We start from the raw sequence: 115,343 nt of genomic DNA on the forward strand, positions 1-115,343 counted from the left end.
TGCGCGAGCAATTGCTGGCGGTGGAGAAGGTTCAGGCAATCGAGTGGCGCGATGGCGCGTTGTATTTGCTCGATCAGCGCCTGCTGCCGCACCGGCAGACCTGGTTGCGCTTTGATTCCGCTGCCGAGGTATCCGAGGCGATTCGCGACATGGTGGTGCGCGGTGCGCCCGCCATTGGCATCGCTGCGGCTTATGGCCTGGTGTTGGGCGCGCGTGCCCGGGCGCAAGCTGGCGCTGACTGGCGCGAGGCGCTGGAGGCTGATTTTGCCTGTCTAGAGCAGTCGCGCCCGACTGCGGTCAATCTGTTCTGGGCGCTGCAGCGCATGCGTGAGCGCCTGGTACGGCTCAAGGATGGCGATGATGCCTTGGCGCTGCTCGAAGCCGAGGCGGTCGGCATTCATGTCAGTGATCGCGAGGCCAATCTGACCATGGCGCAACTGGGCATGGAGCTGATCCGCAAGCATCAGGGCAATCCGCAGGTATTGCTGACCCACTGCAACGCCGGCGCTTTGGCCACTGGTGGTTTCGGCACGGCGCTCGGGGTGATCCGCGCGGCGCATCTGGAGGGTTTGGTCGAGCACATTTATGTCGATGAGACTCGCCCTTGGCTGCAGGGCGCCCGGTTGACCGCCTGGGAGCTAGCTGGCGATGGCGTGCCGGTCAGTCTCAATGCTGATGCGGCGGCGGCTCATCTGATGAAGACCAAGGGCATCACCTGGGTGATCGTCGGGGCAGATCGCATCACGGCCAATGGTGACGTGGCCAACAAGATCGGTACCTATCAACTGGCGGTCAACGCCATGCATCATGGTGTGCGCCTGATGGTGGTGGCGCCCAGCTCGACCATCGACATGAGCCTGGAAAGTGGCGAAGACATCCTGCTCGAAGAGCGCGATGGCCGCGAGCTGCTGGAGGTGGCAGGTCATAGCGTGGCGGCTGACGTGCATGCGGTCAACCCGGTGTTCGATGTGACGCCGGCTGATCTGGTCGACTACATCGTGACCGAGAAGGGTGTGGTCGAGCGTCCTGATAGCGCCAAGATGGCGCGGTTGATGTGCCGCAAGCGCCTGCATTGAACCTGCCGTGCGCGCGCCTTCGCGGGGTAGGTGTGTGGCACGCTTTGTGGTAATCTCCGGCAGTTTTCAAGGGGGCTGACTACAGCCGCCTTCACTGCATCGAATCGTGACATAACTCGTTGATTTGTCGTGAGTCGCTGATGGCCTGAGGCTATCGCGACGTGCTCCATGGCGTTCAGGAAGAATGACGCGGAGTTTCACCAGAAAAAGGAACCAGGCTTCTCATGGGCGAACTGGCCAAAGAAATCCTCCCGGTCAATATCGAAGACGAGCTGAAACAGTCCTACCTCGACTACGCGATGAGCGTGATCGTCGGGCGTGCGCTGCCGGATGCGCGCGATGGCTTGAAGCCGGTCCACCGTCGTGTGCTCTACGCCATGAGTGAACTGGGCAACGACTGGAACAAGCCTTACAAGAAATCCGCCCGTGTGGTCGGTGACGTGATTGGTAAGTACCACCCGCACGGCGACACGGCGGTGTACGACACCATCGTGCGGATGGCTCAGGACTTCTCCTTGCGCTACCTGCTGGTCGATGGCCAGGGCAACTTCGGCTCGGTGGACGGCGACAACGCTGCCGCCATGCGATACACCGAAGTGCGTATGACCAAGCTGGCTCATGAGCTGCTAGCCGACCTGGACAAGGAAACCGTCGACTGGGTGCCCAACTACGACGGCACCGAGCAGATCCCTGCAGTCATGCCGACCAAGGTGCCGAACCTGCTGGTCAACGGCTCCAGCGGTATCGCCGTGGGCATGGCCACCAACATTCCGCCGCACAACCTCAGCGAGGTGATCGACGGCTGTCTGGCGCTGATCGACAACGCCGATCTGACCGTCGATGACCTGATGCAATACATCCCGGGTCCGGATTTCCCCACCGCGGGCATCATCAACGGGCGCGCCGGCATCATCGAGGCCTACCGCACTGGCCGTGGTCGCATTTACGTACGCGCCCGGGTCGAGGTCGAAGACATCGACAAGGTCGGCGGTCGCCAGCAACTGGTGGTCACCGAACTGCCGTACCAGCTGAACAAGGCGCGTCTGATCGAGAAGATCGCCGAGCTGGTCAAAGAGAAGAAGATCGAAGGCATCACCGAGCTGCGTGACGAGTCCGACAAGGACGGTATGCGCGTGGTGATCGAGCTGCGTCGTGGTGAAGTGCCGGACGTAGTGCTGAACAACCTCTACGCCCAGACTCAGATGCAGAGCGTGTTCGGTATCAACGTCGTGGCGCTGGTCGACGGTCAGCCGAAGATCATGAACCTCAAGGACATGCTCGAGGTGTTCGTCCGTCACCGCCGTGAAGTGGTGACCCGGCGTACCGTATACGAGCTGCGCAAGGCGCGTGAGCGTGGGCATATCCTTGAAGGTCAGGCGGTTGCGCTGTCCAACATCGATCCGGTAATCGAGCTGATCAAGGCCTCGCCGACTCCGGCCGAAGCCAAGGAGCGCTTGATCGCCACTGCCTGGGAATCGTCCGCCGTGGAGGCCATGGTCGAGCGCGCTGGTGCTGATTCCTGCCGTCCGGAAGGGCTCGATCCGCAATATGGCTTGCGTGATGGCAAGTACTTCCTCTCGCCCGAGCAGGCCCAGGCCATCCTCGAGTTGCGTTTGCACCGCCTGACCGGTCTGGAGCACGAGAAGCTGCTGGCCGAGTACCAGGAAATCCTCAGCCTGATCGGCGAGCTGATCCACATCCTGACCAGCCCCGTGCGCCTGATGGAAGTGATCCGCGAGGAGCTGGAGAAGGTCAAGGCCGAGTTTGGCGACGCTCGTCGTACCGAAATTACCGCCTCGCGTCAGGATCTGACCATCGCTGACCTGATCACCGAGGAAGAGCGTGTTGTCACCATCTCCCACGGTGGCTACGCCAAGAGCCAGCCGCTGGCTGCCTACGAGGCCCAGCGCCGCGGTGGCAAGGGTAAGTCCGCCACTGGCGTGAAGGACGAGGACTACGTCGAGCACCTGTTGGTTGCCAACAGTCACGCCACCCTGTTGCTGTTCTCCAGCAAGGGCAAGGTGTACTGGCTGCGTACTTTCGAAATTCCCGAGGCATCGCGTGCTGCCCGTGGCCGTCCGTTGGTCAACTTGCTGCCGCTGGATGAGGGCGAGCGCATCACCGCGATGTTGCAGATCGACCTCGAAGCCCTGCAGCAGAGCGCTGGCGCCGACGAAGACCTGGACGACGAAGGCGTGCTGATCGAAGGCGAAGCCGTCGAAGTGGTCGAGGCCGAAGAAGTCGAAGAAGTCGAGGGTGAAATCCCTGAACTGGTTGCCGAGCCGACTGGTGCCTTCATCTTCATGGCCACCGCTTTCGGTACCGTGAAGAAGACCCCGCTGGTGCAGTTCAGCCGTCCGCGTAGCGCCGGTCTGATCGCCTTGAGGCTGGAAGAGGGCGACACCCTGATCGCTGCCGCCATTACCGATGGTGCCAAGGAAGTCATGCTGTTCTCCGACGCCGGCAAGGTACTGCGCTTCGCCGAGAGCAAGGTGCGTACCATGGGTCGTACCGCGCGTGGTGTGCGCGGCATGCGCCTGGGCAAGGAGCAACAACTGATCTCCATGCTGATTCCAGAGTCTGGCGCACAGATTCTCACCGCCTCCGAGCGTGGTTTCGGCAAGCGTACTGGTCTGGGCAAGTTCCCGCGTCGCGGTCGTGGCGGTCAGGGCGTGATCGCCATGGTCACCAGTGAGCGTAACGGCAAGTTGGTCGGCGCCATCCAGGTGCAGGACGGTGAGGAAATCATGCTGATTTCCGATCAGGGCACCCTGGTGCGTACCCGTGTCGACGAAGTGTCCAGTTCTGGTCGTAACACCCAGGGCGTGACCCTGATCAAGCTGGCCAAGGACGAGACCCTGGTTGGCCTGGAGCGCGTGCAGGAGCCAGCACCGATAGAAGAGGACGAACTGGCTGAAGGTGAAGAGGGCGTTGAAGTTGCTGAAAGCGCCGAAAACGCCGAAGCGCCGGTCGCCGATGCCGAGGACGGCCGCGAGGAGTGACGTCGGGCTCCGTGGGAGGGGGTTTAGCCGCGACTGTCGCTGCTGACGCGCCTCCCGCAAGCACGGCAGGCAGTGTGGACATGCCATCGCCTGGTGGTGGCGTTCTGTGAATCTGAGAGAGACAGACGTGAGCAAGCGAGCTTTTAACTTCTGCGCCGGCCCTGCCGCGCTGCCAACCGCTGTACTGCAACGTGCCCAGGCCGAGATGCTCGACTGGCAAGGCAAGGGCCTCTCGGTGATGGAGATGAGCCATCGCAGCGACGAGTACGTGGCCATCGCTAGCCAGGCCGAGCAGGACCTGCGTGATCTGCTCGCCGTGCCCAGTGACTACAAGGTGCTGTTCCTGCAAGGCGGTGCCAGCCAGCAGTTCGCCGAAATCCCGCTGAACCTGCTGCCGGAAGATGGTGTGGCGGATTACATCGAGACCGGTATCTGGTCGAAGAAGGCCATCGAAGAGGCGCGTCGTTACGGCGCCATCAACGTGGCCGCCAGTGCCAAGGCTCATGACTATTTCGCCATTCCTGGGCAGAACGACTGGCAACTGTCGAAAGACGCGGCCTACGTGCATTACTGCAGCAACGAGACCATCGGCGGCCTGCAGTTCGACTGGGTGCCGCAGGTTGGCGATACTCCGCTGGTCGTGGACATGTCCTCGGACATTCTCTCGCGTTCGCTCGATGTTTCGCAGTTCGGTCTGATCTATGCCGGTGCGCAGAAGAACATCGGTCCTAGCGGCCTGGTGGTCGTGATCGTGCGTGAAGACTTGCTCGGTCGTGCGCGCTCCAGCTGCCCGACCATGCTCGACTACAAGATCTCCGCCGATAACGGTTCGATGTACAACACCCCGGCGACCTATTCCTGGTACCTCTCCGGCCTGGTCTTCCAGTGGCTGAAGGAGCAGGGCGGCGTCGAGGCGATGGAGCGTATCAACCGCGCCAAGAAGAACCTGCTGTACAAGGCCATCGACGACAGTGATTTCTATAGCAACCCCATCGCCCACAACGCGCGCTCCTGGATGAACGTGCCGTTCCGCCTGGCCGACGAGAAGTTGGACAAAGCCTTCCTCGCCGGTGCCGATGCGCGCGGCCTGCTCAATCTGAAAGGGCATCGTTCGGTCGGCGGCATGCGTGCTTCGATCTATAACGCTGTTGGCATGGACGCGGTCGAGGCGCTGGTGGCCTACATGACCGAGTTCGAGAAGGAGCATGCCTGATATGTCCGAGCAGGAGTTGCAAGCGCTGCGGGTGCGCATCGACAACCTCGACGAGCGCATTCTCGAGCTGATCAGCGACCGCGCGCGCTGCGCCGAAGAAGTCGCGCGAGTGAAAATGAAGGAGCTGAAGGAAGGCGAGTCGCCGGTCTTCTACCGTCCTGAGCGCGAAGCCCAGGTGCTCAAGCGCGTGATGGAGCGCAACCAAGGTCCGCTGGGCAACGAGGAAATGGCGCGGCTGTTCCGCGAAATCATGTCCTCCTGCCTGGCGCTGGAAAACCCGCTGAAAGTTGCCTACCTCGGCCCTGAAGGCACCTTTAGTCAGGCCGCAGCGATGAAGCACTTCGGTCATGCGGTGATCAGCGTGCCGATGGCCGCCATCGACGAGGTGTTCCGCGAAGTGGCTGCCGGCGCGGTAAACTTCGGCGTGGTGCCAGTGGAGAACTCCACCGAAGGCGCGATCAACCACACCCTCGACAGCTTCCTCGAGCACGATATGGTCATCTGTGGTGAGGTGGAGTTGCGCATTCACCACCATCTGCTGGTGGGCGATACCACCCAGACCGACAAGATCACTCGCATCTATTCTCATGCCCAATCGCTGGCGCAGTGCCGCAAGTGGCTGGACGCGCATTACCCGAATGTCGAGCGTGTGGCGGTTTCCAGCAACGCCGACGCCGCCAAGCGGGTCAAGAGCGAGTGGAACAGTGCGGCCATCGCCGGCGACATGGCGGCCAACCTGTATGGCCTGACCAAGCTGGCCGAGAAGATCGAAGATCGCCCGGACAACTCCACGCGCTTTTTGATCATCGGTAGCCAGGAAGTGCCGCCGACTGGCGATGACAAGACTTCGATCATCGTTTCCATGCGCAACAAGCCGGGCGCGCTGCACGAGTTGCTGGTGCCTTTCCACAATAACGGCATCGACCTGACCCGCATCGAAACTCGCCCGTCGCGCAGCGGTAAGTGGACCTACGTGTTCTTCATCGACTTTGTCGGTCACCACCGCGATCCGCTGATCAAGGATGTGCTTGAGAAGCTCGCTCAGGAGGCTGTGGCGCTGAAGGTGCTGGGCTCCTATCCGAAGGCGGTGCTTTGAGTGGAGCCTGGGCTTCAGGTGCCGCTCGGCTCCTCGCTTGTAGAGTGCAATCAACGGGTACTGAGTAAGCAGCAGAAGCCTTGTGTCATCTGGTTCACGGGGTTCAGTGGCGCGGGTAAATCGACCCTGGCCGAGGCGCTGGAACGCAGCCTGCAAGCGGCGGGGCGGCATACCTATCTACTCGATGGGGATCGCCTGCGTCTCGGTCTGAATCGTGATCTGGGTTTCTCTGAGCATGGCCGGCAAGAGAATATTCGTCGTGCTGGTGAGGTGGCTGCATTGATGGTCGATGCGGGATTGGTCGTACTGGCTACGTTCATTTCACCTTTTCGTGCTGATCGTGATGCTGTGCGTCAGTTGCTCTCGGGTCGATTCATTGAAGTATTCGTCGATACGCCCCTGCATGTTTGTGAGGCTCGCGATCCGAAAGGACTCTACCGGCGCGCCCGTGCGGGTCAGATCAAGAACTTCACGGGGCTTGATTCCCCGTTCGAGGCGCCGCAGGCTGCCGAGTTGCGTTTCGATACCAGCAGTTGTTCGGTTGAAGAGGCCGTGCAGCAGATCCACGACTACCTCAGGAGCCATCATGCCCTGTGATGTGGTCAACCGTATTGCGTTAGAGAAGAGCCTCCATTCATGAGCTGCGATTTCCTAGCCCTGGCCCAGCCAGGCGTGCAAAAGCTGTCCCCCTACGTGCCAGGCAAGCCAGTCGATGAGCTGGCTCGTGAGTTGGGGCTCGATCCCGTGGGTATCGTCAAACTGGCCAGTAACGAAAACCCACTCGGCCCCAGTGCCAAGGTGCTGGCAGCGATTCGCGCCGAACTGGACGAGCTGACCCGCTACCCGGATGGCAATGGCTTCACCCTCAAGACTGCGTTGGCTGCCCGCTACGGCGTCGATGCCGCGCAGGTGACATTGGGCAACGGCTCCAACGACATTCTCGAGTTGGTCGCTCGCGCCTACCTGGCGCCTGGTCTCAATGCCGTGTTCAGCGACTACGCCTTCGCGGTTTACCCCATCGCTACCCAGGCCGTCGGCGCGCAGGGCAAGATCGTTCCGGCCAAGGATTACGGTCATGACCTGCAAGCGATGCTTGCCGCCATCGACAACAACACCCGCGTGGTCTTCATAGCCAACCCCAACAACCCGACCGGCACCTGGTTTGGCCCGGATGCGCTGGAGACGTTCCTGGCCAAGGTGCCGGAATCGGTGCTGGTGGTGCTGGACGAAGCCTATATCGAGTACGCCGAAGGCGATGAGCTGCCGGATGGCCTGGATTATCTGGCGCGTTACCCGAATCTGCTGGTTTCGCGCACCTTCTCCAAAGCCTATGGTCTGGCCTCGCTGCGTGTTGGTTACGCCATCAGCTCGCCAGCCATTGCCGATGTGCTCAATCGCGTACGCCAGCCATTCAACGTCAACAGCCTCGCGCTGGCTGCTGCCTGCGCGGCGCTGAGCGATGCCGACTACCTGGCCGAAAGTCGTCGTCTCAACGATGCCGGCATGCAGCAGCTGGAAGAGGGTTTGCGCGCCCTGGGCCTGAGCTGGATTGCCTCCAAGGCCAACTTCATCGCCGTCGATTTTGGCCGCGACACCGCTGCGATCAACCAGGCGCTGCTGCGTGAGGGGGTGATCGTGCGACCTATGGCCGGTTACCGCATGCCGAATTTCCTGCGTGTATCCATCGGCCTGCCGAAAGAGAACGCACGCTTCCTCGAGGCGTTGGCCAAGGTGCTGTCGGCGTGACTGTCACTGCAGTGCAATCGAATACCCCTAAGATCGGCCGCCTGGTGGTGGTCGGCCTCGGCCTGATCGGCGGCTCCTTCGCCAAAGGTTTGCGCGAACGCGGCCTGTGTCGGGAGGTGGTGGGGGTCGATCTGGACGCCGAATCGCGTCGCCTGGCGGTGCAGCTGGGGGTGGTCGATCGCTGCGAGAGTGATCTGGCTGCCGCCTGTCAGGGGGCAGAGGTCATTCAACTGGCAGTGCCTATCCTGGCCATGGAGAAGCTGCTCGCTCAACTGGCCAGGCTCGATCTCGGTAATGCCGTGCTGACCGATGTGGGCAGCGCCAAGGGTAATGTCGTGCGCGCGGCACGCCTGGCATTTTCCGGCAAGGCCGTGCGTCTGGTGCCAGGCCACCCCATTGCTGGCTCCGAGCAGAGCGGGGTGGAGGCGGCCAACGCGGAGCTGTTCCGGCGCCACAAGGTCATTCTCACACCGTGCGAGTACAGTGATGAGGCTGCTCTGGCGCTGGTCGAAGGCCTGTGGCGCGAGCTGGGGGCGGATGTCGAATCGATGGAAGTCGAGCATCACGATCAGGTGCTCGCTGCCACCAGTCATCTGCCGCACCTGCTGGCCTTTACCCTGGTCGACTCGCTGGCCAAGCGCAGTGAGAACCTGGAAATTTTCCGCTATGCCGCTGGCGGTTTCCGCGACTTCACGCGGATCGCTGGCAGTGACCCGGTGATGTGGCACGATATCTTCCTCGCCAACCGCGAGGCCGTGCTGCGCACACTGGATACGTTTCGCGACGACCTCGACGCCCTGCGCGACGCGGTCGACGCCGGGGATGGGCATCAACTGCTGGGCGTGTTCACGCGCGCCCGCGTTGCCCGCGAACATTTCAGCAAAATTCTGGCCCGCAGGGCCTATGTGGACGCTATGCACTCGACCGATCTGATTTTCCTGGCAAAACCTGGTAGCTCGCTGGCTGGACGTATCCGCGTACCGGGTGACAAATCCATCTCGCACCGTTCGATCATGCTGGGTTCGCTGGCTGAAGGCACTACCGAGGTCGACGGCTTTCTCGAGGGCGAAGACGCCCTGGCCACGCTGCAGGCGTTTCGCGACATGGGTGTGGTCATCGAAGGCCCGCACCACGGCCGTGTGACCATCCATGGTGTCGGTCTGCATGGTCTGAAAGCGCCGGTTGGCCCGCTGTACATGGGTAACTCCGGCACCTCCATGCGTCTGCTCTCGGGCTTGCTGGCCGCGCAGCCGTTCGACACCACGCTGACTGGTGACGCCTCGCTGTCCAAACGCCCGATGAACCGTGTGGCCAAACCGCTGCGCGAGATGGGTGCGGTGATCGAGACCGGGCCGGAAGGGCGTCCGCCGCTGACCATCAAGGGCGGTCAGCGCCTCACCGGCATGGCCTACGAAATGCCGATGGCCAGCGCCCAGGTCAAATCCTGCCTGCTGCTGGCGGGCTTGTATGCTGCCGGTAGCACCTCGGTGACCGAGCCGGCGCCGACTCGTGATCACACCGAGCGTATGCTGCGCGGTTTCGGCTACCCGGTCAGCGTCGAGGGCAGCACCGCCAGCGTCGAGTCCGGGCACAAGCTCAGCGCCACGCGTATCGAAGTGCCGGCGGATATCTCTTCGGCGGCGTTCTTCCTGGTGGCCGCTAGCATCGCTGAAGGCTCCGAGCTGGTGCTCGAGCATGTCGGCATCAACCCGACCCGTACCGGCGTGATCGACATTCTCAAACTGATGGGTGGCGATATCACCCTGGAGAACCAGCGTGAAGTCGGTGGCGAGCCAGTGGCCGACATTCGTGTGCGTGCGGCCAAGCTCAAGGGTATCGACATTCCGGAGGACCTGGTGCCGCTGGCCATCGACGAGTTCCCGGTGCTGTTTGTCGCTGCCGCCTGTGCCGAAGGTCGCACCGTGTTGCGTGGCGCCGAAGAACTGCGGGTGAAAGAGTCCGACCGCATCCAGGTCATGGCCGACGGCCTGATCTCGCTGGGCGTCAAGGCTGAGCCGACCCCTGACGGCATCATCATCGAAGGCGGCGCCATTGGCGGTGGTGAAGTCTGGGCGCATGGCGATCACCGCATTGCCATGTCCTTCAGCGTCGCTTCGCTGCGTGCCAGTGCGCCAATCCGCATCCACGACTGCGCCAACGTCGCCACGTCCTTCCCCAACTTCCTCGCCCTGGCAGCTGAAGTCGGTATCAATGTGGTCGTAGAGGGCAACGCATGAGCGCGCCGGTAATCACGGTCGACGGGCCGAGCGGGTCGGGCAAGGGCACGCTCTGTTCGCTGCTGGCCAAGCAGCTGGGCTGGAATCTGCTCGACTCCGGTGCGCTCTATCGCCTGTTGGCGTTTGCCGCCGGCAACCACGGCATCGACCTGACCAACGAAGAGTCGCTCAAGCAACTGGCTGCGCATCTGGATGTGCAGTTCATCGACAAGCGCATCATCCTCGAAGGCGAGGAGGTCACCGACGCCATCCGTAACGAGCAGGTAGGCGCGGGCGCATCGATGGTCGCCTCGCTGCCCGCCGTGCGTGAAGCGCTACTGCAGCGGCAGCGTGCATTTCAGGAAATGCCCGGCCTGGTAGCCGATGGTCGCGACATGGGCACCGTGGTGTTCGCCGACGCGCCGCTGAAGATTTTCCTGACCGCCAGCGCCGAGGAGCGTGCCCGTCGCCGTTACTTGCAGTTGAAGGCCAAGGGCGATGATGTTAATCTCGCGAGTCTTCTCGACGAGATACGGGCGCGCGACGAGCGCGATACCCAGCGCGCGGTGGCTCCGCTCAAGCCGGCAGCCGACGCGATAGTGCTGGATTCCACCGAGCTTTCCATCGAGCAGGTACTTGAGCGAATTCTGAGCGAGGTCGCTGATCGCGATCTTGCCGGGTAGAGAGTCGCAGCTGCTAGAAGCTGAAAGACTCGCAAGGAGGCATACGGGAGACCAGTCCTTGTCCCGTAGGCCTCTTTTTATATGAACGAACCCACATGGTCTGGAGTGTGGTTTGGGCGAATCCCCGCCCTTGATCAACAGGAATCAACATGAGCGAAAGCTTTGCAGAACTATTTGAAGAAAGCCTGAAAACCCTCGACATGCAGCCGGGCGCCATCATCACCGGTATCGTGGTCGACATCGACGGTGACTGGGTTACCGTCCACGCCGGTCTGAAGTCCGAGGGCGTCATCCCGCTCGACCAGTTCTTCAACGAACAAGGCGAGCTGACCATCAAGGTCGGTGACGAAGTCCACGTCGCGCTGGACGCGGTTGAAGATGGCTTCGGTGAAACCAAGCTGTCCCGCGAGAAAGCCAAGCGCGCTGAATCCTGGCTGGTTCTGGAAGCTGCGTTCAACGCTGAAGAAGTGGTCAAGGGTGTTATCAACGGTAAGGTCAAAGGCGGCTTCACCGTTGACGTCAACGGTATCCGCGCGTTCCTGCCGGGTTCCCTGGTTGACGTCCGTCCGGTGCGTGACACCACTCACCTGGAAGGCAAAGAGCTCGAGTTCAAGGTCATCAAACTGGACCAGAAGCGCAACAACGTTGTCGTTTCCCGTCGCAGCGTCCTGGAAGCCGAGAACAGCGCCGAGCGCGAAGCTCTGCTGGAATCCCTGCAGGAAGGTCAGCAAGTCAAAGGTATCGTCAAGAACCTCACCGACTACGGTGCCTTCGTGGACCTGGGCGGCGTAGACGGCCTGCTGCACATCACCGACATGGCTTGGAAGCGCATCAAGCACCCGTCCGAAATCGTCAACGTTGGCGACGAGATCGACGTCAAGGTTCTGAAGTACGATCGCGAGCGTAACCGCGTATCCCTCGGCCTGAAGCAACTGGGCGAAGACCCATGGGTTGCCATCAAGGCTCGTTACCCGGAAAACACCCGCGTTGTTGCCCGCGTCACCAACCTCACCGACTACGGCTGCTTCGCCGAGCTGGAAGAGGGCGTGGAAGGCCTGGTACACGTTTCCGAAATGGACTGGACCAACAAGAACATCCACCCGTCGAAAGTCGTTAACGTCGGCGACGAAGTGGAAGTCATGGTTCTGGACATCGACGAAGAGCGTCGTCGTATCTCCCTGGGTATCAAGCAGTGCAAGACCAACCCGTGGGAAGACTTCTCCGGTCAGTTCAACAAGGGTGACAAGATCTCCGGCACCATCAAGTCGATCACCGATTTCGGTATCTTCATTGGTCTGGACGGCGGCATCGATGGTCTGGTTCACCTGTCCGACATCTCCTGGAACGAAGCCGGCGAAGAAGCTGTGCGTCGCTTCAAGAAGGGCGACGAGCTGGAAACCGTCATCCTGTCGGTTGACCCGGAGCGCGAGCGTATCTCCCTGGGCATTAAGCAGCTGGAAGACGATCCGTTCAGCAACTACGTCTCCATCAACGACAAGGGCACCATCGTCCGTGGCGTTGTGAAAGAAGTAGACGCCAAGGGCGCCATCATCGACCTGGGCAACGAGATCGAAGCTACCCTGAAAGCCTCCGAAATCAGCCGTGACCGCGTTGAAGACGCGCGCAACGTTCTGAAAGAAGGCGACGAAGTAGAAGCGAAGATCATCAGCGTCGACCGCAAGTCCCGCGTCATCAGTCTGTCTGTCAAGTCGAAAGACGTTGAAGACGAGAAAGACGCGATGAAGGAACTGCGTAACAAACAAGACGTTGAAAGCACCGGTCCGACCACCATCGGTGATCTGCTCCGTGCTCAAATGGAAAAACAGAACTAAGTTCGGTTAATCCATCCAGAGAAAGGGCGGCCCTCGGGCCGCCCTTTTTCGTTTTTTGTCGCGCTATTTCTTGAGAACATGCACAAACGGCTCGCTTCGTGCCTATAGTCCCTGTCTGGATTATTTATTTCTGCTCGTTAACAGATTTCCATGCAGGTGGAGGCATTTTCACGTTTCGTGTGTGTGGGCGTTTTCGTGTGCACTTTGACTGGGGTTTCTGGCTCATCTCTCGCAGGCTCTTTCTTTTTCTTTTAATGCGTTTTCGAGGTCGAGATGGATGTCAGAAAACCGCCAATATTTTCGAGGCCTTTACTTTTCTGTCGCATCACTAGTTGTTGAAATTGCCGTTCTATAGCTATTTCAGCACGCCAGTTTTGAGAGCTCTATGACCTCTAAAGGGTGCGCTGCTGATCGCAAAGTGCGACCATTGCGCACCTCAACAATGGGCAGAGGTTGCTCACAGTGGTACGCATCACACGAGACCAATCCCGTCAGCTTGACTCTATCCGGGCTCTCTCTGCCCTCATCGTGCTGTTCGGTCATACAAACCAGACGTTACTGTTTCCTACGCTCCAGAAGGGCGCGACGGTCGTTGGTTATTTCACTCAGCTTTCGGTCATGGTCTTCTTTGTTCTGAGCGGCTTCCTCATCGGGAAATCGGTCTACAACAACTCAGCCAAGAACGGCGCTTTTGATATCGTGCAGTATGGTCGAGATCGAGCACTCAGACTGTACCCTCCGCTTATCGCGGCGCTGGCACTGATGGTTCTGATCGCAGCTGTAGCACCACTGTTTTTCCCATCAGGAACCCATTCTCTGCTGTCTATCCCAGGCGTCACGTTCGTGCGTTCCGAGTACACGGTAGTTGCCAAAGAACTGTTTGGTGCCCTGACATTTCTTAACGGCTTCAAAACCAATACTCCCACTGTCAACGGTCCGCTCTGGAGCTTGTCTTACGAAGCCTGGTACTACGTTTTGGCTGGTGGGCTGGCGATATGGCCCACTCGGAAATGGCTTGCGGTCGCTCTGCTGGTGCTTACCGTATTCATCACTCGCAAAGCCTCACTTTTCTACATCCTCGCTCCTGTGTGATTTGCAGGCTTTGCGCTTGCCTTCATCCATCAGAGCAAGCCAGCAATGAACAACCGCTTGTTCAGCCGACTATTCATTCTCATGACCGGCATCATGGCGATTACTGTCGTTTGGGTATGGCTGCCTGGCTCACGGCCAAAGCACGCATGGAGTGATCCGCTTAACTATTTCCGCCTGGCTTCTGGCCTATGGTTCGCGTGCTACCTAGCCATGATCATGGGCGGGGCGACCAGATTTCCGGCATGGTTCCATGGCCAGGCAAGCTATTCGTACACGCTGTACGTAATACATTTCCCAATCATGCTGTTCATTCTTGGGGTATCACAGTTATACATCTATGGCTCGCTACCAAGATCGCTGGCCATCTCTGCCCTTACCATCGCTCTCTCAATTGCGGCCGCAAAACTGATCGCGCGCTTTGCAGAGGACAAGGACGCCCTCAGAGGCGTTACCGCAAGCCTAAACAGAATGATCGTCAGAAAATGAAAAGGCTAAGCACTCTTTTCCTTGCCAGCGCGGGGATGCTCCTCCCCTTGGCCGCACACGCATACGATTTCAGCCACCAGGTGACAAAAGACGGTGTCGAATACGGCTTTCATCAAGGCGACGACAATGGGCCGCTCCTGATCGCGATCACTACGGACATCAAGGAGTCCATGACGGACGTTTACAGCCCTGTAGGGAGCCTTCTGGCAGAGCGCGGGTACAGCGTTGCCTCTATCGATGTCACCTGCCACGGAAAAGACTTACAGAAGCATGAAAAGTACGGCCTAGACTGCTGGCGAGCACGTGCAGACAGCAGCCAGACGAATATTTTTGATGACTACATGGAGCGCTTAAAGTCCGTAATCGTAGACATAGCCAGCACAAAGCGCGCGGATACCTCAAGGATCACGGCTCTAGGCGTTTCGAGAGGAGGCTACTTGGCTATGAGGTCTGCAGCCGAGGTGCAAGAGGTGGCCATAGTCATCGCTCTTGCTCCAGTGACTGATCTTTTCAAACTTCGCGAGTTTGAGGGGGCAAAGACACCTCAGCCCCTGTACTCGCTCAAGCCCTTCTATCCAGTTATAGCGACTAAGCACTTGTTCCTGCAGATCAACAACAATGATGACCGTGTCGGCACAGACCAGGCTCTATCCTTGGTTAAAGGGGTGGTGGAAGCTGGTGGCGATAACCCAGTAGATATCACCGCCATCATTACGCCTCGAAAGGGGCACTCGACTAGCGAGCATGAAGCCGCCGCGAACTGGGCTCTGAGTTCCAGAGAGTTCAACGGCGACGAGAGTCAAATCGAACCGCCGAAGTGATCTATTTCGTATCGGTGCAGATTTTTTGTTCTAAGGGTGTCTAGCAGTTTGTTTCTGTCTCGATGATTGACGTGGTCAAAGGCTTTCGCTCTGCAGGTGCGGTCTGCAAGCCGATGCTGACGTGGTAGGGGCGGTTGGGCGCTAAGTTTGCTGACTGCCTATGAAGCTTATGTGCTTTCAGTCCTACTCACGAGAGGTCCCCGCTGAGCAATGATTTCATCTGAAGAGATGCAGTGAGCGCCACTGCATCGGTCCAGGCAAGTAGCTCGGTAATTTCTTGGGGGCATGCTCGCTAACACCTTGTTTTTTAGGCTGTTCAAAAGCTGACCAGCGTGCTACAAACAAGGCATCGAGTCTTCTAGCCGCTTGAAAAAGAAGGGAAAACCATGACCAAGTCGGAGTTGATCGAAAAGATTGTCACTCATCAGGGTCAGTTGTCCTCCAAGGATGTCGAATTAGCCATCAAGACTATGTTGGAGCAAATGTCCCAGGCACTGGCCACGGGGGATCGCATCGAGATTCGCGGCTTTGGCAGCTTCTCGCTGCACTATCGCGCGCCGCGGGTAGGGCGTAACCCAAAAACCGGGCAGTCGGTGCGTCTGGACGGCAAGTTTGTACCGCACTTCAAGCCTGGCAAGGAGCTGCGTGACCGGGTGAATGAGGACGAGTGACCGAGCTTTGTGTTTCTAGCAGCTGCAGCTCTCCTGATTAAGCGATCGCCTGGCGTCACACTTTTGTCATGCTTGCGAAATCATGGAAAACCGGCAAAATGTGCGGGCTTTCACATAGCGCGCCGTTGCTAAATTTCCAACTAGTTCAGTCAATGGTCATTCTCTGAAGCGTCATCCGCACTACTGGGCTGAGTCCCTTTAAATTTTGCCAGCGTTAAGGGATTGACTCGTGCGGTACCCCTCTATTGTTCATCACGGCGCTGTCACTGGCGTGACGGGCTCATGCCATCAACTGCAGATGGATGATGAGCATGCGCTGCTGATCGACTGCGGCCTCTTTCAAGGCGCTGAAACTTCCCCTGAAGGCCGTGCGGGCGCTGGCAAGCTCGCCATCGATTTCTCTCTGGATGGCATCAAGGCGCTGGTCGCAACCCATGTTCATATCGATCACGTGGGCCGCATTCCCTACCTGCTGGCAGCTGGCTTCAAAGGTCCGATTCTTTGCAGTGAGCCGTCTGCCAAGCTTCTGCCCATCGTCCTCGAAGATGCCTTCAAGCTCGGTTTCAGCCGTGATCAGAAACAAGTCGAGCGCTACCTCAAACTGATCGAGCAGCGCATCGTCGCCTTGCCCTACAAACAATGGTTTACTCTGATCGACACGCCACGGCTTAAGGCGCGTATTCGTTTGCAGCGTGCTGGCCACATCCTCGGCTCGGCCTACGTCGAGGTTGATCTGCACTACCCCGAGAGGGGCGAGAAGAAACGCATCGTGTTCTCTGGCGACCTTGGCGCACCTCATGCGCCAATCCTCCCGGCGCCTAAAGCCCCATACAAAGCCGATATTCTGGTCATCGAAAGCACCTATGGTGACCGCCTGCACGAGGATCGCCGCAGCCGACGTGCGCGACTGGAGAAAGTGCTCGAGCACGCGCTGAGCAACCAGGGCACGGTTCTGATTCCAGCCTTTAGCATTGGTCGCACTCAGGAGCTGCTCTACGAGCTCGAAGACATCATTCATCGCAGGGCGCTAAAGGAGTCGGCAAAGACTCAGCCAGGTGCTTCCAAGTCGAAAATAAGCAAAGCCTCAGCCCTTGACTGGGCAAGTTTGCCGATCATTCTCGATTCTCCGTTAGCCAGTCGTTTTACTGCGGTTTATCGCGAGCTTGACCAGTTTTGGGATGCAGAGGCGAAATCAAGATTGGCCAAAGGCCGTAACCCGCTGGTTTTTCGCAACTTGCTCACGGTCGATAGCCACCAGGTCCATCTGGCCATGGTCAATCGCCTGACGCAAACCGCTCGGCCTGCCATTGTGATTGCGGGCAATGGCATGTGCTCTAGTGGGCGTATCGTCAACTACCTCAAAGCCATGCTCGGTGATACGCGGCATGATGTACTGTTCGTCGGCTACCAGGCTGAAGGTACTTCGGGTCGACAGATCCAACGCTTTGGCCCGCGTAGTGGCTATGTGGAACTTGATGGGCAGCGCTATGACATTCGGGCTCAGGTGCATACCATAGGTGGTTATTCTGCTCATGCAGATCAAGCAGGCTTAATGAGATTCATTACCGGTATGCGGAAGTGGCCAAATGAAATTCGCATCGTGCATGGAGAGGATCAAGCAAAGTCGAGGCTCGCTCTAGTTGTAAGGAGGTCTTATGGCGAAGAGGTGCAAGCGTTAAATATAATTATTCCTGCGTGACAGTTATTTCTAAGTGCTTTCGCGCGTCAAGACGATGCTTGATTTATGTTTCTCTGAGTATGTGTTCAAGCATATTTATATTGCATTCGTTGGGTTTGCCAGATTTTTAATTGCTAGGCTTGATATTTGTGAGGGTTTTTATGATTTCTAAGTACCGAATTATGAGAGGCTTGCTTAAGCGCAGGCTGGTTAGGGAATGTGTCTGGCATGTAGTGTGTTTTTTTAATAGAGGGAAAGTTGAAGGGTATCGTGCTGGCTTGGATATCTCTAAAACTTCTTTAGTAAGTGCAGTGGATTCAGATACTTACTTGGGGGGGCTTAAGCGTGATGGGGCTGTTTTGGGGCCATCCCTTTCTGATGAGGATGTTTGCTATTTACGAGGCTTTGCTGAGCGTGTGCCGTGCTTCGCTGATAGAAATCCTGCTCTCGGTTTTTACTTGAAGGATTTAGCTGTTGTTGAAGAAAAAATAGGAAAGAGTTTATTGCTTGCGCAATATTTTAATGTGCAAGATGATCCAGTGGTTGCCCGCCTGTCTAAAGACCCTTTTATGCTCTCATTGGCTGCTGCTTATCTCGGGGTTGAGCCTAAGTTGATGAGTGTTAACATGTGGTGGACATTTCCAGTAAATGCAAGCGCTGAAGATCGGTCGAAGCATGCGCATGTCTTTCATTATGATCTTGATGATATTAAGTTTGTTAAATTTTTTTTCTATCTGACGGATGTTGATAGTGAGAGTGGTCCTCATGTTTTTGTAAGAGGGTCGAATAGAGAGGTGCGTTATAAAAATACTTTCCTAAAATCCAAGCGTTTTACTGATGAGGAGGTCATTGCTTCATATGGTATTGAGAATGTCGTTGAGGTATGCGGGAAGGCAGGTTCTTGCTTGATAGAAGATACCATTACCCTGCACAAGGGCGTGACTCCTTTGCGGCATCCTCGGTTGTTGTTGCAATTTGAGTTTTCGATTAATACCTATCCAGAAGTGAGTTGTACTACAGATCCCGCCCTGTTGAGGGTGGTTGTTTAGTATGCGGGACTGGTTTTATTTGGTCTTCGCTGCTGCCGGAGTGGGAGTGGCTGCGCTAAAGGGCTTCTTGTATGCGCATGTCCTAGGTGAAGTGGAGTACGCTGCAGTTGGCTACTATTTACTGGTCTTAGGGTTTGGGGGACTAGTAATTGGTAGTGGTGTTATGTTGCGTGCTCATACAGAACTTCCCGTTATGGATCGAGCTCAGCGTGTTGCCTTCATCGCTCAGGGGCGGGGGGTAGGTTTTATTTTTTGGCTGGGTCTGGGAGTTCCATCGCTTCTGATCGGTTCGTTTTTTTGGGAGTTTTCGCTGTTCTCGCTGACGTTGCTTCAAGTTTTTATTATGTTTCTATTTACTCTGGATGTCGTGGCTCGCAAAAGTGATGGCGATTTTATCGGTTATGCTCGCTCTGTATTTGCGCGTAATTTTTTATTATTAGTGGGCGGTGTGTCCGTTGCTTGTGCAACAGGGTCAGCCCGGCTTTCAATTTTGAGTGAGGTACTTTGTGGGTTGCTGGCGTGCGGGAATATAGTCGTCAATTGGATTTTGAATTTTAAGCTTCCCACAAAACCTTATTTGAAGAAGTCTCTGAGGTTTGTCCCTGTTAGTCTCCTGGGGGGTGTGGGGCAGTATATTGATCGCTTGTGTGCTTCGGTATTACTCACTTTAACTGCTTTCTCTGTATATTCTTATTTGTCATTACTTATGGTGGGGGCGTTGGCAGTTCAGCAGATAGTCAATACGAAGGTGATTACATTGTTATCTGTGCGTTGTGCTGAATCTCCGCGATTGGCTTATTTATATCTGCTGCGGGTCTCTGCTTTTGTTTTTTTTGTCTCTTTTGTTTTGATGCTCTGTGCGGCTTATGCTCTATTTTTTAGTTGGTTTGCGGCCTCTTGGGTCAATGTGGGTCCGGTAATAGTCTTTCTTTTTGTCGTGGGTTCTGCTTTTAAGGCTGCGGAATTTTTTTCCAGCTTTCTTGTGGTGATGCACAGAAAGAAATTATTGGCACTGATTCAGTTGGCAAGTGTTTTGGGTTATGCGCTTCTTGCAGTTATGTCATATTCGGCGGGGTTTGAGGCTTTTGTTTCGTTCATGGTGATTGGCATGGCTATTTATACTTTCACGCTAATGTTGGTTTCTTGGAGGATTTCACTTGTTTAATCGTATTGTCGATATGGTGTGGCTTAGGGTTTATTCCTTGTGGCTGTGTTGGGTTGGTTTTTTTCGAGGGTATCGGTTTCATCCCTTTGCTAGTATCAAGGGGCGAGGCCTTGTTCTGGAATCTGGTAGTTCTGTTCATAATGTGCGTTTAGATACTGGCTTGGGAAATATTCACTTTCATTCAGGCTGCTGGCTAAATGATGGTGTTGAAATGTCGGCTATTAAGGAGATTGTTATAGGCCGTGGTACGACATTGCAGCGTAACGTAACTATTAATGGGCAGGTTTGTTTGGGTGTAAATTGTTTGTTGGCTCCCAATGTTTTTATTTCTTCTACCTCTCATGTTCACGATCACATTCCCGGGATGTCTATACGAGAGCAAGAGCGACTCTTGTCTCAGGAAGAGTTTCTGCGGATCTACAATCGTCCTATCGTTGTAGGCGATGACGTCTGGATTGGTGTCAACGCGGTTCTGATGCCAGGCGTTCAGATTGGCGCGCATGCAGTCGTTGGTGCCAATGCAGTGGTGACAAAAGATGTGCCCGAGGGGGCCATTGTGGCGGGAGTGCCTGCTAGAATATTGAGTTATCGTTTAGGCTTTGAGGGCAAAAGTTGTGCTGAGTAATAAAACTATTCTCATTACCGGGGGCACTGGCTCTTTCGGCAACACATTCGTGCCGATGACATTGGCAAAATATAATCCCAAGAAAATTATCATCTTCTCTCGCGATGAGATGAAGCAGTGGGACATGGCCAAGAAATTCGAAGGCGACCCGCGTGTTCGCTTCTTCATTGGCGACGTTCGCGACAAGGATCGTCTCTATCGAGCTCTCGATGGTGTGGACTACGTGGTGCATGCCGCCGCCACCAAGATCGTTCCGACTGCTGAATACAATCCGTTCGAATGCATCAAGACCAATATCAACGGTGCCATGAATCTGATCGATGCCTGCATCGACAAGGGCGTCAAGCGAGTGGTCGCACTCTCCACCGATAAGGCCAGCAGCCCGATCAACCTTTACGGCGCCACCAAGCTAGCCTCGGACAAGCTGTTCGTTGCGGGCAACTCCTATGCGGGTGGTCACGATACCCGCATGGCGGTCGTGCGTTACGGTAATGTAATGGGTTCGCGGGGGTCGGTGATTCCCTTCTTCATGTCGATCAAGGAAAAAGGCGAACTGCCTATCACCGACGAGCGCATGACACGCTTCATGATCTCCTTGGAAGAGGGAGTCGAGTTGGTCTGGCACGCGTTCGAGGATATGGAAGGCGGCGAAATCTACGTCAAGAAAATCCCCTCCATGAAAGTGACCGATCTGGCCCGCGTCGTCGCGCCCGAAGCGTCGCAGAAGATCGTTGGCATTCGCCCCGGTGAAAAACTGCACGAGCAGATGATCAGTGCCGAGGATTCCTACACTACATATGAGTACCCTGAGCATTTCAAGATTCTTCCGGTCATCCATGACTGGGCAAACTGCCCCAAGCGCATCAAGGATGGCACCAAGGTGCCGGAAGGTTTTGTCTATGCCAGTGACAACAACACCGAATGGATGAGTGATGAGGCGCTGAGCGCCTGGATTGAGCAGAACCACGAAAAGATTGGGAGCATCTAAGGCATGATCCCCTACGGTCGCCAAGACATTACTCAGGCCGACATCGATGCAGTCGTCGAGGTTCTGCAGTCTGATTTCCTCACCCAGGGCCCGATGGTGCCCCGTTTCGAGCAAGGGGTGGCGCATCATGTCGCAGCGGCGCACGCGCTGGCCGTCAATAGTGCCACCTCGGCACTGCATATCGCCTGCCTGGCGCTGGGGTTGGGAGAAGGCGACCGCCTGTGGACATCACCGATCACCTTCGTGGCTTCTGCCAACTGCGCGCTGTACTGCGGTGCGCAGGTGGATTTCGTTGATATCGACCCACGTACCTATAACCTCTGCCCCAAGGCACTTGAGCGCAAACTACAGGCGGCAGAGCGTGAGGGTGCGTTACCCAAGGTGCTCGTCGCCGTACACTTGTGTGGCCAGTCCTGTGATATGCAGGCCATCTCGGTACTGGCCAAGCGCTACGGCTTCAAGGTTATTGAAGATGCCTCTCATGCCATTGGTGGCAAATACCGGGGAGAGTTCATCGGTAACTGCCGCCACAGCGACATAACGGTATTCAGCTTTCACCCAGTAAAGATCATCACTACCGCCGAGGGGGGAATGGCCCTCACCAATAGTGCCGAACTGGGAGGGAAAATGGCTTTGCTGCGCAGTCACGGTATTACCCGTGACCCGTCGCAAATGACCCACGCTGCTGATGGCCCCTGGTACTACCAGCAGATCGACCTTGGCTTCAACTACCGGATGACCGAGCTGCAGGCCGCGCTCGGGTTCAGTCAATTACGGCGTCTCGATCAGTTCGTGGCACGTCGCCATGAGTTGGCGGCCCGCTATAACCGACTATTGGCGACATTGCCAGTGACAACGCCCTGGCAGCATCCCGACAGCTACTCCGGCCTGCACCTATACGCCGTGCGCCTGAAGCTGGAGCAGATCGGCAAAAGCCATCGTGAGGTTTTCGAGTCGCTACGCGAGCAAGGCATTGGCGTCAACCTGCACTACATCCCGGTACATACCCAGCCGTACTTCCAGCGCATGGGTTTCAAGCCGGGGGATTTCCCCGAGGCTGAGCGCTACTACGCTGAATCCATCAGCCTGCCGATGTTCCAGACCATGACCGATGCTCAGCAGGATGACGTCGTGGTCGCTCTTCAGCGAGCACTTCAGGCATGAGACTCGCAGTCATCCCTGCCCGTGGTGGCAGCAAGCGCATACCGCGCAAGAACATCAAAACGTTCTGCGGGAAGCCGATGATCGTATGGTCGATCGAGGCGGCCCTGGCCAGTGGTTGTTTTGATGCCGTGATCGTCTCCACCGATGATGCCGAGATTGCCGAGGTGGCTCGCCATTACGGCGCCGATGTGCCGTTCATGCGTCCAGCAGAGTTGTCTGATGACTACGCTGGAACTGTTCCGGTCATTCGCCACGCAACCGAGTGGTTCATTGCCAATGGGCAGGCGCCAGAGCAGGTTTGCTGCATTTACGCTACCGCGCCTTTCGTGACTGGCGAGGATATTCGCGGAGGGTTGGATGCGTTGTCCAACAACGACTGTGACTACGCCTTCTCTGTTACCAGCTACGCCTTCCCTATTCAGCGAGCAATCCGCATCACGCCGGCTGATCGTGTAGAAATGTTCAATCCTGAGCACTTCAACACGCGCTCCCAGGATCTTGAGGAGGCTTATCACGATGCAGGGCAGTTCTACTGGGGGCGCGCCAGTGCGTGGTTGGAAGGCAAGATCCTGTTTGGGACATACGCCGTACCGGTCAAGTTACCTCGTCATCGGGTTCAGGATATCGACACCTTGGAAGACTGGGTGCGGGCCGAGTGGCTTTTCAAGGCCATACAGGCTCAGGTAGAGCAATAAATCATGAAAGTCGCTTTCCGAGCGGATGCATCATTGCAGATGGGCAGTGGGCATATCATGCGTTGCTTGACCTTGGCAGACGCCTTGAAGCAGAAAGGCGCTCAATGCCATTTCTTTTGCCGAGAACACCCCGGCCACCTTATCGAAATGGTTCGCGGCAAGGGCCATGCTGTGCATGTTCTGCCTTACGAACCGGAGAGCCTGATAGACCGAGACGGGCCTGCTCACGCCGCTTGGCTGGGTGCAACCCAGGAGCAGGATGTTCAGGCATGTTCACCTACCTTGCAGGAACTCCAGCCAGATTGGTTGATCGTGGACCACTATGCTTTGGACATTCGCTGGGAAGAGCGGTTACGGCCCTTCTGTCGACGGTTGATGGTCATAGATGATCTGGCTGATCGGAGCCATCAATGCGACTTGCTGCTTGACCAGAACCTTGGGCGAAAGCATGAGGATTATGCCGGACTGGTCCCAAATGACTGTGTCGTGGTCACGGGCCCGCAATATGCCTTGTTGCGGCCGGAGTTTGCTGCTTTGAGAGAGGTCAGCCTCAAGCGTCGGGACGAGCCCCATTTGCGTAACATACTCATCTCTATGGGGGGAGTGGATGGACCCAACGCTACCAGTCGAGTTCTGGAGGCGTTGAGAGAGTGCGTGCTGCCGGATGATTGCCAGTTGAAAGTAGTGATGGGCCCGAAGGCGCCCTGGCTTCAACAGGTTCGTGATGCCGCGAGTACGATGCTTTGTCCAACGGAGGTATTGGTCAATGTCACTGATATGGGTACTTTGATGATGAGCAGTGACCTATCCATAGGTGCTGCTGGAAGTACCTCATGGGAACGCTGCTGTCTGGGGGTGCCGAGCATCATTCTGGTATTGGCTGAGAACCAACGCCTTATTTCTTTCGAGCTGGACAAAGCCGGGGCGGCCAAGGCGATCAGCCTGGATGAGAGTGATCTGGATGCTCAACTGAAGAAGTTGATCGATAGATACCAGATATCTGCTCACCTTAAGGAAACTTCCAAAAGAGCGGCTTCGGTTTGTGACGGAATAGGTGTAGAGCGAATCGGGAGTGTGCTGTTTGGAAAGTAACTCAATTACAGTCCTTGTCGATAATGATTCTTGGATTATCCCCTATGCGAGAAAACTGGTGGAGATCCTGAGAGAAAAAGGCTTGGACGCGGCTTTTGCGGATAGCGCTGACAGAGTGCGGGTCGGTTGGATCAATTTCATGCTTGGTTGTACGCGGATCGTAAGTGATGACGTGTTGCTGCGAAACCAGCATAACTTAGTGGTGCATGAAAGCGAACTACCTGAGGGGCGTGGGTTTGCTCCAATGGCTTGGCAAATTCTGGAAGGGAAGCGACAGATCCCAATATGCCTCCTGGAGGCATCAGGCGCGGTTGATGCCGGTGATGTCTGGATAAGGGATGTTATAGAGCTGAATGGGGCGGAGTTGTGTGACGAGTGGCGAACTCTGCAAGGAGAAAAAACCGTCCAGCTTTGCTTGAGGTTTGTCAATGAATATAAAGCGCTTATTCCCGTAAAACAAGAGGGAGCACCTTCTTGGTACTCGCGTCGGCGTCCCGCCGATAGCCGTTTGAATATCGATAAGTCGGTACGAGATCAGTTCAATCTGCTCAGGATCGTGGATAACGAAAGATACCCCGCCTATTTTGAAATTGATGGGCAGGTTTATACGTTGCAGATATTCAAGGCCAGGGGGGAAAATGGCGGAGCATGAGGCGGGGAAGGCTACGTATATATTTGCCAGTTGCAAAACGTGGCATAGAGCTTATTTCGACACCTTGTCCAAAGAGGGACATGCCCATTGGATTTGGGTGTCGCGACCAGCGGAGTTGATAAGCGTCCTCGATCGGAAAAGTCCACGTTACATATTTTTCCTTCACTGGAATTGGCTTGTTCCCGAGTCGATCTGGGAGCGTCACGAATGCGTTTGCTTCCATATGACTGATGTGCCTTATGGAAGGGGGGGGAGCCCTCTTCAGAACCTGATCGTTGCCGGTCATAGCCAGACCAAGTTGACAGCTTTGAGGATGATTGAGGAAATGGATGCCGGCCCGGTATATACGAAAAAAGATCTGGATCTTTCGGGCACTGCCCAGGAGATCTATGTTCGTGCAGGTGCATTGAGTACTGAGATCATCCGTTGGATGGTTTCTGTCGAGCCGGAGCCTGTTCCGCAGTCCGGAGAGCCTGTCGCGTTTCGGCGCCGCATCCCCGAGCAAAGCAGATTGCCTGAGTCTGGAGAGGTGGCCTATCTATACGATTTCATTAGAATGTTGGATGCAGATAGTTATCCACATGCCTTCCTCGACTATGGGGACTTTAGGCTAGAGTTCAGAAAGGCTCAGCAGGGTGATATGGAATTGAGTGCCCAAGTTAAGATATACAAGCGAAAGAACGAGGCTTGAAAATGATTGCAGAAATAAATGGACGAAAAATTGGTAAAGGTCATCCGCCTTATATTATCGCCGAATTATCAGCCAATCATAATGGCTCGTTGGAGCGAGCATTCGAGACGATCAAAGCTGCTCATGAAAGTGGCGCACATGCAATAAAAATTCAGACCTACACCGCTGACACCATGACCATTGATTGTGATCGTGAGGACTTCATGATTCATGGTGGTTTATGGGCAGGGTATAAATTGTATGACCTTTACAAATGGGCTGAAACTCCTTTTGAATGGCATAAGGCGATATTCGATTATGCCGCTAGCCTGGGAATCACTATCTTTTCTACCCCGTTTGATGAGTCGGCGGTTGATCTGCTGGAATCACTAGGTACTCCCGCCTATAAGATTGCCTCTTTCGAGGCGACTGATCTTCCGTTGATCCGCTACGTCGCCAGCAAAGGTAAGCCGGTGATCATTTCCACCGGAATGTGTACCGAGTCGGAAATCTCGGAGGCCGTTGCTACGGCTCGGGAGGCCGGATGTGAAAGCCTGGTCGTGCTCCACTGCATTAGCAGTTATCCTGCGCCAATGGATCAAGCGAATTTGCTGCAGATGCCGCGTTTGACAGAATGCTTTGGGACTATCCCAGGACTGTCCGACCATACATTGGGTACAACCGCTTCCGTGGCTGCAGTGGCACTTGGAGCTTGTGTGATCGAAAAACACTTCACTCTCAGTCGAAATGACAAGGGGCCGGACAGCGAATTTTCCATCGAGCCTGATGAGCTGAAACGGCTTTGCCAAGATACTTTCGATGCTTGGTCAGCGCTGGGCAAACCTGGTTTCGAGCGTCAGAAAGCAGAAGAGGGGAGCAAGCATTTTCGCCGTTCTGTATATTTCATCAAGGATATGGAGGCTGGGGAAATCATCACGCCTGCCCATATTCGCCGTATCCGGCCTGGCTTCGGGCTACCACCCAAGTATTTCGACCAGCTTATTGGCAAGCGCGTTAAGGAAGATGTTGATCGCGGAACAGCGACCGACTGGGAGTTGATCGGTGAGTAAGGTTGTCTTGGTCGTAGCTGCTCATTCCGATGATGAGGTTCTCGGGTGCGGTGGGACTATCGCTCGGCACGTGGATGAAGGCGATACGGTTTATGCTGTATTCCTTGCCGACGGTATTAGCTCTCGTGAAGGCGCCGGAGTTGCTGAGTTAAATAAGCGAATGGAAGCGTCTGAGCATGCTCGCCAGATATTGGGTATTACCAAGAACTACTATCTGGGGCTGCCAGACAACCGCTTGGACACATTGCCGCTGATTGAAGTTATTCAGCCATTGGAGCAGGTTGTCTCAGAGATAAAGCCCCATATCATTTATACGCATCACTTTGGTGACTTGAACGTTGATCACCGCATTGCACATCAGGCCGTGATGACTGCATGTCGTCCTTTGCCAGGTGGCAGTGTAAGGGAAATATATACCTTTCAAGTGATGTCGAGTACCGAGTGGAATTCACCAGGCTATATGCCATTTTTACCCCAGTGTGCGGTTGATGTCTCCTCTTACTTAGAGGTCAAGGAGGCCGCGCTTAAAGCTTATGAGCATGAAATGAGGGCATATCCTCACTCAAGGAGCGTGAGTCATCTTATTGCTTTGGCTCAACATAATGGTGCCATGCATGGGTTTATGGCGGCAGAAGTTTTTATGATTGCCAGACTGTTGCGATGAGCTAAAAGCTCATGGTTATAAGGTGCTTTTCTCTGTAGAGGTGATCTGTGGTTGATCGGGTTGGTGGTTTTTTTAAGGTCTTTGATAGTAGGCAAGTTGTTTTTTTGTCTGCGTTGTTGGTTTTGTGTAATTATTACTATTTTTATTTCTTGGATTTTTATCAGGGGGTTGCAGATGTTGGGGTAGGATTTTCCATCTTAAAATTATTTGGTGTTTTTCTGGGGGCTGTCTCGCTTCTAAGAGTGACTCTTAGGGACGGTAAAAAAGAGCTTTGGTATGTGACGATTTTTTTTCTAATTGCATTTATATTGTTTTTTTTGAAAGGGGTTCTTTTGGGCTTTAGTGGTCTAATGTTTTTAAACGCTTTTCTCTGTATGGTTCCTTTTCTTGTTTTTCGTCTTAAGGGTGGGCGCGAGAGAGTTGTTTTTTTCTTTGAGTGTTGTCTATATGTATTGATTTTTCAAATTATTTTGGATCAATTAATTTATTGGTCTGGTAATAGTCTCTGGGAGAATAAGGCCTTTGTGGGTGGGCTTGGCAATCCTTCTAGTTTTGGTTTGCTGTGCAATGTTTTGCTCTGCTATGTGCTTTTTGAGCGTCGCGCAGCTTTCTCATCGACCTTGTTTGCGTTTGTTCTAGCCTATGGCGTGTGTAGGTCTAACTCTTTGCTGGCGCTTATTTCTCTTGGTGTGGTGTTGGGGTTTTATTTTTTTGAATATCGTTCTTTGAGGCGATTCGCTTTTGTTTTAGCTGTCTTCTCTTTTTCAGTATATCTTGGTGGGCAGGCTCATCTTTTTTATAAATTCGATTCGCTTGTTGATTTGGCCTTTGAAGAAGTGGGTAGTGTTGTTGAGGAGGATGTAGGCGGTTCTGTGTCAATATCTACTCGCGTTCATATTCATTATGAATATCTTGATAATCTCCTTTCCAGGCCTGTAGAGGCTATTTTCTATGGATTTACGAATAAAGCTTATATGGCTTATGATAGTCAGTTGTTGACCTACTTGAGTAGCTTTGGCTTGCTTGTTTCTCTATTGTTTTTTTTGTCTTTTTCCGCGGTTCTGTTTCATTGTTTTTCTAGCGGTTCGAGTTACTTTGTGTTTGTTGCGCTTTTTATTTTTGGTCTGACATTTCTCACGAACAGAATTTTGGATTACTATCCGATGCCAATTTTCTTTGCTCTTTTAGTGGTTCTTGCAAGTGATGATTTTTCTTGCGGTAGGCGGCGTTTTTTATCAGGGCGACGTTCTTTTCCTTATTTCTTTACAAAGTCCGAGAGGTTGCCTTCGTGAAGGTTGGTCTTGTTAATTTGTTTTCTTTTAGGCCTCACGTTGAGCAGTTGCTTTACCTTTCGTATTTGCTTGAGTCAGCAGGGCATGAAATTTTTTATCTGACGTGTGATGCAGCAGTTAGTAATTGCTATCCGAGAGCAATCAAGGGCAGTGGCAAATTTAAGGAATGTGCGAAATGTATGGTGGGTGGGGTGCGAAGCTACGCATCCCAGCGTGTTACTGCGATAAATGGCCGGGCTTCGGGAGGGGGGGACGAGCATGTCTTGGACAAGCTTGCGCTCTCCAGTTCTTGCACCTTGACGCGTACTGAGTCGGAAACCGAGTGGCTTGAGCCAGAGGTGGTGGCTGTGCGTCGTTCGCTATACGGCCCTATTGCAAGTACTGTCGAGAGTACGCGACGCTGGATTGAGAATAATTCACTGGAGGGAGTTATTTGCTTCAATGGGCGGATGGATTTAACTCGTGCTGTAACCTTTGCTTGTGAGCAGATGGGTATTCCCTTCATCACCCATGAGCGCCCTTGGTTCAGTCAGGGGATTCATCTGACCCCGAATGCTAACTGCCTGTCTCTCAAAGCCGTTGGGGACATGGTCGCCGAATATGATTCACGACCGTTGACATTGACTCAGGCGAAAATTGCCGGAAAGTTGGCGGGGGATCGATTTCTGCAGCGTAACTCTCTGGAGTGGCGGCTCTATAACAAAAATCCCGAGCCGGCTCCCTGGCCCCTCGATACGGAGGGGCTGCGCGTACTGGTTCTGCCCAGCAGCAAGAATGAGTTTGCAGGTCACGACGAGTGGGCTTCTCCTTGGGTCGACAATACCCAGGCACTGGATGATTTTTTCGAGGCTTTTGGCATTCATTCAAACCAAGTGGTCGTGCGTTGCCACCCGAACTGGTCAGAGAACATTGGGCGTGTAGGTGGTGAGCGGTCCCTTGGTTTGTATCTCGAATGGACCAGAAATCGAGGTATTTACTGCATCTCGAGCGAACAAAAAGCCAGTACCTACGACCTCATTCAGCAGGCCGATATCGTTGTGATGAATGGCGGCAGTTCGGCTGTCGAGGCGGGCGTCTGCGGCAAGCAGGTGATTTGTCTGGGGCCGTCCACTTATGCGCGTGCCGGGTTTGTGAGAGCTTTTCCCGATAAGCAATCAATGTACGCCTTGGACGCACGTAAGGATTTGGAACCTGATCTGATCATTCGCAAGACGCTGCGCTTCCTTTATCTGCGTTCTCATCGTCATCCGCAATTCGTCGATTTCGTGCGCCCCATTGAGACGACGCGTTACACCTATCGAGAGGGGGCGGATGCTTCCCGGATCACTGACATGTTTCATACCGGCAAGCTGGTTGCGGACGATGAAAGTTATGCTTCAGACGAAAGCGAAGAGAGCCAGGTTGTAGGGCTATTGAAGGACAAACGGTGGGGGGAGTTAGCTGATTATGAGGTTCCAGAGCTGGATTTACCTTTGCTAGAAATAAAACGGCGTCCTGCGTTTCGTTGGGTCGACGAAGTCAGAGCCATGTTACCCAGAGGGGATAGAGGTTGAGTCAGGTAGACATCCCAACGGTGACGGTCGTTACACCGTCCTATAACGCTGAGAAGCTGATTGGGCGAACCATCGAGTCGGTGCTTGCTCAGTCATGTCAGGACTGGGAGCTACTCGTTATCGACGATTGCTCGAAAGACGCGACGCGAGATGTGGTGGCAGCCTATGCCGCTCAGGACTCCAGGATTCGGCTGATTGCCTTGGAGAAGAACAATGGCGCTCCGGCAGCGCCTCGGAACATTGGGGTGCGTGAGGCCAAAGGGCGCTGGATCGCATTCCTTGATGCCGATGATATTTGGCATCCTGAGAAACTTGCTTTGCAGTTGGAAGCGGCCGATGCGAAGTCTGGAGAGTTCATCAGTTCCCAGATGAAGGATTTTTGGAATGACGCTACGCTGAATTTTGTTCCCGTCAAGGATGCTCCAGTGGCGGCTATTTCTTTCGCTCAACAGCGCATCAAGGGGCGTATCCCGACTTCCAGTGTATTGATCATACGCGAGCTGATGCTCGCTTTTCCGTTCAATGAGGACATTCGCTACAAGGCAGTGGAGGATTATCACTGCTGGCTGCGGATCCTTGAGAGCGGGATTGTGAACTGGAAAGTCCAGTATCCACTACTCAGTTATCGTCGTATCGCTGGCCAGATATCTGGCTCCAAACGCTATATGCTCGAGCGGATGCATATGCTGCACAGAGAATTTCCTAATACCAATTCTCTGCAGGCAGCATTATTTACGTTTACCCATGCAGTGGGCGGCTTTTATTACCGTATTTTAAGGAAAGGTCTATGAAGCGGATTATGGTGACAGGTGGAGCCGGCTTTCTGGGGTCGCATCTTTGTGAGCGATTGTTGTCGGAGGGCAATGAGGTGTTGTGCGTGGACAACTTCTTCACCGGAGCCAAGCGCAATATTGCCCATCTGCTGAGTAATCCTTACTTTGAATTGATTCGCCATGATGTGACGTTTCCGCTTTATGTCGAGGTCGATGAAATTTATAACCTCGCTTGCCCGGCGTCGCCTGTGCATTATCAGTTCGACCCTGTGCAGACACTCAAGACCAGTGTTCATGGCGCTATCAATGTATTAGGCCTTGCCAAGCGCACAAAGGCGAAGATTTTTCAGGCATCGACCAGTGAAGTTTATGGTGATCCTGAGGTGCACCCTCAGCCAGAGTCGTATTGGGGGCGCGTGAACCCCATCGGTATTCGCTCTTGCTATGACGAAGGTAAGCGCTGTGCTGAAACGCTTTTCTCCGATTACCACAGGCAGCACGGTGTAAGAATCAAGATTGCCCGGATCTTCAACACCTATGGCCCACGAATGCATCCCAATGATGGCCGTGTCGTCAGTAACTTCATCGTTCAGGCCTTGCGTGGTGAGGACATCACCATTTACGGGGAAGGGCAGCAAACTCGAAGCTTCTGTTACGTTGATGATCTGGTTGAGGGCTTTGTACGCCTGATGGGGACGTCCGATGATGTGACCGGGCCGATAAACTTAGGCAACCCTGGTGAGTTCACCATGCTGCAGCTAGCTGAGCGTGTTTTGGCGCTTACTGGCTCTTCTTCGAAGCTGGTGTTCCGTCCTTTGCCGCAAGATGATCCGAAGCAACGCCAACCCGACATTACTCAGGCAAAGGCGGTTCTCGATTGGCAGCCTACCATTGCACTCGACAACGGCCTGGAAAAGACCATCAGCTATTTTGATGCCTTGCTCAAAGAGGAGCCTCTGGTTTGAGTTCGCTGATGAGAATTACGGTTTTTGGCAGCGGCTATGTCGGCTTGGTAACCGGTGCTTGCCTGGCTGACGTTGGGCATTCGGTCATGTGCATCGATGTCGACCAAAAGAAGATTGACGGCCTTAATCGCGGCATCATTCCTATTTACGAGCCCGGGCTTGAGGAAATGATCCTCAAGAACTCGAAGGCAGGCCGTTTGAGCTTTTCGACGGATGCGGCTGCTGGGGTCGAGCACGGTTACTTGCAGTTCATTGCTGTTGGTACGCCGCCTGATGAGGATGGCAAGGCTGATCTGAAGTACGTGTTGGAGGTGGCGGCCACTATCGGCCGTCACATGACGGAAAAGAAGGTTGTCATCGACAAGTCAACTGTGCCGGTTGGTACGGCAGACAAGGTGCGTGACCGTATCGGTTCGATATTGGCCGATCGCGGTGTGCAGGTTGAGTTTGAGGTGTGTTCGAATCCGGAGTTCTTGAAAGAGGGCGCTGCAATCGAGGACTTCACCAAAGGTGCGCGTATCGTTGTTGGAACGGATTCGCTCGAGGTGCGTGATGCTATGCGTCACTGCTATGCGCCCTACAATCGTAATCACGATAAGTTGATGTTCATGGATGTACGGTCGGCAGAACTGACCAAATACGCCGCCAACGCAATTTTGGCAACCAAGATCAGTTTCATGAACGAGATGGCCGCATTGGCCGAGCGCTTGGGGGCTGATATCGAGCAGGTACGCCTCGGTATCGGTTCGGATCCTCGAATCGGCTATCACTTCATATACCCCGGCTGTGGCTATGGTGGTTCGTGTTTCCCCAAAGATGTGCAAGCTTTGGCACGTACTGCTTTGGAGGTTGGAGTCGAGCCAGATCTCCTAATGGCAGTCGAGCGTGTGAACCAACGCCAGAAACAGGTGCTGTTTGACAAGCTGTCACGTGCTTTCGATGGCCAGCTCGCTGGCAGGAAGGTTGCGCTGTGGGGGCTTGCATTCAAGCCAAATACTGACGACATGCGTGATGCCCCGAGCCGGGTTCTGATGGAGGCTCTTTGGCAGGCAGGAGCCTGCGTGCAAGCTTTTGATCCTGAAGCGATGCAGGAGTGCCGGCGTATTTATGGTGAGCGTACTGATCTGATCCTGTGCGACTCTCGCGAGGCGGCCCTGAAGGGGGCTGATGCGCTCGTCATTTGTACCGAGTGGAAGGCCTTCCGCACCATTGATCCGTCTTTGCTCAAGGCTAGCCTGCGTTTACCGGTCGTTGTGGATGGGAGAAATCTATTCGATCCGGTTGAAATGGCGCAGGCAGGTTTGCTTTATCACGCTATTGGTCGCGGATTGACGCAATGACCATCCTGATAACAGGGGCTTCTGGTTTTGTAGGCGGCGCCCTTGCCAGGCGCTTGGTTGAGCAGGGGAGTGGTGTTCGCACCCTGGGGAGGACGCGGCCTGGGATTGCTACTGAGTTTTTCGAGGGCTCGATAGATGATCAGCAGGTTTCGAGCAAAGCCCTCGAAGGAGTTGATTGTGTCGTTCATCTGGCAGGTAGAGCGCACCAACTCCGTGAGACCAGTGTCGATCCGCTGGAAGACTTCAGGGCTGCCAACTGCAGAATTTCCGAAGAGTTGGCTGCTCAGGCGATTGAAGCAGGCGTCAGGCGGTTTGTTTTCATCAGCTCAATTGGCGTGAACGGTGCGTTTACCCAAGACGGTCGTCCGTTCACAGAGGCTAGCCAGCCGGAGCCGCATTCGCCTTATGCGCGATCGAAGTATGAGGCTGAAGTTGCTTTGCGTAGGCTGGCTGAGAGGGGAGGTATGGAGCTGGTGATTATCCGTCCTCCCCTGGTGTACGGCGCTGGGGCGCCTGGTAATTTTTCCAGCTTGATGCGCTGGGTTGGTAAAGGGATTCCCTTGCCGTTTGGAGCGGTTCACAACAAGCGCTCCCTGATCGCTGTCGATAACCTGGTTGATCTGATTATTCGCTGCATCGACCACCCAGCTGCTGCCAATGAGCTGTTTCTGGCGGGTGATGGCGATGATTTATCGACGACTGAGTTGTTGCGTGGTGTGGCTGATTCCATGGGGCGACCTGCGCGTTTGATGCCGGTGCCTGTCATTCTGCTGCGGTTGGCTGCCAGCGCACTCGGAAAGAAGGGCATGGCCCATAGCTTGCTGGATTCACTGCAGGTTGATATCAGCAAGGCGCGTGATTTACTGGGATGGGAACCGCCGGTTTCCGTAGAGGAAGGCTTGAGAAGGTGCGTGCGTGATTCGTCTGTTTGATATTTTGTTTGCTTCTATGGGGCTGTTGTTTGGTTTCCCGGTACTGCTGCTGATTTATGTCTTGGGGCTGTTCGACACAGGGTCGCCGCTTTTCCGGCAGGAGCGTGTAGGGCGTAACCTGAAGCCATTTGTTTTGGTGAAATTTCGCACCATGAAGGTGGACACTGCTTCGGTTGCCAGTCATTTGGCGTCCTCTGCGTCGATTACGCCCATGGGCGGTTTTCTGCGCCGCACCAAGCTGGATGAGTTGCCACAGCTTTGGAATGTGCTGAAGGGGGAGATGAGCCTGGTGGGGCCGCGTCCTAATCTGTTCAATCAGGCTGAGCTGATCGCAGAGCGGTCCGCGCTTGGCGTATATGACGTGCGCCCTGGTATCACGGGTGTGGCCCAGGTCCAGGGTATCGATATGTCTACGCCCAGGTTGCTGGCCGAGACGGATGCTCAAATGATTCGTGCATTGTCGCTGTCCCTGTATTTCAGACTGATCATGCAGACGGCTCTGGGTAAGGGCGGTGGTGATCGCGTCGTGCGCTGATGACTGATCCGCTCATGACACTGGATGCGCTCTGCTGTTCAACAGCGTTTGGGCTGGGCTTTAGGGATGATTGATATGCGTGAATTTCTGGTCGCTCTGCCCAGACGGCAGAAGCGGTTTTTGCAACTAGCAGCCGATACGCTGCTGATCTGGGTTGCGCTGTGGCTGTCATTCGCTGTCCGGTTGGGCGACTTTTTCGCTGCCAAGCCTTTCGACGGCCATGGTTGGTTATTTATCACTGCACCGCTAATCGCACTGCCCATCTTTATTCGTATGGGTATGTATCGGGCGGTGATGCGTTATGTCGGTGGTGATGCACTAATCACAATCGCAAAGGCGGTTTCCCTGTCAGCGTTGGTGCTGGCTCTCGTAGTTTACTGGTATCGAGGGCCGACGGCTTTGGTGCCGCGTTCCATGGTTTTTAACTACTGGTGGTTAAGCCTGTTGCTCTTGGGGGGGCTGCGCTTGGCGATGCGCCAGTTTTTTGTGGGGGATTGGCTAGATCCGCTTAGTCGCCAACGGGTGGCTGAGGGGGGCGCTTCCCGTGTGGCGATCTACGGAGCCGGTACGGCCGGTAATCAGTTGTTGGCGGCGTTGCGCCTGAGCAAGACGATGCGACCTGTGGCTTTCGTGGATGATGATGCAGGTGTTGCTAACCGGGTTATCGCTGGATTGCGTGTTTACACCCCCAAGCACATTCAGCAGATGATCCATGAAACTGCTGCTGGTGAGATTCTATTGGCCATGCCATCCATTTCACGCGCGCGTCGGCGTGCAATTCTGGAGGCGCTGGAGCCTTACGCGCTTCATGTGCGAAGCGTCCCTGGTTTTACCGATCTGGCCAGTGGGCGGGTTAAGGTCGAGGACATTCAGGAAGTCGATATCGCCGATCTTCTCGGGCGTGACGCCGTGCCGCCTCGGCAAGACTTATTCGAGCGCTGCATCAAGAATCAGGTGGTTCTGGTAACCGGCGCTGGTGGCTCTATCGGTTCGGAGCTGTGCCGGCAGATTCTCGCTAGCGGCGCGCGAACCCTGCTGCTTTTCGAGCATAGCGAGTTCAATCTCTACAGTATCCATGGTGAATTGCAGCAGCGAATCGAGCGAGAGTCGCTGCCGATCAAGTTGGTGCCGATTCTCGGGTCTATCCGTAACTTCGAGCGTTTGTTCGATATTCTGCAGACTTGGCGTGTAAACACCGTTTATCACGCTGCAGCGTACAAGCATGTGCCGATGGTTGAGCATAACGTCGCTGAGGGGGTACTCAATAATCTGGTTGGTACACTCAATGCTGCACAGGCGTCGATCAAGGCGGGTGTCGCCAATTTTGTTCTGATTTCTACCGACAAAGCGGTGCGGCCTACCAATGTGATGGGCAGCACCAAGCGTTTGGCTGAGATGGTGCTGCAGGCGCTGAGTCGTGAGTCTGCGCCAGTGTTGTTCGGTGATGATTCAGGCGTTCATCACGTCAACAAGACCCGTTTCACCATGGTACGTTTTGGTAATGTACTGGGTTCTTCCGGGTCTGTGATTCCGCTGTTCAGGGAGCAGATCAAGCAGGGTGGCCCGGTGACGGTGACGCATCCGAACATCACCCGCTATTTCATGACGATCCCTGAGGCGGCGCAACTCGTCATTCAGGCAGGTTCGTTGGGGCAGGGTGGGGATGTGTTCGTGCTGGACATGGGCGAGCCGGTAAAGATCGCCGATCTTGCTGAGAAGATGATTCGGTTGTCCGGCCTGACTGTCCGCGATGAGCGCACTCCGCATGGCGATATCGGCGTCGAGTTCACCGGGTTGCGTCCTGGTGAGAAGCTCTATGAGGAGCTACTGATCGGCGAGGATGTGAAGCCTACGGAGCATCCGATGATCATGCGTGCGGAAGAGGATATGTTGCCCTGGGACGAGCTCAAGGCTCGCTTGCAGGCGCTACTGGTTGCGGTCAGTGAGGATGACTACGCGCGCGTGAGAGTGCTGCTTCGTGAAACTGTCCATGGTTATGTGCCGGAAGGTGAGATCGTGGATTGGATTCATCTCAGAAACCGGGAGCGTTGAGGCTTTGATTTGACAGCAGGGAGATAGCGTCTAGGTTGATTCTAGTGGGGTTTGAAACCTCACTTGGATCTACATACGACAAAGGAATGCAATTATGCTAAGACTCCGTCTATCTTCCGTACTGTTTGCTGTTCTCGCTTCCTTCTCTCTGGCTGCCGCTGCAGCTGAAACCCCAAAAACCGAAAGCGCCAAACCGGCTGCCGTGCAGTTGGCGCAGGTTGCCGTGGTCAATCTCAATACCGCCGATGCTGCAACACTGCAGAGTGAGTTGGTGGGAATTGGTGCGACCAAGGCGCAGGCGATTGTGGCTTACCGCGAGGAGCACGGTAATTTCGCTTCGGTCGACGAGTTGCTGGAGGTGAAGGGGATCGGTGAAGCGACGCTGGAGAAGAATCGCGACAAGTTGAGTGTTAACTAACGCCTGGCGGCGTTTCTGTCTGGGCCGGTCTTTGACCGGCCTTTTTGTTTTTAGGGGCGCGTATCTTGTCGGAGCTGCGCCTTGGCTCTCGAATGCAGCCGGTGCGCATGGCGCACCCTACGAAGAGCGTTCGGCATCGTTACTAGGCTCTGGACTCGACAGCGCAGCTGAACGCGCTTTAGCGCGGCCCCGGAGGGGTGAGCGAAGCGAATAACCTGGGACATGGTCCCTGGTGAGAGTCCGCAGGCAATAAAAAACCCAGTGGTTAGGCTGGGTTCTTGAATTTGGCTCCGCGACCTGGACTCGAACCAGGGACCCAATGATTAACAGTCATTTGCTCTACCGACTGAGCTATCGCGGAACAACGGCGCGTATGTTACTGATTAAAAAAGAGAAGTCAACACTTTGCAGGGGCTTCTACGTGGCAGGGGTTCGGCAGATTCGGTGGCGCTATTGTGGGAGGGGCTTTAGCCGCGACAGTTGCCAGCCCGCAACAGATCGCGGCTAAAACGGAATGCCGCCCAGCCGCTCCTACGGTGACTTTTGGCGGATGCAAAAACGCCGGCTCATGGCCGGCGTTTTGGTTTATCGCAGCAGCTTACAGTACGGCATGAATCGCGCGGGTGACGCTGTCCAGGTTGCCATGGTTCAGCGCGGCGACGCAGATGCGGCCGGTGCCAACGGCGTAGATGCCGAACTCGTTCTTCAGGCGTTCGACCTGCTCCACGGTGAGGCCGGAGTAGGAGAACATGCCGCGCTGTTCGGCAACGAAGCCGAAGTCGCGCTTGGCGCCCAGTGTCGCCAGTTGCTCGACCATGGCCAGGCGCATGCTGCGGATGCGGTCGCGCATTTCGCCCAGTTCGGCTTCCCACATGGCGCGCAGTTCCGGGCTGTTGAGCACGCTGGCGACTACGGTTGCACCATGAGTCGGCGGGTTGGAGTAGTTGGTGCGGATCACGCGCTTGAGCTGCGACAGAACGCGGGTCGACTCTTCACGGCTGCTGGTGACCAGCGACAGGGCGCCGACACGCTCGCCATACAGCGAGAACGATTTGGAGAAGGAGCTGGAGACGAAGAACTCCAGGCCCGACTCGGCGAACAGGCGCACGGCTTCGGCGTCCTGGTCGATGCCGTCACCGAAGCCCTGGTAGGCGATGTCGAGGAAGGGCACGTGCTCGCGCTCGCGCAGCACTTCCAGCACGGCTTTCCAGTCTTCCGGCTGCAGATCGACGCCGGTCGGGTTGTGGCAGCAGGCGTGCAGCACGACGATGGAGCGTGCCGGCAGGTTGCGCAGGTCTTCGAGCATGCCGCCGCGGTTCACGCCGTTGCTGAACGGGTCGTAGTAGCGGTAGTTCTGCACCGGGAAGCCGGCGGATTCGAACAGGGCGCGGTGGTTTTCCCAGCTTGGGTCGCTGATGGCCACGGTGGCGTCCGGCAGCAGGCGCTTGAGGAGGTCGGCGCCGATCTTCAGGGCGCCGGTACCGCCCAGGGCCTGGGTGGTGATCACGCGGCCGGCTTCGATCAGCGCTGCGCCCTTGCCGAACAGCAGTTCCTGCACGGCCTTGTCGTAGGCTGCGATGCCCTCGATCGGCAGGTAGCCACGCGGTGCGTGGGCCTCGATGCGCGCTTTTTCGGCTTCTGCGACGGCGCGCAGCAGCGGAATTCGCCCCTCCTCGTTGTAGTAGACACCCACGCCAAGGTTGACCTTGGCGGTGCGGGTGTCCGCGTTGAATGCTTCGTTGAGGCCCAGGATGGGATCGCGCGGAGCCATTTCGACGGCAGAGAAGAGACTCATGATGGGTGCGGCAACTCGAGTGAGGGGTGGGTGGCCAGGCGTCCCCGACAAAAGCGCTAGGGGGCGCGTAAACGGGGCGTTAGTATAACGACCCTGAATCCAGGGGGCGACAGCGCAAAGCCCTGAATTAAGGCCTTTTGCCAGGTAATTCGACTCTATCTGGAACTATCGCCAACTCGCCCCGCAATTCATGGCTTTTGACGCAGTCCGAGAGGATGCGTCACAGCCATTTGTCGAGGTACTGCATGTCCGAGTTTCAGTTGGTGACCCGCTTCAAACCTGCCGGCGATCAGCCCGAGGCGATCCGGCAGATGGTCGAGGGGCTGGAGGCTGGGCTTTCGCACCAGACATTGCTCGGCGTGACTGGCTCAGGCAAGACTTTTTCCATCGCCAACGTGATTGCCCAGGTGCAGCGCCCGACCCTGGTGTTGGCGCCGAACAAGACCCTGGCCGCGCAGCTCTACGGCGAGTTCAAGGCGTTCTTCCCGAACAACGCGGTGGAGTACTTCGTCTCCTACTACGACTACTACCAGCCCGAAGCCTACGTGCCGTCGTCCGACACCTTCATCGAGAAGGATGCCTCGATCAACGACCATATCGAGCAGATGCGCCTGTCGGCGACCAAGGCGCTGATCGAGCGTAAGGACGTGATCGTGGTCTGCACGGTTTCTTCGATCTACGGCTTGGGCAGTCCCGAGGAGTACCTGAAAATGGTGCTGCACCTCGACCGTGGCGACAAGATGGATCAGCGTGCGTTGCTGCGCCGCCTGGCCGAGTTGCAGTACACGCGCAACGACATGGACTTCGCCCGGGCGACCTTCCGGGTGCGCGGTGATGTGATCGACGTTTTTCCGGCAGAGTCGGATCTGGAAGCCATTCGCGTCGAGCTGTTCGACGACGAAGTGGAGAGTATCAGTGCCTTCGACCCGCTCACCGGCGAGGTGATCCAGAAGCTGCCGCGCTTCACTTTCTACCCCAAGAGCCACTACGTCACGCCGCGTGAAACGCTGCTGGAGGCGGTGGAGCACATCAAGGTCGAGCTGCAGCAGCGCCTGGAGTACCTGCGTGGCGCGAACAAGCTGGTTGAGGCGCAGCGTCTGGAGCAGCGTACGCGCTTCGATCTGGAAATGATCCTCGAGCTGGGTTATTGCAACGGCATCGAGAACTACTCGCGCTATCTCTCGGGCCGGCCATCTGGTGCGCCGCCACCCACGCTTTACGACTACCTGCCGGACGAGGCGCTGCTGGTGATCGACGAGTCCCACGTCTCGGTGCCGCAGGTCGGTGCCATGTACAAGGGCGACCGTTCGCGCAAGGAGACGTTGGTGGAATACGGCTTCCGCCTGCCTTCGGCGTTGGATAACCGACCGATGCGCTTCGAAGAGTGGGAGGCGGCCAGCCCGCAGACCATTTTCGTCTCTGCTACGCCGGGGCCTTACGAGGGTGAACATGCCGGACGCGTGGTGGAGCAGTTGGTGCGACCGACCGGCTTGGTCGACCCGCAGATCGAGGTGCGCCCGGCGCGCACTCAGGTCGATGACCTGCTCTCGGAAATCCGCTTGCGGGTGGCGTCGGGCGATCGCGTGTTGGTCACCACGCTGACCAAGCGCATGGCCGAGGACTTGACCGATTATCTGGGTGACCATGACGTCAAGGTGCGTTACCTGCACTCGGACATCGATACCGTGGAGCGGGTAGAGATCATTCGCGACCTGCGCCTGGGCGCTTTCGACGTGCTGGTGGGCATCAACCTATTGCGTGAGGGGCTGGACATGCCCGAGGTGTCGCTGGTGGCGATCCTCGATGCGGATAAGGAAGGCTTCCTGCGCAGCGAGCGCTCGTTGATCCAGACCATTGGCCGGGCGGCACGTAACCTCAACGGCAGGGCAATTCTCTACGCCGACAACATGACCGGATCGATGCAGCGCGCCATCGGTGAGACCGAGCGCCGTCGCGCCAAGCAGGTCGCGTTCAACGAGGCCAATGGCATTGTACCCAAGGGCGTGCAGAAGGACGTCAAGGACATTCTTGAAGGTGCCGTTGTGCCGGGGGCGCGCAGCAACAAGCGCAAGGGCATGGCCAAGGCAGCGGAGGAGAGCGCGCGTTACGAGAACGAACTGCGCTCACCGAGTGAGATCACCAAGCGTATTCGTCAGCTGGAAGAGAAGATGTATGCCCTGGCGCGCGACCTGGAGTTCGAGGCTGCGGCGCAGTTGCGTGACGAGATTCAGAAGCTGCGTGATCGGTTGTTGCAGGTTTGACGTTACCGCGTGGCGCGGGGCTACCTGTGTAGGAGCCCCGCCCCGGGGCGAAGCTTTTGGCTCTGCGGTGTTCTCTCAATTCGCCGCGTGGTGCGGCTCCGTCAGGGTGGTGCGGTGCCAGTGGAATGTGTGTAGGAGCGGCTTCAGCCGCGACAAACCATCGCCGCTAAAGCGCCTCCCACAAAGGTTGATACCGCAGACCGCGTAGCCCGGATGCAATCCGGGGCCAGCAGCCCGAGCTCCCCGGATTACATCCAGGCTACGGTCCTGTTGGAGCCCCCGCTCGGCGCGAAGCTTTTGGCTTTGCGGTGTTCTCTCGATTCGCCGCGGGGCGCGGCTCCTACAGTAGGTTCAATGCGCTGCGCCACCGCCCGCCATGTTCTGTGGCAGTTTTCGTGTCAGCAGGATCGCTAGCATGCTCACCGCCAGGGCGATGCCGATGAAATGGAAGGCATCGTTGTAGGCCATGATAATTGCCTGTTCATGCACGATCTGGCTGAGCTTGGCCAGCGCCGCCTGCTCGCTGCCCAATGTCTGCGTCAGCAGGTGCAGGCGCTCTTCGACCTGCGGGTTGGTCGGTACGATGGATTCGCGCAGGTAGTCGAAATAGACCTTGGCGCGAGCGTCCAGCAGGGTCGCCAGCAGGGCGATGCCGATGGCGCCACCCAGGTTGCGCAGGATGTTGAACAGGCTGGAGGCCGAGCCGGCGTCCTGCGGCATGATGTAGGCCGTGGCAATCAGCGATACCGTGACCATCACCAGCGGCTGGCCCAGCGCGCGTACGATCTGGATATGATTGAACTGTGGGCCGGCGAAGTCAGGGTTGAGCACGCCGGAGAAGAAACTCGCCGCGCCGAACAGGGCGAAACCCAGGGCGCACAGCCATTTTGGCGAGATGATCTTCATCAGCTTGGGTACCAGTGGGATCAGGAATAGCTGCGGTACGCCCATCCACATGATCACCTCGCCGATCTGCATGGCGTTGTAGCCCTGGATCTGCGCCAGGTATAGCGGCAGCACATAGATCGAGCCATATAGCCCGACGCCGAGCCCCAGGCTGGAGATGCTGGCCAGGCCGAAGTTGCGCTCGCGCAGCACGCCGAGGTTGATCAGCGGGTTGGGACGGGAGATCTGCAGCATGACGAACAGGATCAGGCTGACCAGCGCCACGCTGCCGAGCCCCACGATCAGTTGCGATTCCAGCCAATCCTTGCGATGGCCCTCTTCGAGAAATACCTGCAGGCAACCCAGGCCAAGGCCCAGGGTGAGGATGCCGGCATAGTCGGTGGTCTTCAGCAGCTCCCAGTGTGGCGCCTTTTTCTCCAAGCCGTAGAGCAGGCCGGCGATCATCAGCAGACCGGGCGGCACGTTGATGTAGAAGATGTATTCCCAGCCCCAGTTCTCGGTCAGCCAGCCGCCCAGCGTCGGGCCGATGGAGGGGGCGAAAGTGGCGGTGATGGCGAACAGTGCCATGCCCTTGGCGCGGTGATGCTCGGGCAGCTTGATCAGCGTCATGGTGAACGCCAGTGGTATCAACGCGCCGCCTGTGAAGCCCTGCAATGCGCGGAACACGATCATGCTTTCCAGGCTCCAGGCCAGGGAGCAGAGCAGCGAGGCGATCAGAAAGCCCACCGACACCCACACCGCCAGGCGCCGCGCCGAGAGCAACTGCACCAGCCAGGCGGTCAGCGGGATCATGATGATCTCCGCGACCAGGTAGGAGGTGGAAATCCATGAGCCTTCCTCCAGCGTGGCGGACAGCGCGCCCTGGATGTCCTTCAGCGAAGAGTTGGTGATCTGGATATCCAGCACCGCCATGAAGGCGCCGAGCATGGCGCTCATCACCGCGATCCAGTCGCGGCGGCTGGGTTCCGCCGTGGGGCGGATCAGTGCATCACCCGCCATGGCTTTCGTCGCCGCGCAGATCCACGGTGACTTCTACCGACATGCCGGGGCGGATCAGCCCGCGCAGTGGGTTGTCGGCGGCGAAGGTCAGTTTGACCGGGATGCGCTGCACCACCTTGGTGAAGTTGCCGGTGGCGTTGTCCGGCGGCAGCAGGCTGAATTGCGCGCCAGAAGCGGCAAATAGGCTGTCGATGCGGCCTTCGATGGGTGTGTCCGGGTAGCTGTCGAACAGCAGTTCGGCCTTCTGGCCGGGACGCATGCGGCCAATCTGGGTTTCCTTGAAGTTGGCCTGAATCCAGATGTCCTGATCCGGCACCAGCGACAGCAGGTAGGCGCCGCTTTGCACGATCTGGCCCTCGCGTGCCGAGCGCTGGCCGACCAGGCCGCTGATAGGCGCATGGATTTGCGTGCGCGACAGGTTGAGGTCGGCCTGTTCCAGGTCAGCCTGTGCAGAAAGAATCAGTGCGTCCAGGCGTTTGAGCTCGGCTTCCAGGCTGGCAACCTGCTGCCGCTGAGCCTGCAGATCGGCCTGGGCCTTGGCCACTTGCGAGCGGGCCACGCGGTTGTCGGCGGCCAGGGTGGTGACGCGTTCTTCGGATACATAACCCGGCTTGCGCAGGGTCTGGGCGCGGCCAAGATCGAGCTTGGAGCGATCAAGCGTGGCCTGACTGGCAGCGACGTCAGCCTGGCTGGCGGCAATCAGGCTGGCCTGCTGGTCGAGTTTGCTCTGCGCCTGGGCGCGCTCGGCCCGATGGGTTTCCAGGGCGGCGAGGGCGCGCTGGCGAGCGAGGCGGAAGTCGGCATCTTCCAGTACCGCCAGAAGCTGACCGGCTTCGACGTGCTGGTTGTCACGCACCAGCACTTTCTCGATTCGTGCGTTCAATTGGCTGGAGACGCGGGTGATCTCGCCCTGCACATAAGCGTTGTCGGTGCTCTCATGATAGCGACCGACCAATAGCCAGTGGGCGAGCAGGGCGCCACTGATCAGCACCAGCAGGATCACGAAGACAAAGAGACGGCGTTGCAGTTTGGCAGGCATGCTTGAGGCTCGGGATGCGGCAGGGAAATGTAAGTAAATTTAACAGTGTTCCCTTTGCGCTAGTAGACTCTAGGCTTGGCATGCTTTGTTGCGTATGAGGAACAATCATGGGGCTTGATGATGCTTTGATCTTTACCCGGGTGGTGGAATGCCACAGCTTCACTCAGGCAGCGACCAGTCTGGGGATGCAGAAGTCCACGGTGAGCCGGCGCATCGCGTTGCTCGAAGAGCGCCTGGCTGTGCGTTTGCTCAATCGCACCACGCGCAAGTTGCGTCTGACTGAAGTCGGGCAGGCGTACTACGAGCGCTGCCGGCAGATCATGCTCGACTTCGCCGAAGCCGAGCAGGCAGTGATGCAGCTGCAGCGCGAGCCGTCGGGGCTGTTGCGGATCACTTCGCCGATCGAGTTCGGCCAGCTGTTTCTTGGGCGAGTACTGGGTGAGTTCATGCGTCAGTACCCGCAGATCGATGCCGAGGTGGAGCTGACCTCGCGCTTGGTGGACCCGCTGGAGGAGGGCGTGGATATCGCCATCCAGGTCGGCCAGCCGCAGGATTCCACTCTTATTGCGCGCAAATTGTTCGAAAGCGGCCGGCGCCTGTGCGCCAGCCCTGCCTATCTGGCCGCGCATGGCACGCCGCGCAGCGTCGCCGAGCTGGAAGGGCATCGAGCGATCCTGCTGCAGCACGATGCGCCGCGTTACTGGCCGCTACTGGGTGAGCATCTACCGTGTCAGCGGGTGATGACCTGCAACAATATCACCTTCGCCCGTGAGGCGACGCTGGCGGGGGCGGGGATTTCTGGCCTGCCGGTGATGATCAGTGAGGAGGCGGTGCGCAGCGGGCGCCTGGTCGAGCTGCTGCCCGAAGCACGACTGCCGGTGGGCGAGGTCTATGCGATCTACCCGTCACGGCGCTTCCAGGCGATGAAGGTCAAGACTTTCCTCGACTTCCTCATCACCAGCTTGCCGATCACCCGTGGCGGGTTGCTGGAGCCAGGGGCCGCCGGCCTGCTAACATCGCCCGCTTGATTCAAACCTCGTGTCTTCCTTCCGAGAGCATCCATGACCACCGTCCGTACCCGTATCGCGCCATCGCCAACCGGCGACCCCCATGTCGGCACCGCTTATATCGCGCTGTTCAACCTGTGCTTCGCTCGCCAGCACGGTGGCCAGTTCATCCTGCGCATCGAAGACACCGACCAACTGCGTTCGACGCGTGAGTCCGAACAGCAGATTTTCGACGCCCTGCGTTGGCTGGGTATCGAGTGGGACGAGGGCCCGGACGTCGGCGGCCCACATGGCCCGTACCGTCAGAGCGAGCGCGGCGAGATCTACAAGAAATATTCGGACGAACTGGTCGCCAAGGGCCATGCGTTCCCGTGCTTCTGCTCCGCCGAGCGTCTCGATGAAGTGCGTGCGCAGCAGATGGCCAACAAGGAAACGCCGCGTTACGACGGCCACTGCATGCATATGGAGCCTGCCGAGGCGCAGCGCCGTATTGCCGCAGGCGAATCGCATGTCGTGCGCATGAAGGTGCCGAGTGAAGGCGTCTGCGTGGTGCCAGACATGCTCCGTGGCGATGTCGAGATTCCATGGGATCGCATGGACATGCAGGTGTTGATGAAGGCCGATGGCCTGCCGACCTATTTCCTGGCCAACGTGGTCGACGACCACCTGATGGGCATCACTCACGTGCTGCGCGGTGAGGAATGGCTGCCATCGGCGCCCAAGCTGATCAAGCTGTATGAATACTTTGGCTGGGAGCAGCCGGCGCTGTGCTACATGCCGCTGCTGCGCAATCCGGACAAGAGCAAGCTGTCCAAACGCAAGAACCCCACCAGCATCACCTTCTACGAGCGCATGGGCTACCTGCCGCAGGCCATGCTCAACTACCTCGGCCGCATGGGCTGGTCGATGCCGGACGAGCGCGAGAAGTTCTCTCTGAACGAGATGATCGAACACTTCGACATCAACCGCGTGTCGCTGGGCGGGCCGATCTTCGATCTGGAAAAGCTCTCCTGGCTCAATGGCCAGTGGCTGCGTGAGCTGCCGGTGGAAACCTTCGCTGCCGAAGTGCAGAAGTGGGCGCTCAACCCCGAATACCTGATGAAGATTGCGCCGCACGTGCAGGGCAGGGTGGAAACCTTCAGCCAGATCGCACCGTTGGCCGGCTTTTTCTTCTCCGGTGGCCTGAACCTGGATGCCAAGCTGTTCGAGCACAAGAAGCTCTCGGCCGATCAGGTGCGTCAGCTGATGCAGCTGATCCTGTGGAAGCTCGAGTCGTTGCGTCAGTGGGAAAAGGAGCGCATCACCGGCTGCATCCAGGCTGTGGTCGAGCATCTTGAACTGAAGCTGCGTGACGCCATGCCGCTGATGTTCGCGGCGATCACCGGTCAGGCCAGCTCGGTATCGGTGCTCGATGCCATGGAAATCCTCGGCCCGGATCTGACCCGCTTCCGCCTGCGCCAGGCGCTGGAGCTGCTCGGCGGTACCTCGAAGAAAGAGACCAAGGAGTGGGAGAAGCTGCTGGCCAGCATCGCTTGATGCCTTCGTAGGGTACGCCGTGCGCACCGCGTGCTGTGCTGTCGAGCATTGGTGCGCATGGCGCACCCTACGATTATGCCGGCGTTTGATCGTCAGGTTGGCTCTAAGTAATTGTTCTAGTGGCAAAAACTTTTGGCTGGCAGGAAAAATGTTGTTGACAGCCAATCGGGGCGCTCTTAACATGCGCCCCGTCCTCGAGATGGGGCTATAGCTCAGCTGGGAGAGCGCTTGCATGGCATGCAAGAGGTCAACGGTTCGATCCCGTTTAGCTCCACCAATCTCGACTCCTTCGGGAGTGCCAGAATCGATGTGAATCGGTTCGCGATTAGGGTCTTGCGTCCCCTTCGTCTAGTGGCCTAGGACACCGCCCTTTCACGGCGGTAACAGGGGTTCGAGTCCCCTAGGGGACGCCATTATTCCAGCCGCAACGCCAAGGCGTTGCAGCCGACCGCAAGGTTTCGGGGCTATAGCTCAGCTGGGAGAGCGCTTGCATGGCATGCAAGAGGTCAACGGTTCGATCCCGTTTAGCTCCACCAATCACACACAAGGCCAGCCTAGCGCTGGCCTTGTCGTTCGAAGGTTTCGTCCCCTTCGTCTAGTGGCCTAGGACACCGCCCTTTCACGGCGGTAACAGGGGTTCGAGTCCCCTAGGGGACGCCATTTTCTTGCCGCATTTGCGGAGCCCAGGGGCCACCTCTTACGAGGTGGCCCCTTTTTGTTTTGTCCCCTTTCTCTGATTCTCGATGTGCGCCTGCCGGCAGGTGGGCATCAGCGTCTGTTGAGTGATCCTGTGATCCTGAAGGCTGTGCTCGAGCTGGTGGGCAAGTGCCTCAGGCGTCGTTGAAGGCCCTGGCCTCGTAGCTGACCACGCGATTGCGCCCGCTTGCCTTGGCGCGGTACAGGGCGCGGTCGGCCAGCTCCAGCCATTGCTCGCCGCACTCCGGGTCGCTCGGTACGGCGGCGTACAGGCCGATGCTCATGCTCAGCGCTATCGACTGCTGCTGGTAGAGGCAGGGATTCTGCGCCAGGTCTTCGCGCAGTTGTTCGGCTAGGTCGAGCGCGCCGGTGAGATCGGTACTGTCGAGCAGGGCGACGAACTCTTCGCCGCCAAAGCGTGCCAGCAGGTCGCTGCTGCGCAGGCGTTGCTGGATGCGCTGGGCTGCATGGCGCAGGCAGGCATCGCCGGCGAGATGACCGTAGCGATCATTGACCTGCTTGAAGTGATCCAGGTCCAGCATCAGCACCGCCAGCGACTGTCGGCTGCGTACGACACGGGCGCAGGCGCGCGACAGTTCTTCACTCAGCGTCTGGCGATTGAACAGGCCGGTCAGTCCGTCGCGGCGATTCAGCTCCGCCAGTCGCAGGTTGGCGTTGGAGAGCTGTTGCAGGGTGTCCTGAAGCGTCGCGGTTCGCTCCTGGACACGGTGTTCCAGGCTGTCACTGATCTGCGTCTGCAGCTCCAGGTGTTTGGTTTGCTCGGTGCGCAGGCGGCGCTCCTGGTCGATCAGCTTGGCCTGGGCCAGGTGCTCAGCTTCCTGTACCTGGCGGATACGCGAGGCCAGGGCGATGGAAAACACCGTCATCTCGATCAGGCCGCCAATCTGCTGCGCGTGCAGGGTCAGCAACGAGTAGGGCAGCAGGCCGGTGCCGGTGAGGATACTGGCGACGCTGGCTGTAATCAGTACGAACCAGCCCAGGGCGAACAGGCGCGCGGCCGCGTAACCGCCGCGCCAGCGCAGCAGGGTAATGACGAAAGCGGCCAGGGCACAGGCTACCAGCAGCACGAAACTGCCGATCAGAGCGGGTGTGTATGGGCCGAGTAGCGCCATGCCCATTACCAGCCAGGAGCAGGCCTTGAGTGCATTGGCGACCCAGCGATAGGGCTTGGCGGCCTTTTCCAGCTCCAGCACGCCGTAGATGAAGTGAATGCCGAACAGCGTCGCCAGCGCCGAGCTGAGCGGGAAGCTCAGTTGATGCCAGGTCAGGGCGTTGGGCCACAACCATTGCAGGGCGAAGCCGAGCTGGATGAACTGGTAAAGGCTGAAGCTGGCAACGAACAGGCTGTACCAGAGGTAGTTGCGGTCACGGGTGATGCAGAAAATGCTCAGGCTGTAGATCAGCATCGCCATAAGGGCGCCGAAGAACAGGCCCTGTAGCAACAGGCTGTGCTGTTCCTGATGGTCGAACGTCTCGCGTGTCATCAGGCTGGCGCTGAGGTTGGCCGAGCCGTTGGTCTGCATGCGCAGCCAGATACGCTGTCGCTCGCCGGACTCCAGGTTGAGGGGTAATACCAGTTGCCGATGTTCGACCCAGCGCCAGTCGAAGGGGCGCTGGTCACCGGCGCGGTAGATGCGTTTGCCGTCCAGGCCGTAGGCGTCGAGTTGATCCAGTAGCGGATTACCGATCAGCAGCACCCAGCCCAGCGAGCGGTTGTGCGGATTGTGCACATCCAGGCGCAACCAGTAGGCGCTGCCGCCGTAGCCGAAGCTGGCATCGCGCTTGCCTACTGCTTGCCAGGCAGAATCGGGTAGTGCGCGAACATCGGTGATGTCGGTTCGGCCGTCCGGGTCTTCCCAGTACTCCATGTAAGGCCCGGGCAGTGCCTGCATCTGGCCAATCGGCAGTGGCAGGCTTTCTGCCCAGGTCAGTGCTGGCAACAGCAGAAGCATCAATAGGCGCAGGATGGCAGTCAATTGCTCGTTCTCGGGCTCTCGGGCGAGTGCGCAACATTATGGCGTGCGGCGATGCTGCGATGAAAGCTCGGCACTGCATGGAGAGGGTATGCGGCGTATTATGCGGCACCTGATCAACGGCTGCCGAGGACGCGTGCAGCCACGCTCTGGAATCGGACCACTCAGCTTGCTGCGCGCAGGCTGCACACCTGGAGGTAGAGTCATGAACTGGGAGTTGCCCAGCCCCTTCGTCATCGATATCGAAGTGAGCGCAGAGGACATCGACGGCCTTGGCCATGCCAATAACGCGGTGTACGTCAGTTGGCTGGAGCGCTGTGCCTGGCGGCACTCGCAGTTCCTCGGGCTGGATCTGGTCGAGTACCGCCGCCTGGACCGCGCCATGGCTGTGGTTCGTCATGAGATCGACTACCTGGCCAGCGCCTATGAAGGGCAGCATCTGCAGATGGCGACCTGGATCGTCGAGTCTGATCAGCGTCTGAAGATGGATCGACGTTTCCAGCTGGTGCGCCCGGAAGATGGCCTTACCTTGCTGCGTGCCAAGACCACATTCGTCTGTATCGAACTGTCCAGCGGGCGCCCCAAGCGCATGCCGGCGGAGTTCATCGAGGGCTATGGCAAGGCGCTGACGCCGCCGTATCCGCTGGAGTTGTAAGGCTGCTCAGTTGTCCAGCGGTGCGAGAAATACCTGCTCGGCTTCGACCGTGACGGCGAACTGGCGGGTTTCACCGGGGCGCAGGATGACGGATTGCGCCACATCCGGCCCACGGCCGCCGCAATAGCCGTCTGGCGACATGGCCACGGCGACGCTCAGTTCGCCGCTGGGCAGGTCCAGGCTGGTGTGCTCGCCGGGGCCAAGTTTCGCCACCACTTGCTGGTTGATATAGAGCTCCACATCGCAGGCATTCGGCGCGTTGTTGTCACGGCTGGCTATCAAGCGCGCCAGTGCATCGACAGCCGGGTCTGCTGGCATGGGGGCGATGCCACTGGGCATCGCCTCGTTAGCCTGGGCGCTCCAGCAGCAGATGCCCAGAAAGATCAGTGCGAGATAACGCATGGCGAGACTCTCTGTTGGGTTGAGTGCCAGTGTGGCCTATCTGATGCCGTAGATACGACACCTGTGGCCCTGCCGAGTGCGGTTTGAGCATCGTCTTTCGCCTCGCCTGAGCATCGCTCGACGGCTTTTCGCGCAGCCCCTAAACTGTGCGCCCCATTTTTCCGGACAACCTCATGCAAATCGCCCTGGCGCCCATGGAGGGGCTGGTCGACGAGATTCTGCGCGACGTGCTGACCCGCATCGGCGGCATCGACTGGTGCGTTACCGAGTTCATTCGCGTCAGCGAACGGCTGTTACCGGCGGCCACCTATCACAAGCTGGCCCCTGAGTTGTTCAACGGCGCGCGCACCCAGGCCGGCACGCCGATGCGCGTGCAGTTCCTCGGCTCCGATCCGCAGTGCCTGGCGGACAACGCCGCCTTCGCCTGCACGCTCGGCGCGCCGGTGATCGATCTCAATTTCGGTTGCCCGGCCAAGACGGTGAACAAGTCGCGCGGTGGCGCGGTGTTGCTCAAGGAGCCGGAGCTGTTGCATGCCATCGTCCGTGAGGTCAGGCGCACAGTACCGGCCGAAATCCCAGTCACCGCGAAGATGCGCCTGGGCTTCGAGGGCAAGGAGGGTGCGCTGGACTGCGCGCGCGCTCTGGCCGAGGGCGGCGCCAGCCAGATCGTCGTGCACGCGCGGACCAAGGTCGAGGGCTACAAACCACCGGCGCATTGGGAGTGGGTGGCGCGGGTGCAGGATGTGGTTGGTGTGCCGGTATTCGCCAATGGCGAGGTGTGGACGCTGGAAGATTGGCGCCGCTGCCGCGAAATCAGTGGTGTGGACGACATTATGCTGGGCCGCGGATTGGTGTCTCGCCCTGGTCTGGCGCGACAGATTGCGGCGGTCAGGGCCGGTGAGGAGCCGCAGGAAATGAGTTGGGCCGAACTGCAGCCCCTGCTGCTCGATTTCTGGCAGCAGGCACGGCGCAAGCTGGCGCCGCGCTATGCACCTGGGCGTTTGAAGCAGTGGCTGGCGATGCTTACGCGCACCTATCCGGAGGCCGTGGCGCTGTTCGCCGAGGTGCGGCGTGAGCAGGATTGCGCGCGTATCGACCAGTTGTTGGCGTTCTCCGTGTAGGGTGCGCTGTGCGCACCGCCTGTCAAACGTTGGTGCGCACGGCGCACCCTACTGGTTTTTTGCCCTTGAAAAATTTCCGACCGACCTCAGATAAGTGACAGCGGGATGCCGAAGTCGGGTTCCGCAATATGACACTTGCTGAAATTTCAGGAGATTACTCATGAGCAACGTACTGTCCCTGGCCCCTCTGTTCCGCCAGTCTGTCGGTTTCGACCGTTTCAACGATCTTTTCGAGTCTGCCCTGCGTAGCAACGATGCTGGCAGCTCCTATCCGCCCTACAACGTCGAGAAGCACGGCGAGGATCACTACCGCATCGTGGTGGCGGCTGCCGGTTTCCAGGAAGATGACCTGGAGCTGCAAGTCGAGCGCGACGTGTTGACCGTGGTGGGCAACAAGCGTGATCGTAGCGCCGAGAGCATCAGCTATCTGCATCAGGGCATCGCCCAGCGTGCGTTCAAGCTGTCGTTCCGTCTGGCGGATCATATCGAGGTCAAAGGCGCCAATCTGGCCAACGGTCTGCTCCATGTCGAGCTGGAGCGTATCGTGCCGGAAGAGGCCAAGGCCAAGCGCATTCCTATCGGCAGCCAGCGCCCGGCGCTGGAAAACTGAGCCGCTAGCTGATGAAGAAGGCGCCCCACGGGGCGCCTTCTTCGTTTCAGGGCAGCTAGGGTGCGCTGCCAGGTTACGGCTGCTGGCTGCCCAGTAGTGCGCGAAACGCCTCCTGCGGCAGCGGTTTGCTGAACAGGTAGCCCTGGTAGAGGTGGCAACCCTGAGCTTGCAGGAAATCCAGCTGGTCCTGTTGCTCGACACCCTCGGCGATCAGCGCCAGGCCCAGGCTGCGGGCCATGGCCACGATGGCGCGAATGATCTCGGCATCGTTGGGGTCGCAGGTGGCGTCACGCACGAACGATTGATCGATCTTCAGCATGTCTACCGGCAGGCGTTTGAGGTACGTCAGCGAGCTGTAGCCGGTGCCAAAGTCGTCCATGGCAAAGCTGACGCCATGCTTTTTCAGGCGCAGCATCTTGCCAACGGTGTCGTCTATGTTCTGGATGACGATGCCTTCGGTGATCTCCAGCTTGAGCATGGTGTTGGGCAGTTGGCTGTCGCGCAGGCTGCCCGAGACCCGTTCGACGAAATCGTGCTGGCGAAACTGCCGGGGGCTGATGTTGACGCACAGGCTGAAACGCTCGCCATCGATCAGGTGGCCAGCCAGCAGTTGTGAGCAGAAATGGCAGGCCTCGGCCAGTACCCAGCCGCCGACCTCGACGATCAGCCCGCTTTCCTCGAGAACCTGAATGAACTGCGCAGGCGACTGTGGGCCCAGTTGTGGATGCTGCCAGCGTAGCAGCGCCTCGGCACCGATCACCTTGCCGTCACGGGCATCGACCTGGGGTTGGAAGTGCAGTTCGAACTCGCCGCGGGCCAGGGCCAGGCGCAGATCGTTCTCCAGACGCAGGCGGGCGCTGGCTGCGTCCTGCATGGTGGTACGAAACAGTTGGATGGCGTTGCGCCCGGAATCCTTGGCGCGGTACAGGGCTATATCGGCGCGCTTGAGCAGGTCCGCCGGGGTGTTGCCGTGGTCGGGAATCAGGGCGACGCCGATGCTCGGGGTTACTTGCAGGCGATGGCCGTCCAGCAACATCGGCTCGGCCAGCAGCTGGCGCAGTTTTTCGGCGACCTGGCGTACGCGACGGGTGACTTCCGAGCGCTTGCCCTCCAGGCCGGAGAGCAATACCACGAATTCGTCCCCGCCCAGGCGCGCAACGGTGTCTTCCAGGCGCACGCTGGCTTCCAGTCGGGCAGTGACCAGGCGTAAAACGGAGTCGCCGACCGGATGTCCGAGCGAATCGTTGATGTGCTTGAAGTGGTCGAGGTCGAGGAAGAGCAGGGCGCCGCGTAGGTCATGGCGCTTGAGCAGGGAGATCTGTTGGGTGAGGCGATCCATCAGCAGCGCGCGGTTGGGCAGGTTGGTCAGTGCGTCGTGATAGGCCAGGTGCTGGACTTGCGCCTGGGCTTGTTTCAGCTCGCTGATGTCGCGTGCAGTGAGCAGCAAACAAGGCACGTCATTGAGCTCGATAGGCTGTACGGAGACGTCGACCAGGCGTACCTCGCCATCGCGATGGCGACCGTGCATTTCCATATGCAGCACCTGGCCCTGCTGGGCCAGGTGCTCGATCATGCGCACGCGCTCTTCGGGGTAGGCCCAGATGCTCAGCTCATGCACCGTACGGCCGATCACCTCCCAGTCCTGGTAACCGGTGATGCGGGTGAAGCCTTCGTTGATTTCGATGTAGCGGCCGCTGTCGCGTTCGGTGATGGTGATGGCGTCCGGGCTGGAGTGGAAGGCCTTGGCGAACTTCTCTTCCGAGGCTTGCAGGCGTTGTTCACGCAGCACGCGCTCGCTGATGTCGACCAGCGTGCCGACCATGCGCAGCGGCTGGCCGGCATCGTCGAGTTGCAGCTTGGCGGTGCTTTCGAGAAAACGCAGGCAGCCATTTTCCAACTGCACCCGGTAGGTCACCTGATAATGGCTGCGGCGTTCGTCGACCAGTCGTTGGTAGCTCTGGCGCAGGCTGTGCCGATCTTCCATCGGCACCTGGCGGAAGAAGTCGAGGAAGACACCCTCGAACGGTAGTGATTCCAGGCCTTGGAGCTGGGACGCTCGGGCACTGGCGAACAGCTGGCTGCTGGGAATATGCCAGTCCCAGGTGCCCAGGTCAGCGGACTCCAATGCCAGGCGCAGGCGCTGTTTGCTGTCTTTGAGCGCCTGCTCTTGCGCGCGTTGCTCGGTGATGTTGCGTACGGTCAGGACCAGGCAGGTGTTGCCGTTCAGCTCGATCTCGCCACCGAACAGCAGGTTGCTGGTGACCTTGCCATCGCGGCTGAACAGGCGCACCTCAAGGTTGTCCAGGCGTCCGCTCTGCAGTGCTTCGAGCATGCGCTGGCGGTCATCCGGGTCCGCCCAGATACCCAACTCCAGAGAGGTGCGCCCTACGGCTTCGGCGCTGCTCCAGCCAAACTGCTGTTCGAAGCTCGGGTTGACCTCGATGAAGCGGCCCGTCGTGCGGTCGGTGATGGAGACCGCATCGGGAGTGTGCATGAAGGCCTTGGCGAATTTTTCCTCGCTGGCACGCAGCGCGTTTTCTGCACGCTTGCGCTCGCTGGTATCGAGGAAGGTGCAGAGCATCAGGCGCTCACCCTGCAGTTCGATGTACTGGCTCGACAGGATGCCGTCGAGAATCGCACCGCTGCGGGTGCGCAGTTGCACTTCCTGAATTACCGGCTCCCGGCTCTGCGGAGCCTGCTGGCGAAGTTGGTCGCGCTGGCTGGCGTGGACCCAGAGGTTCAGGTCGTGGGTGTGGAGGCCGAGAATTTCGTTAGCCGTCCAGCCGAAGGCCATAGTGAAGTGCTGGTTGATCTCGATGATCGCGCTGTCGTCGTAGCGCACCAGCATCATGATGTCGGGGCTCAGGCGGAACAGGCTGGCGAAGCGCTCCTCGGATGCGCTCAGTGCTTCGGCGCGCTCCTGCTGGGCGCTGATGTCGCGGATCACGCCGAACATGCGCGGCCGGCCGTCGGCCTCGTACTGCAGGCTTCCGGTGATCTCTAGCCAGTGCAGGCTGCCGTCCGGCCAGCGGATGCGGTGGCGCAGGGCGTTGGCGATCTGCTCGCCCTTGAGGATGGCGTTGAATTTCGCCAGGACTTCGGCGCGCTCCTCTTCGGGGATCAGTTCGATGTAATGCAGCTCGCGCGTTACCGGGCGATTGGGGTCCAGCCCGAACAGTGCCTGGGCGCCGCGCGACCAGTTGACCTGGCCGCTGCGAATGTCCCAGTACCAGGTGCCGAGATGGGCGCCGTTCAGCGCAGCCAGCAAACGTGGCGCATCCTGCCAGGTCTGCTCGAATTCGGCGGGGTCCATCGCCGGTATATGGGGCAGGGGCGGGGTCTGGTCAGTCGATCTGGACATGGCCGAACCTTTCTCCGGAATGCGCGATGCGCGGGGCGGGCGTTAGAGGCATGTAGATACGTTTTTGTCGTTATGCCGCCACGTTAGTCTCAGTTCGGATGCCTATGCAAGATCGTCCCGTTGGCTGTCGAGCAGATCCATGAATGCCCGTGCGGCATTCGAGAGCGTGCGCTCGGTATGCAGGATGTAGCCCAGCTGGCGGGTCAGCTGGATGCCCGGTATCGGCAGGCGCGCGACCTGCTCGTCGAGCATGGTGCGCGGTAGCACGCTCCAGGCCAGGCCGATGGACACCATCATCTTGATGGTTTCCAGGTAGTTGGTGCTCATGGCGATGTTGGGCGTCAGGCTCTGGGCCTCGAACAGGCGCTGGACGATGTGGTGGGTGAAGGTGTTGCCGCCAGGGAAAACCGCCGGGTGCTGTGCCACGTCGGCCAGGCTGATCAACTGGCTGCGCGCCAGCGGGTGTTCCGGTGCGGCGACGAAATCCAGCGGGTCGTCCCATACGGCAACCGCGCGGATCGGCTCACGGGTTTCCGGGGCGAGGGTGATCACTGCCAGTTCGGCGCGGCCATGCAGCACTTCTTCATATGCCACCTCTGAATCGAGGAACTGGATGTCCAGTGCCACCTGCGGGTGGGCGCGGGTGAAGGCGCGCAGCAGGGCGGGGAGGCGGTGCAGGCCGATATGGTGACTGGTGGCGAGGGTCAGGCGGCCGCTGACTTCGCCGGACAGGTTGGTCAGCGCACGACGCGTGTCGTCCAGCACGTTGAGAATCTGGTAAGCGCGCGGCAACAGGGCGCGGCCGGCCTGGGTCAGGCCAATCTCGCGGCCCAGGCGGTCGAACAGGCGCACACCCAGCTGTTGTTCCAGGCCGGCGATGCGTTTGCTCACGGCCGGTTGAGTGAGGTGCAGGCGCTCGCCCGCTTCGGAAAAGCTGCCGGTCTCGGCGATGGCGATGAAGGCATTGAGGTTGGCCAGATCCATGGAACGCTCCGGGTCAGTAATGATGCTCTGAGCATACATTCCTCTTCGGAATCCTTTGAATAAAAAATATGAATTTGAGTTATTTCATGCCTGGCCATAGCATTCTCCCCATAAGCCGAAGGGCCATTTTCGCCCCGGCATAGAAAAGTGCACTTCTGACGCCGAGCGGTGATAACGCAGGCAGTTTACGGATGTGCTCAAAAGGCGCTGATGAGGTAAGGCTGATGACTGGCAAGACGCTCTACGACAAGCTCTGGGAAATGCACGAAGTGAAACGTCGTGACGACGGTTCCTCGTTGATCTACATCGATCGTCACATCCTCCATGAAGTGACCTCGCCGCAGGCTTTCGAAGGTCTGCGCCTGGCCGGGCGCAAGCCGTGGCGCATCGATGCCAACATTGCCACGCCGGATCACAACGTGCCGACCACCAAGGCCGAGCGTCAGGGTGGCCTCGAAGCCATCGCCGACGAAGTCTCGCGTATTCAGGTACAGACCCTGGACGAGAACTGCGATGACTTCGGCATCCTCGAATTCAAGATGAACGACGTGCGCCAGGGCATCGTCCACGTGGTTGGCCCGGAGCAGGGCGCCACCCTGCCAGGTATGACTGTGGTCTGCGGCGACTCGCACACCTCCACCCATGGCGCCTTCGGTGCGTTGGCCCACGGCATCGGCACCTCCGAGGTCGAGCACGTGCTCGCCACCCAGTGCCTGGTGGCCAAGAAGATGAAGAACATGCAGGTACGCGTCGAAGGCAAACTGCCGTTCGGCGTCACCGCCAAGGACATCGTGCTGGCCGTGATCGGCAAGATCGGCACCGCTGGCGGCAATGGCCATGCGTTGGAGTTTGCCGGCAGTGCGATCCGCGATCTGTCGCTGGAAGGGCGCATGACCATCTGCAACATGTCCATCGAGGCCGGCGCCCGTGTGGGCCTGGTGGCGGTGGACGAGAAGACCATCGCCTACGTCAAGGACCGTCCGTTCGCGCCCAAGGGCAGCGACTGGGACAAGGCCGTGGCGCAGTGGCAGACCCTGGTGTCCGACGCCGACGCGGTATTCGACACCGTGGTCGAGCTGAAGGCTGAAGACATAAAGCCGCAGGTCAGCTGGGGCACTTCGCCGGAAATGGTGCTGGCCGTCGACCAGAACGTGCCGGACCCGGCCGTCGAAGGCGATCCGGTGAAGAAGGACTCGATCAGCCGCGCGCTGAAGTACATGGGTCTGAGCGCCAATCAGCCGATCACCGACATTCAGCTCGATCGCGTATTCATCGGTTCCTGCACCAACTCGCGCATCGAAGACCTGCGCGCCGCCGCCGAGGTGGCCAAGGGGCGCAAGGTCGCCGCTACCGTCAAGCAGGCGCTGGTGGTGCCGGGCTCCGGCCTGGTCAAGGCGCAAGCCGAGGCCGAAGGGCTGGACAAGATCTTCATCGAGGCGGGTTTCGAATGGCGTGAGCCGGGTTGCTCCATGTGCCTGGCGATGAACCCGGACAAGCTGGGCAGCGGCGAGCATTGCGCCTCGACCTCCAACCGCAACTTCGAAGGCCGTCAGGGCGCCGGTGGCCGTACCCACCTGGTGAGCCCGGCCATGGCTGCCGCTGCTGCGGTAACCGGTCGTTTCATCGACGTTCGCGAATTGATCCAGGCCTGAGGAGACCGCATATGAGAGCTTTCACCCAACACACCGGCCTGGTCTGCCCGCTCGACCGCGCCAACGTCGACACCGATCAGATCATCCCCAAGCAGTTCCTTAAGTCGATCAAGCGCACCGGCTTCGGCCCCAACCTGTTCGATGAGTGGCGCTACCTGGATGTCGGCCAGCCGAACCAGGACAACTCCAAGCGTCCGATCAACCAGGACTTCGTGCTCAACTTCCCGCGTTACCAGGGCGCCAGCGTGCTGCTGGCCCGCGAGAACTTCGGCTGTGGCTCCTCGCGTGAGCACGCGCCGTGGGCGCTGGACGAGTACGGTTTCCGCACCGTGATCGCGCCGAGCTTCGCCGACATCTTCTTCAACAACAGCTTCAAGAATGGCCTGCTGCCGATCATCCTCAAGGATGAAGAGGTCGATGCGCTGTTCGCGCAGGCCGAGGCCACCGAAGGCTATCAACTGACCGTCGACCTCGAGTCGCAGACCGTGACGCGTCCCGATGGCGTGCAGTACAGCTTCGAGGTCGATGCCTTCCGTAAGCATTGCCTGCTCAACGGTCTGGATGACATCGGCCTGACTCTGCAGGATCAAGAAGCGATCAAGGCGTTCGAGGTCGGTTACCAGCAGGGCAGCCCCTGGCTGTTCGGCGCGATCAAGTAGGGTGCGCTGTGCGCACCGACTGACTCACTGTTTAAATGGTGCGCACGGCGCACCCTACTGCGTATCGAGGATGTGATGAGCAAGCAGATTCTGGTTCTTCCTGGTGACGGCATTGGCCCGGAAATCATGGCCGAGGCGGTCAAGGTGCTGAACCTGGCCAACGACAAGTACGCGCTGGGCTTCGAGCTGAGCTTCGATGACCTGGGCGGTGCCGCCATCGACCGTTACGGCGTACCGCTGGCCGACGAGACCCTGACACGTGCCCGTGCTGCCGATGCGATTCTGCTCGGCGCCGTTGGCGGTCCGAAGTGGGACACAATCGACCCGGCCATCCGCCCTGAGCGTGGCCTGCTGAAGATCCGTTCGCAGCTGGGCCTGTTCGGCAACCTGCGCCCGGCGCTGCTGTACCCGCAGCTGGCCGAGGCCTCCAGCCTCAAGCCCGAAATCGTCGCAGGCCTGGATATCCTCATCGTGCGTGAGCTGACCGGTGGCATCTATTTCGGCCAGCCACGCGAGAGCAAGGTGCTGGAAAACGGCGAGCGCATGGCGTACGACACCCTGCCGTACAGCGAGAGCGAAATCCGCCGCATCGCCAAGGTCGGTTTCGACATGGCCCGTGTGCGTGGCAAGAAGCTGTGCTCGGTGGACAAGGCCAACGTCCTGGCGTCCAGCCAGCTGTGGCGTGCCGTGGTCGAGGAAGTGGCCAAGGACTACCCGGACGTCGAACTGAGCCACATGTACGTCGACAACGCCGCCATGCAACTGGTGCGCGCACCCAAGCAATTCGACGTGATGGTCACCGACAACATGTTTGGTGACATTTTGTCTGACGAAGCTTCGATGCTGACCGGTTCCATCGGCATGCTGCCGTCGGCATCCTTGGACGCCAGCAACAAGGGCATGTACGAGCCGTGCCATGGCTCCGCGCCGGACATCGCCGGCAAGGGCATCGCCAACCCGCTGGCCACTATTCTCTCGGTGTCCATGATGCTGCGTTACAGCTTCGGCCAGGTCGCTGCCGCCGATGCCATCGAGAATGCGGTGAGCCTGGTGCTGGATCAGGGCCTGCGCACGGGCGACATCTGGTCCGAAGGCAAGACCAAGGTCGGTACCGCTGCCATGGGTGATGCAGTAGTCGAAGCGCTGCGTAGTCTGTAATCTTCCCAGCCCCGCCGGGGTGGTTCCGGCGGGCTGTTTATAATAGGTGTAGTCGTTATGAAACGTGTAGGTCTGATCGGTTGGCGTGGCATGGTCGGTTCCGTGCTCATGCAGCGCATGCTGGAAGAACGGGACTTCGACCTGATCGAGCCGGTGTTCTTCACCACTTCCAATGTCGGTGGCCAAGGCCCTGCCATTGGCAAGGACATCGCGACGCTGAAAGATGCCTACAGCATTGACGACCTCAAAGGTCTGGACGTGATCCTGACCTGCCAGGGCGGCGACTACACCAGCGAAGTCTTCCCCAAGCTGCGTGAAGCCGGCTGGCAGGGCTACTGGATCGACGCGGCCTCCAGCCTGCGCATGGACGATGATTCGGTGATCGTGCTCGACCCGGTCAACCGCAAGGTGATCGACCAGGCGCTGGACGCCGGCACCAAGAACTACATCGGCGGAAACTGTACCGTCAGCCTGATGCTGATGGCCCTCGGCGGTCTGTACGAGGCCGGCCTGGTGGAGTGGATGAGCGCCATGACCTACCAGGCCGCTTCAGGTGCGGGTGCGCAGAACATGCGTGAGCTGATCAAGCAGATGGGTGCGATCAACGGCGCTGTCGCCGATGAACTGGCCGATCCGGCCAGTGCCATTCTCGACATCGACCGCAAGGTCGCCGAGGCCATGCGTGGCGAAGGTTTCCCGGTCGACAACTTCGGCGTGCCGCTGGCTGGCAGCCTGATCCCCTATATCGACAAGGAGCTGCCGAACGGGCAGAGCCGCGAAGAGTGGAAGGCGCAGGCCGAAACCAACAAGATTCTCGGCCGCTTCAAGAACCCGATCCCGGTCGACGGCATTTGCGTGCGCATCGGCGCCATGCGTTGCCACAGCCAGGCGCTGACCATCAAGCTGAACAAGGACGTGCCGATGGCCGACATCGAAGGCCTGATCAGCCAGCACAATCCCTGGGTCAAGCTGGTGCCGAATCATCGTGAAGACTCCATTCGCGATCTCGGCCCGACTGCCGTGACAGGTACCCTGAGCGTTCCGGTTGGTCGTCTGCGCAAGCTCAACATGGGCTCGCAGTACCTGGGCGCGTTCACCGTTGGTGACCAGCTGTTGTGGGGCGCTGCCGAGCCGCTGCGGCGCATGCTGCGGATCCTGCTGGAACGCTAAGCGCGGGGCATGCATCTTGAGTCAGACAAAGCCCTTCTGCTGCGGCAGAAGGGCTTTGTCTTTTCTGGGCACCTAAGCTGATTGCCTGGCTGATGGGGCGCGGTTACAGTGCCGCTCCCTCCGCGTCACAGGTCCCCTCCATGAGCCAGTCCATCAATATCGCCGTGATCGGCGCCACCAGCAATGTCGGCGAAGCACTGGTCGAATTGCTCGAAGAGCGTGAGTTCCCGGTGCAGGACCTGCATCTACTGGCCAGTAGCGAGTCGGCGGGGCAGAGCCTTTCATTTCGTGGGCGTCAGGTACGGGTTCGCTCGCTCGATACCTTCGATTTCGCCCAGGTGCAACTGGCGTTTTTCGCCGCAGGGGCAGAGGTCACGCGCACCTGTCGTGAGCGCGTGCTGGCTGCAGGGTGCTCGCTGATCGACCTGAGCGCTGCATTGTCACTGGATCAGGCGCCCTGTGTGTTGCCCGAGCGTGGCGCTGAAGGGCTGCCGGCATTGACCAGGCCTTGGTGTGTCAGTGCGCCCACGCCCTCGGCAGTTGCCTGTGCGCTGGTACTGGCGACACTCAAGCCTGTGCTGCAGCCGCAGCGGTTGCAGGTGACTGCCATGCTGTCTATCTCCACTCTGGGGCGTAGTGGTGTTCAGGAGCTGGCGCGACAAACTGCCGAACTGCTCAACGGGCGTCCGCTGGAGTCGAAGACGATGGATCGGCAGATTGCCTTCAACCTCCTGGCGCAGGTCGGCGCAGTGGACGATCAGGGGCATGCCCAGTTGGAGGTGCGTCTGGCTGCCGAACTGCAGCAACTGTTGGGTTTGCCGGCGCTTCCAGTGGCGGCAACCTGCGCGCTGGTGCCGGTGTTCTTTGGTGACAGCCTGGCAGTTGGCGTGCAGTCTGATGCGGATATTGATGTGCTCGCAGTACAGCAACTGCTCGAAGCCGAGCAGGGCATCGAATTGGTCGAGGCAGGTGACTACCCGACGGCAGTGGGCGATGCAGTGGGGCAGGATCAGGTGTATGTCGGGCGTGTTCGTCGTGGCGTGAGTGATCCAAGGCAACTCAATTTGTGGATTGCGTCTGATAATGTGAGAAAAGGCGCCGCCTTGAATGCTGTGCAAATAGCGGAGTTATTGATAAAACACTATCTGTAAAAGATACTTACCTAGAAATTTGAAGAATCTTTCTAGCTTGGCAATACTGGCTGAGTTGATTGCTGAATGGGGAGCCGCTCTCGGAGCGGAGGCAGGCAGCAGTTCTCAAGACCCTCTCGCATGCCGAGAAAAAAGATAAAACAAGGGATAACGCTATGGTTCGGGTTCGCAAACTGGTGCTGGCAATCGCAGCCGCTTCCGCGCTGTCTTCCGGTATGGCGCATGCGTTGGGGTTGGGTGAAGTTACCCTGCAATCCTCTTTGAATCAGCCGTTGGTAGCGGAAATCGAATTGCTGGAGGTGCGCGATCTAGCCTCCAACGAGGTGATTCCCACTCTCGCGTCCCCTGAGGAATTCGTCAAAGCGGGTGTCGACCGCCAGTACTTCCTGACCGATCTCAAATTCACTCCCGTATTGAAGCCCAACGGCAAGAGCGTGATTCGCGTCACCTCGAGCAAGGCAGTACGCGAACCCTACCTCAACTTCCTGGTAGAAGTGCTCTGGCCGAATGGTCGGTTGCTGCGTGAATACACCCTGCTGCTCGATCCGCCGCTTTACTCTCCGCAAACTACCGTAGCCGCTGCGCCGCAGTTGCCCATCGCCGCGCCCGCACCGCGTCCGTCTGTGGCACCTGCACCTGCACCTGCACCGCGCAGCGCTGCCCCCGCGCCGGCTCCGCGTCCTGCCGCGCCGGCACCTGCGTCGCGCGCCATTTCCGGTAACGAATACAAAACTACTGCCAACGACACGCTGTGGGAAATCGCTCAGCGCGTCGGTGGTAGTTCCTCGGTCAACCAGACCATGCTAGCCATTCAGGACCTGAACCCTGATGCCTTCATTGGCGGCAATATCAACCGCATGAAGAGTGGCCAGGTGCTGCGTCTGCCGGACGAACAGCAGATTCGTAGCCGCAGCAATACCGAGGCGGTCGCTCAGGTTGCCGAACAGAATGCCGCCTGGCGCGAAGGTCGTGCGGTCGCTTCGCGTCAGCTGGATGCTACTCGCCGTACCACGGCGGGCGCCGCGCCGGCGACTGCAGAGGCGGGTGATAGCCTGAAGCTGGTCGCTGCTGAAGCAGGCCAATCCACTCGCGGTAGCGATACCGGGTCGGCCAACAGCAAAGCGCTGGCCGACAAGCTCGCCGTGACTCAGGAAAGCCTGGACTCGACTCGTCGCGAGAATGCTGAACTGCAGAGCCGTGTAGGTGATTTGCAAAGCCAGCTGGACAAGCTGCAGCGTCTGATGGAGCTGAAGGATAGTCAGTTGGCCAAGTTGCAGGCCAACCTCTCCGCAGAACCCGCAGCTCCTGCTCCCGCTACAACGCAAGAGCCGGCTACGGAAACACCAGCGGAAACCCCAGTAGCGGCACCTGAGGCCGCGCCGCCAGCTACGGAGGCGGCAACACCGCCTGCTACGCCGCCTGAGGAGGCGGCGCCTGACTACAACTACTCCGAGGAGCCGGCTGCGCCTGTCGAGGACAGCGCCGCCGCCACCGAACAGCCGGCCAGTGAGCCGGCTGCTGTCGTTGAGCCTGCTGCTCCGGCTCCGGCTCCGGCCAAACCGGTCGAAGCCGCCAAACCCGCTGCGCCCGCACCGGCTCCAGCAGCGCAGAGCTTCATCGATGATCTGATGGCCAACCCAATGACCCTGGGGCTGGCGGGTGGTGGTGCGCTGCTGCTGCTGTTGGTGGGTCTGATGGCGCTGTCGCGTCGCAACGCCATGAAGGAAGCCGAGCTGCAAGAGGAACTGGCCGACGATCTGTCTCAGGATCAGGCCTTTGCATCCGATCTGGACATGCCGGAAGACAGTTTCGCAGGTCTCGACGACGAGCCTGTGCAGTCCGCACAAGCTGCGGGTGAAGAGCGTGTTATCGCGCAGACGGGTGATGCGCTGGGTGAGGCCGATATCTACATCGCCTACGGCCGTTTCAACCAGGCGGCGGAGCTGCTGCAGAACGCGATCAACGACGAGCCGCATCGTACTGATCTGCGCCTGAAACTGATGGAAGTTTATGCCGAGCTGGGTGACCGCGAAGGCTTTGCCCGTCAGGACAATGAGTTGCGCGAGATCGGTGGTGTCAATGCCGAGGCCGAGCAACTGAAGTCCAAGTACCCGGCTATCGCCGCCTTTGCAGGTGGTGCCGGTGTGGTGGCTGCCGCTGCGGCTGCTGATGACGACATGAGCGAATTCAGCCTGGATGACCTCAGCCTGGACGAGCCAGCCGCCGAAGCACCTGCGTCCAACGCTGGTGATCTGGATGATGCTTTCGACCTCAGTCTGGACGACCTCGAGGCCGATCTGGAAAATGATCTGCAATCCGCCAAGGCTGAGGACGCTCCTCTGTCGCTGGATGATGACCTGGACTTCGGTCTGGTTGACGAGCCCGCTACGCCGGCCGCTTCCACCGAAGATGATCTGGACTTCGACCTGGCGCTGGATGACGACAAGGTCGAGTTGTCGCAACCGGCCGATGATCTGTCCGCGTTCAGCCTGGATCTGGATGAGCCGGCACCAGCTACCAGCGATGACGCCGATGACTTTCTGCTGAGCCTCGACGATGATGCGCCGCTGAGCCAGCCTGCCAATGACCTGTCCGACTTGAGCCTCGATCTGTCGGAAGAAACCCCGGCTGTCGATCTCGACCTGCCGGCTGACTTCGACCTGTCGCTCGAAGACGAAGCGCCGGCTCAGCCGGTTGTCGAACCTGACAGCTTCGCTGCGCAGCTGGATGAAGTGACCGCCGAGCTGGATCAGCTGTCGACTGATTTCGAAGAACCGCAGGGTACTCCGCTAGCACCGATCGATAGTCTGTCCAGTGATCTGGATGGCGACGATGACTTCGACTTCCTCTCCGGCACCGACGAGACAGCAACCAAGCTGGATCTGGCGCGTGCCTACATCGACATGGGCGACACCGAGGGTGCTCGCGATATTCTCGATGAGGTGATGGCCGAGGGGAACGATGTACAGCAGCAGGAAGCTCGCGAGATGATTTCCAAGATGGTTTGATCTATTCCATGTCTGACGCAGTACCTGTAGCGGCCGCCGAAATGGCGGCCGCTGGCTTTTTCAGAATCGCACTGGGCCTTGAGTACAAAGGCGCACGTTATCGTGGTTTTCAGCGCCAGGGGCCGAATGTGCCGTCTATCCAGGGACATCTGGAGGCTGCTTTGTCCAAGGTCTCTGGTGGTGCGCCGGTGAGTATCCTCTGTGCGGGGCGTACCGACGCCTCGGTGCATTCCAGTGGTCAGGTGGTGCATTTCGATACCACTGTCGAGCGTTCGCTGCATGCCTGGATCATGGGTGCCAACATGAATTTGCCAGGTGATATCAGTGTGACCTGGGCAAAGGTGATGCCGGCTCGCTTCCATGCGCGCTTTTCTGCCATGGCACGGCGTTATCGGTACGTGATCTACAACGATCCGATTCGCCCAGCGCATATGGCCGAAGAGGTGACCTGGAATCATCGGCCGCTTGACGTGGCGCGCATGCGGGAAGCAGCCCTGGCGCTGGTCGGGACGCATGACTTCAGTGCATTTCGGGCGACGCGCTGCCAGGCCAAATCACCGGTCAAGACCGTGCATCATCTGCAGTTGATCGAGCATGGCCGCTTCATTGTTCTGGATATACGTGCAAACGCCTTCCTGCATCATATGGTGCGAAACATCGCCGGTGTGTTGATGACGATTGGGGCTGGTGAACGCTCGCCTGAGTGGGCGCGGGAAGTGCTCGAGCGCGGAGATCGGCATAGTGGGGGAGTGACTGCACATCCCTATGGCCTGTATCTGATACAGGTCGATTACCCGGAGGAGTTCGAATTGCCACAGCGCTATCTCGGGCCGCATTTTCTCTCCGGTCTGCCGGACGTGCGGCAGCCATAACCCTTTGTTACCATCCGAGTCCGCATGGCAAGAGGTGTCAACGTGACGCTCGTACGCAGCAAGATTTGTGGGATCACTCGCCTCGAGGATGCATTGGCGGCGGTGGAGGCGGGAGCTGACGCCATTGGCCTAGTGTTCTATGCGAAAAGCCCGCGGGCAGTCAGTATCGAGCAGGCCGCCGCGGTCTTGCGGGCGTTGCCACCGTTCGTGACCACTGTCGGGCTGTTCGTCGATATGCCGCGCGATGAATTGCAGCACTTGTTGCAGCGCCTGCCGTTGGATCTGCTGCAGTTTCACGGTGATGAGTCGCCGGCGGACTGCGAGGGTTACGGTCGCCCTTATATCAAGGCATTGCGTGTTCGCCCCGGCGAGGATGTGTCAGCAGCGATGGCGCCCTACGAAGGTGCGTGCGGCATCCTGCTGGATACCTTTGTCGACGGCGTGCCGGGAGGCACAGGCGCTTCATTCGACTGGTCACTGGTACCCGAAGATGCTGGCAAGCCAGTCATTCTGGCCGGTGGCCTCGACGCAGGCAACGTAGCGGCGGCGATTCGCCAGGTGCGCCCCTACGCGGTGGATGTCAGCGGTGGGGTAGAGGCCAGTAAAGGCATAAAGGATGCAGGCAAGATTCGCGCGTTCATTCAGGCCGTGCAGGGCGTGCGATGTGACGGCGACTCGAGCGAGGCCGTCAATTAGCCTGTCACACCGCCAGCAGGCAGCCCTGGGCTGACCTGCCAATGCGGCGAAAAAGAATTGCTGGAGGTGGGCGTCCATCGTGAGTCGCTCGCCCGAACCAACGGTTATGGAGAAATGACAGCATGAGCAACTGGTTGGTAGACAAACTCATTCCCTCGATCATGCGTTCCGAGGTGAAGAAAAGCTCGGTGCCTGAAGGCTTGTGGCACAAGTGCCCGTCCTGTGAGGCTGTGCTTTATCGTCCCGAGCTGGAAAAGACGCTCGATGTCTGCCCCAAGTGCAACCATCACATGCGTATCGGCGCGCGCGCGCGTATCGATCTGTTCCTCGATGCCGACGGCCGCGAGGAGATCGGTGCCGACCTAGAGCCGGTCGACCGCCTGAAATTCCGTGACAGCAAGAAGTACAAGGATCGCCTGGTTGCCGCGCAGAAGCAGACGGGCGAGAAAGATGCGTTGATTTCCATGAGCGGTACCCTCGAGGGGATGCCGATCGCGGTCTGTGCGTTCGAGTTCTCCTTCATGGGCGGCTCTATGGGCGCCGTTGTCGGTGAACGTTTCGTCCAGGCGGCCAATGTTGCGCTGGAAAAGCGTTGCCCTCTGGTGTGCTTCTCCGCTTCCGGCGGTGCACGCATGCAGGAAGCGCTGATCTCGCTGATGCAGATGGCCAAGACATCCGCCGCTCTGGCGCGCCTGCGTGAAGAAGGCCTGCCGTTCATTTCCGTGCTGACCGATCCTGTCTACGGTGGGGTTTCCGCCAGTCTGGCGATGCTCGGTGACGTTATCGTTGCCGAACCGAAGGCGCTGATCGGTTTCGCTGGCCCGCGCGTAATCGAGCAGACCGTGCGCGAGAAACTGCCAGAAGGCTTCCAGCGCAGCGAGTTCCTGCTGGAGCACGGTGCTATCGACATGATCATCCCGCGTAACGAACTGCGTCCACGCCTGGCGCGTCTGCTCGCGCAGCTAATGAACCGTCCTTCTCCGGTTTCCCTGCCGGCCACTGCATGACCGAACGTAGCCTGGGCGAGTGGCTCGCCTATCTCGAGCAGTTGCATCCCTCGGCCATCGACATGGGCCTGGAGCGCTCGCGCGAGGTGGCGCGCCGCCTCGGCCTCGGCAAGCCCGCGCCGCTGGTGATCACGGTCACCGGCACCAATGGCAAGGGTTCTACCTGCGCTTTTTTCGCCAGCTTGATTGCTGCCCAGGGGCAGCGTGTCGGCGTATACAGCTCGCCTCATCTGCTGCGCTATAACGAGCGCGTGCTCGTGCAGGGGGTCGAAGCAAGCGACCAAGGGCTGTGCCAGGCTTTCGCTGCGGTCGAGGCCGCGCGTGGCGAGATTTCCCTGACCTATTTCGAGATGGGAACGCTGGCTGCCTTCTGGTTGTTCGAGCGCGCTCACCTCGATGCGGTGGTGCTTGAAGTTGGCCTCGGTGGGCGTCTGGATGCGGTGAATCTGGTCGATGCCGATCTGGCGTTGATCACCAGCATTGGTCTGGATCACGCTGACTGGCTGGGCGATACCCGTGAGTCAGTGGCCTTCGAAAAGGCTGGGATCATGCGTGCCGGCAAGCCGGCATTGTGCGGTGACCTCGACCCGCCGCAGCCATTGCTGGAGCAAGCGGCCGTTTTGGACACGCCGCTGTTCCTGCGGGGGCGCGATTATGATCTGAGCGTGCAGGAGCAGGATTGGTCCTGGTATGGGCTCGACGAGCAGGGCTGCGTGCTGCGACTGGAGCAACTGCCGCTTCTCGATCTGCCGATGGAAAACGCCGCGCTGGCATTGCAGGCCTATGCGCTTTTGCCGTTGCCCTGGAATCACCAGCAGATCGTGCAGGCCCTGCTCGCCACGCGGGTGACAGGGCGTCTGGATCGCCGCGCACTGGATTGGCGAGGTAAGTCGCTCACACTGTTGCTCGATGTTGGGCATAATCCCCATGCAGCTGACTATCTGGCACAGCGCCTGGAGAGTCGTCCGCTGAATGGCAAGCGTTGGGCGGTATTCGGTCTGTTGGCCGACAAGGATTTGCCTGGTGTGGTAGCACCGCTGCTGAGTCAGGTCACAGGCTGGGCTGTGGCACCGCTCGATACGCCGCGCTCACGTGGTGCCGCTGAACTGGCCGAGCACCTGCGGGGGCAGGGCGCGAAGGTGGTGCAGTACGCGGATGTCCGTGCCGCGCTCGAGGCGCAGTGCGAGCAAGCTGCCGAGGGTGACGAAATACTGTTGTTCGGATCGTTTTTCTGCGTGGCCGAGGCCCTGGATTGGCTGGCCCGCCCGGCTTGATAAGGGGATTGGGGGATGGCAATGCTGGACAAGGTGCTCAAGCAGCGCATGGTCGGTGCTCTGGTGCTGGTCGCACTGGCGGTGATTTTCCTGCCGATGCTGCTGTCGCGCGAGGACGAGATGCGGCGCGTGGTGGTGGATGCTCCGGCCATGCCGCAAGCGCCGGCCGCTGCCGAAATCATCGTCGAACCTGCAGAAGTGGTCGAGCCCGAAGCATTGCCGCAGGAGCCTGTGCCGGTCGAAGAGGTAGAGCCTCAGATCGTCGAAGTCCCTGAGCAGCCCAAGCCAACGCCGCCGCCTGCTGTCCAGCCGAGCAAGCCCGAGCCGGCCAAGACCGAGCAAGCGGCCAGTGCGACGCCGGCCAAGCCTGACGCACGTTTGGATGCCAACAGCCTGCCGATCAGTTGGTCGGTGCAACTGGCCAGCCTGTCCAGCCGTGGTGGCGCCGAGAACCTGCAGAAAACCCTGCGCAGTCAGGGCTATAACGCCTACATCCGTACCTTCGACGGGATGAATCGCGTGTTCGTAGGTCCTTTGATCGAGCGCGCAGAGGCCGAACGTCTGCGTGACCAGCTCAATCGCCAGCACAAGCTGAGTGGTTTCGTGGTGCGTTTCCAGCCTGAGGCGGGCTGAGTCCATCGTTGACATGCAAAGCCCGGTTACCCGATTCGCCGGGCTCTGCTAAAATGCTCCGCCTTTCCCGCTGGTAGGCCGCACCGTGGTATTCACCTGGGTCGATTGGGCGATCATCGCCGTCATCGCCATTTCTAGTCTGATCAGTCTCAAGCGCGGCTTCGTCAAGGAAGCGCTGTCGTTGCTGACCTGGATCATCGCAGGTGTGGTCGCCTGGATGTTCGGTGGCGCACTGGCCCAGCACCTCGTTGAATTTATCGAAACGCCTTCTGCACGGGTAATAGCGGCCTGTGCCATTCTCTTCATCGCCACCTTGCTGGTGGGGGCTCTGGTCAATTTTCTCATTGGTGAGCTGATCCGTGTGACAGGCCTGTCCGGCACCGACCGTTTTCTCGGCATGGTATTCGGCGCCGCGCGCGGTGGTTTGCTAGTCGTGCTGCTGGTTGGGCTGACCAGCCTGGCACCGGTGGAGCAGGATACGTGGTGGCAACAGTCGCAACTGGTGCCGCATTTTCTGATGGTCGCCGACTGGTCGAAAAACCTCATCCTGGGGTGGTCCGGTCAGTGGTTTAGCAGTGGGTCGGCTCACCCAGCCGATCTGCTTTAAAAGAGTGGCCGCTGCGGATTAACCGCTGCATCGGTCGCTGAATTAGCCTGAATTATCTAGCAGGGGTCGTGGCACATGTGTGGCATCGTCGGTATCGTCGGTAAATCGAACGTCAATCAGGCGCTGTATGACGGGCTGACCGTCCTCCAGCACCGCGGCCAGGATGCTGCCGGTATTGTCACCAGCCATGATGGCCGCCTGTTCCTGCGCAAGGACAATGGCCTGGTGCGTGATGTCTTCCAGCAGCGCCACATGCAGCGTCTGGTCGGCCACATGGGCATCGGCCACGTGCGCTATCCGACTGCTGGCAGTTCCAGCTCGGCCGAGGCGCAGCCGTTCTACGTCAACTCGCCCTATGGCATCACCCTGGCGCACAACGGCAACCTGACCAACGTCGAACAGTTGGCCAAGGAAATCTACGAGTCCGACCTGCGCCACGTGAACACCAATTCCGATTCGGAAGTGCTGCTCAACGTGTTCGCCCACGAGCTGGCTCAGCGCGGCAAACTGCAGCCGACCGAGGAAGACGTGTTCGCCGCCGTCACTCACGTGCATGAGCGCTGCCTGGGCGGCTACGCCGTGGTGGCGATGATCACTGGCTACGGCATCGTCGGCTTCCGCGACCCCAACGGTATCCGCCCGATCGTCTTTGGCCAGCGTCACACCGACGAGGGCGTGGAGTACATGATCGCTTCCGAGAGCGTGTCGCTGGACGTGCTCGGTTTCACCCTGATCCGCGACCTGGCGCCGGGCGAGGCGGTTTACATCACCGAAGAAGGCAAGCTGTTTACCCGTCAGTGCGCGGCCAATCCGCAGTACGCGCCGTGCATCTTCGAGCACGTTTACCTGGCGCGTCCGGATTCGATCATGGACGGCATTTCGGTGTACAAGGCGCGTCTGCGCATGGGCGAAAAGCTGGCCGACAAGATTCTCCGCGAGCGTCCGGAGCATGACATCGACGTGGTCATCCCGATTCCTGATACCAGCCGCACCGCGGCGCTGGAGCTGGCCAACCACCTGGGCGTGAAGTTTCGCGAAGGCTTCGTCAAGAACCGCTACATCGGGCGTACCTTCATCATGCCTGGCCAGGCGGCGCGCAAGAAATCCGTGCGGCAGAAGCTCAACGCCATCGAGCTGGAGTTTCGCGGCAAGAACGTGATGCTGGTGGACGACTCCATCGTCCGTGGCACCACCTGCAAGCAGATTATCCAGATGGCCCGTGAAGCCGGTGCGAAGAACGTCTACTTCTGCTCGGCAGCCCCGGCGGTGCGCTACCCGAACGTCTACGGCATCGACATGCCTAGCGCCCATGAGCTGATCGCGCACGGCCGCACCACTGAAGAGGTCTGCGAGCTGATTGGTGCCGACTGGCTGGTTTATCAGGACCTGCCGGATCTGATCGAGGCGGTCAGTGGCAGCAAGAAGATCAAGATCGACAACTTCGACTGTGCCGTGTTCGATGGCAAGTACGTGACCGGTGACGTCGACGAAGCCTATCTGGACAAGATCGAGCAGGCGCGCAACGACGCCAGCAAGGTCAAATCGCAGGCCGTCAGCGCGATCATCGATCTGTATAACAACTGATGCGAGCGGGCAGGGCATCGTTCCTGCCCGTTTCGAGGGTGCGCCTGGTGCGCGCTAAAGTCCGTAGCCCGGATGCAATCCGGGGGAATATCACATTGAATTTCCCGGATTGCATCCGGGCTGCTTTTCGTGAGGTAGCGATATGACCCAGGAATGGGAAGCCGGCAGGCTCGATAGCGACCTGGATGGCGTAGGCTTCGATACTTTGGCGGTGCGTGCTGGTCAGCATCGTTCGCCCGAGGGTGAGCATGGTGAGGCGTTGTATCTGACGTCCAGTTACGTATTCCGTACTGCGGCTGACGCTGCCGCGCGCTTCGCCGGTGAAGTGCCGGGTAACGTCTACTCGCGTTATACCAACCCCACCGTGCGCACCTTCGAGGAGCGCATCGCCGCGCTGGAAGGCGCTGAGCAGGCCGTAGCCACTGCCTCCGGTATGTCGGCGATCCTGGCCATCGTCATGAGCCTGTGCAGTGGTGGCGACCATGTGCTGGTATCGCGCAGCGTATTCGGCTCCACCATCAGCCTGTTCGAGAAGTACCTCAAGCGCTTCGGTATCGCGGTGGATTACGTGCCGTTGGCCGATTTGAACGCATGGGAAGCGGCGTTCAAAGCCAATACCAAGCTGCTGTTCGTCGAGTCACCCTCCAATCCACTGGCTGAGCTAGTGGATATCGCGGCATTGGCTGAAATCGCTCATGCTCGCGGCGCGCTACTGGCGGTGGACAACTGCTTCTGCACGCCCGCGCTGCAGCAGCCACTGAAGCTTGGCGCCGACATCGTCATGCATTCGGCGACTAAATACATCGATGGCCAGGGTCGTGGTCTGGGCGGTGTGGTGGCCGGTCGCAGTGAGCAGATGAAGGAAGTGGTGGGTTTCCTGCGTACCGCCGGGCCGACCCTGAGCCCGTTCAACGCCTGGATGTTCGTCAAGGGCCTGGAGACGCTGCGCATTCGTATGCGTGCGCAGAGCGAGAGCGCCCTGCAGTTGGCGCTGTGGCTGGAACAGCAGCCGCAGGTCGAGCGCGTGTATTACGCGGGGCTACCTAGCCATCCGCAGCATGAGTTGGCGAAAAAGCAGCAGAGCGCCTTTGGCGCGGTGGTCAGTTTCGAGGTCAAGGGCGGGCGTGAGGCCGCCTGGAAGGTGATCGATGGCACCCGTGTCATCTCGATCACCACCAATCTCGGCGATACCAAGACCACCATCGCCCACCCGGCAACCACCTCGCATGGCCGGCTGACGCCGCAGGAGCGTGCCAACGCTGGTATCAGCGACAGTCTGATTCGCGTTGCCGTGGGCCTGGAAGAGCTGGAAGACCTCAAGGCGGATCTGGCGCGCGGCCTGGCTGCACTCTGAGCATGTTGGAGTGGGGCGCGAATGACACGTCCAGCAACGGGCGTGTCGCGCTGGTCACCGGTGCCGCGCGCGGTATCGGCCTGGGCATCAGTGCCTGGTTGATCACCGAGGGCTGGCAGGTGGTGCTGGCTGACGTCGATCGTGAGCGCGGCTCCAGAGTGGCGCGGGCATTGGGCGACAACGCCTGGTTCGTCGTCATGGACGTGGCCAAGGAAGATCAGGTGAATCTCGCTGTCGCCGAGGTGCTCGGCCAGTTCGGTCGCCTCGATGCGTTGGTGTGCAATGCGGCTATCTCCGATCCCTACACGCCGCCGCTGGAGTCGCTCGATCTCAAGCGTTGGAATCGCATGCTGGCCGTTAACCTGACTGGCGCGATGCTGCTGGCCAAGCATTGCGCGCCGTACCTGCGTGGTCATCGTGGCGCCATCGTCAATATCGCCTCGACCCGTGCCAGCCAGTCCGAGGCCGACTGCGAGGCTTATGCGGCGAGCAAGGGTGGCCTCGTTGCCCTTACGCATGCGCTGTCGGTCAGCCTGGGGCCTGAGGTTCGGGTCAACTGCGTCAGCCCTGGCTGGATCGATGCCCGTGATCCGTCGCAGCAGCGCCTGGAGCCGTTATCGGTATTCGATCATGCGCAGCATCCGGTCGGTCGTGTTGGTACGGTGGAGGATGTCGCGGCGCAGGTCGCCTGGCTGCTGTCCGATGCGGCCGCTTTCGTCACTGGGCAGGAATTCGTCATCGACGGCGGCATGAGCCGCAAGATGATCTACCAGGACTGAGTGCGGTAGGGCGGGTGCAACCCGCCGGCAGGCTATGGCGGGTTACACCCGCCCTACAACTGTTGCAGATTTGGCAAAAACGAAAAAGGCTCCCTAGGGAGCCTTTTTCATGTGTGGCGCGAATTACATGTTGGGGTAGTTCGGCCCGCCGGTGCCTTCTGGAGCGATCCAGGTGATGTTCTGCGCCGGATCCTTGATGTCACAGGTTTTGCAGTGCACGCAGTTCTGCGCGTTGATCTGGAACTTCTTCTCGCCGTCTTCCTGCGTCACCACCTCGTACACACCGGCCGGGCAGTAGCGCTGCGCCGGTTCGTCGTACAGCGGCAGGTTCTTCTCCAGCGGAATGCTCGGGTCGGTGAGCTTCAGGTGGCAAGGCTGCTCTTCTTCGTGGTTGGTGTTGGAGAGGAACACCGAGCTCAGTTTGTCGAAGCTGAGTTTGCCGTCCGGTTTCGGATAGGCGATCTTCGCGCACTCTGCAGCCGGCTTCAGGCAGGCGTAGTCCGGCTTGTTGTCGTGCAGGGTGAAGGGGGCCTTGCCGCCGAAGATGTTCTGGTCCAGCCAGTTGATGCCGCCGCCGACGATGGCGCCGTATTTGTGGATGGCTGCGCCGAAGTTGCGGCTGCGGAACAGTTCGTCGTACAGCCAGCTGGCCTTGAAACCATCGACGTAGTTGTTCAGCTCGTCACCGCCTTCGCGGCCGGCCGCCAGGGCCTCGGTGATGGCGTCAGCGGCGAGCATGCCGGACTTCATCGCGGTGTGGCTGCCCTTGATCTTGGCGAAGTTCAGGGTGCCGAGGTCACAGCCGATCAGGGCGCCGCCGGGGAAGACCATTTTCGGCAGTGAATTCAGACCGCCCTTGGCGATGGCGCGTGCGCCATAGGCGACGCGCTTGCCGCCTTCCAGGTACTGGGCAATCACCGGATGGTGCTTGTAGCGCTGGAATTCGTCGAACGGCGACAGGTGCGGGTTGGCGTAGGACAGGTCGATGATCAGGCCGACCACTACCTGGTTGTTCTCCAGGTGATAGAGGAAGGAGCCGCCGGTGTTTTCGGTGCCCATGATATCCATCGGCCAGCCGGCGGTGTGTACCACCAGGCCCTGGTCGTGCTTGGCCGGATCGATGTCCCAGATTTCTTTGATGCCGATGCCGTAGTGCTGGGCGTCGGCTTCGCTGTCGAGGTTGTACTTCTTGATCAGCTGCTTGCCGATATGGCCACGGCAGCCTTCGGCGAACAGGGTGTACTTGGCGCGCAGCTCCATGCCTGGGGTGTAGTAGCCTTCCTTCGGATTGCCCTCACGGTCGACGCCCAGGTCGCCGGTGACGATGCCACGCACCACGCCGTTTTCGTCGATCAGCGCTTCTTGAGCGGCGAAGCCGGGATAGATCTCAACGCCCAGGTTCTCGGCCTGCTGAGCCAGCCAGCGGCACAGATTACCCAGGGAAATGATGTAATTGCCTTCGTTATGCATGGTTTTCGGCACAAAGAAGTCTGGAATTCGGGTAGCCTTGTCAGCGTCGCGCAGCAGATAGATGTCATCGCGCTTGACCGGGGTGTTCAGCGGGGCGCCGAGTTCTTTCCAGTCGGGGAAGAGTTCGTTCAGGGCGCGCGGTTCGAACACTGCACCAGAGAGGATGTGAGCGCCAACTTCGGAGCCTTTCTCGACCACGCAGACGCTGATCTCCTGGCCCGCTTCAGCGGCTTTCTGCTTCAGTCGGCAGGCGGCGGACAGTCCGGACGGGCCGGCGCCGACGATGACGACGTCGAACTCCATAAATTCGCGTTCCACAGGCTATCTCCTACTCAAGGCTCTTCGATATTTTATGTTGGAGGGCGCAGCTCGCTCCCTAAGCACGGCGCGGGCATTATATCTACACCCTCTCAGCGGGCCAATACAAACGTTTGTTTGAATTTTCTGTAGGCCTGTTAGAATCGTACTACATCGCGGATGACCGGCCAGTTCGCTGTATTGACCGGGCCATGTCGCGGGGTCAAGATACGGGCGGTTTTGCGCTCGCCGTCTGGGCTGAAAGGTTGGCTCCTGCCAATTTGTATCGCTGACCAGGCTCGCCTTGGCGAGATTCTTATTCACCGGAGAGTAACGAGGAATCCATGAAGGTTCTTGTAGCTGTCAAACGAGTGGTTGACTACAACGTCAAGGTTCGCGTCAAGGCGGACAACAGCGGCGTCGACCTCGCCAACGTCAAGATGTCCATGAACCCCTTCTGCGAAATCGCCGTGGAAGAAGCCGTGCGCCTGAAGGAGAAAGGCGTGGCGAGCGAAATCGTCGTCGTCTCCATCGGCCCGGCCACTGCCCAGGAGCAACTGCGCACCGCGCTGGCCCTCGGCGCCGACCGCGCCATTCTGGTTGAATCCAATGACGAGCTGAACTCCCTGGCCGTGGCCAAGCTGCTCAAGGCAGTGGTCGACAAGGAGCAGCCGCAGCTGGTCATCATGGGCAAGCAAGCCATCGACAGCGACAACAACCAGACCGGCCAGATGCTCGGCGCCCTGACTGGCTTCGGCCAAGGCACCTTCGCCTCCAAGGTCGAAGTGGCTGGTGACAAGGTCAACGTCACCCGTGAGATCGATGGCGGTCTGCAGACCGTTGCGCTGAACCTGCCGGCGATCGTCACCACCGACCTGCGCCTGAACGAGCCGCGCTACGCGTCGCTGCCGAACATCATGAAGGCCAAGAAGAAGCCGCTGGAAACCGTTACCCCGGACGCCCTGGGCGTTTCCACCGCTTCCACCGTCAAGACCCTGAAAGTCGAAGCGCCGGCTGCTCGCAGCGCCGGTATCAAGGTCAAGTCCGTGGCTGAACTGGTCGAGAAACTGAAGAACGAGGCGAAGGTAATCTAAATGACTATCCTGGTTATCGCTGAACACACCAATGCCGCTCTGGCTCCTGCCACGCTGAACACCGTTGCCGCTGCGCAGAAGATCGGTGGCGACATCCACGTGCTGGTAGCCGGTGCCAACGCTGGCGCTGCTGCCGAAGCCGCTGCCAAGATCGCTGGCGTGGCCAAGGTTCTGGTTGCCGACAACGCTGCCTATGCCAACCAACTGCCGGAGAACGTCGCTCCGCTGGTAGCCGAGCTGGGCAAGAGCTACAGCCACATCCTGGCTGCCGCTACCAGCAACGGCAAGAACATCCTGCCGCGCGTTGCCGCTGCGCTGGATGTCGATCAGATCTCCGAGATCATCGCCGTTGAAAGCGCCGACACCTTCAAGCGTCCGATCTACGCCGGTAACGCCATCGCGACCGTGCAGTCCTCGGCTGCCATCAAGGTGATCACCGTACGTAGCACCGGTTTCGATGCCGCTGCTGCCGAAGGTGGTTCCGCTGCCGTTGAAGCTGTTTCTGGCCCGGCCGATGCCGGCAAGTCCGCCTTCGTTGGCGAAGAGCTGGCCAAGTCCGATCGTCCGGAACTGACCGCTGCCAAGATCGTCGTATCCGGCGGCCGTGGCATGGGCAATGGCGACAACTTCAAGCACCTGTACGCCCTGGCCGACAAGCTGGGCGCTGCCGTCGGCGCTTCCCGCGCTGCGGTCGACGCTGGTTTCGTACCGAACGACATGCAGGTCGGTCAGACCGGCAAGATCGTCGCGCCGCAGCTGTACATCGCCGTCGGTATCTCCGGCGCGATCCAGCACCTGGCCGGTATGAAGGACTCCAAAGTGATCGTTGCGATCAACAAGGACGAAGAGGCGCCAATCTTCCAGGTTGCCGACTACGGTCTGGTTGCCGACCTGTTCGAAGCCGTACCGGAGCTGGAGAAGTCGGTCTAAGCCGCTTTTCCTGCAACGAAAAACCCGCTCTGTTGAGCGGGTTTTTTATTGCCTGCGTGTTGCTCGGTGTTATTTCAGACCTTCTAGAAATTTCCGGTAGAGCAGGGCGCTTTCCTCAGGGCGTTCAAGCATAGGGGCGTGGCCGACGTTATCCATGATCACCACACTGGGTTTGCTGAGCAGCGGTTGCATGACCTCAATGCTGGAGACATCCAGCACACGGTCCTGTCTGCCCCAGAGCAACAGGGTCGGCGCCTGGATCTTGGCCAGCTCGGGTGCCAGGGGCACGGGGCGCTCCACCAACTGCTTGAAGACCAGGTCGTAATGCGCGGCCTTGGCCATGGAGCGCTCGCCCAGATAGCGTTTGAGCGATTCCGGCAGATAGGGTGGTTCGACGAAGACGAAGTGCAGCAGCTTGTCGAAATCCTGCGGTTGCTTGACCACCAGAGGGTTGGGCGCGCCACTCATCAACAAACGATGCAGTTCGCTCTCGTGCGGGCTGTCGATGCCGGCATTGGCGAACAGGGCCAGCGAGCGGACGCGATCCGGGTAACGCGCGGCGAAGAGAGCGGCAATCTGTCCGCCCATCGAATTGCCCAGCACATGCGCCTGCTGGATGCCCATCGCGTCGAGAATGTCCGCCAGGCGCTCGGTCTGGGTGCCGACGTCGTAGCTGCCCGGTGGTAGATCGCTGTCGCCGAAGCCCGGCAGGTCCAGTGCGATGACGCGATAGTCCTGGGTCAGGTGGCGAGAAAAGCGCAGCCAGTTATCCTTGTCTGCAGCGAACCCATGGAGCAGCACCAGGGTTTCGCCGCTCGACGGCCCTCCCTGGTAATAATGGATGTTAAGATTGTGGACGGATAGCTGCTCGTGACTGAGCCCGGCGCGGTACTGTTCTATCAGGCGCAGGCTGGCCAGTTGAGTTGCTGGAACGAAGTACAGCGTGGCTGCGCTGCCTGACAGCAGGAGCAGCAATGCGAACAGCAGTTTTTTCATGGCGCGTCCTTATCGCGAATTATTATTTCGGCGCCATTAAGCTAGCATGAACACCGAGGATTCCGGGTGGCGTAGCCCATCCCGCCGATCAACGCATAAACCGAGAGTAGCCAATGCCCGAGCGTTGTCTGTTTAAGTCGCTGTTGCTGTGGTGCGCCCTGGCCCTGATGCCAGCCGCTGCCCTGGCTGCCGGTAAATGCGAGCGCCTGGTGGCGACCGGCAACCCGGAGTATCCGCCTTATCTCTGGCGCGATCCGCAGAATCCGCAGCAACTGATCGGCGCCAATGCCGACCTGCTCAAGCACCTGGCCAAGGAGTTGGGTGTGGTGGTTGACGTGATCTACACCGGGCCTTGGTCGCGCGCGCAGGACGAAGTGCGTACCGGCCGTGTCGACTTGCTGGCCGGGGCGTTTTTGACGCTGCCACGTCTGGAGAGTATGGATTACGTGCACCCGGCCTTCTTCTTTACGCCAAGCGTGGTGTGGGTGCGCAAGGGCGAGGCCTTTCCCTACGGCAGTTGGATCGACCTTCAAGGGCACACCGGCGACACCTTGGTGGGCAATAGCTTCGGTCAGCAGTTCGATGCCTTCGCCAAGCAGAACCTGAAGCTCGAGGGCGTCTCCAGCCTGACGCAAGCGTTCCAGAAGTTGCTGCTCGGTCGCACCGACTACGTGCTCTACGAGCGCTACCCAGGCTTGGCACTCGCCGAGACGCTGGGCATGGACGATGATCTGGAGGTGCTGGACCCGCCAATTTCCAGCGAAGGCCTCTACCTTACCCTGTCGCACAATTCGGCGTGCAACGACCCCTGGCTGCGTGGCCAGCTGGCGCGGAAAATGACAGAAATGGTCTCCGCCGGCCTGCCTGAGCAGTTCCTGCAAAGCAATCTCGAGCTTTGGAAGGCACAGCAGATGCAGCCCGATCCGGTTGGCGACGTCACTCAGTAGGAAATTTTCGTGATCAATCGAACCCTTCCCTTGCTGCTGGCGCTGGGCCTGACGGCCTGCGCCAGCGATCCTGCGCCTACCGAGCAGCTAAGGCTGACCGAACAGGCGTTGGCGCAGACCAAATCCCTTGGTGTGGTCAGCGAGCAATCCGAGTCACTGCGCCAGGCCGAGGACAAGTTCGCCCAGGCCCAGGCCGCCGTGCAGGACGATGAGAACAAGCAGGCGCGCCAGCTCGCCGAACAGGCCGAGCTGGACGCGCGTCTGGCCGAGGCCGAGCACCTCAACGGCAAAGGGCGGGAACAACTGAACGAACTCAATCAGCGCATCGGCCGTCTGCGCCAGCAACTGGGGGCCATGTGATGAAGGTGTTTGGTTACCTGGGCGGCTTGGCGTTGGTCGGTACGTTGCTCAGTGGTTGCGCGGCCAATCAGGTGGCGAGTGAGCAGGCGCTGGAAGAGGCGCGTCTCAGCTTCCAGTCGGTCAAGGAAGATCCCAGCGTGCTGCGTGCTGCGCCCAAGGACGTGATTCGCGCAGGCGAATCGCTGGCCCGCGCCGAGCGCTTGTCCAGCTACTGGGGCAGCGGCGATGACGTGCGCCATTACGCTTACCTCAGTCAGCGCTATGCCGCGATCGCCCGCCAGCACAGCGATATCAGCCTCAATCAGGAACGTGCGGCCAAGCTCGAGCTGGAGCGCCAGCGCCTGCAACTGACGTTGCGCGAGGCCAAGCTGATGAGCGTGCAGCAGCACAATGGCTGGTTGGAAGAGCAAATGGTCAGCCTCGCTACCAGCGAGACCGAGCGTGGCCTGGTGATGACCCTCGGCGACATGCTGTTCGACGCTGGTCGCGCCGATCTGCAGCCGGCAGCCAACCGTACGGTACTTAAACTCGTGCAATTCTTGCAGATCAACCCGCAGCGCCGCGTGCGCATCGAGGGCTACACCGACAACACCGGCGATGCTGCCGAGAATCTCGAGCTGTCCCGCGCGCGAGCGCAGGCCGTGGCCGATCTGCTGGTCGACCTGGGCGTGGATGCCAAGCGGATTCAGGTCGCCGGTTACGGTGTCGACTTCCCCGTCGCGGAAAATGCCTCTGCCCGTGGTCGGGCCCAGAATCGGCGGGTGGAGATCGTCTTCTCCGACGAGCGAGGGCAGCTTGGCGCCGAGCGCTGAGTGTCAGCAGCCAAGAAGCCCCGGCATCGTCCGGGGTTTTTTTATTCCCGAAAAGACGGTTGATCGGGGCATTTTGATTGCACAGCCAGTCGGTACAGTGCTGATGGCGAAAAGTGTTTTCATCTGTGCCGGTACAATTGTGTAGCAATAGGTTACTGTTATGGTCCAGTGAATCCGAGGGCCTCGCCATGACCAATCTGTTGCTCTACCAACGCATCGCCCAACAGTTGGCCGAGGATATTCGTCGTGGCGTCTACCAGCCGGGGGAGCGCGTACCGTCGGTGCGCAAGATGAGTGCGCAGCTCAACGTCAGTCACGCCACGGTGTTGCAAGCTTATGCCAATCTCGAAGACCAGGGCCTGATCCGCGCGCGTCCACAGTCCGGTTTCTACGTGCACCAGACGCCGGCACTGACTGCGCCAACGCCGGATATCGCCCGTGTCGAGCGGCCAGGCCTGGTTACCCGCGCCAGCATCATCAATCAGGTGCTCACCGAGTCGCGCCGCGAGGGTGTTTTCCCGCTGGGCGCTGCAGTGCCGCATGTCGACTACTTGCCGGTGCGTGCGCTGCACCAGCAACTGGCCAAGGTCACGCGCTTTCACAGTCCGCGCGCCTTCAGCTACATGTTCAGTCCCGGTTTCGAGCCGCTGCGCCGCCAGGTGGCGATCCGCATGCGCGATGCCGGCGTGGTGGTCGACCCGTCCGAGGTGGTGATCACCCACGGCTGCGTCGATGCGCTGCAGATGAGTCTGCGCGTGCTGACCAAGCCGGGCGATCTGATCGCAGTGGAGTCGCCGACCTACTACGGCCTGCTGCAATTGGCGGATCTACTGGGGCTCAAGGTCATCGAGATTCCCTGCGACCCCACCACCGGCATCAGCCTTGAAGCGCTGCAACTGGCGGCCAACCAGTGGCCGATCAAGGCACTGGTGCTGACTGCGCGGCTGTCCAACCCACTCGGTGGCACCATTCCGGAGGAGCGCCAGCGTCAGTTGCTGCGTCTGGCCGGCGATTACGATTTCCAGATCGTCGAGGATGATATCTACGGCGAGCTGATGTTCGAGCAAGGGCCGACCAAGGCGCTGAAGTCCCATGATCGCGACAGCCGGGTGATCTATTGCTCGAGTTTCTCCAAGACGCTTTCGCCCGGTGTGCGCATCGGTTGGATCGTCGCCGGCAAGTATCAGGACGAGATCCAGCGCTTGCAGACCTTCTCCACCCATTCGGCGTGCAGCGTCACCCAGATGGCGGTAGCGGCCTACCTGGAGAATGGCGGGTACGACCGCCACCTGCGGCATATCCGCCAGGAATACCGCAAGAACCTCAGCGCCTTCCAGCTGGCGGTACAGCAGTATTTCCCGGACGGTACGCAGATGACCCGGCCCAAGGGTGGTTTCATCCTTTGGGTCAGCCTGCCAGCGCGGGTCAACACCAAGGACTTGCACCTGCGCGCGCTGCAGCAGGGCATTTCCATCGCACCGGGGCTGATCTTCAGTAACACCGAGCAGTTCAACCATTGCGTGCGCCTTAACTGCGGCATCCCATGGAACCGCGAGGCGGAGAGAGCGCTGATGACCCTGGGCATGCTGGCTACGCAGCTGTGCCAGGAGGCGGGCGGTTCGTGGGAAGGTTGAGAAAGCGCGCCGTGGCTTAACCCGTTTTGCCGGAGGGCTGCGTCTACCTGAGCGAAGGTCTCGTGCCATTGCTCAGGAGCTGCACCATGTCCGCTTATTGCTCGTTGCTCGTTCGCCCATTCACCGTCGGTTTTTCGGCGGGCACTTTGTTGTTACTCGCCGCGTGCAGTGCCTCTGGCCCGGAACCGGAAGCCCAGGCCAAACCGGAGCCGGCGGCGACACTCGTTCGCGAACGTCTGGCTGCGCCTGTAGCTGCCGAGATGGCTGCCGCAGCCAGCCAGAAGCGAATGTCGACGCTGGCTTACGCGCCGTCGCCTATCGCCGATGTTCTGCCGCCGGGCTACCGTGACGAGTCGCGCGAGCAGTACCAGGCGTATGCCGACAATCCGGTGTTCGCCGTCGCCGAGACGCCGGTGTCCACCTTCAGTATCGACGTCGATACTGGCAGCTACGCCAATGTGCGGCGCTTCCTCAATGGTGGGCAACTGCCACCGAAGGATGCTGTGCGTCTGGAGGAGCTGGTCAACTATTTTCCCTATGCCTATCCGTTGCCGCAGGGTGATGTGCCTTTTGGCGTCAGCACCGAGCTGGCGGTGACACCGTGGAACCCGCAGACGCGCCTGCTGCGGATCGCGATCAAGGCGTCAGACCGCAGCGTGGATGAGCTACCGCCGGCCAACCTGGTGTTCCTGGTCGATGTCTCCGGCTCGATGCACCGCCGCGAAGGCCTGCCAATGGTGCAGGGCACGCTGAAGTTGCTGGTCGACCAGCTGCGCCCGCAGGATCGCGTCTCGCTGGTTACCTATGCCGGTGACAGCCAGGTGGTGCTGGATTCCGCGCCCGGCAGCGACAAGACGAAGATCCGTGCGGCCATCGATCAACTCAGCGCTGGCGGTTCGACGGCTGGGGAATCTGGCATCCAGTTGGCCTATCAGCAGGCGAGCAAGCATATGATCGACGGCGGCATCAATCGCATCTTGCTGGCCACCGATGGCGACTTCAACGTCGGTATCAGCGACTTCGACAGCCTCAAGCAACTGGCGGCCGACAAGCGCAAGAGCGGCGTCTCGCTGACCACTCTGGGTTTCGGCGTGGACAACTACAACGAGCGCCTGATGGAGCAACTGGCCGACGCCGGCAACGGTAATTACGTCTATATCGACAACCTGCGCGAGGCGCGCAAGGTGCTGGTGGATCAGCTCGGCTCGACCCTGGCCACGGTGGCCAGCGACGTGAAGCTGCAGCTGGAATTCAACCCGAGCGAAGTCAGCGAGTACCGCCTGCTGGGCTACGAGAACCGGGCGCTCAAGCGCGAGGACTTCAGCAATGATAAGGTCGATGCCGGCGATATTGGCGCAGGGCACACGGTCACTGCGCTGTACGAGATCGTACCGGCAGGTGGCAAGGGCTGGCTGGATCCGCTGCGCTATCAGGCCAGTGCCCAGCCGGCGAGCGAGAGCGGCGAGCTGGCCTGGCTGCGGATTCGCTACAAGGCCCCAGGTGAGGCAGCCAGTCGTCTGCTGGAACGGCCTATCGCACGTGCCGAAGCCAAGCCGGCTGCGGCCGCCAGCGAAGACCTGCGTTTCGCCGCTGCGGTCGCGGCCTTCGCCCAGCAGCTCAAGGGCGGGCGCTACACCGGCGACTTCGATCTGGCGCAGAGCATCGCACTGGCGCGCTCGGCCAAGGGCGAGGACCGCTTCGGCCTGCGCAGTGAGTTCATTCAACTGGCCGAAATCGCCCAGAGCTTGCAAACTGCCGCATCCCCCTCTGCAAGAGTCCAGCAGTGAACGCACCTCTCACGGATGACGACGCCGCTTTGTTGCGGCGTTACCGACGCGGCGATGCCGCGGCCTTCAACGCGCTGTACCAGCGCCATCGGCTGGGCCTGTTCCGCTTTCTACTTGGCCTGTGTGGCGATCACGCCCTGGCCGAGGAAGTGTTCCAGGAAACCTGGATGAGCCTGATCCGCAGTCAGAGCGAGCAGCGCGAGGCTGTACTGTTCAAGACCTGGCTGTACCAGATCGCGCGTAACCGCCTGATCGACCACTGGCGCAAGACGGGTCGTCATCAGAGCGGGCATGACGAATACGACGAAGGCCAGCATGCCCAGGCCGACCCGCAGGCAGGCCCCGAGCAGCAGTGGAGCCTGAGCCGCGACAGTGAGCGGTTGCAGGCAGCGCTGGCCGACCTGCCGGAAGATCAGCGCGAAGTGTTCCTGCTGCGCGCCCATGGCGACCTGGAACTGAACGAGATTGCCGAGTTGACCCGCACGCCGGCCGAGACGGTCAAGAGCCGTTTGCGCTATGCCCTGCAGAAATTGCGCCGGCTGCTGGCCACCGAGGAGTTGTCCGCATGAACCATGAACGAGAACCTCTGGATCACGAACAGGCGCTTTTGGCGCACTTCCGTGCCCATGGCAGCGGCGAACCTTCGGCCGAGCTGGATGCACGTATTCTGGCGGCGGCCAGTGCGGCGGCTCGCGATACGCAGCAAGCCGCCAAGGCTGAATCTGGTTGGGCGCAGCGCCTGCATCAATGGCTGTTCGGCAGCGGCCGCCAGCGCTGGTCGGTGGCTGTGGCCGGGCTGGCCTGTGTCGGCATTGGCGTCAGCCTGACCTGGCGCACGCTGGAGCAGACGCCGGATGCTTTCGATACCGTGCCGCCCAGCGTGGCCATGAGTCCTGCGGCGCCAGCCCCCGCACCGATGGCGGCCAAGCGTGCGGCCGAAAACGAATCGGTGGCGCGCATGGCTGTCCCTCAGGAGCGGATGAGGACCGAGGCCATGGAGCGCTCAGCGCCACAGGCTGCGATGGCGGATGCGCCGATGGCCAGTTCAGCGGCTATCGCACCCATGGCCGAGCTGGTGATTCAGAGTGAGCCGCGTGAGGCCTTGCTGCAGTTGCTGGCGCTGCGCAGGGCGGGTGAGCAGAAAGAGGCGCAGCAGTTGCTGGAGCAGCTCAGGGCCGATTATCCGCAACTGGATATCGAGGCTGAACTTGCGCACCTGGCCGCTCAACCGTCGGGCGAGTGAGGTGCCGAGGTAAAAGTCATGTAAGTCGGCTTGTCAGGCGCGCCCAGGCGGAGGAGCATGGGCGCGTTACTGATCGAGTTACCTTTGTCCGATGATACGTAAGTCCATTCTCCTATTGCTGTGCCTGGGTTGTCTGAGCGCTTGTGAGCGTGAGCAGGAGCCTGTTGCGCAGCAGCCCAAGCCAAAGCCCGCAGTGGTTGCAGCACCTGCGCCCGTTGTCGAGGTTGCCAAGCCCAAGGCTGTCGAACCAGTTCCGCCTGCCAAGGTGGTCGAAAGCAAGCCCGTGACACCCGCCAAACCGCCTGCCGCTGCCAAGCCCAAGCCTGCTGCAGCGCCGCAGCCAAAACCGGCAGAGCCTGCATCGAAACTGGCGTTGGACTTGAGCGTGCCGCAGGAACTGTTCGAGCAGGCGCTGGAAAGCGAAACCCGCGAGGATCTGTCGCCGATGCTGCCGCCGCTGTTTGGCGAAAAACCCGACGTCCAGAGCCCATTCCAGATCAGCGGTCGGCTGATCAGCAACGAGCGCGTGGATGACTACTGGGACTCCATCGAAGGCGCTGAGCTGCAGTTCGAGTTCAAGCAGTAGACGGGGCGGCGCGCCCTGGCGATGGCACGGCTGCAGGCTATTTAGAAACGGTAGTGTTGCTGCTCGATGGCTGCATGGGTTTCGCGACTCAGCGGTTGGAAGCTGTCCGAGCCGGGTAGGCGCACGTAGAGCGGATCATCGACCAGGTTCGGGTCATAGCCGGCCTGTTTAAGATCGGTCTTCTTGTACTTGAAGGTGCCGGTGGTCTCGACTTCGCCGAGCAGGCGCACGAACAGTGGCGCGGCATAGGCCGGCAGTTCCGTGTCGAGGTGTGTGGCCAGCGCCGCGCCATCCAGCGCATAAGCGGAGGCCAGGCGCAGCGCAGCCATGCCGCAGCGACCATTGGTGCCGGCAATCTCCACGCCGTAGACCACCGCATCCTCCACGCCGGGGAAGGCGCCGAGCACGTTTTCCACCTCGGTCGTTGATACGTTTTCGCCCTTCCAGCGGAAGGTATCGCCAAGGCGGTCGACGAACTGCGCGTGCTTGCAGCCGATGTCACGCATCAGGTCGCCGGTGTTGAACCAGGCATCGCCTTGCTTGAACACGTCGCGCAGGATCACCGACTCGCTCTTGGCTGGGTCGGTATAGCCGTCGAACGGCCACTTGGCGCTGATCTCGCTGATCAGCAGGCCCGCTTCGCCCTTGTTGGCCTTCTGCAGGAAACCGTTACTGGCGCGCACGGGGCAGTCGTTCTCCAGGTCGTAGCGGACAATGGCATAGGTGGCCGGGGTGTAGCCGACCGTGTTGTCGAAGTTGAAGACGTTGGTGAAGCCGATGTTGCCTTCGCTGGAGGCATAGAACTCGGTGATCTGCTCGATGCCGAAACGCTGCTTGAACTCGGACCAGATCGAAGGGCGCAGGCCGTTGCCGATCATGCAGCGCAGGCTGTTGCCCTGTTCCGCCGGGTGCACGGGCTGGTTGAGCAGGTAGCGGCACAATTCGCCGATATAGCCGAAGCAGGTGGCGTTGTAGCGCGCTACGTCACTCCAGAAGGCGCTGGCGGAGAACCGGCGGCGCAGGGCGATGGCCGCGCCACCGGCCAGCACCGCGCTCCAGCACACGGTGACGGCGTTGTTGTGGTAGCAGGGCAGGGTGAGATAGAGCACGTCGCGCTCGCTCAGGGTCAGGCCGGAGTGGCCGAAACCGCCATAGGCCTTGATCCACTTGCCGTGGCTCATGATCGAGGCCTTGGGCAGGCCGGTGGTGCCGGAGGTATAGATCAGAAAGCAGGCGTCCTTCATACGTACGCGCAGGCTGTCTGGCGGGTTGTCTTCGGCCTGGCCGGTGGCTAGCTGCATCAGGTTCGTCCAGCCATCCGGCGCCTGGCCTGCACCCTGCAGGCAGTCCTGATCGGCGATCCAGTAACGGCGGGCCTGCTGGTCGTGCAGTTGTTCGTCGACCTCGTCGAAGGCACTGAGCAGTTCGTCGCCGATCACCAGGAAGCCAGGTTTGACCAGGTTGAAGCTGTGCGCCAGCACCTTGCCGCGCTGGGTGGTGTTGATCAGCGCACCGACCGCACCGAGCTTGCTTAGCGCAGCGAGGATCGCCAGCAGCTCCAAGCGATTTTCCAGCATTACCGCGACCACGTCGCCATGGCCGACACCCTCGGCCTTGAACTCCCAGGCCAGGCGGTTGGCCCAGGTATTGAACGCGCTGTAGCTGAGCTGGCGGTTTTCATCCATCAGCGCCGGGCGCTCGGGGTAGCGTTCAGCGGCGCGCTGCAGGGCCCAGGCCAGTGACAGGTTCTTCTCGCGGTTGCGAATGCCGGCGTAGTACAGGCCACGCAGCATGCGCGGTACACGCGGCAGGTGCTGGGGCAGGTGGGCCAGGAAGCGGAAGGGCGAAATCAGATCGGCTTGGCTCATGGGGCTCGCACTTGGGCTGTTATGAATTGGAGGCGAGTCATGACTGTAGTCAGCATGGCGCACACCAGCCATGGCTCTGGTGCGCTCAGCTGCGGGCAGTTCGGCAAATAGCTTTGCCGTTCGTAGGGTGTGCTATGCGCACAGGGACAGGCGCAAATCCCAAGATTGTCTCGGTGCGCGCGGCGCACCCTACGAAGCCAACGCATCCGAGGCCTCAGTCGACGAACAGATCGGGTACCAGGCTGCCGCCCGCGGGGTCGAAGCGGTACTGCTCGAAGTCGCTGACGCCCTGTTCGCGCAGGATATCCTCGTCGATCAGCAGGCGCCCGGTGATGCTGCGGCCCTGGCTGGCCAGGATCGCGTGGGCCGCGTCGGCCATGATCGCCGGGGTGCGTGCGCGCTTGAAGGCGTCGCGGCTGCCCAGTTCGAATTCGATGGCGGCGGTGGCGATCATGGTCTTCGGCCACAGCGAGTTGACGCTGATGCCGTACTTCTTGAACTCCTCGCTCATGCCCAGGGTAAGCATGCTCATGCCGTACTTGGTGACGGTGTAGGGGCCGTGCTGTGCGAACCACTTGGCGTCGAGGTTGAGCGGCGGGGAGAGGTTGAGGATATGTCCGCCCGCGCTTTTCTTCAGATAGGGTAGGGCCGCCTGGCTGCAGACCATCACCGCGCGGGTGTTGATCTGGTACATCAGGTCGAAGCGCTTGGGTTCGAGCTTCTCCACGCCCACCAGCTTGATCGCGCCGGCGTTGTTGACCAAGGCGTCGATACCACCGAAATGCTCGGCGGCCTGGGCCATGGCGGCTGCCACGGCCTGTTCGTCACGCACGTCCAGTTGCAGGGCTAGCGCCTTGCCGCCTGCGGCCTCAACCTCGGCGGCGACGCTGAAGATGGTGCCTTCGAGTTTCGGGTGTGGCTCGGCGCTCTTGGCCGCGATGACGATGTTGGCGCCATCGGCGGCGGCCTTGAGGGCGATCTCGCGGCCGATGCCGCGGCTGGCGCCGGTGATGAACAAGGTCTTGCCGGACAGTGACATGGGCGTGCTCCTTCTTGTTGTTATGGGGCTGTGGGAAGGGCCGGGCGGCGATCCGCTTTAGCCGCGATGTACGACTCTCGCGGCTAAAGCCCCTCCCACAGCGATATATCAAGCCTCTGCAGCTTCGATTTCCACCAGCAGCTGGCGATTCTTCACCTGATCGCCCTGGCTTACGCCGACGCGGCGAACGATGCCGTCGACGCCAGCCTTGAGCGGGTGCTCCATCTTCATCGCTTCCAGCACCACCAGCAGTTGTCCCTTGCTCACGCTGGCGCCCTCGGCGATCAGCACGTCTACGATGGCGCCATCCATCGGTGCCTTCACCGCGCCGCTGCTGGCGGCGTTCTGCCCACCGGCTGGCTCGTGGGTGACATCGACCAGCTCCAGGTTGCCGTGTTCACCATACAGCCACAGGTGTTCGCCTTCGATGTGGTAAGCCTGGCGGCGGCGTATGCCGTCCAGTTCAAGGGTCAGCCAGCGGCCGTCGCTGGCCAGCAGGCGCAGGGACAGCTGTTCTTCACCCCGGCGCACGGAAAGGTGTGCTTGCGTGCCGCTGGCGAGCACGTCCAGCTCCACGGCGTGCTTGTGCTCGCCCTGCTTGAGGACGAAACGCCAGGGTGCGCTGCCGGCGCTGCGCCAGCCGGCAAGGCCAGGCTGGTGCGCGCGGGCGTCGGCCGAGGCCTGGTAGAGCAGGGCGGCGGCCATGGCCAACTCGGGCAGGCTGGCGGTGTGTGGGTGCAGGCTGGGGTCATCGGCGAAATGTTCGGCGATGAACGCCGTGGTGGCGTTGCCAGCGGCGAACTCGGGATGCTTGAGCAGGTTGGCGAGGAAGCGCTGGTTGCCGTTCACGCCGAGCAGCACGCACTGTTCGACCGCGCGCACCAGCTTGCGCCGGGCTTCGTCGCGGGTTTCGCCGTAGGCGATGACCTTGGCCAGCATCGGGTCGTAGAAGGGCGTGACCGCCTGGCCTTCGACCAGGCCGTGGTCGATGCGCACACCGGCCAGCAGTTCGGGCTCCCAACGCAGCACCTGGCCGGTTTGCGGCAGGAAGCCGGCGGCCGAGTCTTCGGCGTACAGGCGCACCTCCATGGCGTGGCCGGTGAGACGAATGTCGTCCTGCTTCAACGGTAAGGGCTGGCCTTCGGCTACGCGAATCTGCCAGGCCACCAGATCCTGACCGGTGATCAGCTCGGTAACCGGGTGCTCGACCTGCAGGCGGGTGTTCATTTCCAGGAAGAAGAACTCGCCGCTGGTGTCGAGCAGAAATTCCACGGTGCCGGCGCCTACGTAGTTGACCGAGGCTGCAGCCTTGACCGCCGCCTCGCCCATGGCGCGACGCAGCTCGGGCGTCATCACCGGGCAGGGCGCTTCCTCGACCACCTTCTGGTGGCGACGCTGCACCGAGCAGTCGCGCTCACCGAGATAGACGATATTGCCGTGCTGGTCGCCGAAGACCTGGATCTCCACATGGCGTGGGCGGATCACCGCGCGTTCGAGGATCAGCTCACCGGAACCGAAGGCGTTCTGCGCCTCGGAGCGAGCGGTGCGGATCTGCCCCAGCAGCTCGGCGGATTCTTGTACCAGGCGCATGCCGCGACCGCCGCCACCGGCGCTGGCCTTGATCATCAGCGGGTAGCCGATACGCTCGGCTTCGCTGGCCAGGGTTTCGTCGTCCTGGGCGGCGCCCTCAAAGCCGGGAATGCAAGGCACGCCGGCTTCGAGCATGGCGATCTTCGACAGGCGCTTGCTGCCCATCAGGTGGATAGCTTCGACGGTCGGGCCGATAAAGACGATGCCGGCTGCTTCACAGGCGCGGGCGAAATCGGCGTTCTCGGAGAGGAAGCCATAGCCGGGGTGGATGGCGTCGGCGCCGGTCTTGCGCGCGGCCTTGATGATGGCCTCGATGCGCAGGTAGGACTGGTTGACCTGGGCCGGGCCGATGCATACGGCTTCGTCGGCGATCTGTACGTGGCGGGCGTCGGCATCGGCCTCGGAGTACACCGCCACGGTGCGGTAGCCGAGTTCGATGGCGGTGCGCATCACCCGGCAGGCGATCTCGCCGCGGTTGGCGATCAGGATCTTGTTGAATGCGGGCATCTTTGTGCTCCTGTGGGGCGATCCCCGGATTGCATCCGGGCTACGGTGTTCTGGCGTAGGGTGGATCGCGCTTTATCGATCCACCGGTTGTTGCGCTGGTGGATGTGAAAAGCGACGGCTGCGCGCCCCGATCCACCCTACGGTCTTTATCGGTAGTGCTGGTCTGTCCAATCCATCATTGGGCCCACTTCGGCTTGCGTTTCTGCACGAAAGCCATGGTGCCCTCGACGCCCTCTGTACCGGTCACGGCGGCAGCGAACTGTTCGGCAGCGCGGTCGAGTAGCGGGCCGAGTGCTTCGCGTTCGCTGGCCAGCAGCAGGGCCTTGGTCTGGGCATTGGCCTGTGGCGCACACTGACGAATTTGCTCCAGGGTTTCCTCCAGCCGCTGCTGCAGGGCGGCGTCATCGTCCTCGCAGTAGTGCACCAGGCCCAGGCGCAGGGCCTCGGCACCGTCGAAGCGGGCGGCGGTCAGGGCCAGACGGCGCGCTTGGGTCAGGCCGATGCGGTGCACGACGAAGGGCGCGATCTGCGCCGGGAGGATGCCCAGCGTGGTTTCCGGCAAGCCGAACTTGGCGCCGCTGGCGGCGATGGCCACATCGGATACGCAAGCCAGGCCGAAGCCGCCACCGAGCACGGCACCTTCCAGCACGGCCACCAGCGCCTGCGGCGCGGTCTGGGCCTCTTCCAGCAGCGCACCGAAGGCGCGGTTCAATTCGCGGTAAGCATCGCCACCTTTGGCGCGGGCGCCGGCCATGTCCTTGATATCGCCGCCAGCGCAGAAATGGCCAGCGGCACCGCGCAGAATGATGGCGCGCACATTCGGGGCATGGCGCACGGCTTCGAGGGTGGCGCGCAGTTCGCCGACCATGGCCAGGCTCATGGCATTGCGGCTGTCCGGACGGTTGAGGGTGACGTGCAGCACGCCTCCGTCGAGATTCAGCAGCAGGGTTTCGCAGTGTGGCAGGTTGCTCATGGGGGCACCTTTAGATCGTTCCCACGCTCCGCGTGGAAATGCATTTGGCGACGCTCTGCGTCGCTGGAACGCGGAGCGTCCCGTTATGGGTTCCCACGCGGACGGTTCGACGCCTCGACGTGGGAACCATCAGCTCGCAGAATCGTTCCCGACTATTTCTTCTTCCCTGGCAGGATGCCCATCAGCTTGCAGATGATGCCGAGCATGATTTCGTCGGCGCCGCCGCCGATGCTGACCAGGCGCACGTCGCGGTAAGCGCGCGACACCGGGTTGTCCCACATGAAGCCCATGCCGCCCCAGTACTGCAGGCAGGCGTCGGACACTTCGCGGCCCAGGCGGCCGGCCTTGAGCTTGGCCATCGACGCCAGCTTGGTCACGTCGCGGCCTTTCACGTACTGCTCGGTGGCCTGGTAGACCAGTGCGCGCAGGCACTCGATCTCGGTCTGCAGCTCGGCCAGGCGGAAGTGGATGACCTGGTTGTCAATCAGCGGTTGGCCGAAGGTGTGGCGCTGCTTGCAGTAGTCGATGGTGGTGTCGACGCAGTGCTCCAGGCCCTTGATCATGTTGGCTGCGCCGAACAGCCGCTCTTCCTGGAACTGCAGCATCTGCATCATGAAACCGGCGCCTTCGTGGCCGATGCGATAGCGCTGTGGCACGCGCACATTGTCGAAGAACACCTGGGCAGTTTCCGAACTGCGCATGCCGAGCTTGTCCAGGTGTGGGCTCACCGTGATGCCCGGCGTTTTCATCGGCACCACGATCAGCGATTTGTTGACGTGTGGCTTGTCGTCGCTGGTGTTGGCCAGCAGGCAGATGAAGTCGGCCGACGGCGAGTTGGTGATCCACATCTTGCTGCCGTTGATCACGTAGTCGTCGCCGTCCTTGCGGGCAGTGGTCTTCAGGCCCGCCACGTCGGAGCCTGCGCCGACTTCGGAGACGCCGATGCAGCCGACCATCTCGCCGGTGATGGCCGGACGCAGGAACTCTTCGCGCAGTTCATCGGAGCCGAAGCGCGCCAAGGCCGGGGTGCACATGTCGGTCTGCACGCCGATGGACATGGGGATGCCGCCGCAATGGATGGTGCCGAACTCTTCGGCGGCGACGATCGAGTAGCTGTAGTCCAGGCCCATGCCACCGAACTTCTCCGGTTTGGAGATGCCCAGCAGGCCCAGCTCGCCGGCCTTCTTGAAAATGTCATGGATGGGGAAGCGGCCTTCCTTTTCCCACTCATCGACGTGTGGGTTGATTTCCTTGTCGACGAAGTTGCGGACGGTGCGGCGGAGTTCTTCGTGTTCCTGGGTGAAGATCATTGTTGTTCTCCTTGTGGGGTGCGCTGTGCGCACCGCGATCTTGGTTGGTGCGCACGGCGCACCCTACGGTCAGAATCTCGCGACGCCGAAGCTGCTCTTCTTCAACGGCCGCAGGTTGGCTTCGGCACAGATATCCAGCAAAAAGCCCAGCAGCTTGCGCGTATCGCGCGGGTCGATCAGGCCGTCGTCCCACAGGCTGGCGGTGCCGTAGAGAGCGGTGGACTGGCTGTCGAGCTTCTGCGCGGTCACGGTTTCCAGCATGTCGAGCATCTTCGGGTCAGGCTCCTTGCCCTCCTTGGCATGCTTGTCCTCGGTGACGACACGCAGCACCTTGCCGGCCTGGGCGCCGCCCATAACGGCGGTCTTGCTGTTGGGCCAGGCGAAGATGAAGCGTGGGTCGAGGCCGCGGCCGCACATGGCGTAGTTGCCGGCGCCGTAGGAGCCGCCGACGACAACGGTGAGCTTGGGCACGGTGGCGTTGGCCACGGCCTGGATCATCTTCGAGCCGTGCTTGATCACGCCGTTTTGCTCGGACTCGGTGCCGACCATGAAACCGGTGGTGTTGTGGAAGAACAGGATCGGTGTGTTGCTCTGTTCGCACAGCTGGATGAACTGCGCTGCCTTGGCCGCGCCTTGCGGGGTGATCGGGCCGTTGTTGCCGATGAAGCCACAGGCCTGGCCTTCGATCTGCAGGTGGCCGCAGACGGTCTGGCTGTCGAACTCGTTCTTGAAATCGAGGAATTCCGAGCCATCGGCGATACGCGCGATGATCTCGCGCACATCGTAGGGTTTCTTGGCGTCGGCCGGCACCAGGCCGAGCAGTTCCTCGGCCGGGTACAGCGGCTCGCGCCAGCTTTTTGCCGGACGCGTCGGCAACTGCTGGTTCCACGGCAGCATGCCGACGATCTCACGCGCCAGGCGTACACCGTCGGCGTCGTTCTCGGCCAGGTACTCGGCAGTGCCGGCGACCTGGGCGTGCATCTCGGCGCCGCCGAGTTGCTCGTCGGTGGCGATCTCGCCAGTAGCTGCCTTGAGTAATGGCGGCCCTGCGAGGAACATCTTGGCTTTACCGCGCACCACCACCACGTAATCCGAAAGACCCGGCTGATAAGCCCCGCCAGCGGTGCTGGAGCCGTGCACCACGGTGATCTGCGGCAAGCCCATGGCGGACATGCGCGCCTGGTTGGCGAAGCCGCGCGCACCCTCGACGAAGATGTCGGCGGCGTAGTTGAGGTTGGCGCCGCCGCTCTCGGCCAGGGTCACCACCGGCAGCTTGTTCTCGACGGCGATCTGCTGCAGGCGCAGCGATTTTTTCAGGCCAGTGGGGGAGATGGTGCCGCCCTTGATCGCACTGTTGTTAGCAATCACCAGGCAACGTACGCCGGCGATGTAGCCGATACCGGCGATCAGGCCGCCGCCGGCCTGGCTGCCGTCCTTGTCATCGTGCAGCTTGTAGCCGGCCAGCGAGGACAGTTCGAGGAAGGGCGCGCCGGCATCGAGCAGCAGGTTGATGCGTTCACGCGGCAGCAACTGACCGCGCTTGTCGAACTTGGCCTTGGCTTCCTGGGCCTTGTCGAGCACCTTCTGCTCGACGTCGCGGAAGGTCGTGATGGCTGCCAGCATGGCTTCGCGGTTCTGCGCGAAGGCTTCGCCATGGACATCGATTTCCGATTGGATCACGGGCATCGCCTTACTCCTGATCTTTCAGTACGTCGGGCACGTAGGCCCGGTGGAAACCGTTGTAGGACTCGCTGTTTTTCGCCTTGCCCAGCGTCCAGGCGCGGGTGCCCTGGCTGGCGGCACCATCGATGCGGATGGTGTTGCCGCTGATGAAGTTGGCGCCGGGGCTGAGCAGGAAGACGATGGCCGCGGCTACCTCGGACTCGGTGCCGATGCGCTGCAGCGGCACGTGATCCTTGAGGTTGCGGATCATGTTCTTCATCGACTCGGGGTAGGTGTCCATGCCGCTGGAGGCGATCCAACCTGGCGCCACGGCGTTGACCCGCACGCCGGCGTGGCCCCACTCGTAGGCGGCGGTCTTGGTGAAGTTCTCCATGCCGGCCCGCGCTGCCCCCGAATGGCCCATGCCGGGCATGCCGCCCCACATGTCGGCGAGCATGTTGACGATGCTGCCGCCGTGCTTGCTCATGCTCTGCAGGAAGACTTCCTTGGCCACCAGAAAGCCGCCCACCAGGTTGGTGCGCACCACGGTCTCGAAGCCTTTCTGGTTGATGCCGATCAGCGGCGCGGGGAACTGGCCGCCGGCGTTGTTGACCAGCTGGTGGATGCGCCCGCGTTCCTTGATCACCGCGCCGACCATGGCCTTCACGGCTTCTTCGTCGCGGATGTCGCAGGCCTGGAAGCTGGCGATGCCGCCGTCCTCGGTGATCTCGGTGCAGGTCTTCTCCAGCTTTTCCTGCTTGCGCCCGACCAGCACCACATGGGCGCCGAGGTGGGCCAGTTCGTGGGCCACGCAGCGACCGATGCCGCTGCCACCACCGGTGACCAGAATGGTCTGCTCATTGAACAGGCCAGGTTTGAATACGGAGTCGTAGCTCATTGTTCTTGTTGTCCTTCTCGGTTCCGTTGGAGCGGCTTTAGCCGCGATGCTTTTGCCTAAGCCCAATCGCGGCTGAAGCCGCTCCTACAACATGTAGGGTGGAAAACCGCGAAGCGTTTTCCACCAGAAGCCGGTGGATGGATGAAGCGTCATCCATCCTACGATTAGCACCTACAGCGCTTCAGCCAGCGCTCTTGGCACCGGCACCGGGAACTCCAGCAGTTGCTGGGCGAACGCCTTGCCCTGCGGGTCGATGCGCAGGCTGGCGACGCCACCACCGCCCAGCGCGTTCTCCAGCAGGAAGTTGAGGCTGTGGCTGCCCGGCAGGTACCAGCGGCTGACGCGGCCCTGTTCGGCGTCCAGGGTATGCGCCATCCAGTTGGCCACGGCTTCGGGCGTCAGCGCAGCAGCGATCCATGCCAGGTATTCGGGCTTTCTGGCCATCACGCCAATGTTGCTGTGGTTGCCCTTGTCGCCGGAGCGGGCCACGGCCAGGCGGATCAGCGGTACGGCGACGTCGGCTTCGCCCATCGGCACGGGCAGCGCGGCCGGTGCACGAAGTTGGGCCGGGTCGAAGATATCGACCTGGGGCAGGGCGACCGGCTGGCGTTCGCCAGCGATCTCGACGCTCAGGGCGCAGGCGCTCTTGTCCACCAGGAAGCTGAACAAGCGGATTACCGGGTAGACGGTGGGGCGACCACCGACGATGCCGGTCAGGCCCGGCGCCATGCCGGTGGCGGCCTGGGCGATCTCGCGGGAGAAGAGGATCAGCGCCTCCTTCTTGGCATGGCGCGCGGCGATCTTTACCACCACCTCTCGGCAGTAGGTACGGTGGGCATGGGCGCCATAGGTGGCTTCGCTGCCGAGCAGCTCGACGCTGACTTCCTGGTAGCGGCCCCAGCCGCGCTCGGCGAACAGCTCTTCGGTCTTCTTGATGATCGCCTCGCTGACCCGTTCGGCCTTGGCCACGGCATCGATGCCGGCCAGCAGGAAGCTGGCGGTGCAGCGGAAACCGTCCGGGTGGGTGGCGCTGACCTTGTACTGGTCGGTGGTCGGCAGACCGCGTGCGCCCTGCAACTGCACGCGGTTGTCGCCGACCTGGCTCAGCTCGACATGGGTGAAGTCGCAGATAACATCCGGCAGCAGATAGGCGCGCGGATCGCCGATCTCGTAGAGCATCTGCTCGCCAACGGTAAAAGGCGTGACCAAGCCGCCGGAACCATCCGGCTTGGTCACGACGAAACGGCCATCGTCTTCGACTTCGACGATGGGGAAGCCGATGTGCTCGTAGTCCGGCACGTCGCGCCAGTCGGTGAAGTTGCCACCGGTGCACTGCGCGCCGCATTCGATGATGTGTCCGGCCAGCGCGGCCTGGGCCAGCTTGTCGTAGTCGCTCCAGGCCCAGCCGAACTCGTGCACCAGAGCGGCGCTGACCACCGCGCTGTCGACCACGCGGCCAGTAATGACGATATCGGCGCCCTGTTCCAGTGCGGCAACGATTCCCGGCGCGCCCAGGTACGCGTTGACCGAAACGCAGAAGGGCGGTAGCGCGGCGCCGCTGAACATCTCGCGGGTGCCGGCCTTGACCAGTTCGCCGAGCTTGGGTTGCAGGTTGTCACCGTGCAGCACGGCTATCTTCAGCTGTACGCCTGCCTGCTCGCAGGCAGCGCTCAGGGCTGCGGCGCAGGCCATCGGGTTGACCCCGCCGGCGTTGCTGATGACGCGGATCTTCTTCGCCGCCAGCTCGCCCAGCAGCGGCGTGAGCACCTCGACGAAATCACGGGCGTAGCCGTCATCCGGCTTCTTCATGCGGGCGCCGGCCATGATCGACATGGTGATCTCGGCCAGGTAGTCGAACACCAGATAATTCAGTTCGGCGCCGCGAACCAGTTGAGCGGCAGCGGTGGAGGTGTCGCCCCAGAACGCTGAGGCGCAGCCGATGCGTACGGTTTTGGTCATTGGAATTGGCCCGTCACACATTGAGGAGGTGAGATCACACTACCAAGCAAGCGCTTGGTTGAAAAGTAGCAAAAGACGACAAACTGGCCAAAAGTGCGGCCAAGCGCTTGCTTGGTCAGCTGTCGCCGCATACATTTCATCAAGCAAGACAAGCACTTGCCGGCAGCATGAAGAATTCATCAGAACAATCGCCGAGCAGGGCAACCAGGGGAGAAGTCAGCGTGGACGAACACAGAGCCCAGGCCGTGATGCAGGAACTGGTCGATAGCGGCCAGGTGACCGATCCGGAGAGCGCCCGCGGCAAGCTGTTGCAGATGGCCGCCCACCTGTTCCGCAGCAAGGGTTATGAGCGCACCACGGTGCGTGATCTGGCCGCCGCCATCGGTATTCAGTCGGGCAGCATCTTTCACCACTTCAAGAGCAAGGACGAGATTCTGCGCTCGGTGATGGAAGAGACCATCGTCTACAACACCGCATTGATGCGTGCTGCCCTGGCCTCGGCGCAGGGTACTCGCGAGCGGTTGCTGGCGCTGATTCGCTGCGAGCTGCAGTCGATCATGGGCGGCACCGGCGAGGCCATGGCGGTGCTGGTCTATGAATGGCGTTCATTGTCGGAAGACGGCCAGGCTCAGGTGCTGGCGCTGCGGGACACTTATGAGCAGATCTGGCTGACGGTGCTCGGCGAGGCGCGTGATGCCGGTTACTTCAAGGGTGATCCGTTCATTCAGCGGCGTTTCCTCACCGGGGCGCTGAGTTGGACCAATACCTGGTTCCGGCCGCAGGGGCCGATGAGCCTGGATCAACTGGCTGAGGAAGCGCTGTCGCTGGTGTGCAAGAACGCCTGAGCCCTGGCTGGCGGCGACGGCTATTGTGCAACCTGACCAGCGGGAGAGATTAACTGGCGTGCAGCTTCATCTCTTGCCCTGCGATCATGTGAATTGGCTCTGCCAACATCAGTTGCTGGTGCTTCCAGAGCCTGGATTACTGGGCTAGTTGCAAGTCTGTGCTAATTATCCAGGCTAGTTGGGCGCTATCGTCTGATAATGGGCAACAAAGTGTTTGTGCAATGAAAAACCATCTGGTCGGTCAGGAGAGACTGGAGTAGTCTGCACTACACTAGAAGAAGGAATTTTTGGGGATTCGACATGCGGCATTCGCGGCGCTGGATTCATGGATGTTGGCTTGCCCTGGGTCTGTTGTTCGCTGGTTCTCTCTGCGCTGCCGAATTGGTCAAGGTCGGCGGTGCGCACTTCCCTCCCTACGTGATCAAGTCCAGCCTGCAGGAGTCGAGCGGCCTGTTGCCGCAACTGCTCGAAGCGCTCAATCGAGAACAGAGCGACTATCACTTCACCATGCTGCCCACGGCGATCGTGCGTCGCTTCAGCGACCTGCAGCGCGGGCGTATCGACATGGCGATTTTCGAGAACCCGCAGTGGGGCTGGCAGGACATTGATGCCGTGGCAGTCGACATGGGCCTGGAGGACGCCGAGCTGTTTGTGGCCAAGGAAGAGGAGCGGCGTGGCCAGGACTATTTCGAGCAACTCGAAGGCAAGCGCCTGGCGCTTTATCGCGGTTATCACTACGGTTTTGCCCAGTTCAATAGCGACCCGGATTTCCTCATTCGTACCTTCAACGCCAACCTCGGGCATTCCCACGACAGCAACCTGCTGATGGTGGTCCGCGGCCGTGCCGATGTCGCACTGGTGACGCGCTCCAACCTGTACGATTTCATCAAGCGCAATCGCGAACATGCACGTCAGTTGCTGATTTCCGAGCGTGTCGATCAGGTCTACCGCCATCACGCGATGATCCGTGCCGGCGCGCCTATCAGTCCCGAGCACTTCGCGGCGTTGCTCGAGCGACTGCGCGCCAAGGGCGAGTTGCAACGTATCTTCTCGCCCTACCGTATCGATGTCACACCAGTCGTAGCGGATAGCTCAACAGCAGCAGATGCAGAAGATTGACCGCGCCGTGCAACGCGACCGCAACGCTCAGGCGGCCGCTGTAATGGAAGGCCATGCCATAACCCAGACCTGCGATGGTTGCCAGCAGAGCGAACAACGGACTGAAGGGCAGGTGAACGGCACCGAACAATGCCGCTGTCAGTAGCAGCCCCGGCCAGGCGCCCAGGCGCCGTATCAGCGCAGGTTGCAGCAAGCCGCGAAACAGCAGCTCCTCGGCCAGTACGGCCACCCCCAGGTTCACCAGCAGCCACAGCAGCAGGCCCTCCGGCCATTTCGGCTGCCAGGCCACCAAGCCGACCAGCACTGCCAGCCCAGGCACCGCCAGTAGCGTGAGCAGACAGACCAGTATTGCATGTGGCAGGGAACGGGCAGGTGAGGAGGGCCGTCCCAGCCACCAGGCCAACAGGGCTGTACCGAGTAGCAGCTTGTCCCAGGACAGGCGCAGCGCATAGGGCGGGGCGTCAGGGCTGATCTGTCGCGGCTGCCACAGTGTCCAGGGGGAGAAACCCGGCAACAGATGCGCTGCCAGGGCGATACCGGTGAGCAGTACCAGAACTCGCCAGGCCCCGCCTGGCAGGCGCCGTTCACCGAACAGGATCAGCGCGCTGGCGGCGGTGCCGAGTACCAGGCCGATGGGGTCGATGAAGCCCAGCGCATGGCCCAGCGCCAGAGTAAAGGCAGGTAGTAGCAGCCGCAGATGCAGGGGCATGGCGCCTCCTCGGGGAAGGAGGCGCAGTCTAGCAGGCCGTATGGGGAGGATGAATGGCGAAGGCCGCTCAGCCTTCGCGGCGATCCTTGGCGTCCTGTTCGACGTTGCGCTCGTGGATACGCTTGAGCTGTTCCTCGGTCAACGGCAGTTTCTTGGCCGTGTCACGCAGCATCAGCAGGCTGCCGAGGATGGAGCCCAAGGCCAGGATCAGGATGAGCCAGGCGTACCAGGGCATGATCGATTCCTCTTGCGGGTAGGGACTTCCACCATACCCGCTCGCAGCCAGCTTGTCAGGCAGACTGCTGTTGTACCGCCTGCATGCCGCTGTCGTCCTTGAGCTTCACGCCACTCAGTTGCAGGCGCAACGCCTGGCGTGCCAGGTAGTCGAGCTTGTGTGCAGCCAGCTCGTAGGGCAGGCCTTCTGGGCGCACATTGGAGATGCAGTTGCGGGCACTGTCCAGGCAGCCCACGCGCGGCGCGTAGGTCAGGTACAGGCCGAGGCTGTCCGGCGAGGTCAGCCCCGGCCGCTCGCCGATCATGACGATCACCAGGCGCGCGCGCAGGGCTTCACCGATGCCATCGCCAATCGCCACACGGCCCTGTTCGGCCAGCACTACTGGTGTGTTGGCCCAGTCGCTGTCGAAGCGTTCGCGAAAGATCTGCAACAGCGGCAGGGCATGGCGCTGAACCGCTACGGCCGACAAACCATCGGCCAGCACGATGGCGATCTCAGGCGCGGGCAGTTCGTGCTGCAGTTGCACCTGGCAGTCGCTGTGCAGATGACGGCCGTGATCCGGGCGCAGCAGGTAGGTTTGCCGGTCTTCGGCGTTGCTGCGTACTTTCAAGGTGCGAAAGCCCGCCGCATGCAGCTGATGCTTGAGTTCGCTGAAATCCAGCGGACGATGCACCGCATCGCGCGCTTGGGCATGGGCCAGGCCGAACTTCAGCACTTCGCTGGTGGGCAGGCTGCAGCCGACGCGGCCGAGTGCGATACGCGCCGAGGTATGCGCGCGCAACTCATCCCAGGGGTTGTGCTGGATCAGGTCGATGTCTTTCATCAGGCCGCTCCGGAAATCTGTGGCAACTGCTTGAGCAGGTGATGGCCGCTACCGATCTCACGCAGCCGGCCGCCGGGTTCAGTAATGGCCATGCGCGCCAGCCAGGCATCGAATTCCGGCGCACGCTTCAGGCCCAGTACGTTGCGCAGGTACAGCGCATCGTGGAACGAGGTGCTCTGGTAGTTGAGCATGATGTCGTCGGCGCCCGGGATGCCCATGATGAAGTTGATACCGGCCGCGCCGAGCAGGGTGAGCAGGCTGTCCATATCGTCCTGATCGGCTTCGGCGTGGTTGGTGTAGCAGACATCGCAGCCCATCGGCAGGCCTAGCAGCTTGGCGCAGAAGTGGTCTTCCAGGCCGGCGCGAATGATCTGCTTGCCGTCGTAGAGGTATTCCGGGCCGATGAAGCCGACCACGGTATTGACCAGCAGCGGGCGAAACTCGCGAGCCACGGCATAGGCGCGAGCCTCGCAGGTCTGCTGGTCGACGCCATGGTGGCCGCCGGCCGATAGCGCACTGCCCTGGCCGGTTTCGAAGTACATGACGTTGTCACCGAGCGTGCCGCGACCAAGCGATAAGGCCGCCTCGTGGGCTTCGCGCAGAATGGCCAGGGATACGCCGAAACCGGCGTTGGTCGCCTCGGTGCCGGCGATGGACTGGAACACCAGGTCGATCGGCGCACCGGCCTCGATGGCCTGGATCTGCGTGGTGACGTGGGTCAGCACGCAGCTCTGCATCGGGATTTCGAAGTGCTGGCGCACCTCGTCCATCATCTGCCACAGGCGCATCAGGGTTGGCAGCGAATCACTGGCTGGATTGATACCCACCGTGGCGTCGCCGGAGCCATAGAGCAGGCCGTCGAGCATGCTGGCGGCGATGCCGCGTACATCGTCGGTGGGATGGTTGGGCTGCAGACGTACGGCGAGATGACCGGGCAGGCCCAGGGTGTTGCGAAAGCGCGTGACCACCTGGCATTTGCGCGCTACCAGAATCAGGTCCTGATTGCGCATCAGCTTGCTCACCGCTGCGACCATCTCCGGCGTCAGGCCTGCGGCCACGGCAGCCAGACGTGTGCTGTCGGTCTTCTCCAGTAGCAGCCAGTCACGCAGATCAGCCACGGTTAGATGGCTGATCGGGGCAAAGGCTGCGGCCTCATGGCGGTCGATGATCAGGCGGGTGACTTCGTCGTTTTCGTAGGGAATCAGCGCCTCGTCGAGGAAGCGCTTGAGCGGCACTTCGGCCAGCGCCAGCTTGGCGGCCATACGCTCTTCGTAGGTAGCGGCAGCGAGCCCGGCCAGGTAGTCGCCGGAGCGTGCCGGGCTGGCCTTGGCCATCAGTGTCTTGAGATCGGCAAAGCGGTAGACCAGGTTGCCGATGGTGGTTTGGTAGGGCATGGCTGCAACCCGTAGCAAAGAGGGTGTGCTTGCCGTGCAGTGCTCGTGCCAGAGGCCCAACTGCTATTCAGCTGTGGCCTGCGCAAGGGGCCAGCGGCGATTTGGCGAATGAAAAAGGTGCAAGGGCAGGGTAAGCGCACCTGCCTGGCGCACAGTTGCGAGATGCCTGTCACATGATGGCAATCTGGTGCTGTTTGAATGTCGGCTTTCCGATAGCAGGGGGAGGCCGTTCGTGACCCATGCCAGAGCGTTGCAGTCGCTGCTGCGAGCCGTGAAGCCGCTCGCCGCGTCGATGAGTATCAACGAGGTCGCCGACCTGTTTCTGGCGGCTGAACACCGCGCCTTTCTCTCCTTGCCGGTGGTGGACGAGAACAACCGGCCGCTCGGCCTGGTCAGCCGCGCCACGCTGCAGGACATCTTCATGCAGCGCTTCGGGCGCGACCTGCGAGGCCGCCATCCGGTTGGCGAGGTGATGAACGACGCGCCGCTCATCGTCAGCCTGGAAGCCAGCCTGGAAGAGGCTTCCAAGCAGGTCACCGCCCAGCTGCAATACCCGATCACCGAGGACTTCGTCCTGATCGATGCCCAGGGCAAATACTGCGGCTTGGGTACGGTGCTGGATCTGCTCAAGGCCATGGAAGCGCGCGTCGCCCAGCGCAACCGCGTACTGCGCCAGGCGCTGGTGGACCTCAAGGAATCCCAGGCGCAACTGCTGCAATCGGAGAAGATGGCCTCGCTCGGGCAGATGGTCGCCGGCGTCGCCCACGAGCTGAACACGCCGCTGGGCTATGTGAAGAACAACGTGCAACTGCTGCGTGAATTGAGTGAGCCACTGTTCGAATTGGCCGCCGCGCAGGCGCGCCTGGGCCACTGCCTGAACGATCCCGATTGCGACGAGGCGAGCCTCGCTCAGGCGCTGCAGGTTGCCGAGGAGGCCCGCCAGCACGCGGCGCCGGAGTTGCTGGCCGAGGATTTGCAGCAACTCTACGGCGACACCCTGTACGGCCTGGAGCAGATCGCCGAGCTGGTGGTGGGCCTCAAGGATTTCGCCCGTCTCGACCGCGCCATGAGCGAAGAGATCGACCTCAACGACTGCATTCGCAGCGCACTGCTGATCGCTCGTAACCACATCAAGGACAAGGTCGAGGTGGTGCAGCAGCTCGGCGAGCTGCCGCGCATCGCCTGTGCGCCCTCGCAGATCAACCAGGTGCTACTCAACCTGCTGACCAACGCCGCCCAGGCCATTGATGGCCTGGGGCGCATCCAGATTCGCAGTTGGGCCGATACCCAGGGTGTGCATGTCTCGCTGCAGGACAACGGGCGTGGCATGCCGCCCGAGGTCATGGCGAAGATCTTCGATCCCTTCTTCACCACCAAGCCGGTCGGTCAAGGCACCGGCCTCGGTTTGTCCATCAGCTACAAGATCGTCCAGGACCACGGCGGGCAGATTCGCGTTGCCTCCGAACCGGGACGTGGCACGCGCTTTCTCATCAGCCTGCCGTTGCCCGCTACCGTCGCCATGAAAAGGAGCGCCTGATGTCTGCACCCGTTCGCATTCTCTTCGTCGACGACGAGGAGCGTATTCTGCGCAGCCTCGCGATGCAGTTTCGTCGCCACTACGAGGTCCTGACCGAGAGCGATCCGCTGCGTGCATTGCAGCGCCTGAGTGAGGAACACATCCACGTGTTGGTCAGCGATCAGCGCATGCCGCAGATGAGCGGGGCACAGTTGCTGGCGGAAGCGCGCGAGATCGCGCCGAACACCCTGCGCATTCTGCTGACCGGTTATTCCGATTTGGATGCGGCGGTGGACGCTTTGAACAATGGCGGTATCTTTCGCTACCTGACCAAACCCTGGGACCCGCAGGAGATGGCCTTCACTCTGCGCCAGGCCGCCGAACTGGCCGTGCGTCAGGTGCAGCCGCTGCAATCCGTCGCCAGCGAAAAACTCAGTGCACCGCTCTCGGTACTGCTGCTGGACGATGAGCCGGACACGCTTGGCGTGGTCGGCGAGTTCTGCGTCGCGGGCGGGCATCGCCTGCTACGCGCGCGCAACCTGGCCGAGGCCATGCTGCAACTCAATAACGAGAGCGTGGACATTCTGGTCAGCGACCTCAAACTGGCGGGTGACGATACCGCGCCGTTGCTCAAGACGCTGGCGCAGGCTCATCCGCGGCTACTGAGCCTGGTGGTCACGCCGTTTCAGGACACTCAGGCGTTGCTGCGACTGGTCAACGAGGCGCAGATATTCCGCTACCTGCCCAAGCCAGTCCGTCGTGGTCTGTTCGAGAAGGGGCTCAAGGCCGCTGCCGAGCAGGCGCTGATCTGGCGCGCGCAACCGGTGGTCAGTCGCCTGGCCGAGGTGCCTCGTGACGAGCGTGAACAGGAGAAGGTCGGCAGCCTGCTGGGCATGCTCGGGCGCCTGCGCGAACGGCTGATTGCCTGACTGTTTGGCTGCCCTAAGCTTTCGCGGCTGAAGCCGCTCCTACGGGGCAGTGAATATCTGCAGGAGCGGCTGGGCGGCATTCCGCTTCAGCCGCGATGCCCTGGTGCCGAAGCCAAGGCCCCGGATGGCATCCGGGCTACAGATCAGTCTGAGAGTCGGGCTTCAGTCGCGACCAGCGTCGAGATGCTTTGCGCTACAATGCGCGGCGTTTTTCACCTGCTCGAGACCTGCTCATGTCCGCCTGCCAAACCCCGATCATCGTCGCCCTCGACTTTCCTAGCCGTGATGCCGCTCTGGCGCTGGCCGATCAGCTCGATCCGGCGCTGTGCCGGGTCAAGGTCGGCAAGGAATTGTTCACTCGCAGTGGTCCGCAAGTGGTTGAGGCGTTGCAGGCCAAGGGTTTCGAGCTGTTCCTCGATCTGAAATTCCACGATATCCCCAACACCACGGCGATGGCGGTCAAGGCCGCTGCGGAGCTGGGCGTGTGGATGGTCAACGTGCACTGTTCCGGCGGCCTGCGCATGATGGCGGCCTGCCGTAACGAACTGGACAAACTCACCGGCACCAAGCCGCTGTTGATCGGTGTGACGGTGCTGACCAGCATGGAGCAGCAGGACCTGGCCGGCATTGGCCTGGACGTGCCGCCGCAGGAGCAGGTGCTGCGTCTGGCCGGCCTGGCTGCCGATGCCGGACTCGATGGCCTGGTCTGCTCGGCGCAGGAAGCGCAGGCGCTGAAGGTCGCGCAGCCGCGCCTGCAACTGGTGACGCCGGGCATTCGTCCCGCCGGCAGCAGCGCAGACGACCAGAAACGCATCCTCACCCCGCGTCAGGCGCTGGACGCCGGCTCCGATTACCTGGTGATCGGCCGCCCGATCAGCCAGGCCGCCGATCCGGCACAGGCGCTGGCGGCGGTGGTTGCCGAACTGCAAGGCTGAGCCCTGTAGCCCGGATGAAATCCGGGGCGGTCTGGCATGTCATCCGATCTGTCCCGGATTTCATCCGGGCTACCCGCTGATCGCGGCACCGCGCTGGTGGAGTCCTCATCAGCGCTTTGCATGACCTGTCACTCCAGAGCCTGATAGTGCTGCTCTGCGCGCTGCCGCCTGGCTAGACTCCTCGCCAATTCAACAAGAATCGCTGCGAGGAAGCACAGATGAGCATGACGTTCTCCGGCCAGGTCGCCCTGGTCACCGGCGCTGCGGCCGGTATTGGCCGTGCCACCGCCCAGGCCTTCGCTGGCGAAGGGCTCAAGGTGGTGGTTTCCGATGTCGACGTGGCCGGTGGCGAGGGCACCGTCGAGCTGATTCGCGCAGCTGGCGGCGAAGCTTGCTTCGTGCGTTGCGACGTGACCCGCGATGCCGAGGTCAAGGCGCTGATGGACGCCACCGTGGCGCAATACGGTCGCCTGGACTATGCCTTCAACAACGCCGGTATCGAGATCGAACAGGGCAAGCTGGCCGACGGCAACGAAGCTGAGTTCGACGCCATCATGGACGTCAACGTCAAAGGCGTGTGGTTGTGCATGAAGCACCAGATTCCGTTGCTGCTGGCCCAGGGCGGCGGTGCCATCGTCAACACTGCCTCGGTCGCCGGCCTGGGGGCCGCGCCGAAGATGAGCATCTACGCCGCCTCCAAGCATGCGGTGATTGGCCTGACCAAATCCGCTGCGATCGAGTACGCCAAGAAGAAGGTGCGAGTGAACGCGGTCTGCCCGGCGGTGATCGACACCGACATGTTCCGCCGCGCCTATGAAACCGATCCGAAGAAGGCCGAGTTCGCCGCCGCCATGCACCCGGTCGGGCGCATCGGCAGGGTCGAGGAGATTGCTGCTGCCGTGCTCTATCTGTGCAGCGACCACGCCGCGTTCACCACCGGCCAGGCGTTGGCCGTCGACGGTGGCGCCACTGCGATATAACGGCTCTAGCCCGGCCGTCTGCACGTCGGCTAAGGTTGGCTCGCAGGGCCACTGCCAGCAGTGGCCCTGACTCAGCACAATCCTGCCAGGTTCAACTGGAGCGATAACAATAATGACCGCCGATCCCTTGCTGACGTTTTTCCTTCCCGCTGCGCTGGGCATCATCATGCTCGGGCTTGGTCTGTCACTGAGCCTGGACGACTTCGCCCGTGTGGCTAAATTCCCCAAACCCGTGCTGATCGGGCTGGCCTGCCAACTGCTGTTGTTGCCGCTGGCGTGCTTCTTCCTGGCCAAGGCCTTCGGCCTGGCACCGGCGCTGGCCGTCGGCCTGATGCTGTTGGCCGCCTCGCCGGGTGGCACCACCGCCAACCTCTACAGCCACCTGGCCCACGGCGACGTGGCATTGAACATCACCCTCACCGCGGTCAACTCGGTGATCGCGATTCTGACCATGCCGCTGATCGTCAACCTGTCGCTGGCCTACTTCATGTCCGCCGATCAGGCCATCCCGCTGCAGTTCGCCAAGGTGGTGCAGGTGTTCGCCATCGTCCTCGGCCCGGTGGCCATCGGCATGTGGCTGCGCAGCCGTTTCCCGGGGTTCGCCGAGCGCATGCAGAAACCGGTGAAGATCATCTCGGCGCTGTTCCTGCTGCTGATCATCCTGCTGGCGGTGGCCAAGGATTGGCGCACCTTCGTCGATTACGCGCCTGCGGTGGGCGGCGCTGCGCTGGCCTTCAACCTGCTGAGCATGGCGGTGGGCTACTGCGTGCCACGTTTGCTCAAGCTCAATCTGCGTCAGGCCATCGCCATCGCCATGGAAATCGGCATCCACAACGGCACTCTGGCCATCGCCCTGGCGCTGAGCCCGGCGCTGCTGAACAACCCGACCATGGCGATTCCGGCGGCCATCTACAGCCTGATCATGTTCGTTACCGCGGCGCTGTTCGGGCTGTGGGTCAACCGTATGCACGGCGCCGAACTGGCTCACGAAACGGTGGCTGAACAGTAGGGTGCGCCGTGCGCACCGCTTATCCAGTGGTGCGCACGGCGCACCCTACCGCTCGTAGCCCCGATTGCATCGGAGTTAGCGCTTGCCCCAGTTGAGCACGGCCAGGGTCAAGAGGCCGGCTACGATGCCCCAGAATGCTGAGCCGACGCCGGCCAGGGTCATGCCGGAGGCAGTGACCAGGAAGGTGATCAGCGCCGCTTCGCGTTCGTTGGGCTCGCTCATCGCCTGGGTCAGGCCGCCGATGATCGAAGCGAACAGTGCCAGAGCGGCGATGGACAGGATCAACGCCGCCGGCAGTGCTGCGAACAGCGAAGCCAGGGTGGCGCCGAAGATGCCGGCGATGGCGTAGAACACCCCACACCAGACCGCCGCGGTATAGCGCTTGCGGGGATCCTCATGGGCCTCCGGGCCGGCGCAGATGGCGGCGCTGATGGCGGCCATATGAATGCCGTGGCTGCCAAACGGCGCCATCAGGATCGATACCAGGCCGGTGCTGGTGAGCAGCGGTGAGGCCGGCACGTCATAACCATTGGCGCGCAGCACCGCCATGCCCGGCAGATTTTGCGAGGCCATGGCGACGATGAACAGCGGAATGCCGATGCTGATCGCAGCAGCCAGGGAGAAGCTCGGTGTCGTCCATTCAGGTTTGGCCAACTGCAGCTGGAAGTCTGTGAAATCCAGCAAACCGAAGGCTCCGGCCAGCACGCTACCGACGATCAGCGCAGAGAGCACCGAGTAACGCGGCCACAGGCGTTTGCCGAGCAGGTAGGCGAGCAGCATGGCAATCACCAGAATGGGTTGTTGCTCGGCCGCCACGCAGATTTCCAGGCCGATCTTGAACAGCACGCCGGCTAGCAGGGCGGCGGCGATGGAGGCCGGGATGCGGCGCATCAGGCGGTCGAAGGTGCCGGTCAGGCCGATCAGCACGATCAGCCCCGAGGCCAGGATGTAGGCGCCGATGGCCTCACCGTAGGACACCTGCGGCAGGCTGGTGATCAGCAGCGCGGCGCCAGGGGTGGACCAGGCGATCATCACCGGCGCGCGATAACGCAGCGACAGCACGATGCAGCACAGCGCCATGCCGATCGACAGCGCCCAGATCCATGAGGAAATCTGCCCAGCTGTGAGGCCGGCAGCTTGGCCGGCCTGGAACATCAGCACCAAGGAGCTGGTATAGCCGGTGAGCATGGCGATAAAGCCAGCGACCACGGCCGAAGTGGAGGTGTCCGCCAGTGGGCGCAGGCGAGTAGGAGCGGCGTCTTGCATCAGAACATTCCAGTGTCGACGATGATGGGATACAGCGAGGCGACCAGCAGCAACGCCATGCCGATGTTGAAGGCGCGCAGCGCGCGTGGGTTGTCCAGCCACTTGCGCAGCATACTGCCGGCGACGGTCCACAGTCCCACGCTGGGGCAGTTGACCAGCGCGAACAGGGCGGCGATCAGCAGCACGTTGCTGAAGAAACCATCCTGCGGGGTATAGGTGGTGATGGCGCCGATGGCCATGATCCAGGCCTTGGGGTTGACCCACTGAAAGGCCGCTGCCTGAATGAAGGTGAACGGCTTGGCTTCAGGGTTGCCACGGCTTTGCGGCGCACCGGAGTGGGCGATCTTCCAGGCCAGATAAAGCAGGTACGCGGCGCCGACATAGCGCAGCACGTCGTGCAGCACCGGCAGGCGCTGGAACACCTGGCCAAGGCCCAGGCCCACAGCGGCCACCAGCAGCATGAAGCCCAGGCTGATGCCTAGCATGTGCGGGATGCTGCGGCGCACGCCGAAGTTCACCCCGGAGGCGAGCAGCATCATGTTGTTCGGCCCTGGCGTGACCGAGGTAACGAAGGCAAAGGCGATGAAGGCGAGCAGCAGTTCGGTGGACATGGTCGTTCTCCGGTGACTGGCAAAGCCTATTGCGCGGCTGCAGTGGCGTCGCGGTACAGCCACGACTGGGTTGGGCCGTACAGTCTGGCTGGGCAAGCGGCTGATCTCTGGTTAGCCTTGGCCTTTTGCAGACAAGGAAGCCCTATGCAGCCGGATAACCCCTACCGTGCGCCGCAGGTCGAACTGATTGATGAGCTGCCGGTGCGGCAGCTCCCAGGCTGGAGTGTGCGTCAGTTGCAGGTGCTTGGTTGGTTGGCGCTGATGTCGGCGCTGGGCAGTGCGCTGATGCTGGGCGCTATTTTCGCCAGCACTTGGCTGGGCCAGGCAGAACTGGAGCAGGTTGAGCGCTATACCCGTTGGTTGGGACTGTTGCTGATGCTGTTGGGCAACTATCTGCTGATCCGGCTCAAGAGCTTCATCGAGCAGCGTTTTGCTGCACGAGGGGTGAGCTGGCCGGTCTGGATCATTGTTGTGCTGGCCCTGATCAGCGGGGTGATGGACTTCATGGTTGGGGATCAGCTGTTCAAGGCACTCAGCGTGTTGACCATCGCCTACTTGGGCCTGATGGTACTCATGGGGCTCGGCATTACCTGGTTCGGTGTTCGTCTGCTCAGGTTGAGGCTGACCTACGCTTCTCTGCGGATCATGGCCTGGCTGTCTATCGCGAGTGGTTTGATGTTCGCCAGTGTGCTGTTGCTGCCGCTGGCTATATTACCGGCACTGGCGGTTTGCGTGACACAGGGGCTGGTGTTCTTCAGAGGGGCTGCCGAGTTGCAGAAGACTGCGAGCTGACTGTGGTGTACATGACAGGAGCCGCCCAGCGGGCGGCTCCTGTTTGTCAGCCGTTTACCACTTGTAGTCGAGGCTGGCCGTGACCCGGCGTGGGTCGCCGGCGTAGCAGTAGAAGCCGTCGCAGGTGGCCAGGTATTCCTTGTCGAACAGGTTGTTGGCGTTGAGCGACACGCTGGCGCCACGCAGGCTGCCATCGAGCTGGCCGAGGTCGTAGCGTACGGCGGCGTCGTAGACGGTGTAGGCGCTGCTGTGGCCGTCGGACGGATCACGCGCGAAGCCCATGCTGCCGACGGAAATGTTGTCGGTGGAGCCGACGAAGCGGGCGCCAAAACCGATGCCGAAGCCCGCCAGCACACCCTGGTTCCAGTCATAGTCGGCCCAGATCGACGCCTGATGCTCGGGGATCAGCGGCAGGGCGCGATTCTCGTCGCGCGGGTCGCCGACCTTGGTCATCTTGCTGTTGGTGTAGCTGTAGGACGCCGTCAGGCTCAGGTTCTCGGTGACATTACCGGTGGCTTCCAGCTCCAGGCCGCGGACTTCCACCTCGCTCACCGGCTCGGTGGCACCGGCGATGTTGGTGGTCACGATATTCTGCCGCGTGAGGTCATAGACGGCGGCGGTGAACAGCATGTCGCTACCCGGCGGTTGATACTTGAGGCCCAATTCGTACTGCTTGCCGGTGCTGGGCTTGAACGCCGCGCCGCCGTTGCCGCCCGCTTCGGCCTGGAAGGATTCGGCATAGGACACATAGGGTGTGAAGCCGGAGTCGAACACGTAGCTCAGCGCCGCATTGCCGCTGAATTGGCTGTCGCGACGGCTGTCCTTGGCATCATTGGCGTTGTGGAACACCGAGTCGGTGTCCAGGCGGTCCCAACGCCCGCCCAGGGTCAGGCGCCAGGCGTCGAGGGCTAGCTGATCCTGCAGATAGAGGCCGGTGTTTCTGCGCTTCTGATTGTAGTCCTGGTAGGCCGTGTAGCTGACGCCACTGAAGTCCTGGCCGTAGATCGGGCGGATGATGTTGCTGCTTGGCGCAGTGCCATACAGCCAGCGGTAATCGGTCTCCACGCGAAGGTAGTCGAGGCCCAGCAGCAGGGTGTGGCCGATTGAGCCGGTGTTGAAGTCCGCCTGGAAATTATTGTCCACGGCGAAGTGGCTGATGTTCTCGTCGTAGACGTTGGCGCCGCGCGCAACCGTGCCGTCGTCAGCGACGGCGGTAGCCCAGCCGCCAGCCGTGATGATCTGGTTATCCAGTTCGAGCTTGCTGTAGCGCAGGTTCTGCTTGAACTGCCAGGTATCGTTGAGGCGGTGCTCGAAGGCATAGCCCAGTGCATAGAAGGTCTTGTCGTAGAACTCCCAGTCAGGGTCACCAAGGTTCTTGTGATAGTCGACCTTGCCAGCCGGGGTGCTCAGTTTGGTGCCCTGCAGTGGCAGGAACTGGCTGGTGCCACCGGTATCGTCACGGTTGAACTGGCCGAGCAAGGTGAATGTGGTGTCGTCGGCGATGTTCCAGGTCAGGCTGGGCGCGAGGTTGAAGCGCTGGTCGTCGATATGTTCGACGGTGGTGCCGCTATCACGGCCGGTACCGCTGAAGCGGTAGAGGAAGCGACCGTCATCATCGATCTTACCGGTGCTGTCGAAGCTGATCTGCTTGTGGTTGTAGTTGCCAACCTGGACCTGCACTTCATGGCTGCTTTCCGCCTGCGGGCGGCGGCTGACGGCGTCCACCAGGCCGCCGGGCGGGGTCTGGCCATACACCGCCGAGGCCGGGCCGCGCAGCACGGCGACGCGCTCCAGGTTCCAGGTCTCCAGCTTGGGCATGCTGTAGCTGCCCTTGGGCAGCGGCAGACCGTCGAGCATCTGGATCGGCTCGAAGCCGCGGATTTTCATCCAGTCAGCGCGGCTGTCGCTGCCGTAGCTGCTGGCGATGACACCCGGCATGTAGCGCACGGCGTCATCGAGGTTCTGCACCTTGCGGTCTTGCATCTGCGCGCGGGTGGCGACGGAGATCGAACGTGGGGTTTCCAGCAGCGGGGTGTCGGTCTTGGTGCCGGTGGCGGTGCGGTTGGCCAGGTAGCCGCGAGTAGGGCCCCAGGCAGTTTCACCAACCTGTTCGCTGGCGGTCACGGTCACATCCGGCAGCGCCATGGCCGCGTCTGCTGCGGGGGCCAGGCTGTAGGCGCCGCCGCTGCCACTTTGCAGTTGCAGGCCGGTGCCACGCAGCGCCTGGTTGAGGGCCTCGATGGCTGGGTAGTCGCCGCTGACCGGTGCCGAGGTTTTGCCCTCGGTCAGGGCCGGATCGATGCTCAGGGTCACGCCGGCCTGACTGGCGATCTGGTTGAGCGTCGCCGCCAGAGGGCCGGCGGGTAGCTGGTAGGCCTCGGCGTGAGCCAGCCCGGCATGGCCGGCGAGGACGATGGTCAGGGCCAGCAGGGTGTGGCGGAACGGGGCAGGGCGGAAGGACATTGCGAACCTCTCCTAAGAGTTAATGTATCTCAATGCCTTTTTGCCGAAGCAGGAAATAAAACTGACAGGGGTGGCGGAAATTATTTTTCCGCTGGCACCACGCGGGTCCACCAGGGGCCCAGTTGCTCGGTGCGCACGGGCAGGCTCAGCGCCACGGCTGCCAGCGCCTTGTTGCTGTCGTGCAGCGGGAAGCTGCCGCTGATGCGCAGCCCGGCCAAGCTTGGATCGAGGCTCAGATAGCCGCTGCGGTATTCGCCAAGCTGGTCGATCAGGCGCTGCAAGGGCAGGTTGTCCGCCACCAGCATGCCGCGGCTCCAGGCATCGGCGGCGATGTCAGCAGGACGACTGTCGCTGAGGTGCTGACTGTCCATGCGCACCTGTTCGCCACTGTGGATGATGCGTTCCTGCGAGCCTGCGATTGGCCTGGCAGCGACGGCCGACTGCAACACGATCAGTTCGGTCGCGGCGCCTTCACGCCGTACCAGAAAGCGCGTGCCCAACGCGCGCAGCCGGCCTTGCGCCGTCTCGACGATGAAGGGCCTGGTATCGCCCTTGGCGGTCTGGATCAGAATCTCGCCGCTATGCAGGCGCAGGCGCCGTTCGTGGTCATCGAACTCGATGTCCAGCGCACTGCGGCTGTTGAGGCGCACCTGGCTGCGATCAGCGAGCAGCAGATCGCGCTGTTCGCCGCTGGCGGTGTGGTAGTCGGCGAGGTAATCACCCAGCGGACGCTGGTGGGCGAGCAGGACTAGCGTCACGCCAGCGGCCAGTAACAGGCTCAGGGCACTACCGCCGAGACGGCGTAGGCTGCGGCGACGGCTGACGCTGCTCTGTAACAGCGCGCGGCGCGCCAGCGGCGTGCCGGCGGCAGCAAGCTGCTGGTCGATACCGCCGAGGCGTCGCCAGACCAGGTCATGCTCCGGGTGCGCGGCCAGCCAGTCGGCGAAGTCATGGCGTTGCTGCTCGCTGGCTTCGCCCGAATCCAGACACAGCTGCCAGGCGATGGCTTCATCGAGCACGCGAGCCGATACCTGGCTCATTGCGGCGCTCCGTAAAGCGCGATGTAGCACTGGCGCAGGCCCTGAGCGAGGTATTGACGCACGCGTGACGGCGACACGCCAAGGCGCTCGGCGATCTCGGCATGGCCGAGGCCATCCAGACGGTTATAGAGGAAAGCTGCGCGTGCCTTGCTCGACAGTTGACCGAGCAGGCGATCGATCTCGGCCAGTTGCTCCAGGGCCAGGGCCTGTTCTTCCGGGCTCGGTTGCACGGCTTCAGGAGCCAGCGCGAGTTCTTCCAGATAGGCACGTTCCAGCGCATGGCGGCGAAACTGGTCGACCAGCAGCCCTTTGGCGATGGTGGTGAGCAGGGCCCTGGGTTCGCGTGGGCTGTGCAGGTCAGCGCGGCCGAGCAGGCGCACGAAGGTGTCCTGGCTCAGGTCTTCGGCGCGCTGCGCGCAGTTCAGGCTTTTGCGCAGCC

98 protein-coding genes, 5 tRNA genes and 1 pseudogene (2 of these 104 cut by a window edge) are annotated in these 115,343 nt (G+C 60.4%); 77 read left to right on the top strand and 27 right to left on the bottom strand.

All coding sequences use genetic code 11. From position 1 onward, the window contains the following. From mtnA to BM059_RS16720, 34 genes and pseudogenes are all read left to right on the top strand, one after another. A protein-coding gene (gene mtnA, locus BM059_RS16560; RefSeq protein WP_074940140.1) for an S-methyl-5-thioribose-1-phosphate isomerase crosses the window boundary here: on the top strand, positions 1–1,076 show its 3' portion. Its footprint begins 1 nt before the window's first position; only the last 1,076 of its 1,077 coding nucleotides appear in the window; its start codon straddles the left edge of the window (only 2 of its three bases are visible, at positions 1–2); it ends in the stop codon at positions 1,074–1,076. Between the two features lie 224 nt (positions 1,077–1,300). Continuing rightward, positions 1,301–4,078 carry a DNA gyrase subunit A gene (gyrA, locus tag BM059_RS16565; RefSeq protein ID WP_074940143.1) on the top strand — a complete coding sequence of 926 codons (2,778 nt, stop codon included), beginning with the start codon at positions 1,301–1,303 and terminating at the stop codon, positions 4,076–4,078. A 127-nt stretch (positions 4,079–4,205) separates the two neighbouring features. Next, entirely contained in the window at positions 4,206–5,291 is a 1,086-nt protein-coding gene (gene serC, locus BM059_RS16570; RefSeq protein WP_037002361.1) for a 3-phosphoserine/phosphohydroxythreonine transaminase, read from the top strand. 1 nt (position 5,292) lies between these two features. Next, entirely contained in the window at positions 5,293–6,387 is a 1,095-nt protein-coding gene (gene pheA / locus BM059_RS16575) for a prephenate dehydratase (RefSeq protein ID WP_037002359.1), read from the top strand. A gap of 18 nt (positions 6,388–6,405) precedes the next feature. Further along, a complete protein-coding gene (cysC, locus tag BM059_RS16580; RefSeq protein WP_074940419.1) occupies positions 6,406–6,984 on the top strand; it encodes an adenylyl-sulfate kinase in 579 nt (192 codons plus the stop codon). 39 nt (positions 6,985–7,023) lie between these two features. After that, the gene (gene hisC, locus BM059_RS16585) at positions 7,024–8,133 is read left to right on the top strand and encodes a histidinol-phosphate transaminase (protein ID WP_037002357.1); all 1,110 of its coding nucleotides are present in this window, start codon (positions 7,024–7,026) and stop codon (positions 8,131–8,133) included. Then, entirely contained in the window at positions 8,130–10,370 is a 2,241-nt protein-coding gene (locus BM059_RS16590; protein WP_074940145.1) for a bifunctional prephenate dehydrogenase/3-phosphoshikimate 1-carboxyvinyltransferase, read from the top strand. Before hisC ends, BM059_RS16590 begins: the two co-directional genes overlap by 4 nt. Continuing rightward, positions 10,367–11,032 carry a (d)CMP kinase gene (cmk, locus tag BM059_RS16595; RefSeq protein ID WP_037002354.1) on the top strand — a complete coding sequence of 222 codons (666 nt, stop codon included), beginning with the start codon at positions 10,367–10,369 and terminating at the stop codon, positions 11,030–11,032. Before BM059_RS16590 ends, cmk begins: the two co-directional genes overlap by 4 nt. Before the next feature lie 149 nt (positions 11,033–11,181). Beyond that, on the top strand, positions 11,182–12,864 hold the full coding sequence (rpsA, locus tag BM059_RS16600; RefSeq protein ID WP_037002352.1) for a 30S ribosomal protein S1: 1,683 nt from the start codon (positions 11,182–11,184) through the stop codon (positions 12,862–12,864). Between the two features lie 462 nt (positions 12,865–13,326). Next, entirely contained in the window at positions 13,327–13,956 is a 630-nt protein-coding gene (locus tag BM059_RS16605; RefSeq protein WP_074940148.1) for an acyltransferase family protein, read from the top strand. Positions 13,957–14,001: 45 nt separating this feature from the next. After that, positions 14,002–14,442, top strand: a complete 441-nt coding sequence (locus tag BM059_RS25415; protein ID WP_074940152.1) for a hypothetical protein — start codon at positions 14,002–14,004, stop codon at positions 14,440–14,442. Then, positions 14,439–15,263 (top strand): alpha/beta hydrolase family protein, encoded by an 825-nt coding sequence (locus BM059_RS16615; RefSeq protein WP_074940154.1) that lies wholly within the window; start codon positions 14,439–14,441, stop codon positions 15,261–15,263. The genes BM059_RS25415 and BM059_RS16615 overlap by 4 nt, the downstream gene beginning before the upstream one ends. 386 nt (positions 15,264–15,649) lie before the next feature. Next, complete coding sequence (gene ihfB / locus BM059_RS16620) at positions 15,650–15,934, top strand: integration host factor subunit beta (protein ID WP_037002350.1); 285 nt, start codon at positions 15,650–15,652, stop codon at positions 15,932–15,934. 229 nt (positions 15,935–16,163) lie between these two features. After that, positions 16,164–17,633, top strand: a complete 1,470-nt coding sequence (locus tag BM059_RS16625; RefSeq protein ID WP_074940157.1) for an MBL fold metallo-hydrolase RNA specificity domain-containing protein — start codon at positions 16,164–16,166, stop codon at positions 17,631–17,633. A 140-nt stretch (positions 17,634–17,773) separates the two neighbouring features. Then, a complete protein-coding gene (locus tag BM059_RS25090) occupies positions 17,774–18,661 on the top strand; it encodes a phytanoyl-CoA dioxygenase family protein (RefSeq protein ID WP_083413291.1) in 888 nt (295 codons plus the stop codon). Between the two features lies 1 nt (position 18,662). Then, on the top strand, positions 18,663–19,826 hold the full coding sequence (locus BM059_RS16635) for a hypothetical protein (protein ID WP_074940163.1): 1,164 nt from the start codon (positions 18,663–18,665) through the stop codon (positions 19,824–19,826). Between the two features lie 433 nt (positions 19,827–20,259). Continuing rightward, positions 20,260–20,418: pseudogene (locus BM059_RS25835) on the top strand (DapH/DapD/GlmU-related protein); the annotation flags it as partial. 22 nt (positions 20,419–20,440) lie between these two features. After that, positions 20,441–21,439 (top strand): UDP-N-acetylglucosamine 4,6-dehydratase (inverting), encoded by a 999-nt coding sequence (pseB, locus tag BM059_RS16645; protein ID WP_074940166.1) that lies wholly within the window; start codon positions 20,441–20,443, stop codon positions 21,437–21,439. Between the two features lie 3 nt (positions 21,440–21,442). Further along, positions 21,443–22,603, top strand: a complete 1,161-nt coding sequence (gene pseC, locus BM059_RS16650; protein ID WP_074940167.1) for a UDP-4-amino-4,6-dideoxy-N-acetyl-beta-L-altrosamine transaminase — start codon at positions 21,443–21,445, stop codon at positions 22,601–22,603. Beyond that, positions 22,600–23,298 (top strand): pseudaminic acid cytidylyltransferase, encoded by a 699-nt coding sequence (pseF, locus tag BM059_RS16655; protein ID WP_074940169.1) that lies wholly within the window; start codon positions 22,600–22,602, stop codon positions 23,296–23,298. Before pseC ends, pseF begins: the two co-directional genes overlap by 4 nt. Before the next feature lie 3 nt (positions 23,299–23,301). Then, entirely contained in the window at positions 23,302–24,390 is a 1,089-nt protein-coding gene (pseG, locus tag BM059_RS16660; protein ID WP_074940170.1) for a UDP-2,4-diacetamido-2,4,6-trideoxy-beta-L-altropyranose hydrolase, read from the top strand. Beyond that, a complete protein-coding gene (locus BM059_RS16665) occupies positions 24,380–25,042 on the top strand; it encodes a formyl transferase (protein ID WP_074940172.1) in 663 nt (220 codons plus the stop codon). Before pseG ends, BM059_RS16665 begins: the two co-directional genes overlap by 11 nt. Before the next feature lie 223 nt (positions 25,043–25,265). Then, on the top strand, positions 25,266–25,733 hold the full coding sequence (locus tag BM059_RS16670) for a formyl transferase (protein ID WP_244154419.1): 468 nt from the start codon (positions 25,266–25,268) through the stop codon (positions 25,731–25,733). Between the two features lie 2 nt (positions 25,734–25,735). Beyond that, complete coding sequence (pseI, locus tag BM059_RS16675) at positions 25,736–26,782, top strand: pseudaminic acid synthase (RefSeq protein ID WP_074940175.1); 1,047 nt, start codon at positions 25,736–25,738, stop codon at positions 26,780–26,782. Continuing rightward, entirely contained in the window at positions 26,775–27,446 is a 672-nt protein-coding gene (locus BM059_RS16680) for a PIG-L deacetylase family protein (protein ID WP_074940176.1), read from the top strand. The genes pseI and BM059_RS16680 overlap by 8 nt, the downstream gene beginning before the upstream one ends. Before the next feature lie 47 nt (positions 27,447–27,493). Continuing rightward, positions 27,494–28,738 carry a hypothetical protein gene (locus BM059_RS25245; protein ID WP_139220753.1) on the top strand — a complete coding sequence of 415 codons (1,245 nt, stop codon included), beginning with the start codon at positions 27,494–27,496 and terminating at the stop codon, positions 28,736–28,738. Between the two features lie 263 nt (positions 28,739–29,001). Next, positions 29,002–30,291, top strand: a complete 1,290-nt coding sequence (locus BM059_RS16685) for a capsule biosynthesis protein (protein ID WP_244154420.1) — start codon at positions 29,002–29,004, stop codon at positions 30,289–30,291. After that, complete coding sequence (locus BM059_RS16690; RefSeq protein WP_074940180.1) at positions 30,288–31,082, top strand: glycosyltransferase family 2 protein; 795 nt, start codon at positions 30,288–30,290, stop codon at positions 31,080–31,082. Before BM059_RS16685 ends, BM059_RS16690 begins: the two co-directional genes overlap by 4 nt. After that, on the top strand, positions 31,079–32,029 hold the full coding sequence (locus tag BM059_RS16695) for a UDP-glucuronic acid decarboxylase family protein (protein WP_074940183.1): 951 nt from the start codon (positions 31,079–31,081) through the stop codon (positions 32,027–32,029). The genes BM059_RS16690 and BM059_RS16695 overlap by 4 nt, the downstream gene beginning before the upstream one ends. A gap of 8 nt (positions 32,030–32,037) precedes the next feature. Then, the gene (locus BM059_RS16700) at positions 32,038–33,369 is read left to right on the top strand and encodes a UDP-glucose dehydrogenase family protein (protein ID WP_074940185.1); all 1,332 of its coding nucleotides are present in this window, start codon (positions 32,038–32,040) and stop codon (positions 33,367–33,369) included. Continuing rightward, entirely contained in the window at positions 33,366–34,301 is a 936-nt protein-coding gene (locus BM059_RS16705; protein WP_074940188.1) for a UDP-glucose 4-epimerase family protein, read from the top strand. Before BM059_RS16700 ends, BM059_RS16705 begins: the two co-directional genes overlap by 4 nt. Continuing rightward, positions 34,285–34,836 carry a sugar transferase gene (locus BM059_RS16710; protein WP_074940192.1) on the top strand — a complete coding sequence of 184 codons (552 nt, stop codon included), beginning with the start codon at positions 34,285–34,287 and terminating at the stop codon, positions 34,834–34,836. The genes BM059_RS16705 and BM059_RS16710 overlap by 17 nt, the downstream gene beginning before the upstream one ends. A 66-nt stretch (positions 34,837–34,902) precedes the next feature. Then, positions 34,903–36,888 carry a polysaccharide biosynthesis protein gene (locus tag BM059_RS16715; RefSeq protein ID WP_074940422.1) on the top strand — a complete coding sequence of 662 codons (1,986 nt, stop codon included), beginning with the start codon at positions 34,903–34,905 and terminating at the stop codon, positions 36,886–36,888. 94 nt (positions 36,889–36,982) lie between these two features. Beyond that, entirely contained in the window at positions 36,983–37,306 is a 324-nt protein-coding gene (locus tag BM059_RS16720) for a ComEA family DNA-binding protein (protein ID WP_074940194.1), read from the top strand. 285 nt (positions 37,307–37,591) lie between these two features. Here the strand turns inward: BM059_RS16720 and BM059_RS16725 are convergent. Next, positions 37,592–37,667, bottom strand: a tRNA-Asn gene (locus BM059_RS16725). Positions 37,668–37,904: 237 nt separating this feature from the next. Next, positions 37,905–39,101, bottom strand: coding sequence for an amino acid aminotransferase (locus tag BM059_RS16730; protein ID WP_074940197.1), 1,197 nt, complete (start codon positions 39,099–39,101; stop codon positions 37,905–37,907). 245 nt (positions 39,102–39,346) lie between these two features. On the opposite strand from BM059_RS16730, the gene uvrB reads away from it, so the two are divergent. Further along, complete coding sequence (gene uvrB, locus BM059_RS16735; protein ID WP_037002328.1) at positions 39,347–41,362, top strand: excinuclease ABC subunit UvrB; 2,016 nt, start codon at positions 39,347–39,349, stop codon at positions 41,360–41,362. Between the two features lie 351 nt (positions 41,363–41,713). On the opposite strand, the gene BM059_RS16740 is transcribed toward uvrB, so the two are convergent. Both BM059_RS16740 and BM059_RS16745 read right to left on the bottom strand, forming a co-directional pair. Further along, positions 41,714–43,267: an MDR family MFS transporter gene (locus BM059_RS16740; RefSeq protein WP_037002327.1), complete on the bottom strand. Its 1,554-nt coding sequence runs from the start codon at positions 43,265–43,267 to the stop codon at positions 41,714–41,716. Next, positions 43,257–44,306 carry an HlyD family secretion protein gene (locus BM059_RS16745; RefSeq protein WP_074940199.1) on the bottom strand — a complete coding sequence of 350 codons (1,050 nt, stop codon included), beginning with the start codon at positions 44,304–44,306 and terminating at the stop codon, positions 43,257–43,259. The genes BM059_RS16740 and BM059_RS16745 overlap by 11 nt, the downstream gene beginning before the upstream one ends. A gap of 107 nt (positions 44,307–44,413) precedes the next feature. Between BM059_RS16745 and BM059_RS16750 the strand changes: the two genes are divergently transcribed. The 6 genes from BM059_RS16750 to BM059_RS16775 all read left to right on the top strand — a co-directional run bounded on the left by BM059_RS16750 (position 44,414) and on the right by BM059_RS16775 (position 47,509). Then, positions 44,414–45,334 carry a LysR family transcriptional regulator gene (locus BM059_RS16750; RefSeq protein ID WP_074940202.1) on the top strand — a complete coding sequence of 307 codons (921 nt, stop codon included), beginning with the start codon at positions 44,414–44,416 and terminating at the stop codon, positions 45,332–45,334. Between the two features lie 33 nt (positions 45,335–45,367). Continuing rightward, on the top strand, positions 45,368–46,849 hold the full coding sequence (gltX, locus tag BM059_RS16755) for a glutamate--tRNA ligase (protein WP_074940204.1): 1,482 nt from the start codon (positions 45,368–45,370) through the stop codon (positions 46,847–46,849). Positions 46,850–47,050: 201 nt separating this feature from the next. Continuing rightward, positions 47,051–47,126, top strand: a tRNA-Ala gene (locus tag BM059_RS16760). Between the two features lie 60 nt (positions 47,127–47,186). Then, positions 47,187–47,262 (top strand) — tRNA-Glu (locus BM059_RS16765). Positions 47,263–47,309: 47 nt separating this feature from the next. Next, a tRNA-Ala gene (locus BM059_RS16770) sits at positions 47,310–47,385 on the top strand. A 48-nt stretch (positions 47,386–47,433) separates the two neighbouring features. Continuing rightward, positions 47,434–47,509, top strand: a tRNA-Glu gene (locus BM059_RS16775). Between the two features lie 170 nt (positions 47,510–47,679). Here the strand turns inward: BM059_RS16775 and BM059_RS16780 are convergent. Then, entirely contained in the window at positions 47,680–49,542 is a 1,863-nt protein-coding gene (locus BM059_RS16780) for a sensor domain-containing diguanylate cyclase (RefSeq protein WP_244154421.1), read from the bottom strand. A 202-nt stretch (positions 49,543–49,744) separates the two neighbouring features. Between BM059_RS16780 and BM059_RS16785 the strand changes: the two genes are divergently transcribed. After that, positions 49,745–50,194, top strand: a complete 450-nt coding sequence (locus BM059_RS16785) for an acyl-CoA thioesterase (RefSeq protein WP_037003863.1) — start codon at positions 49,745–49,747, stop codon at positions 50,192–50,194. A 6-nt stretch (positions 50,195–50,200) separates the two neighbouring features. On the opposite strand, the gene BM059_RS16790 is transcribed toward BM059_RS16785, so the two are convergent. Continuing rightward, positions 50,201–50,596 carry a hypothetical protein gene (locus BM059_RS16790; RefSeq protein ID WP_074940210.1) on the bottom strand — a complete coding sequence of 132 codons (396 nt, stop codon included), beginning with the start codon at positions 50,594–50,596 and terminating at the stop codon, positions 50,201–50,203. A gap of 173 nt (positions 50,597–50,769) precedes the next feature. Between BM059_RS16790 and BM059_RS16795 the strand changes: the two genes are divergently transcribed. Further along, entirely contained in the window at positions 50,770–51,717 is a 948-nt protein-coding gene (locus BM059_RS16795) for a tRNA dihydrouridine synthase (RefSeq protein WP_037003865.1), read from the top strand. Positions 51,718–51,877: 160 nt separating this feature from the next. After that, entirely contained in the window at positions 51,878–52,327 is a 450-nt protein-coding gene (locus BM059_RS16800; RefSeq protein ID WP_037003867.1) for an Hsp20 family protein, read from the top strand. A 73-nt stretch (positions 52,328–52,400) separates the two neighbouring features. Here the strand turns inward: BM059_RS16800 and BM059_RS16805 are convergent, their stop codons facing one another. Together BM059_RS16805 and BM059_RS16810 are read right to left on the bottom strand one after the other, a co-directional pair. Then, on the bottom strand, positions 52,401–55,688 hold the full coding sequence (locus BM059_RS16805; RefSeq protein WP_074940212.1) for a sensor domain-containing protein: 3,288 nt from the start codon (positions 55,686–55,688) through the stop codon (positions 52,401–52,403). A 102-nt stretch (positions 55,689–55,790) separates the two neighbouring features. Then, positions 55,791–56,672, bottom strand: a complete 882-nt coding sequence (locus BM059_RS16810) for a LysR family transcriptional regulator (protein ID WP_074940424.1) — start codon at positions 56,670–56,672, stop codon at positions 55,791–55,793. Between the two features lie 224 nt (positions 56,673–56,896). On the opposite strand from BM059_RS16810, the gene leuC reads away from it, so the two are divergent. The 15 genes from leuC to BM059_RS16885 all read left to right on the top strand — a co-directional run bounded on the left by leuC (position 56,897) and on the right by BM059_RS16885 (position 74,276). After that, positions 56,897–58,324, top strand: a complete 1,428-nt coding sequence (gene leuC / locus BM059_RS16815) for a 3-isopropylmalate dehydratase large subunit (protein WP_074940215.1) — start codon at positions 56,897–56,899, stop codon at positions 58,322–58,324. A gap of 11 nt (positions 58,325–58,335) precedes the next feature. Continuing rightward, on the top strand, positions 58,336–58,983 hold the full coding sequence (leuD, locus tag BM059_RS16820; protein ID WP_074940217.1) for a 3-isopropylmalate dehydratase small subunit: 648 nt from the start codon (positions 58,336–58,338) through the stop codon (positions 58,981–58,983). 75 nt (positions 58,984–59,058) lie between these two features. Beyond that, the gene (gene leuB, locus BM059_RS16825) at positions 59,059–60,141 is read left to right on the top strand and encodes a 3-isopropylmalate dehydrogenase (RefSeq protein WP_074940220.1); all 1,083 of its coding nucleotides are present in this window, start codon (positions 59,059–59,061) and stop codon (positions 60,139–60,141) included. Positions 60,142–60,198: 57 nt separating this feature from the next. Next, positions 60,199–61,311 carry an aspartate-semialdehyde dehydrogenase gene (gene asd, locus BM059_RS16830; protein WP_074940223.1) on the top strand — a complete coding sequence of 371 codons (1,113 nt, stop codon included), beginning with the start codon at positions 60,199–60,201 and terminating at the stop codon, positions 61,309–61,311. A 140-nt stretch (positions 61,312–61,451) separates the two neighbouring features. Beyond that, the gene (locus tag BM059_RS16835) at positions 61,452–62,462 is read left to right on the top strand and encodes an aspartate-semialdehyde dehydrogenase (protein WP_074940226.1); all 1,011 of its coding nucleotides are present in this window, start codon (positions 61,452–61,454) and stop codon (positions 62,460–62,462) included. A 155-nt stretch (positions 62,463–62,617) separates the two neighbouring features. Next, positions 62,618–65,470, top strand: a complete 2,853-nt coding sequence (locus tag BM059_RS16840; RefSeq protein ID WP_074940230.1) for a motility hub landmark protein FimV — start codon at positions 62,618–62,620, stop codon at positions 65,468–65,470. An 8-nt stretch (positions 65,471–65,478) separates the two neighbouring features. Next, positions 65,479–66,342, top strand: coding sequence for a tRNA pseudouridine(38-40) synthase TruA (truA, locus tag BM059_RS16845; protein ID WP_074940232.1), 864 nt, complete (start codon positions 65,479–65,481; stop codon positions 66,340–66,342). Positions 66,343–66,366: 24 nt separating this feature from the next. Continuing rightward, positions 66,367–67,038 carry a phosphoribosylanthranilate isomerase gene (locus tag BM059_RS16850; protein ID WP_074940233.1) on the top strand — a complete coding sequence of 224 codons (672 nt, stop codon included), beginning with the start codon at positions 66,367–66,369 and terminating at the stop codon, positions 67,036–67,038. Between the two features lie 122 nt (positions 67,039–67,160). Further along, the gene (gene accD, locus BM059_RS16855; RefSeq protein WP_037004162.1) at positions 67,161–68,045 is read left to right on the top strand and encodes an acetyl-CoA carboxylase, carboxyltransferase subunit beta; all 885 of its coding nucleotides are present in this window, start codon (positions 67,161–67,163) and stop codon (positions 68,043–68,045) included. Next, positions 68,042–69,319, top strand: a complete 1,278-nt coding sequence (folC, locus tag BM059_RS16860) for a bifunctional tetrahydrofolate synthase/dihydrofolate synthase (RefSeq protein ID WP_074940236.1) — start codon at positions 68,042–68,044, stop codon at positions 69,317–69,319. The genes accD and folC overlap by 4 nt, the downstream gene beginning before the upstream one ends. Before the next feature lie 15 nt (positions 69,320–69,334). After that, the gene (locus BM059_RS16865) at positions 69,335–69,952 is read left to right on the top strand and encodes an SPOR domain-containing protein (protein WP_074940238.1); all 618 of its coding nucleotides are present in this window, start codon (positions 69,335–69,337) and stop codon (positions 69,950–69,952) included. Positions 69,953–70,037: 85 nt separating this feature from the next. After that, positions 70,038–70,559 carry a CvpA family protein gene (locus BM059_RS16870; protein ID WP_074940242.1) on the top strand — a complete coding sequence of 174 codons (522 nt, stop codon included), beginning with the start codon at positions 70,038–70,040 and terminating at the stop codon, positions 70,557–70,559. Positions 70,560–70,634: 75 nt separating this feature from the next. After that, entirely contained in the window at positions 70,635–72,143 is a 1,509-nt protein-coding gene (gene purF, locus BM059_RS16875) for an amidophosphoribosyltransferase (protein ID WP_037004158.1), read from the top strand. A gap of 142 nt (positions 72,144–72,285) precedes the next feature. Beyond that, the gene (locus BM059_RS16880) at positions 72,286–73,497 is read left to right on the top strand and encodes an O-succinylhomoserine sulfhydrylase (protein WP_074940244.1); all 1,212 of its coding nucleotides are present in this window, start codon (positions 72,286–72,288) and stop codon (positions 73,495–73,497) included. 2 nt (positions 73,498–73,499) lie between these two features. Continuing rightward, positions 73,500–74,276 carry an SDR family oxidoreductase gene (locus BM059_RS16885; RefSeq protein WP_037004156.1) on the top strand — a complete coding sequence of 259 codons (777 nt, stop codon included), beginning with the start codon at positions 73,500–73,502 and terminating at the stop codon, positions 74,274–74,276. Between the two features lie 123 nt (positions 74,277–74,399). On the opposite strand, the gene BM059_RS16890 is transcribed toward BM059_RS16885, so the two are convergent. Further along, complete coding sequence (locus BM059_RS16890) at positions 74,400–76,064, bottom strand: electron transfer flavoprotein-ubiquinone oxidoreductase (protein WP_074940247.1); 1,665 nt, start codon at positions 76,062–76,064, stop codon at positions 74,400–74,402. Positions 76,065–76,387: 323 nt separating this feature from the next. Here BM059_RS16890 and BM059_RS16895 point away from each other — a divergent pair, with 323 nt between their 5' ends. After that, a complete protein-coding gene (locus tag BM059_RS16895) occupies positions 76,388–77,137 on the top strand; it encodes an electron transfer flavoprotein subunit beta/FixA family protein (protein WP_012018936.1) in 750 nt (249 codons plus the stop codon). Then, complete coding sequence (locus BM059_RS16900; RefSeq protein WP_074940249.1) at positions 77,138–78,067, top strand: electron transfer flavoprotein subunit alpha/FixB family protein; 930 nt, start codon at positions 77,138–77,140, stop codon at positions 78,065–78,067. A 69-nt stretch (positions 78,068–78,136) separates the two neighbouring features. On the opposite strand, the gene BM059_RS16905 is transcribed toward BM059_RS16900, so the two are convergent. Further along, positions 78,137–79,063 (bottom strand): alpha/beta fold hydrolase, encoded by a 927-nt coding sequence (locus BM059_RS16905; RefSeq protein WP_037004151.1) that lies wholly within the window; start codon positions 79,061–79,063, stop codon positions 78,137–78,139. Between the two features lie 113 nt (positions 79,064–79,176). Here BM059_RS16905 and BM059_RS16910 point away from each other — a divergent pair, with 113 nt between their 5' ends. The 8 genes from BM059_RS16910 (at position 79,177) to BM059_RS25660 (ending at position 86,432) form a co-directional block, all read left to right on the top strand. Then, a complete protein-coding gene (locus BM059_RS16910) occupies positions 79,177–80,010 on the top strand; it encodes a substrate-binding periplasmic protein (protein WP_037004150.1) in 834 nt (277 codons plus the stop codon). A 9-nt stretch (positions 80,011–80,019) separates the two neighbouring features. Next, positions 80,020–80,370, top strand: a complete 351-nt coding sequence (locus BM059_RS16915) for a DUF4398 domain-containing protein (protein WP_037004148.1) — start codon at positions 80,020–80,022, stop codon at positions 80,368–80,370. After that, on the top strand, positions 80,370–81,182 hold the full coding sequence (locus BM059_RS16920; RefSeq protein WP_037004147.1) for an OmpA family protein: 813 nt from the start codon (positions 80,370–80,372) through the stop codon (positions 81,180–81,182). The genes BM059_RS16915 and BM059_RS16920 overlap by 1 nt, the downstream gene beginning before the upstream one ends. Positions 81,183–81,370: 188 nt before the next feature. Continuing rightward, positions 81,371–82,816, top strand: coding sequence for an aminotransferase-like domain-containing protein (locus BM059_RS16925; RefSeq protein ID WP_074940252.1), 1,446 nt, complete (start codon positions 81,371–81,373; stop codon positions 82,814–82,816). A gap of 86 nt (positions 82,817–82,902) precedes the next feature. Then, the gene (locus BM059_RS16930; protein WP_074940254.1) at positions 82,903–84,603 is read left to right on the top strand and encodes a vWA domain-containing protein; all 1,701 of its coding nucleotides are present in this window, start codon (positions 82,903–82,905) and stop codon (positions 84,601–84,603) included. Beyond that, positions 84,600–85,172, top strand: a complete 573-nt coding sequence (locus BM059_RS16935; RefSeq protein ID WP_037004143.1) for an RNA polymerase sigma factor — start codon at positions 84,600–84,602, stop codon at positions 85,170–85,172. Before BM059_RS16930 ends, BM059_RS16935 begins: the two co-directional genes overlap by 4 nt. Further along, a complete protein-coding gene (locus tag BM059_RS16940) occupies positions 85,169–85,846 on the top strand; it encodes a hypothetical protein (protein ID WP_074940257.1) in 678 nt (225 codons plus the stop codon). The genes BM059_RS16935 and BM059_RS16940 overlap by 4 nt, the downstream gene beginning before the upstream one ends. A gap of 283 nt (positions 85,847–86,129) precedes the next feature. After that, complete coding sequence (locus tag BM059_RS25660) at positions 86,130–86,432, top strand: hypothetical protein (RefSeq protein ID WP_244154422.1); 303 nt, start codon at positions 86,130–86,132, stop codon at positions 86,430–86,432. Between the two features lie 41 nt (positions 86,433–86,473). Here the strand turns inward: BM059_RS25660 and BM059_RS16950 are convergent, their stop codons facing one another. From BM059_RS16950 to BM059_RS16985, 8 genes are all read right to left on the bottom strand, one after another. Beyond that, positions 86,474–88,300 (bottom strand): long-chain-acyl-CoA synthetase, encoded by a 1,827-nt coding sequence (locus BM059_RS16950; protein ID WP_074940265.1) that lies wholly within the window; start codon positions 88,298–88,300, stop codon positions 86,474–86,476. Positions 88,301–88,514: 214 nt separating this feature from the next. Beyond that, complete coding sequence (locus BM059_RS16955) at positions 88,515–89,339, bottom strand: SDR family oxidoreductase (protein ID WP_074940267.1); 825 nt, start codon at positions 89,337–89,339, stop codon at positions 88,515–88,517. 108 nt (positions 89,340–89,447) lie between these two features. After that, entirely contained in the window at positions 89,448–91,436 is a 1,989-nt protein-coding gene (gene atuF / locus BM059_RS16960) for a geranyl-CoA carboxylase subunit apha (RefSeq protein ID WP_074940269.1), read from the bottom strand. 175 nt (positions 91,437–91,611) lie between these two features. Further along, positions 91,612–92,409: an enoyl-CoA hydratase/isomerase family protein gene (locus tag BM059_RS16965; RefSeq protein WP_074940271.1), complete on the bottom strand. Its 798-nt coding sequence runs from the start codon at positions 92,407–92,409 to the stop codon at positions 91,612–91,614. Between the two features lie 152 nt (positions 92,410–92,561). Continuing rightward, a complete protein-coding gene (atuD, locus tag BM059_RS16970) occupies positions 92,562–93,719 on the bottom strand; it encodes a citronellyl-CoA dehydrogenase (protein WP_074940273.1) in 1,158 nt (385 codons plus the stop codon). Positions 93,720–93,788: 69 nt separating this feature from the next. After that, the gene (gene atuC / locus BM059_RS16975) at positions 93,789–95,405 is read right to left on the bottom strand and encodes a geranyl-CoA carboxylase subunit beta (protein WP_074940275.1); all 1,617 of its coding nucleotides are present in this window, start codon (positions 95,403–95,405) and stop codon (positions 93,789–93,791) included. A gap of 4 nt (positions 95,406–95,409) precedes the next feature. After that, on the bottom strand, positions 95,410–96,279 hold the full coding sequence (locus tag BM059_RS16980; RefSeq protein ID WP_074940277.1) for an SDR family oxidoreductase: 870 nt from the start codon (positions 96,277–96,279) through the stop codon (positions 95,410–95,412). Positions 96,280–96,450: 171 nt separating this feature from the next. Continuing rightward, the gene (locus BM059_RS16985; RefSeq protein ID WP_074940278.1) at positions 96,451–98,238 is read right to left on the bottom strand and encodes an acyclic terpene utilization AtuA family protein; all 1,788 of its coding nucleotides are present in this window, start codon (positions 98,236–98,238) and stop codon (positions 96,451–96,453) included. Positions 98,239–98,459: 221 nt separating this feature from the next. On the opposite strand from BM059_RS16985, the gene BM059_RS16990 reads away from it, so the two are divergent. Both BM059_RS16990 and BM059_RS16995 read left to right on the top strand, forming a co-directional pair. Then, positions 98,460–99,083 (top strand): TetR/AcrR family transcriptional regulator, encoded by a 624-nt coding sequence (locus BM059_RS16990; protein ID WP_074940280.1) that lies wholly within the window; start codon positions 98,460–98,462, stop codon positions 99,081–99,083. A gap of 300 nt (positions 99,084–99,383) precedes the next feature. Continuing rightward, positions 99,384–100,202, top strand: coding sequence for a substrate-binding periplasmic protein (locus BM059_RS16995; RefSeq protein WP_051563897.1), 819 nt, complete (start codon positions 99,384–99,386; stop codon positions 100,200–100,202). Here BM059_RS16995 and BM059_RS17000 read toward each other — a convergent pair. The 4 genes from BM059_RS17000 to BM059_RS17015 form a co-directional block, all read right to left on the bottom strand. Next, positions 100,153–100,911 (bottom strand): CPBP family intramembrane glutamic endopeptidase, encoded by a 759-nt coding sequence (locus tag BM059_RS17000; RefSeq protein WP_074940281.1) that lies wholly within the window; start codon positions 100,909–100,911, stop codon positions 100,153–100,155. The two genes, BM059_RS16995 and BM059_RS17000, sit on opposite strands and share 50 nt — an antisense overlap. Positions 100,912–100,978: 67 nt before the next feature. Then, positions 100,979–101,146 carry a DUF2897 family protein gene (locus BM059_RS17005; protein ID WP_074940284.1) on the bottom strand — a complete coding sequence of 56 codons (168 nt, stop codon included), beginning with the start codon at positions 101,144–101,146 and terminating at the stop codon, positions 100,979–100,981. Between the two features lie 55 nt (positions 101,147–101,201). Continuing rightward, positions 101,202–101,969 (bottom strand): ethanolamine ammonia-lyase subunit EutC, encoded by a 768-nt coding sequence (eutC, locus tag BM059_RS17010; protein WP_036999986.1) that lies wholly within the window; start codon positions 101,967–101,969, stop codon positions 101,202–101,204. Continuing rightward, positions 101,969–103,363, bottom strand: a complete 1,395-nt coding sequence (locus tag BM059_RS17015; RefSeq protein ID WP_074940287.1) for an ethanolamine ammonia-lyase subunit EutB — start codon at positions 103,361–103,363, stop codon at positions 101,969–101,971. The genes eutC and BM059_RS17015 overlap by 1 nt, the downstream gene beginning before the upstream one ends. Before the next feature lie 232 nt (positions 103,364–103,595). Here BM059_RS17015 and BM059_RS17020 point away from each other — a divergent pair, with 232 nt between their 5' ends. The 5 genes from BM059_RS17020 to BM059_RS17040 all read left to right on the top strand — a co-directional run bounded on the left by BM059_RS17020 (position 103,596) and on the right by BM059_RS17040 (position 108,732). Next, positions 103,596–104,900: a sensor histidine kinase gene (locus tag BM059_RS17020; RefSeq protein ID WP_083413293.1), complete on the top strand. Its 1,305-nt coding sequence runs from the start codon at positions 103,596–103,598 to the stop codon at positions 104,898–104,900. After that, positions 104,897–105,808, top strand: a complete 912-nt coding sequence (locus BM059_RS17025; RefSeq protein WP_139220757.1) for a response regulator — start codon at positions 104,897–104,899, stop codon at positions 105,806–105,808. The genes BM059_RS17020 and BM059_RS17025 overlap by 4 nt, the downstream gene beginning before the upstream one ends. Before the next feature lie 233 nt (positions 105,809–106,041). Then, the gene (pyrF, locus tag BM059_RS17030) at positions 106,042–106,743 is read left to right on the top strand and encodes an orotidine-5'-phosphate decarboxylase (RefSeq protein WP_074940291.1); all 702 of its coding nucleotides are present in this window, start codon (positions 106,042–106,044) and stop codon (positions 106,741–106,743) included. A gap of 218 nt (positions 106,744–106,961) precedes the next feature. Next, positions 106,962–107,723 carry an SDR family oxidoreductase gene (locus BM059_RS17035; RefSeq protein ID WP_074940293.1) on the top strand — a complete coding sequence of 254 codons (762 nt, stop codon included), beginning with the start codon at positions 106,962–106,964 and terminating at the stop codon, positions 107,721–107,723. A 112-nt stretch (positions 107,724–107,835) separates the two neighbouring features. Beyond that, a complete protein-coding gene (locus tag BM059_RS17040) occupies positions 107,836–108,732 on the top strand; it encodes a bile acid:sodium symporter family protein (RefSeq protein WP_074940295.1) in 897 nt (298 codons plus the stop codon). A gap of 75 nt (positions 108,733–108,807) precedes the next feature. Here the strand turns inward: BM059_RS17040 and BM059_RS17045 are convergent, their stop codons facing one another. After that, the gene (locus tag BM059_RS17045) at positions 108,808–109,998 is read right to left on the bottom strand and encodes a benzoate/H(+) symporter BenE family transporter (protein WP_074940297.1); all 1,191 of its coding nucleotides are present in this window, start codon (positions 109,996–109,998) and stop codon (positions 108,808–108,810) included. Further along, on the bottom strand, positions 109,998–110,609 hold the full coding sequence (locus tag BM059_RS17050) for a LysE family translocator (protein WP_036999975.1): 612 nt from the start codon (positions 110,607–110,609) through the stop codon (positions 109,998–110,000). The genes BM059_RS17045 and BM059_RS17050 overlap by 1 nt, the downstream gene beginning before the upstream one ends. A gap of 144 nt (positions 110,610–110,753) precedes the next feature. Between BM059_RS17050 and BM059_RS17055 the strand changes: the two genes are divergently transcribed. Beyond that, positions 110,754–111,401 (top strand): hypothetical protein, encoded by a 648-nt coding sequence (locus BM059_RS17055; RefSeq protein ID WP_074940299.1) that lies wholly within the window; start codon positions 110,754–110,756, stop codon positions 111,399–111,401. 54 nt (positions 111,402–111,455) lie between these two features. On the opposite strand, the gene BM059_RS17060 is transcribed toward BM059_RS17055, so the two are convergent. From BM059_RS17060 to BM059_RS17070, 3 genes are all read right to left on the bottom strand, one after another. After that, positions 111,456–113,864: a TonB-dependent siderophore receptor gene (locus tag BM059_RS17060; RefSeq protein WP_074940301.1), complete on the bottom strand. Its 2,409-nt coding sequence runs from the start codon at positions 113,862–113,864 to the stop codon at positions 111,456–111,458. Positions 113,865–113,944: 80 nt separating this feature from the next. Next, positions 113,945–114,904: a FecR domain-containing protein gene (locus BM059_RS17065; RefSeq protein WP_074940304.1), complete on the bottom strand. Its 960-nt coding sequence runs from the start codon at positions 114,902–114,904 to the stop codon at positions 113,945–113,947. Then, positions 114,901–115,343, bottom strand: the 3' portion of a protein-coding gene (locus tag BM059_RS17070; RefSeq protein ID WP_074940306.1) for an RNA polymerase sigma factor. 82 nt of this gene lie beyond the right edge of the window; 443 of the gene's 525 nt are visible here — the last part of the coding sequence; its start codon lies beyond the right edge, outside the window; the stop codon is at positions 114,901–114,903. The genes BM059_RS17065 and BM059_RS17070 overlap by 4 nt, the downstream gene beginning before the upstream one ends.

The sequence above is a fragment of the Ectopseudomonas composti genome (assembly GCF_900115475.1).
GTDB classification, from domain to species: Bacteria; Pseudomonadota; Gammaproteobacteria; order Pseudomonadales; family Pseudomonadaceae; genus Aquipseudomonas; species Aquipseudomonas composti.

Bases quoted from the DNA above. Each gene is read 5' to 3' on its own strand.
- gyrA (WP_074940143.1), top strand. From the start codon at position 1,301: ATGGGCGAACTGGCCAAAGAAATCCTCCCGGTCAATATCGAAGACGAG.
- pheA (WP_037002359.1), top strand. From the start codon at position 5,293: ATGTCCGAGCAGGAGTTGCAAGCGCTGCGGGTGCGCATCGACAACCTC.
- hisC (WP_037002357.1), top strand. From the start codon at position 7,024: ATGAGCTGCGATTTCCTAGCCCTGGCCCAGCCAGGCGTGCAAAAGCTG.
- cmk (WP_037002354.1), top strand. From the start codon at position 10,367: ATGAGCGCGCCGGTAATCACGGTCGACGGGCCGAGCGGGTCGGGCAAG.
- rpsA (WP_037002352.1), top strand. From the start codon at position 11,182: ATGAGCGAAAGCTTTGCAGAACTATTTGAAGAAAGCCTGAAAACCCTC.
- BM059_RS25415 (WP_074940152.1), top strand. From the start codon at position 14,002: ATGAACAACCGCTTGTTCAGCCGACTATTCATTCTCATGACCGGCATC.
- BM059_RS16615 (WP_074940154.1), top strand. From the start codon at position 14,439: ATGAAAAGGCTAAGCACTCTTTTCCTTGCCAGCGCGGGGATGCTCCTC.
- ihfB (WP_037002350.1), top strand. From the start codon at position 15,650: ATGACCAAGTCGGAGTTGATCGAAAAGATTGTCACTCATCAGGGTCAG.
- BM059_RS25090 (WP_083413291.1), top strand. From the start codon at position 17,774: ATGATTTCTAAGTACCGAATTATGAGAGGCTTGCTTAAGCGCAGGCTG.
- BM059_RS16635 (WP_074940163.1), top strand. From the start codon at position 18,663: ATGCGGGACTGGTTTTATTTGGTCTTCGCTGCTGCCGGAGTGGGAGTG.
- pseC (WP_074940167.1), top strand. From the start codon at position 21,443: ATGATCCCCTACGGTCGCCAAGACATTACTCAGGCCGACATCGATGCA.
- pseF (WP_074940169.1), top strand. From the start codon at position 22,600: ATGAGACTCGCAGTCATCCCTGCCCGTGGTGGCAGCAAGCGCATACCG.
- pseG (WP_074940170.1), top strand. From the start codon at position 23,302: ATGAAAGTCGCTTTCCGAGCGGATGCATCATTGCAGATGGGCAGTGGG.
- BM059_RS16670 (WP_244154419.1), top strand. From the start codon at position 25,266: ATGACTGATGTGCCTTATGGAAGGGGGGGGAGCCCTCTTCAGAACCTG.
- pseI (WP_074940175.1), top strand. From the start codon at position 25,736: ATGATTGCAGAAATAAATGGACGAAAAATTGGTAAAGGTCATCCGCCT.
- BM059_RS16695 (WP_074940183.1), top strand. From the start codon at position 31,079: ATGAAGCGGATTATGGTGACAGGTGGAGCCGGCTTTCTGGGGTCGCAT.
- BM059_RS16700 (WP_074940185.1), top strand. From the start codon at position 32,038: ATGAGAATTACGGTTTTTGGCAGCGGCTATGTCGGCTTGGTAACCGGT.
- BM059_RS16705 (WP_074940188.1), top strand. From the start codon at position 33,366: ATGACCATCCTGATAACAGGGGCTTCTGGTTTTGTAGGCGGCGCCCTT.
- BM059_RS16715 (WP_074940422.1), top strand. From the start codon at position 34,903: ATGATTGATATGCGTGAATTTCTGGTCGCTCTGCCCAGACGGCAGAAG.
- BM059_RS16720 (WP_074940194.1), top strand. From the start codon at position 36,983: ATGCTAAGACTCCGTCTATCTTCCGTACTGTTTGCTGTTCTCGCTTCC.
- BM059_RS16730 (WP_074940197.1), bottom strand. From the start codon at position 39,101: ATGAGTCTCTTCTCTGCCGTCGAAATGGCTCCGCGCGATCCCATCCTG.
- uvrB (WP_037002328.1), top strand. From the start codon at position 39,347: ATGTCCGAGTTTCAGTTGGTGACCCGCTTCAAACCTGCCGGCGATCAG.
- BM059_RS16740 (WP_037002327.1), bottom strand. From the start codon at position 43,267: ATGGCGGGTGATGCACTGATCCGCCCCACGGCGGAACCCAGCCGCCGC.
- BM059_RS16745 (WP_074940199.1), bottom strand. From the start codon at position 44,306: ATGCCTGCCAAACTGCAACGCCGTCTCTTTGTCTTCGTGATCCTGCTG.
- BM059_RS16750 (WP_074940202.1), top strand. From the start codon at position 44,414: ATGGGGCTTGATGATGCTTTGATCTTTACCCGGGTGGTGGAATGCCAC.
- gltX (WP_074940204.1), top strand. From the start codon at position 45,368: ATGACCACCGTCCGTACCCGTATCGCGCCATCGCCAACCGGCGACCCC.
- BM059_RS16785 (WP_037003863.1), top strand. From the start codon at position 49,745: ATGAACTGGGAGTTGCCCAGCCCCTTCGTCATCGATATCGAAGTGAGC.
- BM059_RS16790 (WP_074940210.1), bottom strand. From the start codon at position 50,596: ATGCGTTATCTCGCACTGATCTTTCTGGGCATCTGCTGCTGGAGCGCC.
- BM059_RS16795 (WP_037003865.1), top strand. From the start codon at position 50,770: ATGCAAATCGCCCTGGCGCCCATGGAGGGGCTGGTCGACGAGATTCTG.
- BM059_RS16800 (WP_037003867.1), top strand. From the start codon at position 51,878: ATGAGCAACGTACTGTCCCTGGCCCCTCTGTTCCGCCAGTCTGTCGGT.
- BM059_RS16805 (WP_074940212.1), bottom strand. From the start codon at position 55,688: ATGTCCAGATCGACTGACCAGACCCCGCCCCTGCCCCATATACCGGCG.
- BM059_RS16810 (WP_074940424.1), bottom strand. From the start codon at position 56,672: ATGGATCTGGCCAACCTCAATGCCTTCATCGCCATCGCCGAGACCGGC.
- leuC (WP_074940215.1), top strand. From the start codon at position 56,897: ATGACTGGCAAGACGCTCTACGACAAGCTCTGGGAAATGCACGAAGTG.
- leuD (WP_074940217.1), top strand. From the start codon at position 58,336: ATGAGAGCTTTCACCCAACACACCGGCCTGGTCTGCCCGCTCGACCGC.
- leuB (WP_074940220.1), top strand. From the start codon at position 59,059: ATGAGCAAGCAGATTCTGGTTCTTCCTGGTGACGGCATTGGCCCGGAA.
- asd (WP_074940223.1), top strand. From the start codon at position 60,199: ATGAAACGTGTAGGTCTGATCGGTTGGCGTGGCATGGTCGGTTCCGTG.
- BM059_RS16835 (WP_074940226.1), top strand. From the start codon at position 61,452: ATGAGCCAGTCCATCAATATCGCCGTGATCGGCGCCACCAGCAATGTC.
- BM059_RS16840 (WP_074940230.1), top strand. From the start codon at position 62,618: ATGGTTCGGGTTCGCAAACTGGTGCTGGCAATCGCAGCCGCTTCCGCG.
- truA (WP_074940232.1), top strand. From the start codon at position 65,479: ATGTCTGACGCAGTACCTGTAGCGGCCGCCGAAATGGCGGCCGCTGGC.
- BM059_RS16850 (WP_074940233.1), top strand. From the start codon at position 66,367: ATGGCAAGAGGTGTCAACGTGACGCTCGTACGCAGCAAGATTTGTGGG.
- accD (WP_037004162.1), top strand. From the start codon at position 67,161: ATGAGCAACTGGTTGGTAGACAAACTCATTCCCTCGATCATGCGTTCC.
- folC (WP_074940236.1), top strand. From the start codon at position 68,042: ATGACCGAACGTAGCCTGGGCGAGTGGCTCGCCTATCTCGAGCAGTTG.
- BM059_RS16865 (WP_074940238.1), top strand. From the start codon at position 69,335: ATGGCAATGCTGGACAAGGTGCTCAAGCAGCGCATGGTCGGTGCTCTG.
- purF (WP_037004158.1), top strand. From the start codon at position 70,635: ATGTGTGGCATCGTCGGTATCGTCGGTAAATCGAACGTCAATCAGGCG.
- BM059_RS16880 (WP_074940244.1), top strand. From the start codon at position 72,286: ATGACCCAGGAATGGGAAGCCGGCAGGCTCGATAGCGACCTGGATGGC.
- BM059_RS16885 (WP_037004156.1), top strand. From the start codon at position 73,500: ATGTTGGAGTGGGGCGCGAATGACACGTCCAGCAACGGGCGTGTCGCG.
- BM059_RS16895 (WP_012018936.1), top strand. From the start codon at position 76,388: ATGAAGGTTCTTGTAGCTGTCAAACGAGTGGTTGACTACAACGTCAAG.
- BM059_RS16900 (WP_074940249.1), top strand. From the start codon at position 77,138: ATGACTATCCTGGTTATCGCTGAACACACCAATGCCGCTCTGGCTCCT.
- BM059_RS16905 (WP_037004151.1), bottom strand. From the start codon at position 79,063: ATGAAAAAACTGCTGTTCGCATTGCTGCTCCTGCTGTCAGGCAGCGCA.
- BM059_RS16910 (WP_037004150.1), top strand. From the start codon at position 79,177: ATGCCCGAGCGTTGTCTGTTTAAGTCGCTGTTGCTGTGGTGCGCCCTG.
- BM059_RS16920 (WP_037004147.1), top strand. From the start codon at position 80,370: ATGAAGGTGTTTGGTTACCTGGGCGGCTTGGCGTTGGTCGGTACGTTG.
- BM059_RS16925 (WP_074940252.1), top strand. From the start codon at position 81,371: ATGACCAATCTGTTGCTCTACCAACGCATCGCCCAACAGTTGGCCGAG.
- BM059_RS16930 (WP_074940254.1), top strand. From the start codon at position 82,903: ATGTCCGCTTATTGCTCGTTGCTCGTTCGCCCATTCACCGTCGGTTTT.
- BM059_RS16940 (WP_074940257.1), top strand. From the start codon at position 85,169: ATGAACCATGAACGAGAACCTCTGGATCACGAACAGGCGCTTTTGGCG.
- BM059_RS16950 (WP_074940265.1), bottom strand. From the start codon at position 88,300: ATGAGCCAAGCCGATCTGATTTCGCCCTTCCGCTTCCTGGCCCACCTG.
- BM059_RS16955 (WP_074940267.1), bottom strand. From the start codon at position 89,339: ATGTCACTGTCCGGCAAGACCTTGTTCATCACCGGCGCCAGCCGCGGC.
- atuF (WP_074940269.1), bottom strand. From the start codon at position 91,436: ATGCCCGCATTCAACAAGATCCTGATCGCCAACCGCGGCGAGATCGCC.
- BM059_RS16965 (WP_074940271.1), bottom strand. From the start codon at position 92,409: ATGAGCAACCTGCCACACTGCGAAACCCTGCTGCTGAATCTCGACGGA.
- atuD (WP_074940273.1), bottom strand. From the start codon at position 93,719: ATGATCTTCACCCAGGAACACGAAGAACTCCGCCGCACCGTCCGCAAC.
- atuC (WP_074940275.1), bottom strand. From the start codon at position 95,405: ATGCCCGTGATCCAATCGGAAATCGATGTCCATGGCGAAGCCTTCGCG.
- BM059_RS16980 (WP_074940277.1), bottom strand. From the start codon at position 96,279: ATGAGCTACGACTCCGTATTCAAACCTGGCCTGTTCAATGAGCAGACC.
- BM059_RS16985 (WP_074940278.1), bottom strand. From the start codon at position 98,238: ATGACCAAAACCGTACGCATCGGCTGCGCCTCAGCGTTCTGGGGCGAC.
- BM059_RS16995 (WP_051563897.1), top strand. From the start codon at position 99,384: ATGCGGCATTCGCGGCGCTGGATTCATGGATGTTGGCTTGCCCTGGGT.
- BM059_RS17000 (WP_074940281.1), bottom strand. From the start codon at position 100,911: ATGCCCCTGCATCTGCGGCTGCTACTACCTGCCTTTACTCTGGCGCTG.
- BM059_RS17005 (WP_074940284.1), bottom strand. From the start codon at position 101,146: ATGCCCTGGTACGCCTGGCTCATCCTGATCCTGGCCTTGGGCTCCATC.
- eutC (WP_036999986.1), bottom strand. From the start codon at position 101,969: ATGAAAGACATCGACCTGATCCAGCACAACCCCTGGGATGAGTTGCGC.
- BM059_RS17015 (WP_074940287.1), bottom strand. From the start codon at position 103,363: ATGCCCTACCAAACCACCATCGGCAACCTGGTCTACCGCTTTGCCGAT.
- pyrF (WP_074940291.1), top strand. From the start codon at position 106,042: ATGTCCGCCTGCCAAACCCCGATCATCGTCGCCCTCGACTTTCCTAGC.
- BM059_RS17035 (WP_074940293.1), top strand. From the start codon at position 106,962: ATGAGCATGACGTTCTCCGGCCAGGTCGCCCTGGTCACCGGCGCTGCG.
- BM059_RS17040 (WP_074940295.1), top strand. From the start codon at position 107,836: ATGACCGCCGATCCCTTGCTGACGTTTTTCCTTCCCGCTGCGCTGGGC.
- BM059_RS17045 (WP_074940297.1), bottom strand. From the start codon at position 109,998: ATGCAAGACGCCGCTCCTACTCGCCTGCGCCCACTGGCGGACACCTCC.
- BM059_RS17050 (WP_036999975.1), bottom strand. From the start codon at position 110,609: ATGTCCACCGAACTGCTGCTCGCCTTCATCGCCTTTGCCTTCGTTACC.
- BM059_RS17055 (WP_074940299.1), top strand. From the start codon at position 110,754: ATGCAGCCGGATAACCCCTACCGTGCGCCGCAGGTCGAACTGATTGAT.
- BM059_RS17060 (WP_074940301.1), bottom strand. From the start codon at position 113,864: ATGTCCTTCCGCCCTGCCCCGTTCCGCCACACCCTGCTGGCCCTGACC.
- BM059_RS17065 (WP_074940304.1), bottom strand. From the start codon at position 114,904: ATGAGCCAGGTATCGGCTCGCGTGCTCGATGAAGCCATCGCCTGGCAG.